We start from the raw sequence: 115,343 nt of genomic DNA, 5'->3' as shown, positions 1-115,343 counted from the left end.
CCCCGGCCGGCGTGCTCACCTTCGTCGGCCCCGGCGGGCTGGAGCGCCTGCTCGACGACCTGGTCGGGCACGTCCGGCGGATCAACGAGACGGTGCTGGCCGGCGAGTACACCTCGTTGCGCGAGCTGCACGCGGTCACCAACCGGCGGCCCGAGCCGTGGCGGGTGGCGGTGCTGCTCGGCGGCGGCGAGCTGTCCCGGCACGAACGCTCCCAGCTGGACCGGCTGCTGCGCACCGGCGCCGCCTGCGGGGTGCACCTGGTGATCCGGGGGCTGGAGGTGGCGCCCGGGCCGGGCATCGAGTTCATCAGCGCGGCCGGCGGCGAGGACACCCGGATCGAGGGGGCGGGTGATCTGCCCGTACGCCTCGATCCCGCACCCCCGCCCACGACGGTGACCGCGACGTGCCGGCAGATCGCCGAGGAGGTGGCCGCCGGGCCGGCGCCGGTGGCGCTGGACAGCCTCCTGCCGGAGCCCGGCACCGAGTGGCGGGAGACCTCGTCGGCCGGGCTGACCGCGCCGCTCGGCGACAGCCCGCAGGGCGCCCGGGTGCTGGTGACGCTGAGCGACTACCCGCCGCACGCGCTGATCGCCGGGCCTTCCGGCACCGGCAAGACCAACTTCATCTACGCCTGGATGGGCGCCCTCGCCGCCCGCTACTCCCCCGACGAGCTGGCGTTCTACCTGCTCGACTTCAAGGAGGGCGTGTCGTTCGCCCGGTTCGCGCCGGGCCGCCGGGACCCGAGCTGGCTGCCGCACGTCCGCCTGGTCGGGGTGAACGTGAACACCGACCGGGAGTTCGGCCTGGCGCTGCTGCGGTTCCTCAGCGCCGAGCTGCGCCGCCGCGCCGACGCCGCCAAACAGCACGAGGTCACCAACCTGGCCGAGCTGCGCGCCGAGGACCCGGAGGGCTCCTGGCCCCGGATCGTCGCCGTGGTCGACGAGTTCCAGGTGCTGCTGGCCGGCCGGGACGCCGTCGCCGGGGAGGCCGTGGACCTGCTCGAGGACCTCGCCCGCCGGGGCCGCTCCCAGGGCATCCACCTGGTCCTGGCCAGCCAGGACGTCTCCGGCATCGAGGCGCTGTGGGGCCGGCCCGCGCTGGTCGCCCAGTTCAGCCTGCGGATCGCGCTGCCCCGGGCCCGCCGGGTCCTCGCCGAGACCAACGCGGCCGCCGAGTCGCTGCCGCGCTACCACGCGGTCGTCAACGCCGACTCCGGCGCCACCGAGGCCAACCGGGTGGTCCGGGTGCCGGCCGCCGGCGACCGGGAACGCTGGGGCGCTCTCCAGCACCGGCTGTGGCGGCGCCGGCCGGCCGAGCTGGGGCCGCCCCGGCTCTTCGACGGCGACGTGATCCCGAAACTGGTGGACAGCCCCGACTACCGGGGGCTGCGGGCCAGCGAGTCGCCGGCGGCGCCGGTCGCGCTGCTCGGCGAGACCATCGACGTGGCGGCACGCTCCGCCCGTACCGTGCTGCGCCGTGCCCCCGGCCGCAACCTGGCCGTGCTCGGCACCCGCGTCGACGAGGCCTGCGCCGTCCTGGCGACCGCGGGCCGGTCGCTGGCCGCCCAGTTCGCCCCGGAGGGCGCCCGGTTCTCGGTGGTCTGCCTGGACACCGACGCGCGGGCCGCCGCCGAGGCGCTGCACGCCCGCATCCCGGACTGCGGGTGGTACGACCTGGAGAACGTCGACTGGCTCCTGGAGGACGCCGCCGCCGAGGCGACCGCGGCGTGGCCGGCGGACCGGCCGCACTTCATCCTGATCTACGCGGCCGACGCGCTGCCCGGCGGCAAGGAGGCGGCCGATCAGCTGCGCACCGTGCTGCGGCAGGGGCCGGAACGCCGGCTGCACGTGCTCGGCTGGTGGCGGGGCGCCGGGCTGCTGCGCGACACGCTCGGCGGGCAGGCGTCGCGGACCGACTCGATCGGCGCGTGGGTGGCCCTGGACGTGCACGGCAGCGAGCTGTCGCCGTACTACCCCGGGCAGGGCGCGCCGAACTGGTACCCCCGCCCGTGGCGGGCCCTGCACTTCGACCGCTCGGTGCACCGCGGCGCCGAGGTGATCATCCCCTACGGATCCCCATGAGTGAGACCGCGCCGTGAGCGAACTGGAACCGATGGACTTCGACCGGGCGGACTACCGGACCGTGCTGCGCCGGCTCACCACGCTGGACCAGAAGGCCGCCGACCTGCGGGCCGAGGCGCGTAGCTGGCACGCCGAGCGGCGGGCCGCCGCCGACGCCGCGGTGCGTGCCGCCCAGGCGGAGGCCGCCGCCGCCGTGGACGCGGTCCGGGTGGCACAGCGGGACCTGGAGCAGGTGGACGCGCGGGCGGCCGGGCTGTGGTCGGAGTTCGTGCACCGGGTGGGGCCGGCCGCCGAGCGGTTCGGCCGGACCCTGCCGCCGGCCAGCATCCCCCGCCAGCGCGGCGACGAGGACCGGCAGCGCGACGCCGGGGACTATCTGGACGAGGTGGAGACGCGCGTCAAGTACACGCCCCCGGCCCGCCCGATCACGTTCGGCACGAAGGTCCTGTTCGTGGTCCTCGGGTTCGCCGGGGGCGTGCTCGGGGCGATCGGCAACGGGGTGGTCCGCAGCACCGGCGCGGCGGCCGGCGGGGACTGGCAGCAGGCGGCGCCGGTGGTGGCGCTGCTGGTGCTGCTGCTGTTCCCGATCCTGGCGGTGGTCACGGCGAAGCTGGTCACCGATCGCCGCGGCACCGGGCTGGACACGGCGGCGGTGGTCACCGTGCTGGGCACCGGCCTGGCGACCGCTCTGGTCCTGCACGCCGCCGCCCAGCTCGGCCGCTGAAATCCCTCCGGCTGGTTCTCAGGGCTGTCTCGGCCCACGCGAGACAGCCCTGCGAACCTGCCGGGGTCGACCTGGACCGTCGCCTAGCCGTGCGGATTCAGCTCGCGGCGGCGGCGGGCCTCGTCCTCGAGCGCCGGCGGCACGCCGGGGCCGTCGTCACCGCCGCCGTGCGCCTCGTCGTACTCGTAGTCGCCCGCCGTGGCCTCCGGTTCGCCGGCCCGGCCGTCGTCGTCCGCTGTGTCGGTCATAGGTTTCGTTGTACCCGGGTAAGAGCCCGGCATGTTGCGGATCGGGACATCGGGTTGGCAGTACCGGGACTGGCGGCCGGTCAAGGGCGCCGACGACACCGGCCACCTCTATCCGGGCGGGCTGCCGCAGCGGTCGTGGCTGGCGTACTACGCGGACCGGTTCGGCACCGTGGAGATCAACAACGCGTTCTACCGGCTGCCGGAGCGGGACACCTTCGCCAAGTGGCGTGACCAGACGCCGGACGGGTTCCGGTTCGCGGTGAAGATGAGCCGCTATCTCACGCACATCAAGCGGCTGCGGGAGCCGGCCGAGCCGGTGGCCCGGTTCCTGGGCCGGGCCGAGGCGCTCGGCGACAAGCTCGGGCCGGTGCTGCTGCAGCTGCCGCCGACGATGAAGGCGGACCTGGCGGCCCTGGACGAGACGCTCGGGCTGTTCCCCGAGGGGGTCCGGGTGGTGGTGGAGCCGCGGCACGCGAGCTGGTTCACCGCCGAGTGCGAGGCGCTGCTGCGCGGGCGCCGGGCGGCGCTGTGCTGGGCGGACCGGTTCGGGCGCCCGCTGACCCCGTTGTGGCGGACCGCGGACTTCGGTTATCTGCGGCTGCACGAGGGCGGCGGGAAACCGTGGCCCCGGTACGGCAGGACGGCGCTGCGATCGTGGCTGGACCGTGCGGACGGCGTACCGGAGATGTTCGTTTTCTTCAACAACGACCCCGGTGGCGCCGCCGTGATCGACGCGGGTGTGTTCGCGGCGGAAGCCGCCCGCCGTGGCATCGAAGCCGGCCCCGTGCCGCGGATCGCGCCCCGGCCGAATTCGTCGGCGAACCCGGCCGGATAAACGTTTGTTCAGTGATGCATATGTGCCCGCCGACACATTCGGCAGTTATTCCACTGCCGCCGCGGAAACGGAAAACGCCGGCGGGCCCGATGACGGCGTCAGCTGGCCCGCCGCTCGCGGACCTGCTTGCAGTTGACACACGTGGTGGCCGAGGGGAACACCTCGAGCCGCTCCACCGGAATCGGGTTGGAGCAACCCTCGCAGTTCCCGTACGTCCCCTCGTCGAGCCGGTGGAGCGCGTGCTCCGCCTGGGTCCGCCGGTCCAGCAGCGTCCTGATCAGTGAGGTCGCGGCGTCGCGCTCCGCGGTCTTCGACCCGCTGTCGGCCTGGTCGTCGCCGGCCGCGTCGCCGATCTCGACCAGCCGCAGCCGGGTGTTCTGGGCGACGGCCTCTTCGTACTCGGTGTTGAGTTCCTCGAATCGGCCTTGCAGGATCACGCGGATCTGCTCGATCTCATCGGTCGAACGCAGCCCCTTCGCCGTGCCCGCGCCCTTACCCGCAACAACCGCTCCGTTGACGAGCATGCAGTCCCCCTGCCCTTCACTCAGCCCCAGCCGGTGGCCATCCGCCGGGTCACCCTCGTCCCGGGCCGGCTCGCTATGTGGAGCCGGACGATACCCACCGCCGGTGATCCCAAACGGGACCCCCGCGAAAAAGTAACCGGAGCATAACTGTCAGTGGTCGAAGCCGCCACACACTCGGCACGCGGGTCTTGTGCCGGGCGTCACGGGGCCGCCTCCACGAGCGCCGGACGGCGCGGGTCGTCGAGGCGGACGACCACGTCGGCGAAGGTCTCCGGGGCGACCTCGGCGGTGTACCGATGGAGGGCGGGAAGGGTCCACGCGGATGCCGGCGGGGTACGCCGGGCCAGCGCCGCGGCGGACACCTCAAGGTGGACGGAGAAGTCGAAGTCGAGGCCGGAGCCGAGCAGCAGCGGGCCGCTGACCAGCACGATCGCGTTCGGGGGCAGGTGCTGGTACGGCGCCCGGGCGGCCCGGTCGAGACGCGCGTCCCACAGCCGTTCGATGATCCGGCCGGAACCACCCGGACCCGCCGGGGCCAGAACCTCACGGTTCAGCCCGGCCTCGTCGAACCAGCCGGTGTAGAACGAGTCCGGATTGGTCCGCCCGAACTCCAGCCGGGTCGAGGCGGGGCGCAGGAAATCGCTGGTGTCGACGCGTACGGCGGGGCGGCCCCGGACCCGCAGCGGGTCGACCAGGGCGTCCGCGAGACGGCCCGGATCGGCCGCTTCGGCCCCATCCACCGCCACTCGCAGCCTATTGTCGGATTCCCGACTCGCCAGCCGGCCGGCGAGATCGGAGACCAGAGCCTCGAAGGAGATGGGACGGACGCGCACTCGACCTGACACGGATCAATCGTGCGGCAGGATCGCGATGTTGGCGTCGTCGGCCAGCCGGTAACCGACGCCGTAGACCGTGGTGATCAGCGGGAGGGTGTTGCCCAGCTTGAGCCGCAGCCGGCGCACGTGCACGTCCACGGTGCGCTCACCGGCCCGCTCGTAACCCCAGACGGCGGCCAGCAGCTGCGCCCGGGTGAAGACCCGGCGGGGCCGCTCGGCGAGATATTGCAGCAGGTCGAACTCGAGCCGGGTGAGCGGCAGCGCCACGCCGTCCAGAAGGGCCTGACGCGACGAGGTGAGCAGCCGCACCTCCGGACCCTCCGGAACGGCCTCCGCGGCCGTCTCCGCCTCAGGAGGGGCGTCGACGGGCAGGGCCTGCTCGACGGTGACCGTCCCCTTGCTCAGCTCGACCAGCTCGCGGACGGCGGCGAGCAGCCGGTGCGCCTGTGGCGAGACCACGTCACCGGTGAGCGGAATGGCGAGAGTCACGGTCAGCGCGGGCTCGGCGGGCCGGCGGGCGGAACTCCGGCCCGGCCCGGCGGATCGACGATCGGCACGCGGCGACAATGCGCTGACCGGCATTGATTCATCCCCCAGAATTTGCTGCGGCAAGCGAATACGACTGATCACTGTGCGTAAAGCGGGGACGATAATTCCCGCATTCGGGTTCGTGGGTCAAGTCGCCGACCCACACTGTGGGAACAACGTTCCATATTGTCGCGCGTCACACAAATGCATTCCCGGAACGTTTTCTGTCAGCCTCATTAAACGTTGCCGAACGTGGGTAGTGTCCGTACGTGACACACCTGGACGCTGAAACGATCGAATACGCGCACCGGATGTTCGACCTGGCCCGCGACGGCGTGGCCGGGGAACTCGCGGCGCAGGTGGACGCCGGCCTCCCGGCGAACCTCACCAACGACAAGGGCGACACGCTGCTGATCCTGGCCGCGTACCACAACCACCCGGAGACGGTGGCGGCGCTGCTGGCCCGCGGCGCCGATCCGGAACGGGTCAACGACCGCGGCCAGAGCGCCCTCGCGGCGGCGGTGTTCCGGCAGAACGCGGAGACCGTACGGATCCTGCTGGACGCCGGCGCGGATCCCGCCTCGGCCATGCCGACGGCGGAGTTCTTCAAGCTGCACGAGATGGTGGAGCTGATGGGGCGCCACCCGGGCGCCCCATCAGAACCCGCGGAGCGGATCAGCCGCCCGAGGTGAGGCGGCGGCCGACGGCCGCGATGAGCCGGTCCAGTTCGGAGCCGAACGGGTTGTCGTGCACCAGGTACGTCCAGGTGGCGCTGGGCCGGACGATCTCCGCCCGGTCCGGCTGCCAGCCGTCGGTGAGGTCGACCTCCTCGAAGGTCTCGATGGTCTTCGCCTCGACCTTGGTCAGCAGCTCCTGGAAGGCGGGCACGGCGGCCCGGTGGAACTCGTCGAGCGGGTCCAGCTTGCCCAGCGCGCGCAGGTGCACGCCCTCCCGGACCTCCGACAGGAACGCCAGGTGCTCGGCCCAGAGCCGGTCGAGGTGGAACAGGGCGATCGCCCGGGCCGAGTCGGACAGCACGTCCTCGTCGGTCTCCTTGGCCTTCTCCGGCGACTTCTCCAGCAGCATGATCGCCGCGACCTCGGAGGTGAGCAGCCGCTCCCGGCGCTCGGCGAGCAGCAGGCGCTGCTGCTCGATGACCACGCTGTAGCGCCAGGTGTTCTTGTGGATCTCGTGGTTGACGCCCTCGGCGACCCGCTGGGCGTGCTCGACGGCGTACTCCACCTGCTTGTCGTGGACGACGCCGTCCATGTCCATCCGCGGCGAGGCGGGGAGGATGTCACCGGCGTGCCGGTGGACCAGCTCGTCCTCCAGGCTGACGAAGAACACCGAGCGGCCCGGGTCGCCCTGCCGGCCGGCCCGGCCACGGAGCTGGTCGTCGACGCGGCGGCTGTCGTGCCGGCCGGAGCCGATCACGTAGAGGCCGCCCAGCTCGACCACGGCGTCGCGGTCCTTCTCGTCGCTGCCGCCGAGGCGGATGTCGACACCACGGCCGGCCATCTGGGTGGAGACGGTGACCGCGCCGAGCGCGCCCGCCTCCGCGATGATCGCGGCCTCCTCGGCGTCGTTCTTCGCGTTCAGCACGCTGCACGGGACGCCGGCCGCCTCGAGCTGGCTCGCCAGCCGCTCGGACGCCTTCACGTCCAGGGTGCCGATCAGCACCGGGCGCCCGGACTCGTGCGCGATCCGGATCTCCTCGACCAGGGCCTCGTCGCGCATGTCGTGCGCCGAGTAGATCCGGTCGTCGTCGTCCTCGCGGATGTTCGGCGTGTTCGGCGGGACGACCGCGACTTCCAGCTTGAAGTACTCCCGGAGCTGCTCGCCGACGTGCACGGCGGTCGCGGTCATGCCGCACACCGTCCGGTAGAGGGCGATGTACGCCTGGACCGTGATGGTGTCCAGGACCTCGCCCTCCTGGGTGGCGGACAGGCCCTCCTTGGCCTCCACCGCAGCCTGCAGCCCGTCCGGCCAGCGGCGGCGCTGGGCGACCCGGCCGCGCATCTCGTCGATCAGCTCGACACCGCCGTTGCGGACGATGTAGTCGACGTCGCGGCGCAGCAGGGCGTGCGCGTGCAGCGCCACGTTCACCGCGGACAGGACCTCGACCTGGTCGTCGGCGTACAGGTCGATGTCGCCGAGCTTCTCCTCCAGGTACTTCAGGCCGTCCTCGGTGAAGGCGACGCTGCGGCCGTCCTCGGCGACCTCGTAGTGCCGGCCCTTGCGCAGCTCCTTCATCAGGGCGGCGGCGTCGTGCACCGGGTCGCCCTCGCTCGCGATGCTGCCGGCCAGGACCATCGGGACGCGGGCCTCGTCGATCAGGATCGAGTCGGCCTCGTCCACGATCGCGGTGGCCAGGTCGCGCTGCACCCGGTCGGCGACGTCGGTGACCAGCTGGTCGCGCAGGTAGTCGAAGCCGGCCTCGCTGACCGAGACGTAGGTGACGTCGGCGGCGTACGCCTCCCGGCGCTCCTCCGGGGTCATCGCCTCGGTGACCGAGGCGACGGTGAGGCCGAGGAGCGTGTAGATCGGCTCCATCCACTCGGCGTCACGTTTCGCCAGGTAGTCGTTGACGGTCAGGACGTGCACCGGGCCGTTGCCGAGACGGGTGTGCCCGTACGCCGCGACGGTGGCGGTGAGGGTCTTGCCCTCACCGGTGGCCATCTCGGCGACCCGCTTGTCGAGCAGGGCCATCGCGCCGAGGAGCTGGACGTCGTACGGCCGCTGGCCGATGGCGCGGCGGGAGGCCTCCCGGCCGATGGCGCAGATCTCGACGTAGTCGCCGGCCTCGCGCGCGGCGTCGGTCAGCTCGGCGTCGGTCAGCTCCTTCAGCGCGTCCTCGCGCGCCTCGATCGCGCCGAGCCGCTTCGACAACGGCCCCAGATCCACCGTCGTGCCCGGACGCTGGAGAAACTTGCGGAACCGGCTCTTCAGCCGCTGCGACACACCCATGGCGGGCAACGGTACTTCATTTTGCCCGCCATGAAGTGTTGGACTCCCGCCGCCAGAGTCAGAAGGTGATGACCGCCTGCAGTTCCTGGCGGCGGCGCTCGGCCAGATCGTGCAGCAGCGCGGGCGCCTCGTCGAACGGGACCATGGCCGTGACCAGGTGTTTCCGGATCGCGTCGCCGTCGGCGCGGAGCAGGTCGAGGGTGGCCGCGGACAGCCGTTCCCGGTCCCAGGCGTGGGCCAGGCCGCGCGGCACCCGGCCGATCTGCGCGCACCGGACCGCCAGGCCGTTGTGGTGGAACTCCTCGCCGAGGCGCACCTCGTCCGCGCCGCCCGGATAGAACGCCAGGTCGATCACGGTGCCCTGGGGCCGCAGCAGGCGTAGCGCCAGGTGCAGGGCGGCGGCCTGGCCGCGGCACTGGAAGACGACGTCGGCGCCGCGGTCGCCGTCGGCGTGCCGCCAGCGGGTCTTCAGCACCACCGCGGCGTCGTCGGCGTCCGGGTCGAGGGTCTCCAGGCCCAGCGACTCCGCCACCGCGCGGCGGGACGCGGTCGGGTCCACCACGACCACCGAGGCGGCGCCGTGCAGGCGGGCGAACAGGGCGGTGAGCAGGCCGACCACACCGGCCCCGACGACCGCGACCCGGCAGCCCGCGACGCCGTCGGCGAGCGAGCGCACAGCCGGGCCGAACCGGTCGGCGGCGGCGTGCAGCAGACCGTTGGCGCAGATCGGGCCCATGTGCGCGGCGTAGATGCCGAGCACCGGGTCGAGGCCGGGCGGCAGCGGCACGACCCGGTCGCGCAGCGGGTGCCCGGGGTAGCCGGTGCGGTGCCCGTAGGTCATCGCGACGACGGTGCCGTCCGGCCACGCCGCCGTCCGGCTGTCCTCGATCCGGGCGACCTCCATGTAGCCCAGGCGGGTCACCGGGTAGGCCTGCTCCGGGGGCGCGCCGAACAGGCCGAGGCCGGTGTCGAAGCCGGCGTGCAGGGCCGGGTTGGTGCCCTTGAGGAAGGTCAGCTCGGTGCCCGCGGACACCCCGCTGAACAGGGTGCGGGCGTGGAAGCCGCCGTCCGGGACGTCCTCGCCCGCGACGTCGGTGATCTCCAGGCGGCCGGGTCCGGCGACGATCAGGTTGCGGTCAGGCACGGGGGGCCTCGCCGGGGCGGATGGCACGGCCCTCGGCCGCGGACTGGGCGACGGCGAGAGCCAGCTCATGGGTACGGAGGGCTTCCGCGTACGGCACCCGCACGTCGGTCTCCTCGCCCCGGACCGCCGCCACGAACGCCCGGTCGACGGCGACGTGCGCGTCGGTGGGCTCGCAGGTGACCGTCTCGGTGCGGTCGCCGTCGCGGACGACCAGCTCCGTCTCGGTCAGGGCCAGGGCGAGGCCGTCGGCGTACACCTCCAGCCCGGCCCGGTGCTTCCAGCCGAGCACGCAGGTCGCGGCCAGGGTGCCGACCGCTCCGCTGTGGAACCGCAGCACCGCCGTGGTGGCGCCGTCCACGTCGGCGCCCTCGACGGCCGGCGGGGTGCCGTTGCCGTACGCGAACACCTCGTCCACCTCGCCGGCCAGGTGCCGGGCCAGGTCGAGCACGTGCGCGGCCTGCTCGACGACCGGCCCGCCGGAGCGCCCGCCGATCGGCCACCAGGCCACCGGCGGCACCTTGTCCAGCCAGGAGCCGGAGATCAGCCGGATCGGCCGGCCGGCGAGCAGCTCCCGCGCCTTCTCCACGACCGGGAGGTAGCGCCAGTGGTGCCCGACGGCGGTCAGCAGGCCGCGATCGGCCACCAACGCTGTGATTTCGGTCGCTATGCCGTGATTGATAGCGATGGGTTTTTCCACGAACATCGGCAAGCCGGCGGCCACCACGGCCCGCTCCGCCTCCCCGTGAGCGAACGGCGGCACGCAGACGTAGACCGCGTCCGGGCCGGAGTCGATCAGGTCGGCGACCGATTCGTACATCTTGCCGCCGTGCTCGCCGGCGAGCCGCTCGGCGGCCTCGGCCACCACGTCGGTCACGCCGCTCACCTGCACTCCGGGCAGGCCGGAGAGCACCCGGGCGTGCCGGGCGGCCACCCCGCCCGCACCGATCAGACCGATTCTCGTCATCGACATCCGCTCCCCTGTCCCCACCGGGCCGTAACAACGGCCGGTTCTGTATCCGGCCACCGGAATCCCAAACGCATCTCATCGACAGTGACCGACTCGTCACCGTCCGGAAAGATTGATTCGGGTCATCCCTGGGAAAAGCCGACCGCGCCGGAAGATCGCGAACTTGGGGGTAAGCCGATGTGGCATTCGCATCCGACCGTCTCGCCCGTAGTCGAGGCGTGGACGACGTACCGGACCGGCAACGCCGACCAGTGGGCTCCGGGTGAGCTGCTGGCCGCGAAGGGAACGACCCGGGTCAGTGTGGTGATCCCGGCCCGCGACGAGCAGGCCACGATCGGCGCCATCGTCGCCACCATCCGCCGTGACCTGGTGGAACGGGTGCCGCTGGTGGACGAGATCCTGGTGGTGGACTCCCGGTCCACCGACGCGACCGCGGCGGTGGCTCGCCGGGCCGGCGCCCGGGTGGTCAGCCAGGACCGGATGACCAGCGGGCTGCCCCGGATGGAGGGCAAGGGCGACGCGCTGTGGGCCGGGCTGGCGGCCAGCAGCGGGGACGTGGTCGCCTTCGTCGACGGCGACCTGCACGAGTTCTCGTCGCACTTCGTCACCGGGCTGCTCGGGCCGCTGCTCACCGACTCCGGCGTGGAGTTCGTGAAGGGCTTCTACCACCGGCCGCTGAACGGGCCGGTCAGCGTGGAGACCGACGGCGGCGGCCGGGTCACCGAGCTGGCCGCGCGCCCGCTGCTGAACCTGTTCTTCCCCGAGCTGGCCGGGTTCGTCCAGCCGCTGGCCGGCGAGTACGCGGGCCGCCGCCGCACCCTGGAGCGCATCCCGTTCGTCTCCGGGTACGGCGTGGAGATCGGCATGCTGATCGACCTGGTGGACCTGGTCGGGCTGGACGCCCTGGCGCAGGTCGACCTGGGCGAGCGCAAGCACCGGCACCAGGGCACCGAGGCCCTCGGCCGGATGTCCGCGCAGATCATGACGACCGCCTGGTCGCGGATGCACCGGCGCGGGCTGACCACCGAGGCGCTGCCGCCGTCCAGCCTGCTCACCCAGTTCCGCCGGGGCGGCCAGGACGCGCTGCCGAACCTGGACCGGCAGATCGCCGTCACCGACATCGTGGTGACCGAGCGCCCGCCGCTGGCCTCCCTCAACCTGTCGGTGGCCGCCTGATGCGCGTGCTGATGAACGCGGGGCCGTGGCTGCCGGTCCCGCCGGTCGGTTACGGGGGCATCGAGAACATCGTCGCCAGCCTCGTCCCGGAGCTGCGCAAACTCGGTGTACAGGTGGTGCTCGCCAGCGTCGGCGAGAGCACGCTCGAGGCCGACGACCGGGTGACGGTCTTCGAGAAGGGCCAGTTCGAGCACATCCAGCGGCCGTACAACCAGGTCATGGGCGTGGTCCAGGCGCACCAGCACGCGGTGCTGCGGGCCGCCGGCCGGGTCGACGTGATCCACGACCACGTCGAGGCGGCCGGGCTGGTCAGCATGGCCGCGCTCGGCGCGGGCGCTCCCCCGGCGCTCCACACCCTGCACTGGGACCTGCGCAAACACCCCGAGCTGTACGGCACCTTCGACGGCGGCGACCGGGTCCGGGTCAACGGGGTGTCGGCGGCGCAGCTGGCCCGTGCCCCGCAGGCGCTGCGGGATCACGCGATCGGGCACGTCCACCTGTCCACGCCCCTGGCCGCCGAGCCGCTGCCGGAGACCCCGCGCCGGCCGTACGCCCTGGTCCTGGGCCGGATCTTCCCCGGCAAGGGACAGGACCTGGCGGCCCGGCTGGCGCACCAGGCCGGATTCGACCTGATCCTGGCGGGGCCGGTCGGGCCGTACCAGGACGAAGCCGCCCTGGCCGCCGCCGACCGCGACAATCCGGACGTGCGTTTCTGGTACGAGAAGGTGGCCCCGCACGTCGACGGGGTCCGCGTGCGCTGGATCGGCTCGGTGCACGGCCGGGACCGGGACCTGCTGGTGGCCGGCGCCCGGGCCGCGCTGTTCCCGCTGCGGTGGGAGGAGCCGGGCGGCACCGCCGTGGTCGAGTCGCTCGCCCTGGGCACCCCGGTCGTCGGCATCGCCCGCGGCTGCCTGCCCGAACTGATCGACGAGGGGCACACCGGCCTGCTGACCACCGACGAGGAGGCGCTCGGCGATCTCGTGCACAAGGCCGCCGCGATCGATCCGGCGGCCTGCCGGGCCGAGGCCGAACGCCGTTTCACCCCCGCCGTGATGGCGCGGGCGTACCTGAACCTGTACGAACGTCTCGTCTGACGTTTGTCCCCGGCGGGCGGCGGGCAGTCTGTGTGCCTGGCGCCCGCCCGGACGCCGCCGACACCGGGATCCCCGGAGGGGAGGGCCATGCCCAGCCAGCTCGTCTGCCGGCCGGAACAGGACCTTCCGGTGGCGGTCCTGACCGTCAGCGGCACCCTGGACCGGGTCACGGGCGGGGCGCTCGGCGCCGCGGTACGCCGCAGCCTGGCCGTGCAGCCGCTGCGGGTGCTGCTCGACTTCACCCGATTACGCGTCGGTGAGCCGCTCGGGCTGAAGGCCCTGGCCGACGTGGTGGGCCAGGCCGAGGAGTTCCCGGCCGCGCCGATCGTGGTGTGCGGCGCCGACCCGCGGACCCGGGAGGCGCTGGCGGCCACGCCCGGCTGCGCCGGTCTCGAGATGGCCACCGATTGGGCGGAGACGCTCGCCCGGGCTCGGGCCGAGGCCGCGAGCCACAACCCCACCGCTGACGTACGGGTCCGCCTGCGCCCCGTACCCGAAGCCTGCCGTCAGGTCCGCAACCTGGTCACGCAGACCTGCGCCGCCTGGCACCGCGCCGACATCACCGCCACCACCGCCCTGGTCGCCACCGAGCTGGTGGCCAACGTGGTCCGGCACGCCCACACCACCATGGACTTCACCCTGCGGCTCCGCGACGGCCGGATGATCATGGCGGTCCGTGATCACAGCCGCCGGATGCCGCGCACCCTCGACCCGGACGTCACCGATGCGGGTGGCCGTGGTCTCCGGCTGGTGCGGGACCTGACCGACGCGTGGGGCGTCCTGCCGGTGAGCGACGGTAAGGTTGTCTGGACCCAGCTCACCACCGGAGCGGCTGTGTGACCACGGAGCATCGTGATCTGGTCGCCGTCGGCGCCTCCGCCGGCGGCGTGGAGGCACTGCGCGCCCTGGTCGCCAACCTGCCCCCGGACTATCCGGGCGCCCTGCTGGTGGTGCTGCACGTGCCCCGGGCCGCGCCGAGCGCGCTGCCGGCGATCCTGGACCGCAGCGGCCCGCTCCCCGCGGAGCCGGCCCGCGACGGCGAGCGGGTGCGCGCCGGCCGGATCTACGTCGCCCCGAGCGATCACCATCTGCTGCTGCTCGACGGTCACCTCAAGCTCAGCCGCGGCCCGGCGGAGAACAGCCACCGTCCCGCCATCGACCCGCTCTTCCGTTCGGTGGCGCGCGCCGCCGGCCGCCGCGCGATCGGGGTGGTGCTGTCCGGCTCCCGCGACGACGGCGCGGCCGGGCTGGCCGCGATCGCCGCCCGCGGCGGGATCACCGTGGTCCAGGACCCGGTGGACGCGCTGCACCCGGGCATGCCGCTGGCCGCGCTGGAGGCGGTCCGGGCCGACCACACGGTCCCGGCCGCGAAACTCGGCCCGCTGCTGGCCGAGCTGACCGCCGAGCCGCTGCCGGAGAAGCCGCCCCTCGATCCCGACCCGTTGCTCGACGCCGAGGTGGCCATGTCCGAACTGTTCCCGGCCGGCACCGATCAGATCGCCAAGCCCGCCGGATTCGGCTGCCCGAGCTGCGGCGGCAGCCTGTTCCAGCTCCAGGGACAGCCGCTGCCCCGGTTCCGCTGCCGGGTCGGGCACGCCTGGTCCCCGGAGAGCCTGCTCGAGGAGCAGTCGGTGGCCCTCGAGGGCGCGCTCTGGATGGCGCTGCGGGCGCTGCAGGAGAAGGCGGAGCTGAGCCGCCGGATGGCCGACGGGCGGATGGTCCAGTTCCAGCGTCTCGCCGATGACGCGGAGGCGGCCGCCGCGACGCTCCGGGACCTGATCGCGCGTCTCGGTGCGACCGCGGGCGAGTGACGTACGGTAGCGTTCCGGAACGTGCAACCGATCGACCCGAATTTCGAGGCGCTGCTGGCGTACCTGAAGGAGTCGCGCGGCTTCGACTTCACCGGTTACAAGAGGTCGAGCCTCATGCGGCGGGTCAACCGGCGGATGACGCAGGTGGACGCCGGCGACTACCCGGAATACCTGGACCATCTCCAGGTTCACCCGGACGAGTTCACCGCGCTCTTCAACACCATCCTGATCAACGTGACCGCGTTCTTCCGGGACACCGACGCCTGGGACTATCTGCGGGCCGAGGTCCTGGAGCCGATGGTGGCGGCCAAGCCGCCGGACTCGCTGATCCGGGTCTGGTCGGCCGGCTGCGCCTCCGGCGAGGAGGCGTACACGCTCGCCATGATGCTGGCCGAGATGCTCGGCATCGACGAGTTCAAGGAACGCGTCAAGATCTACGCCACGGACGTCGACGAGGAACAGCTCAACGAGGCCCGGCAGGCGACGTACGGCGAACGCGACGTCCAGGTCCTTCCCCCCGAGTTCATCGAGCGGTACTTCGAGCAGTCCGGCGGGCGGTACACCTTCCGCAAGGACCTGCGCCGCTCGGTCATCTTCGGCCGCAACGACCTGGTGCAGGACGCCCCGATATCCCGGATCGACCTGCTCACCTGCCGCAACACGCTGATGTACTTCAACGCCGAGACCCAGTCGAAGATCCTCGGCCGGTTCCACTTCGCCCTCGCCGACACCGGCGTGCTGTTCCTCGGCAAGGCCGAGATGCTGCTCAGCCACAGCAGCCTGTTCACCCCGATCGACCTGAAACGGCGGGTGTTCCGGCGGGTGCCCCGGCTGTACGTGGCGCCCGGCGTCGTCTTCACCGACCCGCCGCCGGTCAGCGTCAGCCCCGTCACCGGCCTCGACGAGCTGCGCAACGAGGCCCTCGCGGCCAGCCCGCTGGCCCAGCTGGCCCTCACCTCGGACGGCCTGGTCGCGCTGTCGAACCGGCAGATGGAGAAGATGTTCGGGGTGTCGTCGCGGGACATCGGCCGGCCGTTCCGTGACCTCGACCTGTCCTACCGCCCGGTCGAGCTGCGCCGCTACATCGAACAGGCCCAGCTGGAACGCCGTACCCTCCGGGTCACCGACGTCGAGTACCAGCGCGGCGCCGACGTCACCCACCTGGTGGTGCAGATCAGCCCGCTCAGCGGCGCCGACGGCAGCCTGCTCGGCGTCAACCTGATCTTCCACGACATGACCGCGAGCCGGCGCCTCCAGGAGGACCTGGAACACGCCAACCAGCAGCTCGAGGCGGCGTACGAGGAGCTCCAGTCGACCAACGAGGAGCTGGAGACCACCAACGAGGAGCTCCAATCCACCGTGGAGGAGCTGGAGACCACCAACGAGGAGCTCCAGTCCACCAACGAGGAGCTGGAGACGATGAACGAGGAGCTCCAGTCCACCAACGACGAGCTGCAGAGCATCAACGACCAGCTGCGGATCAGCACCGGCCGGCTCGACGAGGCCAACGCCTTCCTGGAGACCGTGCTGACCAGCCTGGAAGCCGGCGTCGCGGTGGTCGACCCGGACCTGCGGATCCGGATGTGGAACCGGCACGCCGAGGACCTGTGGGGCCTGCGCTCCAGCGAGGTGATCGGCCAGCACTTCCTCAACCTGGACATCGGCCTGCCCATCGACCGGGTCCGCCCGCTGCTGCGCGGCGCCCTCGGCCAGAACGGCGAATCCGGCGACATCCGGCTCGAGGCGGTCAACCGGCGAGGGCGCAGCATCACCGTACGGGTGGCGTGCACCCCGCTGCGCCCGCTGGACGGGGTGGCGAGCGGAGGCGACGGGGCCATCATCGTGATGGAGACGGCCTGACGTTTACCTGAGGACCGGGCGGGGAAGTCGTCTCCTCCGGCGGAAGGACGATCCCCATGTCGATCCGATGCGAGACCCGTGGCGACGGCGCCACCCTGATCGCCGCGGTCTCCGGCGAGCTGGCGCTCGGCGACTCCGCGCCCCTGCGCGAGGCGCTGATGAAGTGCCTGGCCGAGCAGCCGGACGCGCTGCTGATCGACCTGTCCGGGCTGCACGTCGTCCAGCCGCTCGCCCTGTCGGTGTTCACCGTGGTGCTACGCCAGGCGGCCCGGTGGCCCGGCACCCCGGTCCTGCTCTGCGGGGCGCCCCCGACCACCCGCCGGCTCCTTCTCACCGGCGCGCACCATCGGCTGCCGCTGTTCAGCGGGGTGCCGGCCGGGCTCGCCCACCTGCACGACGAACGGCTCACCGTGCCGTCGTTCAGCGAACAGTTGCTCCCGCTCTCCGGCGCGCCCCGGCACGCCCGGGACGTGGCCACCGAGGCCTGCCTGCGCTGGGATCTGCCGGAGCTGGTCGCGCCGGCCAGTCTCATCGTCAACGAGCTGGTGGCGAACGTGGTCGACCACGCCGGCACGATGATGACGTTGTGCCTGTCGCTGCGGAGCCGCTATCTGAACATCGCCGTCCGGGACGGCTCGCCGGTGCTCCCGGCGCCGCCGGCCGACATCTCCCCGGAGGCGCTGAGCGGGCGCGGCCTGCTGCTGGTCAACGAGCTGGCGTACACCTGGGGTTATCTGCCGTCCGCCGACGGCAAGGTGGTGTGGGCGGCCCTGCGCCGCCCCTGATCGGTTCCGGTCAGCCGCGCCGCAGGACGCCGGCGAGGCCGGAAACCGCCAAGATCCTTGCGACGTACGCCTGAGCGCCCGTCACGCCGAACTCCACCCTCGCCGCCGACGCCGTCTGCGCGGCGTCCAGCAGCACCGTCACACCGGCCGCGTCCACCAGCGGCACCGCCGACAGATCCACCACCACCGACGACGCCCGGCTCCCGGTGATCGCGTGCCGCAGACCGGCCCGCAGCCGCTCCGCGGTGTCCCGGTCCACCTCGCCGCGCACCCGCACCCGCAGAACGCCGGCGTCCTGCGCCACCGACACCCGCATGCCGTGACGCTCGCCGCGGGAGTCGCCCTCCCAGTGCTGCGGGGTGTCGCTGAGCATCGCCTCCCGCAGCCAGGCCAGCGCCCGGCTCAGCAGGCGGGACACGTGCATCTGCGAGATGCCCAGCTCGGTGGCGATCTCCGCCTGGGTGCGGTTGCCGTAGAAGCGCATCGCCAGCATCCGCCGCTCCCGGGCCGGCATCCGCAGCAGCAGATCGGTGACGGTCAGCTTGTCGGTCACCGACTCCAGATCGTCGTCGGCCCCGCCGAGCAGCTCCCCGAACTCGGCGGTGCCCTCCCCGGCGACCGGCGCGTTCAGCGAGGCCGGCGAATAGCCCGCCGCCGACTCCACCGCCTCCAGCACCGCCGCCTCGGACACCCCGAGCCGGTCCGCCAGCTCGCCCGTCGTCGGTGTCCGGGCCAGCACACCCGTCAGGACCATCGCGGCGTGCCCGACCTCCAGGCTCAGGTCCTGCACCCGGCGTGGCACGTGCACACCCCACGTCCGGTCCCGGAAGTGCCGCTTCAGCTCACCGGAGATGGTGATCACCGCGTACGCCGTGAACGAGCCGCGCTCCGGATCGTACCGATCGATCGCCTTGACCAGGCCCAGCCGGGCGACCTGCTCCAGATCCTCCAGGTACTCCCCGCGGCCGCGGTAACGCCGGGCGAGCCGCCCGGCGAAGGGCAGGCAGTACCGGACCAGGTCCTCGCGCAGCGCCTCGGCCTGAGCGCCCGACGCCCCGGCCCGGCGCGCCGCGAACTCCAGCGCCGCCGCGTCGAGATCCTCGAGCGCGCCCTCGGCGACTTCGCCACCGTGACCTCGCGCGGGCATGTCACCCCTTCCGGCAAACGATCCTCCGGGCAGCACGAGCCCCGGCGGGAAACTCCCCGTCCAGCGACGCTACTGCCCGCAAGTCCCTCATCTCAAACACATCCAGGAACCTCGGCCCGAGACCCACCGCCGTTCCTCACCATCCCACCGCAACCGTACAAAAGTCGCCGATCCACCGGGTTCACACCGCCACACCATCCCTCGATCGGACATCAGCGGGCCGATAGCGGCGCCACCGCTCGAACAAGGCCCGCAGATCACCGCCCGATCCCCCCTGCCGGACACCCTCGAACGTCAGCGGCTCAATGCGGCCCGCGGCCCGGGAGGCCGCTGGGCGCGGACGACGGGTCCTCCAGCGCCTCGGGAACGGCAGCCGGCGCGGGACGGGCGAACCCACCCGCCGAGCGCACCGGCAGACCGGACGGTACGTTCTCGTCGTCGGTGGGGGCGCCCTCGCTCGCGGCGGGCCGCCCGATCGGCGCGGTCGCCGCCTGGGTGCCGGAGACCGGGGCGTTGTGCTGCCCCATGTCGGGCGCCTGCAACGGCGACCGGCCGCCGCCCTGACCCGTGTCCGGCCCTCGACCACCAGCCTGACCCGCGTCCGGCGCCCGGTTACCGCCGTGACCAGCGAGCGGGGCGTTGTGCTGCCCCATGTCGGGGGCCTGCAGCGGCGACCGGCCACCGGCCTGCCCCGCCGGCGGCGCGTTGTGCTGCCCCATGTCCGGGGCCTGCAACGGCGATCGCCCGGCGGCGGGCGGCGCGTTGTGCTGACCCATGTTCGGCGCCTGCAACGGGGACCGCCCGGCGGCGGGCGGCGCGTTGTGCTGACCCATGTTCGGCGCCTGCAGCGGCGGACGGTCCGAAGCCCCCTGCGGCCGGTCCCCGCCCGAACCCGGCATCGGCATCCCGGGCCGACCCCCGCCGGGCGGCATCATGGGCATCCCGGGCCGGCCCGCGCCGGGCGTGGGCATCGGCACACCAGCCTGGCCTGGTGCGGGCGCCGGGGTGGGCATGCCGTGGGAGCCCGCGGTCGGCATGCTGCCGTTCCGCCCCATGTCGGGGGCCTGGTACGTCGGCTGACCCGTGGCCTCAGCCGACGTAGGCAGCGGCATGTTGCTCTGACCAGGACCCGGCGGCGGCATCGGCATGTTGCTCTGCCCTGGGGCGGGCGGCGGCAGCGGAGGCCGTGCGGCAGGCGACGCCTCTCCGGCGACGGCGCCGGGCATGGGCGGTGGAGGCGGGAGGGCACCGGTCTGGTCGGCAGCGGCGGCTGCCGGATTCGGGGCGAAGCCACCCATCGGCACGGGCGGCATGGCAGAGGACTGCGCCGGGCGCGCCGACCTGGTGAACCGGGGCGCGTCGAGCGGACTGTTCTGCTGGCTGTAGAGCGGCGGACGCCGCATCAACTCGTCCACGTCGTCGTTTCCGGCGAGCGCGGGCCCCGTCTCACCGGGCACCTGCACCGCCCCGGCGCCGAAGGGGGATGTGCCCGCCATGCCCGCCTCGGTTCCCGGGAGGCCCGCACCACCGAACTCCATCCCACCGGTCGCGGCGGCCGCGGATCCCGGCATGCCGTCAGCCGCGAAGCCCGATCCGCCGGCGCTCGGCCCGAAACCGGTGACCGCACCGGCAGCACCGGCTGCATAGCCGCTCAGCGGTTCGGACTGCTGCCCGAAACCGCCCACCGCACCGGGTGTGCCCGTCCCGGAACCGTCTGCCGCGCCCCGACCGTCCGTGGGCCCGAACAGCGCCATGCCACCGGACGTGCCGGCTCCGGGGTACGACGGCTGAGCAGGACCGGCCCCCGGACCGAACGCGGGCGGCCCCGGAACGACCGGCACAGCAGGCATCGCCACACCCGACGGTTCCGAGAAGCCGCTCGCCCCTCCGCCCCACGCGGGCATGTCACCGCTACCCGCGATGCCTTCGGTCCGTGCCGGGTCCTGCGGGAAGGACACTCCGCCGGGGAAGGATCCGCCCTGGTCGCCCGAGTCCGTGCCGCTCGGCCCCGACTCCCCGCCGGCGGGCGCGAAGGAGCCACCGCCGGTCGCAGAGGGGCCACCGGCAGCCGGAAAGGAGCCGGCCGCGGACGAACCCTCGAAGGTCGCGGAGGAGCCGCCGGGGGAACGGGGAAGGCCGTCCCAGGGCGCAGAAACGGCGCCGGGCGTGGGCGTACCGGGAATCGGGGTCCCGTCGTCTCCGGTCAGCCAGGGTGGGCGGCGGTTCTCGCCGGTCGCGGCCCAGGACCCGGTCTCCTCGGTGGCCCAGCCGGGCGTGGACGGTTCGGGCACCGGCGGGCGCCGGTCGGTGCCGTCCGCCGGTGGCCAGGGCGGGAACGCCGCGGTGGGGCTCCCCGGATCCGGTGCACCGGGCCGGTCGATGCCGTGCCGCCCGACGGCGGGCGCGGCTGCCGGTTCGGCGCCGGGGACGGCTGCCGTGCCGATGGCGGGTTCGCCGGACGGGACGGCGGGACGCAGCAGGCCCAGCGGGGGCGGATCAGCAGGGGCGACAGCAGGTGCAGAAGTAGCGTCATGGGACGACGGCTCCCAGGATGGTGTCGGCGGGGCGGGTGGCATCAGGCCGGTCCCGGGCGGTGGGGTCCAGGCGGGGCGGGTGGCGGCGAGGAGGCCGGAGTCCTCGGCGAGGCCGGCGGCGGCGAGGACCTCGGCGGCGGCCAGGGCGGTCCGGCAGGGCAGTGGTTCGCCGCAGGACGGGCAGGCGGTGGCGGCGTCGTACGGGCCGAGCCCGCCGTGCGCCTCGACCATCCGGGTGGCGGTAAGCGCCAGCACGCTCTCCGGCTTGACATAAGTCGATGCCATCGCTGATCTCGCCCCCATACCGCCGGTCCACGTGCCGGGACGGCAGGCATCGCCCCGCCGGATCTCGACTCGGCTCCAGTTCACCCCTTCGAGGGTCCCCGGATGGTGGATTTCCGCAGATCGGTGTGGATCTGGCAGCGGGTCGCGGGAAAACCGGGCGGCGCGACGGAGCTCGGAGTATGCAGTGAGCAGGAATTCACTCACGGTGTCTAGATGTGTTCTCTCCGTAGCATTGAAGAACATCCAAGGAGGTGACCCCCCATGGACGACACCGAGCTGCACCGCGAGCGGATCCTCCGGCATGTCAGTCCCATCATCACCGGCCGATTCGTCGGCTTCCAGACCTCGTACACCCGTGAGGTCCGGATCGGCCGCCCTCTCGCCCTCGCCGTCTTCGTGACGGCGGGCATCGCCCAGCTGCTGGCCGCGATCTTCCGGATGAAACCGGCCCGACGCTCGCTGAAGGAGCTGCGCAAGGGCCCGGAGTTCCTGGTGACCCCGGTCCGGCTGCGCGACGACCTCGGGCAGACGTACGAGATCGAGATGCACGGCCAGCTCCCGCAGTCGGCGCTGCACCGCGGCGATCTGGTCCAGGTCCGCACCCAGCCGCAGGCCGATCCGACCCTGCCGGTACGGCTGACCCAGGTGGTGAACCTGACCACCATGCAACCGCTGACCCCGCGCATCCCCACCCAGTGGTCGCATCTGGGCCCGGCCCTGCTGTTGCAGGCCGTGGTCGGTCTCGCCGTCGCCGGCACGGTGCTCGCCGCGGTGCTTGGATGATTTTGCAGCCCGCCGGGTAGATACACGGCCCATGGAAGATCGATTGGGCTCCAGGCGAGAATGGACGGTCGGTAACGGGCCGAGCGCCATCGACAGCCGTCATCATGAGGTCAGGGGACGGCGGCTATGGCGCCGCGCGATCCCCTGGCGTCTGTAGAGACGGCTCGAAAGGTGGTGCGCGGTGGGCGAGAAAGTCGACCAGACCAATTTCACCCGCGAGGACCGGACCCGCTACCGGCAGAAGATCCGCCGCAGTCTCGACGTGTTCGCGACGATGTTGCGCGAGGCACGCTTCGAGTTCGAGCGGCCACTGACCGGCATGGAGATCGAGCTCAACCTGATCGACGACAACGCCGACCCGGCGATGCGCAACGCCGAGGTGCTGGGCGCGATCGCCGATCCCGACTTCCAGACGGAGCTGGGACAGTTCAACATCGAGATCAACCTGCCACCGAGGCGGCTGGCCGGTGACGATTTCGCGGAACTGGAACGCGGCCTGCGCTCCAGCCTGAACCAGGCCGAGCGGCGGGCCCGGGCGGCCGGCGCGCACATGGTCACCATCGGGATCCTGCCGACGTTGCGGCGTGAGCACCTCACCGGCGAGGCGCTCACCGTGAACCCGCGCTACCAGCTGCTGAACGAGCAGATCTTCGCGGCCCGGGGCGAGGACCTGGACATCCGGATCGACGGGGTGGACCGGCTGGCGGTCACCACCGACACCATCGCCCCGGAGGCGGCCTGCACCAGCACCCAGTTCCACCTGCAGGTGAGCCCGGCGCAGTTCGCGGCGTACTGGAACGCCTCCCAGATCGTCGCCGGCATCCAGGTCGCCCTGGGGGCGAACTCGCCGCTGCTGTTCGGCCGGGAGCTGTGGCGGGAGACCCGGATCCCACTGTTCGAGCAGGCCACCGACACCCGCAGCGAGGAGATCAGGGCGCAGGGGGTACGGCCTCGCGTCTGGTTCGGCGAACGCTGGATCACCAGTGTCTTCGACCTGTTCGAGGAGAACGTTCGTTACTTCCCGGCGCTGCTGCCGATCTGTGACATCCACGATCCGGCCGAGATCCTGGAACGCGGCGAGATCCCCGAGCTGAGCGAGCTGCGGCTGCACAACGGCACGGTGTACCGGTGGAACCGGCCGATCTACGCGGTGGTCAACGGCCGCCCGCACCTGCGGGTGGAGAACCGGGTGATGCCGGCCGGGCCGACGGTCGCCGACACGATCGCCAACGCGGCGTTCTACTACGGCCTGGTCCGTACGATCGCCGAGGGCGACCGCCCGCTCTGGACCCAGATGAGCTTCCGCGCCGCCGAGGAGAACTTCCACAGCTGCGCCCGGCACGGCATCGACGCCGGCGTGTTCTGGCCCGGGCACGGCACCCTGCCGGTGACCGAGCTGGTGCTGCGCAGCCTGTTGCCGCAGGCGGCGGCCGGCCTCGATATGTGGGGTGTCAACCCGGCCCAGCGGGACCGGCTGCTCGGCATCATCGAGCAGCGCTGCCTGCGCCATCGCAACGGGGCGTCGTGGCAGGTGGAGACGTTGCACGCGCTCGAGGCGCAGGGCCAGGACCGGCAGCGGGCGCTGCACGAGATGCTGCGGCGCTATCTGCCGCTGATGCACGAGAACGTCCCGGTGCACGAATGGCCGGCCGCCTGACGGTGGTCACCCCCGGCTGGCTCTCATGGCTGTCTCAGCGCGGCTGAGACAGCCATCACGACCAGCCGGGTCACCACCGCGACCGTGACGCCCGCATGCGCCCGCTTCACCCGTGACCGGCCGGCGTCGCCACCGCGACCGTCACGCCCGCATGCACCCGCTTCGGGGTCGACAGGACGGCGTCGATGCCGGCCGCCAGCAGCGCGGCGGCCTCGGCGACGCTCGGGGTGCCGACCGCCGCCGCCACCGCCGGGTTCGGTCCCGGCACCGGCCGGGCCGCCAGCTCCGCCGCCGGGTAGCCGATCAGGCGGCACCCGAGCGCCGCCGCGAACTCCCGCGGCCCGTCCTCGGCGGCCCGCCGGTCCAACGTCGCGAGCACCGCGACGCGGGCCGGATCGGCGACGGCCCGGACCGCCGCGGCGAGCTGGGCCGCCGTGACCCCGGGCCGCGCCCCGAACCCGACGGCCACCGTCCCGGTCACGAACGCCGGGCCGCGGCGGCGACCAGGTTGCGGGCCAGGCCGGGACTGCCGGCCCAGTGCAGGTGCAGGTAGGACGCGTGCACCGTGGGTGTGGCGAACCCCTCCGGGTCGGCGCCCCGCCACGCCCAGGCCGCGCCCGAGGCCGGGGACAGCAGGAGACCGGAGCGTGGGTGCACGGTGGTGCGGTGGAACTCGTGCCCGGTGACCCGGGTCCCGGCCGCCGCGAGCGGGCTGTCGGAGAGGGCGACGGCGTCCCGGTACCCCAGGGTCAGCGACGGCGTCATCACCGCGTCCGCGTCCAGGACCCCGCACATCGGCGCGCCGTCGAGGGTCTTGCACAGCCACAGCAGTCCGGCACACTCCGCCGCGATCAAACCGCCAAATTTCCGCACATCTGCCAACAAATTGGAATTGTCGGAAAGTGCGGATGCGTACACCTCGGGGAACCCGCCCCCGACCACCAGCGCCTTCGCCCCCTCCGGCAGCGCGGTGTCGTGCAACGGGTCGAACGGCACGACCGTGGCCCCCGCCCCGGCCAGCAGTTCGGTTGTTTCGGCGTACGAGAAACTGAAAGCCGGACCCCCGGCGACCGCAACCACCGGGCTCTCCCGCACCGGCTCCTCCGCGAGGGGGCTCCACGCCGGGAAGGGCAGGCCCGGGGCCGACCGCGCCACGGCGGCCACCGCGTCCAGATCGACCGACGCCTCGACCAGCGCCGCCAGGGCGTCCACCGAGGCCAGGGCCTCGGCCCGCCGTTCCGCCGCCGGGACCAGCCCGAGATGCCGGGACGGCGCCGCCACCGCGTCCGCCCGCCGCATCGCGCCGAGCACCGGCGTGCCGACCTCCTCGCAGGCGTCCCGGAGGATCTGCTCGTGCCGGTCCGACCCGACCCGGTTGAGGATCACCCCGGCCAGCCGCACCGTCCCGAAGCTGCGGAAACCGTGCACCACCGCCGCGATCGACCGGCCCTGCGCCGCCGCGTCGATCACCATGATCACCGGGGCGTTCAGGAGGTTCGCGACCTGCGCCGTCGACCCGGTCTCCCCGGCGCCGGTCCGCCCGTCGTAGAGGCCCATCACCCCTTCGACGATCGCCAGGTCGGCGTCCTGCGACCCGTGCGCGAACAGCGGCCCGACGAGGTCCTCGCCGACCATCACCGGGTCCAGGTTGCGGCCCGGCCGGCCCGCCGCGAGCGCGTGATAGCCAGGGTCGATGTAGTCCGGCCCGACCTTGAACGGCGCCACCCGCAGCCCGCGCCGCGCGAACGCCGCGAGCAGCCCGGTCGCCACCGTCGTCTTCCCGTGCCCGCTGGCCGGCGCCGCGATGACGATCCGGTTCACCATTCGATGCCCTGCTGGCCCTTACGTCCCGCGTCCATCGGGTGCTTCACCTTCGTCATCTCGGTGACCAGGTCCGCCGCGGCGAGCAGATCCGGGTGCGCGTCCCGCCCGGTGATCACCACATGCTGCGTCCCCGGCCGGTTCGCGAGGGTCTCCACGACATCGGCGACGTCCACCCAGCCCCACTTCATCGGGTACGTGAACTCGTCCAGCACATAGAACTTGAACGACTCCGCCGCCAGATCCCGCTTGATCTGCGCCCACCCCTCGGCGGCCTCCGCGGCGTGGTCCCGCTCGGTCCCGGCCCGCTGGATCCAGGACCAGCCCTCGCCCATCTTGTGCCAGGTCACCGGGGTCTGCTGCAGGGAGCCGAGCGCCTTGAGCGCCGCCTCCTCCCCCACTTTCCACTTCTCCGACTTCACGAACTGGAACACGCCGATCGGCCACCCCGCACTCCACGCCCGCAGCGCCATCCCGAACGCGGCCGTCGACTTCCCCTTGCCCGCTCCGGTATGCACCGCGAACACCGCCTGCCGCCGCCTCTGCCGCGTCGTCAGCCCGTCATCCGGCACACTCGTCACTCTGCCCTGCGGCACAGTCCTCCCCTTCCCTGAAAACCCTTTTCCGGTACGCACGTCCCCGCCCCCACCGGACTCCACCGTCCCGCCCTCGCGGGCGAACGGGCTCGGCGCGGCTCCCGCCCCGCACCGCCCGGCGGCCCACCCGGTCACCCCCGGCTGGTTGTCAGGGCTGTCTCGACCGTCCCGAGACAGCCCTGACAACCAGCCGGACCTGCTCGCATGCCGGCCGGACCTACTCGCATGCCGGCCGTCGCCCACGAGCGCTACCCGCCATCCGAAACCACCCTCAGCGACGGCCGGGCACCGCGCTCAACCCCCCGGCTGCTCTCCGGCGGGCATCTCCCCGCCGTTCAGCGACCGGCGGCTCCTGGACCGGCCGTCGTCCCGGCAGGTCATACGCCGGCGGAAAGGTGGCTGGGCTACGGCCGGGGGCGGCGGTCACGCCGCACGCCGGTAGGCACGGTCCTCCGGGTCGGCGGGCCGTGGAGCGGGTCCGCTGCGGACGGTCGCGGCCTCGAGCTGATCGAGCGGCATGATCTCGGCCTGCAACGCCGACGCGAGCCGGCGGGCGAGGCCCAGGCGGATCGGGCCGGACTCGCAGTCGACGACCACACTGGCCACCCCGGACAGGATCGGAGCCAGCAGCAACGGGTCGGGACCGCTGGTCGCACGGCCGTCGGTGACCAGGACCAGCAGGGGGCGGCGGCGCGGGTCGCGGCGGCGCTCGGTGGCGATCGTCGCGGCGGCGGCGCGGAGTCCCGCGGCGAGGGGGGTACGCCCGCCGGTCCGCAGTGCGGTCAGCCGTTGCACGCCGACCTCGTGGCTGGACGTCGGCGGCAGCACCACCTCCGCCGCGCTCCCCCGGAACGTGATCATGCCGATCCGGTCCCGCCGCTGGTAGGCGTCCCGCAGCAGCGACAGCACCGCCGTCTTGACCAGGGTCATCCGCTTGCGCGCGGCCATCGACCCGGAGGCGTCCACGACGAACAGCACGAGGTTCGCCTCCCGCCCGACGTGCACCGACTCCCGCAGGTCCCGTGGCAGCACCCGGATCCCGGGCGTGCTGTCACCGGCGAGCTGATCCAGGGCGGTGCGGTCGAGAGCGGCGCGGAGGGTGGCGAAGAGGTGAGGGGCGCCGGAGAGCTTCCCGTACGGGGGACGGCTGCCGACGACACGGCCGCGCCGGGCGAAGGCCGGGGAACGGCGGCCGGTGTGACCGCCCTCACCACGGGCGGCGATGCGCAGCGTGCGGGTGCGGTAGGCGGGACCGGCGGCGGCGACGGCGCCCGCGGACGGCTGGCTGCCGCCGGTGTCGCTGCTCGGCGGGGCGGCATCGGAGTCCGCGGCGCTGCTCGGCGGGGTGTCGCCGCAGTCCGGGGCGCTGCTCGGCGGGGTGTCGCCGGAGTCCGCGGCGCTGTTCGGCGGCGTACCACCGGAAGGGCCGGACGGACCGCTTCCGTCACGCGGACCGCCACCCCCGCCGGGCCCGGGATCCGGATCGTCGTCGCCGTCACCGTCGGCCTCGGAAGAGCCGCCGGTGGAGGAGGCGCGGCGGTCCTCCTCGGCCTGGCGGTCGGCCTCGGCCAGGGCCTCGTCGAGTTTCTGCTCGTCGGTGCCCGGCGGGTCGAGCGGGTCGGTGCGGCGGCGGTGCGGCAGGGCGAGCCGGGCCGCGTCGGCGACGTCATCGGCGGTGACACGGGTACGGCCGTGCCAGGCGGCCAGGGCCACCGCGCACCGGGCCACCACGATGTCGGCGCGCATGCCGTCCACCCCGTAGGCGAGGCAGACCCGGGCGATCCGGTCGAGTTCCGCGTCGGGCAGCTCGACGGACGGCAGGACGGTGCGGGCGGCGGCGATCCGGCCGGCGTAGGCGTGTTCCTCGGCCTGGAAGCGGGCGGCGAACCCGGCCGGATCCGCCTCGTAGGCGAGCCGGCGCCGGACCACCTCGGCCCGCTGCACGGCGTCGCGCGGGGCGGCCACCGTCACCACCAGGCCGAACCGGTCGACGAGCTGGGGGCGGGGTTCGCCCTCCTCCGGGTTCATGGTGCCGACCAGCAGGAACCGGGCGGCGTGTTTCACCGACACGCCGTCGCGCTCGACGTGGGCGCGGCCCATCGCGGCGGCGTCGAGCAGCAGGTCGACGAGGTGGTCGGGGAGCAGGTTGACCTCGTCGACGTAGAGCACGCCCCGGTGCGCGGCGGCGAGCAGGCCGGGCTCGTACGCCTTGACGCCGTCGCTGAGGGCCCGCTGCAGGTCGAGGGTGCCGACGACCCGGTCCTCGGTGGCGCCGACCGGCAGCTCGACCAGACTGGCCGGGCGGGAGTCCGCCGGGCCGCCGGGGGTGTGCGGGCCGTCGGGGCAGCCGGGGTCGGGCGCGGCCGGGTCGCAGGCGAACCGGCAGCCGTGCACCACCGCGACGTGCGGCAGCAGCGCGGCCAGGGCCCGGACGACGGTGCTCTTGGCGGTGCCTTTCTCGCCCCGCACCAGGACCCCGCCGACGGCCGGGGAGACGGCGGTGAGCAGGAGCGCCAGGCGCAGGTCGTCAAGGCCCACCACGGCCGAGAACGGGTACGGAGTCGTCACCAGGATCCCTTCCGGCGGGTGTCCACGCCCGCTCGTCGGTCGATGCGAGCGGCCGGAGTCTCCTGACTGCCGGGGGAATCCCCGGTCACAGTGGCGGGACCGTCCCGGATTCGCACCGGGTTCCCTCCGTTACCGCTCGCCGGTCACTCTTCCGGACCGCCGGTACGCCCGTCAACGCGGGGTCCGTCACGGCGGATCAGGCCGGCGGTCCAAGGCCTGATCCGGCTGGTTCTCATGGCTGTCTCAGCGCGCGGGAGACAGCCATGAGAACCAGCCGGGGAGGGTTACGAGCGGACGGCTTTCTCGGTGCCGGGGAGCGGTTCGGGGGCGAGCCGGTCGAGTTCCGCGACCACGTCGAGGACCGCGAGGGCGGACTTCTCGACGAGCGGGCGCAGCCGGCGGTACAGGGCGGCGTCGTCCGGGTCGGGGCGGGTGGGCCGGCCGGTCGGGACCAGCGCGGCGGCCCGGTCGAGGTCGGGCAGCTCGCCGAGGGCGTGCCGGGCGAGCAGGCAGGCGCCGAGCGCGGTGCCCTCCGGCACGTCGGCGACGGTGACCGGCAGGTCGAGGGCGGAGGCGAGCACGTCCACCCACAGTTGCGACGCGGCCGCGCCGCCGGTGGCCCGGATCTCGGTGAGCGGGGCGCCCTCGGCGTCGAACGAGTCCCGGACCAGGGCCAGCTGCTGGCACACCCCTTCGACGGCGGCGCGGACCAGGTGCGGGCGGCCGTGCTCGCGGCGCAGGCCCAGGTACGCGCCGCGCATGCCGGGCCGCCACCAGGGCGCCCGTTCGCCGAGCAGGTACGGCAGGCAGAGCAGCCCCTCACTGCCGGCGACGATCCCGGCCGCCTCCTCCAGGAGTTCGGCGTCCCGCGCGTCGGCGTCCTCACCCGAGCCCGAGCCGGGGCCGGGGCCGCCGGAGGAGGCCAGGGTCTGCCCGGCCCAGCGGACCACCGAGCCGGCGTTGTTGACCGCCCCGCCGATCACCCACCGGTCCTCGGTGAGCGCGTAGCAGAACAGCCGCCCGGCGGCGTCCGCGGTGGGCCGGTCCACGACGGTGCGCAGCGCGCCGCTGGTGCCGAGCGACACCGCCCCGACGCCGGCCGGGGTGGCGCCGACCCCGAGGTTGGCGAGCGGCCCGTCGGCGGCGCCGATGACCAGCGGGGTGTCCGGGGCGAGCCCGGTGGCGGCGGCGATGCCGGGGCTCAGCCGCAGCACCCGGGTGGTGGGCGTGACCTCGGCGAGCTGCCGCTCGGACACGCCGGCGATCTCGAGGGCCTCGGGGTCCCAGCGGCGGGCGTGGATGTCGTACAGCCCGGTGCCGGAGGCGATCGACAGGTCGACCAGGAACTCGCCGCCGGTCAGCGCGGCGACGATCAGCTCCTTGACGCCGCCCCACCGGGCGGTGCCGGTGAGCGTCTCCCGGTCGGCGCCGGCCCACCAGGCCAGTTTGGCCAGCGGGGACATCGGGTGGACCGGGGTGCCGGTGCGGGCCTGCAGCTCCTTGGCGCGGCCGGCGGCGACGATCCGTTCGCACTCCTCGCCGGCCCGGTTGTCGGCCCAGGTCACCACGGGGCCGAGCGGTTTGCCCGCGGCGTCCATCGGGACGAGGGCGTGCAGGAACGAGCTGAGTCCGATCGCGATCACCCGGTCGCCGCGTTCCCGGGCGGCCGCGGCGACGTCGGTGAGCGCTTGCACGGCGGCGTCGGCGAGGCGGGCGGCGTCGAGTTCGGCGCGGCCGGGGCCGGGGACGGCGAGGGGGTAGTGGACGCTGGTGAGCGCGCGGATCTCGCCGTCCGGTCCCGCGGCGATTCCTTTCGTCGAGGTTGTCCCGGTGTCGATGCCGATCACGACGTCCATGCCTGTTTTCCTCCCCGCGGAGCGTGTCGTCCGACCTTACTCATGCCCGGGGGCGCGTTTCCCGTACCCCGGAAATGCGAAACGCCCCACCGGAGGTCTCCGGTGGGGCGTCGAGCACGGCGAATGTCAGCGCTGCTCGAGCGGGACGAAATCGCGGACCGGGGAACCGGTGTAGATCTGCCGCGGACGGCCGATCTTGTTGGCCGGGTCGGTCATCATCTCGCGCCACTGGGCGATCCAGCCGGGGAGCCGGCCGAGCGCGAAGAGCACCGTGAACGAGTTCGTCGGGAAGCCCATGGCCTTGTAGATCAGGCCGGTGTAGAAGTCGACGTTCGGGTACAGCTTGCGGGAGATGAAGTACTCGTCGGAGAGGGCGATCTCCTCGAGCTTGAACGCGATCTCCAGCAGCGGGTCCGGCGTGTCCAGGGTGGCGAGCATCTCCTGGGCGGCCTTCTTCACGATGGCGGCGCGCGGGTCGTAGTTCTTGTAGACCCGGTGGCCGAAGCCCATCAGCTTGACGCCCTTTTCCTTGTTCTTCACGCGAGTGACGAACGAGTTGACGTCTCCGCCGTCCTTGCGGATCTGCTCGAGCATCTCGAGCACCGCCGCGTTGGCGCCGCCGTGCAGCGGGCCGGACAGCGCGTTGATGCCCGCCGAGATGGACGCGAACAGGTTGGCCTGCGAGGAGCCGACCAGGCGCACCGACGACGTGGAGCAGTTCTGCTCGTGGTCGGCGTGCAGGATGAACAGCATGTCGAGGATCTTGGCGACCTTCGGGTCGACGTCGTAGTTGACGGTCGGCAGGCCGAAGGTGAGGCGGAGGAAGTTCTCGACGTAGTCGAGCGAGTTGTCCGGGTACGGCAGCGGGTGCCCGATGGACCGCTTGTAGATGTACGCCGCGATGGTCGGAAGTTTCGCCATCAGACGGATCGCGGAGATGTCGACCTGCTCGGAGTCGAGCGGGTCGAGCGCGTCCTGGTAGAACGTGGAGAGCGCGGTCACCGACGACGACAGCACCGACATCGGGTGCGCGTTGCGCGGGAAGCTGGAGAAGAAGGTGCGCATCTCCTCCTGGAGCAGCGTGTGCACCCGGATCTTGTCCGCGAAGTCCCGCAGCTGCGGAGCGGTCGGCAGCTCACCGTTCATCAGCAGGTAGGACACCTCGAGGAAGGTGCTCTTCTCCGCGAGCTGCTCGATCGGATAACCGCGGTACCGGAGAATGCCCTGGTCACCGTCGATGTAAGTGATCGCCGACTTGGTCGACGCGGTGTTCACGAAACCCTGGTCCAGGGTGACGTAACCGGTCTCCTTCAGCAGAGCACTGACGTCGATGCCGCCCGGACCGTCGACGGCCTTGGTGACCGCCATCGACAACTGACCACCGGGGTGGTCGAGCTTGACATCCGTCATGTATTTCCCTCACTTCACCGGCAGATGTCCCAAAGATTTTGCCGTTCACCGTAAACCCTCAACCTGAATGGGTCATCAGGTGGCCACCGGTTGAGGCATTGGTCACCAGTACGTATAGGTCGTTGCGCCATAGACAATGGTCGGTATATTGCGACTTCGTTACGGGAGGGCCCATGCAGATCCCGACTGAGGGACCCGTCGTCGTCGGCGCCGGACGCGCTCCGGGCGACACGGCCGCGGTCCGGCTCGCCGCGCGGGAGGCGGCCTCCCGCGGGCGGACCCTCCGGGTGGTGCACGCTTTCACCGGGCCCGGCGACGCCGGTTACGGGCCGGCCCGCCGGCTCGCCTCGCACGTCGTCGACGAGGCGGTCGCCATCGCCCAGCGTTCCACACCGGGCCTGGATGTGCGGGGTCAAATCGTGGATGGGCCGCCGGGACGGGTCCTGCTGGCGCTCAGCCGCACCGCGGTGCTGCTGGTGGTGGGCGGTTCGCTGATCGAGGTGGTGGCCGGGGCCTGGTGCCCGGTGGCGGTGAGCCGGTCGCCGCGGACGCCGGCCGGCCCGATCGTGGCGGCGGTGGACGCCTCGCCGTACGCGGCCCTGGCCGTGCGGTTCGCGGCGGAGGCCGCCGGACGCCGCGGCGGCCCACTGCATCTGGTGCACGTGACCGATCCTGATCAGGAGGACGAGGGCGCGCGGGTGCTCGCCGAGATGGCCGGGCGGGCGCCGGACCCGGCCGGTGTGCGCCGGCATCTGTTCACCGGCCCCCCGGCCGCCACCCTGACCCGGCTCTCCCGCCGGGCCGGCCTGCTGGTGCTGGGCCCACGCGCGACCTGCCCGGCCGGGCGCCTCGGCACGGTCGCCGCCGCGGTGCTGCGGGACGCCGGCTGCCCGGCGGTGTTCGTGCACGGCGCCCGCGTCGGGACCCGGCGCGTCGGCGGTCCGCAGCTTTCGGGAAGCCCGGTAACCGCCTGACCGAATTGCTACCGTTGGCCCATACATTGATCTTCGGGCCGTACGGGAGGAATGCCCGGTGCGCTCCCTGCTCCCTCCCGGCGTCACGCGCCGGCTCTGGCAGGTCATGGCCGTCGGCGGCGTCCTCGCCACCACGATCTTCGTAGCCTTCCCGGACTCGTCGCTGGCGACCGCCGTCTTCGCGGTGCTGGCCGTCGCGGTGGTGGTGTCCTGCTTCGCCGGGCCCCGCCGCTGGGGCGCCGAGCCGCCGGGCGCCTGGCTGCTGATGGGCCTGGCCGCGCTGCTGTTCCTGATCGGCGTGGTGATCCGGCCGGTGGTCACCGAGCAGCCGATGCCGTGGCCGATCCTCGCCGACGTGGCGTCCTGGAGCGGCTACCTGCTGCTCGGCGCGTTCGTGCTGATCCTGCTGCGCCGGCGGGAGAGCCTGGACCGGCACGCGGTGCTGGACGGCCTGATCGTCTGCGTCTCCGCCGGGGTCGCCTCGGTGCTGCTGCTGGCCCTGCCGGCGGCCGCGATCCCGGGCCGGTCCGCGGTCCTCTCGATCATCCAGGGCATGTACCCGCTGTTCGACGTGGCGCTGGTGCTGCTGCTGGTGAACCTGACGTTCACCGCGAAGTTCTGGCCGGTGAGCCTGATCGGGCTGATCGGCATGATGGCCGGCATCACCATCGGCGACCTGGCGTACGCGATCGTCGGGGTGAGCGGCCGGATCTACGCCTCGCCGCTGCTGAACGTGCCGTTCATGCTCGCCTACACGTCCCTCGGGGTGGCCGCGCTGCACCCGTCGGTGGTGGAGATGGGCCGGGCCGCCAAGCCGCCCGCCCAGGCCTGGTCGTGGCCCCGCCTGGCGCTGCTGCTGCCCGCGCTGGCCGCGCCGTTCGCGCTGCTGCTGACCACCGGGACCCGGTCGGCGTCGAGCCGCATGCTGATCGCCGCGACCGGCGCGCTGATCATGGGGCTGCTGCTGGTCCGGGCCATCTCCGCGGTCCGCGCCCAGGTCACCCTGCAACTGCGCTCGGAGCACCAGGCCACCCACGACCCGCTCACCGGGCTGCCCAACCGGCAGTCCATGTCGGCCGAGATCGAGCGCCTGGTCGCCGTCGTCGAGCCGGACACCCACGACCGGGTCTGGGTCTACATGCTCGACCTGGACGGCTTCAAGTGGGTCAACGACTCGTGGGGTCACGACACCGGCGACCAGCTGGTGATCGAGGTGGGCCGGCGGCTGCGGGCCGCGGTGCCGCACAGCATCCCGGTGGCCCGGGTCGGCGGCGACGAGTTCCTGCTCGGGTTCATCGGCGAGAAGGGCAGCGCGCTGCGGCTGGTCGACGACATCCGGGGCTGTTTCGCCCGGCCGTTCCCGGTCCGCGACCACCAGGTGGTGATCAGCGCGTCGATCGGCATCTCGCACGCCGAGGCCGACCCGGCGAACACGTCGGTCACCGCCGAGGCCCTGATGCGCGACGCCGACACGGCGATGTACCGGGCGAAAGGCGAGGGACCGGGCCGGTCCACCATCTTCGACACCAGCATGCACGCCCAGGTCCGCGAGCGCATCGAGCTGGAGGTGGCGCTGCGGCAGGCCCTCGCCGAGGATCAGCTGCACGTGGCGTACCAGCCGCTGGTCCGCCTGGAGACCGGGATCCCGGTCGGCGCCGAGGCGCTGGTCCGCTGGATCCACCCGGAACGCGGGCCGATCCCGCCGATGACGTTCATCCCGATCGCCGAGGACGCCGGCCTGATCAACGAGATCGGCACCTGGGTCCGCAAGGAGGCGCTGCGCCAGCTCGGCGTGTGGCGGTCGCAGGGCGTCGTCCGCGACGACTTCTACCTGTCGGTCAACGTGTCGCCGCGGCAGCTGACCGACCCGGAGCTGCCGCTCATCGTGTCCGGGGAGATGCTGCGGTACGGCGTACCCGCGCACTGTGTCGCCCTGGAGATGACCGAGTCGGTGATGGTCGACGGCTCCAGCGTCACCTCCCGCGTCCTGTTCGAACTGCGCGAGCTGGGCGTGAAACTGCTCGTCGACGACTTCGGCACCGGCTTCTCCGCGCTCGGCTACCTGCGCAAGTTCCCGGTCACCGGCGTCAAGATCGACCGCTCGTTCGTGATCGGTCTGGGCGTCAACCACGAGGACGACGAGATCGTCCGGGCCGTGGTGGCGATGAGCCAGGCGCTCGGCCTGTCGGTGATCGCCGAGGGGGTCGAGACGCCGTTGCAGCGCGAGGCCCTGTGGGCGGTCGGCGTGGTCAACGGCCAGGGCTGGCTGTGGGGCGCGGCGGTGTCGGCGACCGAGTTCGCCGAGCGCTGGCGGGACGTGATGGTCCGCGGCCCGGTCATCCCCGAGGCCGTGGCGAACCCGTCGGGCCGGCACCGCCGGCCCGACTGAGCCCGCCGTCAGGACCGGACGGCCCGCCGGTCCTCCTGCTGCTGGCCGAGCCGGGTCGGCAGCCCGCGCCGCTCCTCCCGGCGGAACGGCATGTCGTCCTTGGGGAACTCGTACATCCAGAACGACTGCGCGTCGAGCCGGGTCGGCTGGGCCCGGCCGTGCGACGCCGCCCGGCCCAGGATCATCGCGATCATCCGGGGCAGCTGGTTGCGTTCCTCGTTCCACGAGCAGATGTCGAAGAAGACCTTCCCGTCCACCTCCTCGATCGGCGCGTACATGGACCGCTGCAGCGCCACGAACACGCCCCGGCTGCGCTGGCCCACCGCCGAACCCGCGAACAGGCAGTAGTAGAGCCGTCGCTGCTCGTACAGCTCGGGCCAGTGGTACCGGAAGTAGTCCGCCGAGACCAGTGGCACCGCCTCCAGATCGTTGGTGATCGTGCCCATGCCGGCCACCCCGTCGTCGTCGAGTGCCACGTGCTTTTCGATCCGCGGGTCGGCCATCACCTCGTCGAACTCGTGGCGGTACATCAGATGCCGGTTCACCGCCAGGACCCGCAGGTCGTTGAAACAGTTCGAATAGAAGTCCCAGGCCTCCTCGAGCAGGTCGGCCGGAAGCTCGGACATGACTTCCACGCGCATAGTCGCCCCCTTTCGATCACCAACCTTTCAGGGCGCCCGGCACCGTGCGGGCAACTTGCGGTAATGGACCGGGTAGAAACCTCGGTATGCGCTTCGCCACCTGGAACGTCAACTCGGTCAAGGCCCGGCTGCCCCGCCTGCTCGACTGGCTGGCCGGCACCGCCCCCGACGTCGTCTGCCTGCAGGAGACCAAGGTCGCCGCGGACGGCTTCCCGGAGAAGGAGGTCGCCGAGCTGGGGTACGAGACGGCGGCGTACGGGCAGGGCCGCTGGAACGGCGTCGCGCTGCTCTCCCGGGTCGGCCTGGCCGAGGTGCGGCACGGGTTCGACGGCATGCCCGGGTACCCCGAGCCGGAGGCCCGCGCGATCAGCGCCGTGTGCGGCGGCATCCGGTTCATGTCGGTGTACGTGCCGAACGGCCGCACCCCCGACGACCCGCACTACACGTACAAGCTGCGGTGGCTGGCCGCCCTCCGCGACGCGCTGGTCCCCGACCTGGCGGCCGGCCCGCTGGTGGTGGCCGGCGACTACAACGTGGCCCCGGCCGACGCCGACGTCTGGGACGTCCGGGTCTTCGCCGGCTCCACCCACGTCACCCCGCCGGAACGGGCCGCCCTCGCCGCCCTGCGTGACCTGGGTCTCACCGATGTGCCGGCCCGGCCCCTGAAAGGCGATCATCCCTTCACCTATTGGGATTACCGCGCGGGCATGTTCCACCAGAACAAGGGAATGCGGATCGATCTGGTCTACGCCGGGTCCGACGTGGCCGGGCGGGTGAGCGACGCGTACGTGGACCGGGAGGCCCGCAAGGGCAAAGGCCCCTCCGATCACGCCCCCGTCGTGGTCGATCTGACCGATTGACGGCACGACCCCGTAGGCTGGACGGAATCGGCGAACAGCTCGACGGGGAAAGAGACGGAGGCAGGATGACAGCGCGAACGCCGGCCGGCGCCGGCGAGACGCTGGCACAGGCCGCCCCGGTCACACCCGATCCGGTCCTGCTCGAGGCCGCTTTCGAGGCCTCCACCGAGGCCGTGGTGCTGTGCGCCGCGACGAGTGACATCGTGCTGATGGCCAACGCGGCGGCCCGGCGCCTGGTGCCCGGCGTGACAGCGGGGCTACCGGTCACCGACGCGCTCGCCGGGTTGACGTCCGATTCGTTCCAGTGCGAGCACGAGGGCCGCGCGCTGTACGGCATGCGCCGCCGTCTCGACGACGCCCACTACGCCTGGTTCCTGCGCGACAACACCGAGGAGGCCGCCCGGACCGCGGCGCTGGAGCTGGAGCGGTCCCGCACGGCGTTCCTGGCCGAGGCGGGCCGACGGTTGTCCGCGTCGCTGCATGTGCGGCGCTGCGCCCGGACCACCGTGGAGCTGGCCGCCGAGCATCTGGCCGACGCCGCCGTGGTGGTCCTGCCGGCCCGCCGCCGGCAGAGCGCCTGGACCCGGCTCGTCCCCGGGCACGCCATCGAGGAGGGCACCCTCCGTGAGGCGAAACTGGCCGAGGTGCCCGGCCTCGTCGAGGCTCTCGGCGGCTTCCCGCCGATCCCGAGCCGCTGGCTCGACCCGGCCAGCGCGCCCGGCTGGCTGCTGCCCGCCGGGCTCGGCCCGGTCGGCGCGCTGCTGGTGATCCCGCTGCCCGGCAACGCCGAGCCGGCCGGCGCGCTGATCCTGGCCCGCCGCACGGCCTTCTCCTCCGAGGACGAGGCGCTGGCCCGGGTGTTCGCGGCCCGCGCCGGCGCGGCGCTGTCGGCCGCCATGCTCTACCGCGAGCAGGTCGACACCACCGCGGTCCTGCAGGCCGACCTGCTGCCGCCGCAGCTGCCCGTCCTGGACGGCTTCGAGCTGACCGGCTCCTACCAGGCGGCCCGGGACGCGCTGCGGATCGGCGGCGACTTCTACGACGTGTTCGGCCCGGCCGGCGACAGCGCCGACACGATCATCGCGCTCGGCGACGTGTGCGGCAGCGGGCCCGAGGCGGCGGTGCTGACCGGCAAGATCCGGCAGACGCTGCGCGCGCTGCGGCTGGTGCGGGCCGGCCCGGAGGCGATGCTCAAGGTGCTCAACGAGGCGCTGCTCCAGTCCGCCCGGCAACCCCGGTTCGTGACCATGGTGATCGGCTCGGCCACCCGGATCGACCACGGGCGGGTCCGGCTGGACCTGGTCAGCGGCGGTCACCCGGCGCCGCTGGTGCTGCGCAACGACGGCACTGTCGAGGAGGTGCCGACCAGCGGCACCCTGATCGGCGTGCTCCCCCGGACCGTGGTGCATCCGGCCTCCGCCGAGCTGGCGCCCGGCGAGCTGTGCCTGCTCTACAGCGACGGCCTGACCGAGGCGCGGGGCGGCCCCAGCGGCGCCGAGCAGTACGGCGAGGCCCGGCTGCGCGCCGCCCTCGCCACCTGCCGCGGGCTGCCCGGCGCCGCCGCCGTCGAACGGATCCGCCAGCTCGTCAGCGACTGGGTGCGCGGCGACAACGCCGACGACATCGCCATGCTGGCGGTCCGCGCGCCGGCCCGGACCCCGCTGAGCCTGCGTGGCGGCGGCGCGCCCGCCGAGTCGCCCTACGTGGCCGCGGCCCGCGGCGACCGGCGCCCGAGGGCCCGCTCATGAGCGCCGCCAGCCGCCTCGCCACCACGATCGACGGCCCCGTCGCCGAGTACTATCTGGCCCTCGTCTCGGACGGCGACGAGGTGGGCGCCACCGAGCTGATCAACGACCTGCTCGACCGTGGCGTCGCCGCGCAGCGGATCATCGTGGACCTGATCGGCGGCACCCAGCGGCGCGTCGGCGAGCTGTGGGCCACCAACGAGTGGTCGGTGGCCCGCGAGCACGCCGCCACCGCCGTCGGCGAACGCGCCCTGGCCGCCCTCGCGGTCCGCACCACCGTCCCGCCGACCCGTGGCCGGATCGCCCTGGCCTGCGTCGACGGCGAATGGCACGGCCTGCCCGCCCGGATGCTCGCCGAGCTGCTGCGCCTGGACGGCTGGCGGGTCGACTTCCTGGGCGCCAGCGTCCCCGGCCGCCACCTGATCACCCACCTGCACCAGACCGGCCCGGACGCGGTCGCGCTGAGCTGCATGATCCCGACCCGGCTGCCCCGGGCGCACGCCGCCATCACCGCCTGCCGCGCCGCCGGCGTCCCGGTGATCGCCGGCGGTCGCGGTTTCGGTCCCGGCGGCCGGTACGCGCAGCGCCTCGGCGCCCACGCCTGGGCCGGCTCCGGCGAGGAGGCGGTCACCCGGCTGGCCACCGACTGGCCTCCCCCGCACGTCTCCGACCTGCCGCTGCCCGGCGACTCCGCCTTCCTCGGCGACGAGGAGTACACCCATCTCGTCCGCTGCCGCCCGCAGCTGATCGCCACCGCGATGGACCGGCTGGCCGCCGCCTACCCCGACGCGCAACGCTACGACCGTTCCCAGGTCGACTCCACGGTCGAGGACATCGGCCACATCGCGGACTTCCTGGCCGCCGCCCTCTACGTCGGCGAGCCCCAGATCTTCACCGACTTCACCACCTGGACCAGCACGGTCCTCGACTCCCGCGGCGTGCCCCCGACCGCTCTGCGCACCGGCCTCCAGCTGATCCGCGACCAGCTCGTCGACTTCCCCACCGCGACGTCGATGCTCGACACCGCGATGCAGGACCTTTGATCCCTTCTCCGGTACGGGCCACGCAGCGTCCCGTGGCCACCCCGCGACGTCCGCGGCACTCCCGGCCGCAGCGCGCCGCACGGGCGAAGCGGCTCTCACCGGCCGGCTCTGATGGCTGTCTCGACCCCGCCGAGACAGCACTCACCACGAGCCCGTCCCGACACCCGCCCGGCACCGGCAGCGAACCCGGGCGTGTCGACCCGGCTGGTTCTCAGGGCTGTCCCGGCGGTGCTGAGACAGCCCTGAGAACCAGCCGGGGACGGTGAGAGCCGCCTCGCCCGTGCGGCGCGCTTCGGTCGTGAGCAGGGAAGACCTCGCGCGGTGGTCCGGGGCGGCCGGGTCCGGCGGGGGCGGATTCGAGCGTACGAATAAATCGGTTGTGGGTCGGTGGGAGCCGCAATAGCGTGGGGCGCATGCTGTGATGCCTACCTGAGCCGCCGCCTACCGCTTCTGCCGTGGGCCGCGTTGTTCTCCGCATGCCGGACCGGCCGCTTCCTCGGCGGGGTCCGGCCGCCCCGGTGTCTCCGCCGGGCTTCCGGTCGCGTCACGGCTTCTCGTTCGGTTCGGGCCGCTTTCGCAAGAACCGTTCCTCTGGGGACGGTTCGCGAGAAGCGGGCGTTCTGATGAAACACGGGTTCCTGGCCCGGCTGGTTTCCGCCGCGTCCCGTGAGGGCGCTTCTCCAACGGTCCGTTCGAGGCCGTTCGCTTCCCGCTCCGAGGAGGTCGCTTTATGCCTGCCAAACCGTTTTCTGTGCATCTGAACCTGGACGAGATCGCCCAGCGGGACATCGCCGCCGCCCTACGCCCGGCCACGCACCCGGAGACCGGCGACGGTCAGCAGACCGGCGCCGGGATCACCGCCCGGCACGGCTCCGGGGATGCCCGGCAGGCCGCCCGGGAACGGTCCGGGCGAGACCGTTCGGGGCGTGCCGGTCAGGCGTCCGGTGGCCGCAGTTACGCGTTCCGCCGCAGCTGACAGTTCCCGGTCGGCCGGCTGAGGAACGTGACGCCCGGCGCCTGATGGGCAGGCGCCGGGCACGGCCACGGATGCGGGTCAGCCGAGCTGGACGTAGAGGTCGTCGAGCTGACCGTGGTACATGTCGCCGTTGCCGGCGAGGTTGGGGCCGCCCACGCGCATCGGCATGGCGTTGTCGATGACGGCGGTGGCGGGAAGCGCCGTCTTCGCGCCGGCGACCCCGTCGACGGAGACGCTGAGGGTCGCGCCGAGGCGCTCGCAGACGATGCGGTGCCAAGCGCCGTCGGCGACGGGGCGGGCGGAGATCGCCGAGAAGGTCTGGGCGCTGCCGCGGGCCGCGATGATGCACTGGGCCCGGCCGGACTTGCCGGTGACCTGCATCTTCCATTGGCTCTCGGTGCCGGCGACGCCCTTCTGCATGATGTTGGCGTTGCCGCTGAGCTGGGCGGTGGTGAGCCGGACGCTGGCGGCCCACTTGAAGTTGCGGGCGCCCGGGTCGAGGTCGGCGTCGTCGGGCGCTTCGAGGAGGGCTTTGCCGCAGGTGGTGGCGCCGGCGGCGCAGGTGGCAGGGAAGGCGGCGTAGCGGCCGGCGCCTTCGGTGGTGAAGGTGACCTGGCCGTTGGCGGCGCCCCGGACGGTGAGCGGGCCGCCGCGGCCGGAGAGGTCGGAGACCCGGCCTTCGGTCGCGCCGCCGTCGAAGTTGTAGCGGGCGACCAGCGCGGCGGTGGTGGCCGGGTCGTCGGCCGGCGCCGCGAGCGCGGGCGTGCCGAACGGGGCGGTCAGCAGCAGGGACAGGGCCGAGAGCCTGAGGATCTTCATGACAAGAACATGACGTATCGGGCGGTTTGCCACGTAAAGTGGCACCGAATGTAGTCCGACGGGGTTACAGCAGGCCCTCGGTCTCCGCGATGAGGCAGATCGCGACCAGCCGGACCAGCGGGAACCCGGCGGCCAGCCACTCGGCGCCGGACATCGGGGCGAAGCCGGGCTCCGGCAGCGGGCGGCCCATCCGGACGGCGCCGGCGGCGATCGACCGGGCGTACGCCGCAAGCCCTTCCGCGTCGGCGACCCGGCCGGCGTCGCGCAGCGCGTCCCGGACGGCGGCGGCGTGCTGGTCGAGGCGGGCCAGCAGAGCCGGCTCGGCGAACGCGGCGGCCAGGCCGTCGACCCCGACCCGGGCCATCATCTCGTCGAGGTAGGCCCGGGCGGGGCGGACGGCGGCGATCGGAGCGGCGAAGGTGAGGTTCTCGTTCGTCATGCCGAGAAACCTAATGTGCGCCGGACGGCCACGACAGAGGCGTGACCGAACGGCACCACAGGCGCACCGACCTGCAACCCTTTACAGCGGCAGCGAGTCCATCGCCTTGAATATCCGCTTGTCGGAGACCGCGTACGCGGTCCCGAGGGACTGGGCGAAGTAGTTGATCCGCAGCTCCTCGATCATCCACCGGATCTCCCGCAGCCCCTCCTCGGCGGGCCCGTTGGCCGGCGCCGAGTTGCGCAGTTCGCGGTACTCCGACTCGATCTCGTGGATCTGGGTGGTGAGCTGCCGGTCCCGGCCGAGGCTGCCGCCGAGACGGTCCAGGCGGTACACGATGCCACGCAGGTAGCGGGGCATGTGGTGCAGTTGCCGCCAGCCGGTCTCGGTCACGAACCCGGCGTGCACCAGGCCCTTGAGCTGCTGCCGGATGTCGGCGAGGGCGGGCAGCAGGGCGGGGTCGCGCAGCGATTTGAGGCGCTGCTCGACGTCGTACGCCGTGGCGAGCACCGCCTGCACCTGGGTGACCACGTTCGCCACCGCGTCGACCAGGTCCTGCCGCACGGTGTCCCGCAGCGACGCGAACTCCACCGATGACCACACCGGCCCCCCGGCCTCGGCGACGAGCCGGTCGACCGCCGCGCCGGCGCAGTCGTCGAGCAGTTCGGCGATGGACCGGTACGGGTTCTGCCGGGACAGTTCCAGCTTGGCCCGGTTGTCGAGGCGCCCCTGCAGGAACCGGGCCGCCGGCGGCAACGTGAGCAGCAGCAACCGCCGGGTGCCGGCCGCCATCGCGACCCGCTGTGACGGCTCGTCCTCGAAGACCCGGATCGCCACGCTGTCGCCCTCGTCGACGAGGGCCGGCCAGACGTTGACCTCGTACCCGCCGCGGACCTGGGCGACCTTGCGGGGCAGCGCCCCGAAGTCGTTGGCGGTGATGCCGCGCCGTTCCAGGTTGCCGGCCGCCTTGGAGATGGTGGCCTGCACCTTGGGCGCGAGCTGCCGCCGCAGGACCTCCAGGTCGCGGCCCTCGGCGACGATGTCGCCGGCCTCGTTGACGATCCGGAAGTTCATCCGCAGGTGGTCGGGCACCTGGTCGGGCCGCCACGCGTCGCGCGGCACGATGGTCCCGGTGAGACGCCGCAGCTCGTTGCCGATGGCGTCGGGCAGCGGGCCGCGCCGGGCGGGCACCCGGTCGAGGACCGCCTCGGCCCAGTCCGGCACCGGCACGAAGCTGGTGCGCAGGTGTTTCGGCAGGGCCCGGATCAGCGCGATCACGACGTCCTTGCGGAAGCCGGGCACCGACCAGCCGAAGTCGTCGGCGTCCACCTTGTTGATCAGTTCGAGCGGGAGGCGCGCGGTGACGCCGTCGTCGCTCGCGTTCGGCTCGAAGTGGTAGGACAGCGGCATCTTCACGCCGGCCGAGATCCACGCGTCCGGGAACTGCTGCGGATCGACGGTGTCCCGCCCGGCGACGACGAGGTCCTCCCGGGTGAACGTCAGCAGATCCGGGTTCTCCGTCCGCGCGCGTTTCCACCAGCCGTCGAAATGGCGGGCGGACACCACTTCCGCCGGGATCCGGGCGTCGTAGAGCGCATACACCGTCTCGTCGTCGACGGCGATGTCGCGCCGCCGGGCCCGGTTCTCGATCTCGGTGATCTTCTCCAGGAGCCGCCGGTTCTCGGCGTAGAACTTGTGGTGGGTCTCCCAGTCACCCTCGACCAGCGCGTGCCGGAGGAACAGTTCCCGGGACACCACCGGATCGACCCGGGCATAGCCGACACGGCGCCGCGGCACGATCGGCAATCCGTAGAGGGTGACCTTCTCGAACGCCATCACGGCGCCCATCTTGCGGTCCCAGTGCGGTTCGCTGTAACTGTGCTTGACCAGGTGCGGCGCGAGTTTCTCGGCCCATTCCGGCTCGATCCGGGCGTTCACCCGGCCCCACAGCCGGCTGGTCTCGACCAGTTCCGCCGACATCACCCAGCGGGGCTGCCGCTTGAACAGGGCCGATCCCGGGAAGATCGCGAACTTGCCGCCGCGCGCCCCGATGTACTCCCGTTTCTCCTGGTCCTTCATGCCGATGTGGCTGAGCAGACCCGCGAGCAATGCGGTGTGCACCGGTTGTGCCGCGACGCCCGCTTCCCAGTCCTCCTTCAGGGAGAGATTGAGGGTACGGGCGACCTGCTTGAGTTGCGCGTAGATGTCCTGCCATTCGCGGACCCGCAGATAGTTCAGGAATTCGCTGCGGCACAGCCGGCGGAACTGATTGCCGGACAGTTCCTGCTGCTTCTCCCGCAGATAGCGCCACAGGTTGAGATAGCTGAAGAAGTCCGATTCCTTGTCGATGAACCGGGCGTGCTTCTCGTCGGCCTGCTGCTGTTTGTCGGCGGGCCGCTCGCGCGGGTCCTGGATCGACAGCGCCCCGGCGATCACCATCACCTCGGCCAGGCACTCCTGCCGGTCGGCCTCGATCACCATGCGGGCCAGCCGCGGGTCGACCGGCAGCTGGGCGAGCTGGCGGCCCATCGGGGTGAGCTTGCGGTCCTCCAGCGCCCCGAGCTCCTCCAGGAGCTTGATGCCGTCGGTGATGTTGCGCCGGTCCGGCGGGTCGATGAACGGGAACTTCTGCAGGTCACCCAGCCCCAGGTTGGTCATCTGCAGGATGACCGAGGCGAGGTTGGTGCGCAGGATCTCCGGTTCGGTGAACTCGGGCCGCTGCTCGAAGTCCTCCTCCGAGTACAGCCGGATGCAGATGCCGTCCGAGGTGCGGCCGCAGCGGCCCTTGCGCTGGTTGGCGCTGGCCTGCGAGACCGGCTCGATCGGCAGCCGCTGCACCTTGAGCCGGTGGCTGTACCGGCTGATCCGGGCGGTGCCGGGGTCGATCACGTACTTGATGCCGGGGACCGTCAGCGACGTCTCGGCGACGTTGGTGGCCAGCACGACCCGCCGCTCGCTGTGCCGTTCGAAGACCTTGTGCTGCTCGGCGGCGGACAGCCTGCCGTAGAGCGGGATCACCTCGGTGCCGCGCAGGTTCAGCTTGCCGAGCGCGTCGGCGGTGTCCCGGATGTCCCGCTCGCCGGAGAGGAAGACCAGGATGTCGCCGTCGCGCGGAAGCTCGCCGACGGCCGCCGCGATGCCGTCGATCTGGTCGATCGGCTCCTCACGGATCTCGTCGTCCTCGACGAGGGTGGCGGTCAGCAGGGGCCGGTATCGCACCTCGACGGGGTAGGTCCGGCCGGACACCTCGATCACCGGCGCCGGCGTGCCGTCGGCCGCGGCGAAGTGCTGGGCGAACCGCTCGGTCTCGATCGTCGCCGACGTGATGATCAGCTTGAGGTCGGGCCGTTTCGGCAGCAGCTCGCGCAGGTAGCCGAGGATGAAGTCGATGTTGAGGCTGCGCTCGTGCGCCTCGTCGATGATCAGCGTGTCGTACCGGTACAGCATGCGGTCGTTCTGGATCTCGGCGAGCAGGATGCCGTCGGTCATCACCTTGACCATGGTGTCGTCGCTCACCTGGTCGGTGAACCGCACCTTGTAGCCGACGGTCGAGCCGAGCGGCCGGTCCACCTCCTCGGCGATCCGCTCCGCCACGGTCCGGGCGGCGATCCGGCGCGGCTGGGTGTGCCCGATCTGGCCGCGGATCCCCCGGCCCAGCTCGATGCAGATCTTCGGGATCTGGGTGGTCTTGCCGGAGCCGGTCTCGCCGGCGACCACGACGACCTGGTGGTCGCGGATCGCCGCGGCGATGTCGTCCTTGCGGGCGCTGACCGGCAGGCCCTCGGGGTAGGTGATGCGCGGGACCGAGGCGATCCGGCTCTCCAGGCGCGTGCGCGCCCGGCCGGCCTCGGCGGCGATCTCGGCCAGCGCGGCCGATCTCGCCGCCTCGTCACGGATCCGCTTCGTCCCGTCGAGACGGCGCTGGAGCCGCCGCTGGTCGCGGGGCAGCAGCTCGGAGATCTGGGAGCGCAGCTCTGTGGTGCTGGTGGCAGGCGATGTCGACATGGCGGGCCAAGGATAGGCGCAACCGGCCGGGAACGCCTGGTGATTAACGCCGCTCAGCTTCCGGGTGTCCGCTGCGGGTTGGCCGCCAGCCACTGATCGATGGTGTCGTCCTTGATCGCCGCGAACATCGCCGCGGACCGCGCCGGGTCCAGCTGCACCGCGGTCCCGGCGGGGGTCCTCAGGTTCGCCGAGGTGTACGGCACGGTGGCGTACGACATGGCGGAGGGCCTGATGCCCTTCACGGCGAACGCCAGGTCACGCAGGTCGAGGTCGTGGTCGACGGTCAGCGAGTCGGCGGCGATGCCGATCAGGCTGTCCAGCTTCAGCGGGTCGGTGAGGGTGCCGTCCGCGGCGACCTTCGCGATGATCGCCTTGACGACGAGCTGCTGGTTGTACATCCGGCCGAAGTCGCCGCCGGGCACCTCGTACCGCTGGCGCATGAACTCCTCGGCCAGGTCGCCGTTCAGGTCGTGGCAGCCGGTCCTCCACACCCGGGTGGAGAAGGTGGAGCGGACGTCGTACGGGACACAGACGTCGACGCCGCCGACCGCGTCGACCAGGTCCCGGATGCTGGCGAAGTTGGCGATCATCGCCCCGTCCAGGGTGACCCCGGTGAGCTGCCGCACGGTGGTGGCGGTGAGGGCGGCGCCGCCGAACGCGTACGCCGCATTGATCTTGTTCTTGCCGCCCTTCCAGGAGCCGCCGGCCGGCACCGGGACGTAGCTGTCCCGCGGGATCGACACGATGGTCGCCCTGTCGCGGTTCCGGGAGATGTGCACCAGCATGATGGTGTCCGAGCGCTGACCGCCGGAGCTGTCACCGCCGGTCTCGCCGGCCCGCGAGTCGGAACCGAGCAGCAGCAGGTTGAGCGGGCCGGACTCCCAGTTCTGCTGGGACTGCTCGGCCTCCTCACGCGACACCTGCGGCATCAGGCTCTCCCGCTGGACCTTGCCCTCGTAGCGGTTGACCAGATAGAACCCGCCGCCGGTCACCCCGCCGCCGGCCAGCAGCACCAGGGTCCCGAGCCCGAGAAGAGCCTTCTTCCACCCCGGCATCCGCCGGAACCGGCCGCCCCGCCGCTCGCCGGAGCCGCTGCCGTCGATGTCCACTTCAGATCGCACGGCGTTCACCCTCAGGTTGACACCGGCGTCGCGTCAAGACGCCGAACGGCCACCCCGTGTCGCCCGGCGTCCTCATTCGATATTTCAGAAGACGGAGTAAGGATCGAACCGCAGGCGGAAGAAGGTCAACGGTGATCGTTGTCGCGGAGGATCATGACGACATCCGGTACGTGCTGAAGCGCTCGCTGGAACGGGCCGGCCACCGGGTGGTGGCCGCCGCGGACGGCGCCACGGCCCTGCAGGCGGTCCGCGAGCACCGGCCGGATCTGGTCGTCACGGACGTCGACATGCCGCACATGACCGGTCTGGATCTGTGCCGGGCGATCCGGGCCGACGACGACCTGCGGCACATCCCGGTCGTGGTGGCCAGCGGCTCGCTGATCCCCGGCGACGGGCTGGCCGAGGACGCGGGCGCGTCGGCGACCCTGCTCAAGCCGTTCGCCCCGGCCCAGCTGCTGGCGCTGATCAGCCGGCTCCTGCCACCCCGGGTCACCTCGGAGTCGTAGGGCGCTCCGGCACGCGCGGCCGGTCCGGCGCCTCGTCGGGTTGCGCGCCCAGGCCGGGCAGGCGGGCCGCGTCCATGATGGCGGCCCGTTCGGCCAGGGCCCGGTCCAGGGCCTCGCGGACCGCCTCGTCGCCGGCGGGCTTCTCGGTCATGGCTTCCTCCGTGTGCGTCGGGGCGGGCAGGGTGAACCAGAAGCGCGTGCCCCCGCCGGGGTTGTCCTCGACGCCGATCTCGCCGCCGTGCCGCTGCACGATGCGCCGGCAGATGGCGAGGCCGAGACCGGTGCCGGCATAGTTCGCGGTGGCGGTCTCGGTGCGGTGGAAGGACTCGAAGACGTACGGCTTGTCGGCGTCCGGGATACCGATGCCGGCGTCGGCGACCTCGATCCGCACCCGGCCCGGTTCCGCCGGGCCGGCCACCACCTCGACGTACGGCGCCGCGCCGGGCCGTACGTACTTGATGGCGTTGCCGATCAGGTTGTCCAGGACGTGCCGGAGCATCGCCGGGTCGGCCTGGACCTCGGGCAGGGGCCCGACCGACCACGACGGGACCGGCCGGTCGGGCCCCAGTCCGGTGATCCGGTCGGTGATGATCTCCCGGGCCAGCTCCGCAGGATCGACGGTGGTGGTGCGCAGCGGCGCGTGCCGGGCGGTGGTGTACCCGAGCATCGTCTCGATCAGCGTGTCCATCCGGTCCACGGCCTGCACGATGCGCCGCAGCCCGTCCCGGGCCCCGGCCGCCTCCGGCAGGTCGGGCAGATCGTCCAGCGCCAGGTCGGCGTGGCCACGGACCACCGCGAGCGGGGCCTTCAGATCGTGCGCCACCACCCCGGCGAAGATCGACAGGTCGGTCTCGTACCGGCGCAGCTCGGTGATGTCCCGGCACACCGCGACCGCCCCGTGCTCGCCGGCGCTCGGGTCGAGCGGCCGCCCGTCGATGCTGAGCAGCACCCCGTCCGGATGCCCGGGATTGCGGATGATCACCTCGACGCCGTCCGTCGGCTCGCCGTGCAGGGCCCGGATCAGCGGCATCTCCGCGGTCGGCAGCGGGGTCCGGCCGTCCGGCCGGTAGACGCCGTAGTGCCGCTGCCAGCCCGCCGGGTCGTCGACGCTCTCGGCGACGCCGAGCAGCCGCCGCGCCGCCGGGTTGTCCATCAGCAGCCGCCCGCGCGAGTCGACCACGCTGACCCCGTCGCTGATCGTCGTCATGATCGCGCCGAGCAGGACGGCCTGGCGGCGGCTCTCGGCCTCCGCCGCGCGCAGTTCGGCGGTGGCCTGCTCGACCCGGAGCCGGGCCCGGGCCCGGCCGGTGGCCAGCACGTACACCAGCCAGGCCAGCAGGGCGGTGAGGGTGAGGCCGCCGGCCAGGGTGACCGCCGGCAGGTACCAGCCGGCACCGGCCAGGTGCCGGGAGTCGCCGCGGGTCTCCAGGATCCACTCGCGGTCGGCGATCCGCAGCGGATCCGACCGGTACAGGCCGGGGTCGCCCGGGCCGCCCCAGCTCGCCACCGGGTGCCGGGTGCCGTCGCTGTCGACCGAGATCAGGTCGCCGGAGATCTGGCTCTGGCCCACCTGGGTCAGGATGTCGTGCAGGAAGGTGCCGCCGCGCAGGGCGGAGACCACCCAGCCGCGGAACTCCGGGGTGTTCGCCCGGGTCCAGACCGGGACGGCGAAGGCGAACGACTGCTGCTGCTGGGCGGCCGGCTTGGTGCGGTCCCGCAGTAACACGTACGCGTCCGACACTGTCGTCTGCCGGATGTCGCGGGCGGTCCGCAGGGTGGTGGCGAGCGGCTCCACCGTGGCGAGGTCGGCGCCCATGGGGCCCTGCTGATCCGACTCGTCGAGGGTGCGGGCGAAGACGCCGAAGAAGTGCTCGGCCCGGCCCGCCTGCGGGCGCAGGGTCAGCCCGGTGGCGCCGCGGTCGCGCCAGCGCTGCTGGGTGGCCGCGACGTCCGCGTCCGGGACCGCGACCACGAACGCGACCGGGGCCGCGCCGATCAGCGCCGCGTCGGCCAGCGGCGCGGTCGCCACGTCGAACTCGTCCCAGGTCAGCGCGTCGTCGTTGGCGATGCCGGCGGCCAGGGTGTCGAGCATCCCGCGGTAGCGGCCGGTCTCCGTCCGGATCGCCTCGAGGGCCATCTCGTGCCGCTGGTCCATCACCCGGTTCGCGGTGTCCGACTGCGCCGACCGCAGGGTGGCCGCGGACAGCACGGTGGCGACGAGGCCGGCCAGAAGCACGGAAACGGAGAGCAGCGGACCGGTGGCCCGCCGCGCTCCGTCTCTCGATCGCCCCACCCGGAAAAGCGTAGGCCGCGAACTACTTCCAGGTGTCGTACCGGTACAAATCGTAGCTGGCCATGATTTTGGTGACCTTGGTGTAGTAGTTCGGGTCGGTGGCGTACCCGGCCTTCCACACCGTCCAGATGAACCGGTTCGCGTCCTTCGTGTAGGTGAAGGCCGGTGCGTACCGTTTGTTGCTCTTCAGGAAGTGGCCGTGGTCGCGGAACGAGCGGGCCATCGACGCGTACGTCCGGAACGCGTCCTCGAACGGGAAGCACTTCCCGGCCTTGTCGCACTCGGTCGTCCTGTAGACGTGGCAGCCGCTGGCGTGCGGGCCGTACGAGCCCCGCTGGCACTTGATGCCGAAGTAGTTGCGGTCCACCGAGGAGAGGCCGCTGCGGCCCCAGCCGGACTCCAGGATCGCCTGGGCGATCGTGGTCGACGGCGGCACACCGTACTCGCGCCAGCCCTGCTGCGCGCCCGGCACCGCGGCCTTGATGAACTCCTCCGGCGTCAGCGACGGCGCCGGCGTGACCGGGGCGGTGGGCGCGGGCGGGCCCGCCGGGCACGCCTTCACCGCGCCGGACACCACGTAGGCGTGGGCGATCCAGCCGCCGTTGTCGAGGCGGTCCCACTGGGCGCTGGTCCGCACGGTGCCCCGCACGGTGGCGCCCGGCACGCCGCAGACCAGCTTCAGCACCGCGCCGTCGGCCAGCCTGGTCACGATCGCGTCCTGGGTCGACGGGCCCCGGCGCACGTTCACCACACCGTCGGCGGTACGGACCACGCCGGGCGTGAACGACTTCTCGGCCGCCTTCTTCGCGCAGTCCACGACGGCCGCGCCGGTCCGGACGTAGGCGTGCGCCACGTACCGCCCGTTGGTCAGCCGATCCCACTGGGCGGAGGTGCGCACCTTGCCGCGCACCTGCTGGCCCGTCACCGAACAGTCGATCGACACCTTCTGGCCCTTGCGCAGCGTGCCGACCACGGCCGCGGTCAGGCTCGGCGCCGATCGCACCTTGAGCTCCTTGCTGACGTCGATGGTCGCTGAGACCCCGGCCGCGTACGCCGCGACGGGGGCGGCCGTCGCCCCGGCCCCGGCGGCGAGCACCAGCAGCGCGCTGCTGAGCAGTCGTCGGGTGGTGTGCGTCATGAAGAACGTCCCCTCGTTCCGTCGGCGTGTCTCCGCCGGCGTCACACGAAGATCCGTCCCCGGCGTTGCGGGCCGGGCTCGGGAACGGGTGCGGGCACGTTGCATCACCAGGGCGTGCTTGGAAATCGGGCGATCGGGGAAAGCGCGTGTCGACATCACACAGGCAGGAGGTCCGATGACGGCCGTCGCGTCCCGCCCGGTTGCCGCCCCGGAGAAAGCGCCGGGCAGCACGTGGCACAGGTTCACCCCGCTACTGGTCACGGTGGTGGCCGCGGCCGGCGCCTACGCCGTGCACCGGCTGTTCATCGGCACCGCGCTGGGCCAGGAGGTGGACACCGCGGCGCTGCGGGGTGGCGACTTCCACCATCAGGGCGTCAGCGAGGTGCTCACCCGTACCCTCGACAACACCCGCCTGGCGGTGCTCGCCCTGGTGTGCCTGGCGGCCGCCGCCTTCGGCGTGCTGCGCCGCCGCTGGGACCTGGCCATCGCGTCGGGTTTCCTGGTGATCGCCGCGAACGTGATCACCCAGCAGCTCAAGGCGGGCCTGGAGCGGCCGCTCCTGGACGGGTTCCCGGCGCCGAACTCGTGGCCCAGCGGCCATGCCACGGCCGCCGCCTCGGCGGCGTTCGTGCTGGTGCTGGTCTTCCCGCGGGCGCTGCGCGGCACTGTCGGCCTGGTCGGCGCCGGCTACGTGGCGATCGTCGCGGTGGCCACCGTCTGGGCCGAGTGGCACCGCCCCAGCGACGTGATCGCCGCCCTGCTCATCGTGCTGGCGTGCGGCTCGCTCGCGGTCTTCGCGGTACGCCTGCGCCGCACCGGCCCGGCCCCCGCGATCCATCTGCCGAACCGGCTGGTCATGGTGGTCCTCGGGATCGCCGCCGCGCTGGCCACCGCGACCGCCCTGTTCGGCATGGGCGCCGTGGCCCTGTCCGAACGCCCGCTCCCGGATCTGGTCTCCGGCCGGTTCGCGTTCCTCACCGGCGCCGCCGGCATCGTCGCCGCGGTCGCCGTGACCTTCATCGTCTGGGTGCGCCTGACCGCCGGCGAGCCCACCGCCCCCACCTCCCAAGGAGACCCGAAGTGACCGCTCCCGCCTCCCCCGGCGCCCCGCAGCCGCCGGTGCCGCCCGGACCCGCCGGCGCCGTGCCGAGCCTGCCCGCGCAGACCACCGGCACCGGCATCGCCACCGGCCCGACCGTGGTCGTCGGCACCTACCCCGAGTACGCCCTCGCCCAGCAGGCCGTGGACCACCTGTCGGACAACAAGTTCCCGGTCGAGCGGACCTCGATCGTCGGTACCGACCTGCGCCTGGTGGAGAACGTCCTGGGCCGCCTGACCACGGCCCGCGCGGCCGCGGCGGGGGCCGCCAGCGGCGCCTGGTTCGGTCTGCTGATCGGCCTGTTCTTCGGCCTGTTCGGCAACTCCGGCTGGCTGGCGGTGCTGCTCACCACGGTGCTCATCGGCGCGGTGTGGGGCGCGATCTTCGGCGCCATCGCGCACGCCGCCACCGGTGGCCGCCGCGACTTCTCGTCGCGCAGCTCGCTGCAGGCCGCCACCTACGAGGTGCACGCCGACGCCGAGGTCGCCGACCAGGCCCGCTCGCTGCTGATCAGCCTCAACTGGCAGGCCAGCGGCGCCCAGTGAGCGCACGGGAAGACCCCGCGGGCCGTCGGCCCGCGGGGTCTTCCCGTGCGTGGGGTCAGATCTCCGCGGCCAGCTGCCGGCGCAGCTTGGTCAGCGCCTTGGTGAGCAGGCGGGAGACGTGCATCTGGGAGATGCCGATCTGGTCGGCGATCTGGCTCTGGGTGAGGTTGCCGTAGAAGCGCAGCGTCAGGATCTTCTGCTCGCGCTCGTCGAGGGTGGCCAGGGCCGGGCCGAGGGCGACGCGGGTCTCGGCGATCTCGTATTCGTGGTCCTCGCCGCCGAGGGTGTCGCCGAGTTCGGTGGTGCCGTCGGCGCTGATCGGGGTGGACAGGGAGGTCGCGTTGTAGGCGCGGGCGCCTTCCAGGCCCTCGAGGACCTCTTCCTCGGTGATCCCGAGGTGGACGGCGATGTCGGCGACCTGGGGCGAACGCCCGAGGGAGTGGGTGAGTGTCGCGTTGGCCTCGGTGATGGCCAGGCGCAGCTCCTGCAGGCGGCGGGGCACCCGGACCGACCAGGTGCGGTCGCGGAAGTGCCGCTTGATCTCGCCGATGATGGTCGGGATCGCATAGCCGGCGAAGTCGACCCCACGCTCCGGGTCGAACTTGTCGACGGCCTTGATGAGGCCGACGGTGGCGGTCTGGACGAGGTCGTCGGTGGGCTCGCCCCGGCCGGAGTAGCGGTGGGCGAGATGTCGGGCGAGAGGCAGCCACGCCTCGATCGCGCGGTCCCGCAACCGGGCCCGCCGGCGGCCCTCGGGAGCGGCGGCCATCGCGGCCAGCAGCTCCGAGGCGCTGGTCCCGGGCACCGTGTGGCCGGGATGTTGTCTGGTCTGCAACAGGGTCATGCTGGTGGTCCTCCATCAGCGGGCAGAGAGCCGTGCCCGCACGCGGCGACCGTTCTGAAGTGCAACGCTAACCGAGAAGCCTAGCCCCGCCCAGCCGAAAGTATGAGTGACATTGCGTGAACGGGGTAGTCACGGAACGAATTCATCCTATGGTGCCCGCGGGTTCACCGCCGGGAAGCGCGCGTTTCACCGTCGTACCCGCGTGGTAGACAGCAGGGCGCGGAACAGCGCAGGCACCGGCAGAACGGAAGACGGATGACCATCCTCGGCATCGACATCGGCGGCTCGGGAGTGAAGGGCGCGCCGGTCGACGTGGCCCGCGGCGAGCTGCTCGGCGAGCGGTTCCGCGTGCCCACCCCCCAGCCGGCGGACGTGGACAGCGTGGTGGAGTCGGTCGCCGAGGTGGCGGCCAAGTTCGGCGACTTCGACAGCATCGGCGTCACCTTCCCCGGCGTGGTCGTCGACGGGGTGACCCGCAGCGCGGCCAACGTCGACAAGTCCTGGCTCGACGCGCCGGCCGCCCGGCTCTTCAGCGAGCGGCTCGGCACGCCGGTGACGGTGCTCAACGACGCCGACGCGGCCGGGGTGGCCGAGGTGGCGTTCGGGGCCGGTCACGACCAGTCCGGCCTGATCATGATGCTGACCTTCGGCACCGGCATCGGCAGCGCCCTGTTCCTGGACGGCACCCTGATCCCGAACACCGAGTTCGGCCACCTGGAGATCGACGGCGCGGACGCCGAGCTGCTCGCCTCCGACCGCATCCGGGAGACCGAGGACCTGAGCTGGGAGCAGTGGGCCACCCGGGTCGAGCGCTACCTGCGCCACGTCGAGATGCTGCTCGCGCCCCGGCTGTTCATCGTCGGCGGCGGCGTCAGCAAGAAGTCGGAGAAGTTCTTCCCGCTGCTGGACATCCGGACCCCGATCGTCCCGGCGACCCTGCTCAACAACGCCGGCATCATCGGCGCCGCGATCGCCGCCCACCAGGCGTCGGGTCATCCCGGTGCCATCGCGGTGGACGCCGCCGAACCCGCCGCCCACGGCTGAGAGGCTGCCCGTCATGGCACGCACCATCGCGACGAACACCGCCGTCGGCCGGGCCGAGCTGATCGAGTTCCTGCGGCCCCGGCACCGGGCGATCCTGATGACCACCCGCAAGGACGGGCGCCCGCAGTCCTCGCCGAACACGTGCGGCGTCGACCCCGAGGGCCGCATCGTCATCTCCAGTTACCCCGAGCGGGCCAAGGTGGCTAACATCCGCCGCGACCCCCGGGTCACCCTCTGCGTCCTGTCCGACGAGTGGAACGGGCCGTGGGTGCAGGTCGACGGCGTCGCCGAGGTGATCGGCCTGCCGGACGCGGTGGAGCCGCTGGTCGACTATTTCCGGTGCATCTCCGGCGAGCACCCGAACTGGGACGAGTACCGCCAAGCCATGCGTGACCAGGGCAAGTGCCTGATCCGGGTGACGATCGAGTCGTGGGGCCCGCTGGCGACCGGCGGCTTCCCGGCCCGCCTGGCATAAACCCGGCGTGTTGAGTTCGGCCGTCATACGCGCCGCAACTCGACACACGAGAAGGCCGCAGGACCGGCACCCAGGAGGACAAGGGTGGTGCCGGCCCTGCGGCCTTCGGCCCTCCCGTTCCGGCGGGTCCCCGATCACCGATGTGAGCGGGGACCCTCGGGAGGGGTGTGCCGAATTCAGGCCGCCAGGGGGGTGCGGTCCTGCTCGGCGTCCAGGAGATAGAGCAGCTGGTCGCGGTGCATCGCGGCGATCGGCTCCAGCAGGTCGGGGTGGCGCAGCAGCGCGGCGGCCTCCCGGTCCCGGGCGTCCGGCTGCAGCAGCCGGCGGAACTCGGTGGGCAGGCCACCGGGGCGGCGGGCGTGCGGGCGGGGGCGCTGGTCGGGCACCGGGATCGCGGCGATCACCGAGTCGACGCCGCGGCGGGCCAGCAGCGGGTCGGCGAGCAGGCAGGCGGCCCAGCTGACCACGACCTCGTCGACCCAGGTGCGCCAGCCCTCGCCGTCGGCGAACTCGTCCTCGGGCTCGCTGCCGGCCTTCCAGTCGAGGATCGCCGATCCGCCCGGGCCGGCGATGGCGACCAGCGCCGCGTCGATCTCGGTCGGGTACCGCAGCCAGGCGGCGACCGTGATGGCCTGCCGGGCCTGCAGCTCGGCGAGCGTGTGCGCCACCGTGTTGGACTCCCCACCGGGGTAGGCCCGCGCCAGCCAGTGGGTGCTGGCGGCGATAACCGGGGACAGTGCGGTGGACGGTCCGGGCACGTAGGTCTCCTCCCTCAGGCGCTCGCCGTTCGGCTTGCGTCGAGGGTTGTTTCGGTGACCCGGGCCCGGCCTTGAGCGGGGTTCCCCGATGGCAACGCACGGCAACCGACGCACTCCCGGGGAGGCGCCGGGTGGTGCGAGATGAACGAGTGTTGCGTACAGGTGAAATTGTCGTGTTTTCCGGCGGCGCGCGGCCGCGTCCGCATGCGCCGCGGCCGCCCCTCTCCGGTAGGTTGAGGACAGCGGCGATCGGCCGTTTCAAAAACTCCACTGCGGAGAAGTCATAGAGACGACGGCGGTGGTTTTCCCGGTCGCCGAGTCCTCCGACCCCCCTCTGACTACGGTGGAGATCATGACCGGTCGCTTCCCCATCGAAGACGTGACACCGGCTGTTTCCGGTGGCCGATACCCCGCGAAAGCGGTGGTCGGCGAACTTCTTCCCGTCTCGGCGGTGTCCTATCGCGAAGGTCACCACGCCCTCGGCGTCAACGTGGTATGGCGCGGCCCCGACGGTGAGTCCCAGCCCTTCACCCGGATGACGCCGGGCGAGCCGGGCCTCGACCAGTGGCACGCCACCGTCCGCCCGGACCGGGTCGGCCGGTGGACGTTCACCATCGAGGCCTTCGACGACCCGTACCGGACGTGGCGCGACGCCGTGGTGAAGAAGATCGGCGCCGGGCAGGGCGCCGAGGACCTCGCCAACGACCTGGCCGAGGGCGCCGACGTGCTGGACCTGGCCACCAAGGTGGTGCCGGCCGAGCACGAGGAGAAGGTCCGCGAGGCCGCCTCCGCGCTGCGCGACGAGCAGAAGTCGCTGTTCGCCCGGGTCACCCCGGCGCTGGACCTGGAGGAGCTGCTCTGGCACCACCCGGTGCGGCTGCTGGTCACCACGACCCGCTCGTTCGCGATCTGGGTGGACCGGCAACGGGCCCTCTACTCCGCGTGGTACGAGTTCTTCCCGCGCTCCGAGGGCGCCGAGGTCGGCCCGGACGCGACGCCGATCAAGCACGGCACCTTCCGGACCGCCGCGGAGCGCCTGCCCGCGGTCGCCGCGATGGGCTTCAACGTGGTCTACCTGCCGCCGATCCACCCGATCGGCAAGATCAACCGGAAGGGCCGCAACAACACGCTGACGGCCCGGCCGGAGGACGTCGGCTCGCCCTGGGCGATCGGCTCCGACGAGGGCGGCCACGACGCGATCCACCCGGAGCTGGGCACCCTGGAGGACTTCCGGTTCTTCCGGGAGCGCACCGAGGAGCTCGGCATGGAGGTGGCTTTGGACCTGGCGCTGCAGGCCGCGCCGGACCACCCGTGGGTCAAGCAGTTCCCGCAGTTCTTCACCACCAAGGCGGACGGCACCATCGCGTACGCCGAGAACCCGCCCAAGAAGTACCAGGACATCTACCCGATCAACTGGGACAACGACTACCGCACGCTGCGCGACGAGGTCTACCGCGTGGTGATGCACTGGGTGAACAACGGCGTCAAGATCTTCCGGGTCGACAACCCGCACACCAAGGCCGTCAACTTCTGGCAGTGGCTCATCGCCAAGGTCAAGGAGACCGACCCGGATGTGCTGTTCCTGGCCGAGGCGTTCACCCGACCGGCGATGATGAACGGGCTCGGGAAGATCGGCTTCACCCAGTCGTACACGTACTTCACCTGGCGGACCACCGCGCAGGAGATGCGCGAGTACATGCAGCAGCTGCTGACCTCGATCGACTGGATGCGGCCGAACTTCTGGCCGAACACCCCGGACATCCTGCACGAGTCGCTGCAGAACGGCGGCCCGCCGATGTTCAAGATCCGCGCGGTGCTCGCCTCGATGCTCACCCCGTCCTGGGGCATGTACTCGGGGTACGAGCTGTTCGAGCACGTGCCCCGGCCGGGCGCGGAGGAGTACATCGACAACGAGAAGTTCGAGCTGAAGCCGCGGGACTGGGCAGCGGCCGAGCGCGCCGGCCGGTCGCTGGCGCCCTATCTGACCAAGCTGAACCGCATCCGGGACGAGAACCCGGCCCTGCACTGGCTGCGGAACCTGCGGTTCCACGAGATCGACAACGGCGCGCTGCTCTGCTTCTCCAAGCGGGATCCCGACACCGGCAACACCGTCCTGGTCATCTGCTCGTTCGACTCCAGCGATGTGCAGTGGGGCAACACCACGCTGGACATGCCGGCTCTCGGCCTGGACTGGCACGAGCGCTTCACGGTCGTCGACCAGATCACTGGCGCGACCTACGAATGGGGTCAGTACAACGCGGTCCGGATCGATCCGTACGTCGAACCGGCGCACATCTTCGTCGTCAAGGCGGGGTAGGGGGAACCAGTATGGAGCTGTCGAGCGAGCACGATCCGGCCGAGGGAAGCCACAACGAGGACGGGGTGGTCGAACACCCGACCGCCGACGACTTCGGGCATGCCCGGGCGCTTCCGGCGGACCGGACCTGGTTCCAGCGGGCCGTGTTCTACGAGGTGCTGGTCCGGGCGTTCTACGACTCGGGCTCGGACGGTGGCGGTGACCTGCGCGGCCTCATCGAGCGCCTGGACTACCTGCAGTGGCTCGGGGTCGACTGCCTGTGGCTGCCACCGTTCTACGACTCGCCGCTGCGCGACGGCGGGTACGACATCCGTGACTTCTACAAGGTGCTGCCGGAGTTCGGGACCGTCGAGGACTTCGTGGCCCTGCTGGACGCGGCGCACAAGCGCGGCATCCGGGTGATCACCGACCTGGTCATGAACCACACGTCCGACTCGCACCCGTGGTTCCAGGCGTCCCGGCACGACCCGGAGGGTCCGTACGGCGACTTCTACGTCTGGAACGACACCAGCGACAAGTACAAGGACGCGCGGATCATCTTCGTCGACACCGAGGAGTCGAACTGGACGTTCGACCCGGTCCGCCGGCAGTTCTACTGGCACCGGTTCTTCTCGCACCAGCCGGACCTCAACTACGAGAACCCGGCCGTCCAGGAGGCCATGCTGGACGTCCTGCGGTTCTGGCTGGACCTGGGCATCGACGGGTTCCGGCTGGACGCGGTGCCGTACCTCTTCGAGGAGGAGGGCACCAACTGCGAGAACCTGCCGGCCACGCACGCGTTCCTCAAGCACTGCCGCAAGGTGATCGACGACGAGTTCCCCGGCCGGGTGCTGCTGGCCGAGGCGAACCAGTGGCCGGCCGACGTGGTGGAGTACTTCGGCGATCCCAAGTCGGGTGGCGACGAGTGCCACATGGCGTTCCACTTCCCGCTGATGCCACGGATCTTCATGGCCGTCCGCCGGGAGAGCCGCTTCCCGATCTCGGAGATCCTGGCCCAGACGCCGCCGATCCCGGACAACACCCAGTGGGGCATCTTCCTGCGGAACCACGACGAGCTGACGCTCGAGATGGTCACCGACGAAGAGCGCGACTACATGTACTCCGAGTACGCCAAGGACCCGCGGATGAAGGCGAACGTCGGCATCCGCCGCCGGCTCGCCCCGCTGCTGGAGAACGACCGGAACCAGATCGAGCTGTTCACCGCCCTGCTGCTGTCGCTGCCCGGCTCGCCGGTGCTGTACTACGGCGACGAGATCGGCATGGGCGACAACATCTGGCTCGGTGACCGGGACGGCGTCCGTACCCCGATGCAGTGGACCCCGGACCGCAACGCCGGCTTCTCCACCGCCACACCCGGCCGCCTCTACCTGCCGGTGAACCAGGACCCGGTGTACGGCTACCAGGCCGTCAACGTGGAGGCCCAGCGGGACAGCGCGACCAGCCTGCTGAACTGGACCCGCACCATGCTGGCGGTCCGGCGCAGACATGAGGCGTTCGCCGTCGGCACCTTCCGCGAACTGGGCGGCTCCAACCCGTCGGTGCTCGCCTACCTGCGCGAGATCGGCGACGACGTGGTCCTCTGCGTCAACAACCTGTCGCGCTTCCCGCAACCGATCGAACTGAATCTGCAGCACTGGAACGGATACACCCCGGTGGAGTTGACCGGGCATGTCAACTTCCCCCGGATCGGGCAACTGCCCTATCTTTTGACCCTTCCGGGACACGGGTTCTACTGGTTCCAGTTGTGCGGGTCGGAGGAGAAGCAATGACGCTGCCTTTCGCCGAGTGGTTACCGAAACAGCGCTGGTACGCCGGGCGCAGCCGAGTCCTCGCCTCGGTCAAACAGGCGTCCGCCACACCGCTGGGCGAGGATCTGGAGCTGGTCCTCGTCGACGTGGAGTACACCGACGGCAGCTCCGAGCGCTACCAGATCCTGGTCGGCTGGGGCGGTGGGCCGATGCCGGAGTACAGCGCGGTCGCCACCATCGGCACCTCCGAGGACGGCCGGGTGGGGTACGACGCCCTCTACGACCCGGCGGCCGCGCGGTACCTGCTCGGCCTCGTCGACCGGTCGGAGATCGCCGGTGACGTCACGTTCGAGAAGGAGCCCGGGATCACGCTGCCCCTGGAGGCCTGGCCGCGGGTGTTCGACGCGGAGCAGAGCAACACCAGCGTGATCTTCGACCAGGACGCGATCCTCAAGCTGTTCCGCCGGGTCACCTGCGGCGTCAACCCGGACATCGAGCTGAACCGGGTGCTCGGCCGGGCCGGCAACCAGCACGTGGCCCGCCTGATGGGCTCGTTCACCGCCGCCGACGACTGCTCGCTCGGCATGGTCACGCAGTACGCGGTGAACTCGGCCGAGGGCTGGGCGATGGCGACCGCGTCGGCGCGGGACCTGTTCGCCGACGCGTCGTACCACGCCGACGAGGTGGGCGGGGACTTCCAGGGCGAGTCGTACCGGCTCGGCGAGGCCGTCGCGTCGGTGCACCTCACCCTGGCCGCCGAGCTCGGCAGCGGCCCGGCGCCGTTCCCGCTGGACGCGGTGCTGGCCCGGCTGCGCACCGCCGCCAACGCGGTGCCCGAGCTGCAGCAGTACGTGCCGTCCATCACCGACCGCTTCACCGGCCTGACCGGTGAGCAGGTCGAGGTCCAGCGGGTGCACGGCGACCTGCACCTGGGCCAGGTGCTGCGGACCCCCGAGGGCTGGCTGCTGATCGATTTCGAGGGCGAGCCCGGGCAGCCGCTCGACGAGCGCCGGCTGCCCGACTCACCCCTGCGGGATGTGGCGGGCGTGCTGCGCTCGTACGAGTATGCCGCCTATCAGCTGCTGGTCGACCAGGACGACGACGAACACCTCGCGGCACGCGCCCGGGAGTGGGTGGACCGCAACCGGGCGGCGTTCTGCGACGGATACACCCACGTGGCAGGCACCGACCCGCGGGAACGCGGTGAGCTGCTGGCGGCGTACGAGCTGGACAAGGCGGTCTACGAGGCCGCGTACGAAGCCCGGCACCGGCCCGGCTGGCTGCGGATCCCCCTGCGGTCGATCGCCCGGCTCGTCGGATGACACCCGGAGGGCACCCCAACACCATGATCGGTCAAACCACCGCGCGGCTCGCCGCCGACAAACGCGCCATGGACGGCGTGATCGCCGGGGACACCCACGATCCGCACGCCATCCTCGGCGCGCACCCGCACGGCGGGCGCACCGTCATCCGGACGCTGCGCAAGGGCGCCTCCCAGGTGGCCGTCCTGCACGACGGTGAGCGTCACGAGGCCACCAGGGTCCACGAGGACGGCATCTTCGCGGCCGAGCTGCCGGGCACCGTGCTCGACTACCGGCTCGACGTGGACGGGACCGAGTGCGACGACCCGTACCGTCACCTGCCCACCCTGGGCGAGCTGGACCTGCACCTGATCGGCGAGGGCCGCCACGAGAAACTGTGGACGGTGCTCGGCGCGCAGCCGCGCGGCGCCGGCGTGGCGTTCGCCGTGTGGGCGCCCAGCGCCCGCGGCGTGCAGGTGATCGGCGACTTCTCCGGCTGGGGCCCGTTCGACGGGTGGCCGATGCGGTCGCTCGGCTCCAGCGGCGTCTGGGAGATCTACGTCCCGGCCGCCCACACCGGCACCAGGTACAAGTTCAAGATCCTCGGGCGGGACGGGGTGTGGCGCGAGCACGCCGACCCGCTCGCCCAGCACACCGAGGTCCCGCCGGCCACCGCGTCGGTCGTCTTCCAGTCCGAGTACCACTGGCAGGACCAGGACTGGATGCAGGAGCGCTCGCGCAAGTCCTGGCACCAGGAGCCGATCAGCGTGTACGAGGTGCACCTCGGCTCGTGGCGGCCCGGCCTGAGCTACACCGAGCTGGCCGACCAGCTCGTGGAGTACGTCGTCGAGACCGGGTTCACCCACGTCGAGCTGATGCCGGTGATGGAGCACCCGTTCGGCGGCTCCTGGGGTTACCAGGTCACCGGCTACTACGCCCCGACGTCCCGGTTCGGCTCGCCGGACCAGTTCCGGCACCTGGTCGACAAGCTGCACCAGGCCGGCATCGGGGTGATCCTGGACTGGGTGCCCGCGCACTTCCCGAAGGACGAGTGGGCCCTGGCCCGGTTCGACGGCACGCCGCTGTACGAGCACGGCGACTGGCGGCGCGGCGAGCACCCGGACTGGGGCACGTACGTCTTCGACTTCGGCCGCAAGGAGGTCCGCAACTTCCTGGTCGCCAACGCGCTGTACTGGTGCGAGGAGTTCCACGCCGACGGCCTGCGGGTCGACGCGGTGGCGTCGATGCTGTACCTCGACTACTCCCGCAAGGACGGCGAGTGGACGCCGAACCAGTACGGCGGCCGGGAGAACCTGGACGCGATCAGCTTCCTCCAGGAGATGAACGCGACCGTCTACAAGCACCACCCCGGCGTCATGACGATCGCCGAGGAGTCCACCGCGTGGCCCGGCGTCACCCGCCCCACCCATCTCGGCGGCCTCGGCTTCGGGTTCAAGTGGAACATGGGCTGGATGAACGACACCCTCTCGTACATCGAGAAGGAGCCGATCTACCGGCAGTGGCACCACCACCAGATGACCTTCGCCACCGTGTACGCCTGGAGCGAGAACTACACCCTGCCGATCAGCCACGACGAGGTGGTGCACGGCAAGGGGTCGCTGACCGGCAAGATGCCCGGCGACCTGTGGCAGAAGCTCGCCAACACGCGGGCGCTGCTCGGGTTCATGTGGGCCTTCACCGGTAAGCAGCTGCTGTTCATGGGCTCCGAGATGGGCGACGAGCTGGAGTGGAACGAGGGCGGCGGCCTGCACTGGCACCTGCTCGACGACCCGCGGCACAGCGGCGTGAAGCAGCTCGTCACCGACCTGAACCGGGTGTACCGGGAGACCCCGGCGATCTGGGCGCAGGACACCTCGCCGTCCGGGTTCCGGTGGATCACCAGCGAGGACTCGCAGCACAACACGTTCTCGTTCGTCCGGTTCGCCCCGAACGGCGACACCATGGCGTGCATCGTCAACTTCGCCGCCGTGCCGCACGAGGGCTACCGCATCGGTCTTCCCCGCGCCGGCCGCTGGGCCGAGGTGATCAACACGGACAGCGAGATCTACGGCGGCTCGGGCGTCGGCAACCTGGGCGCCGTCGAGGCCGAGCACATCGCCTGGCACGGCTTCGACGCCTCGGCATCGCTGCGGGTCCCCCCGCTCGGCGCCGTCTGGCTCAAGTACGAGGGCTGACACCGGCGTGTCGAGTTCGGGCGCGATACGCGCCCGAACTCGACACGCTTGGTCTCAGCGCCGCCATTCGGTGCTCAGCAGGCCGTACAGCAGGTCGTCGGTCCACTCGCCCTTCAGGTACGTCTGCTGCCGCAGCAGACCCTCCCGCCGGAACCCGAGCCGCTCCAGCAGCGCCGCCGACCGGTCGTTGCGGGCGTCGCACTCCCCCGTCACCTTGTGCAGCTTCCGCACACGGAACAGCCGGTCCAGCACGGCGCTGACGGCCTCGGTCGCGAGACCCTTCCTCTGGTACGCCGTGGCGAGCGTGAACCCGATCTCGGCCTGCATCAGGTTGTCGTGCAGCCGCACGTAGACGTCCCCGATCAGCGCCTGTTCCCCGGTCAGCTCGACCGCGTACTGGAAATGTCCCGCCTGGTCGGGCGAGCCCGCGGCGAAGTTGCGGACCGCGACCTCCGCCCGCTCGAGCGGGAACGGCGCGTCCCACGACTGGTACCGCGCCACGGCCGGATCCGACCGGTACCCGGCGAGAGCCGGCGCGTCGGAGGCCCGGAAACGCCGCAGGATCAGCCGCTCGGTCGCGATCAGCACGCGCCGAGGATATGTCACACCCACCCGGCAGAATGCGGGGCATGGAGACGACGACCGCGCGCGTCCGTGGCATCTGCCTGGCCCTGCCGGAGACGACCGAGCGCCCCAGTCACTCCGCGCCCGCGTTCTTCATCCGCGACAAGAGGCAGTTCGTCATGCTCTGGCCGGACGGCCACCACGATCACGGGTTCCCGCATCTGTGGTGCGCGGCCCCGCCCGGCGCGCAGGCGGAGCTGATCGCCGAGGATCCGGCCCGTTTCTTCCGCCCACCCTATGTGGGCCACCGCGGCTGGCTGGGCGTCCGTCTCGACAACGACCCCGACTGGTCCGAGATCGCCGAGCTCTGCCAGGACGCCTTCCGCACCGTCGCCCCGAAGGTGCTCCTGCGGTGACGGAGGCAGTCCGCCGGGTGCTCCCGGAGGCTCGGCGAGCCCGGCAGCGCGCAGGCCTACGGCGAGTTCTCGCGGAAGCGATCCCCGGAGGAGGCCGAAGCAGATCGACTGCTGATCGAGAGCAGCAACGACATCGCCCTGCGCGGCGCAGAGTGGTGAGAAGGGGCCAGGTCCGGATTCTTTTCCAGGGCGGTTCCCGACATCGCGTTCTGGTCATCAGATGAACGCCGTCGAGGAGGCCATCCGCGATTTTCTCGAATTGCCGTGAACAGGTCCGGCTCCTGAGCTTCGGCCCCAGCTCACACCGCCGGAACCGAAGCTCGCCGAAGGTCAGGCGTCGACGACGTCGGCGACGATGACGGTCACGTTGTCGGGCGCGCCGTTCTCCAGGGTGCGGTTGACCAGGGCGGCCGCGCAGTCCTTGCGGTCGGCGACGTCGCGCAGCGTCTGGGCGATCACCGCGTCCTCGACGTAATCGGACAGGCCGTCGCTGCACAGCAGGAAACGGTCGCCGGCGCGGGCCGGGATCATCCGGCCGGCCGGGCGGTACGGCCCGCCCTGCACGGCCTGGGTGACCAGCGCCCGCTGCGGGTGCCGGCGGGCGTCGTCGGGTGTGAGCACGCCCTGGTCGACCAGCGCCTGGACGTAGGTGTCGTCCCGGGTGAGCTGCTGGAACTCGCCGTCGCGCAGCAGGTAGCAGCGGGAGTCGCCGACGTTGAGGGCGGCCAGCCGGTCACCGGAGAGCAGCAGCGCGGTGACCGTGGTGCCCATCCCGTCGCGGGCGTCGTCGTCGGCGACGGCGGCCTCGATCCGCTGGTTGGCGGTGGCCAGGGCGGTGATCAGATCCTGCAGCGGCTCGCCGGTGTCGGGCGCGGTGTCGACGACGCTGAGCGTCTGCACCAGGATGTCGCTCGCCAGCTCACCGGCGGGCAGTCCGCCCATGCCGTCCGCCACCACGAAGAGTCGATTACCGACGAAGACGGCGTCTTCGTTGTTGGACCGGACCAGGCCCTGATCAGTGGCGGCGACCGCCCGGACAGCAAGCGTCATGTGACAAGAGTGCCAAAGGCCAATTCGGTTGTCTCTAGTACCTCCTACCAAGTGTCGTATGGGGCGTGCTGTAGCGGTGTGGCGCAGCACACCCACGAACCGCCGCCGAGCGGATGATCTCGCAGGTCAGGGTTCATCCGGGACCCCGTGGGGCCCGGTTCCCGCGGTCTACCGGCCCGGCCGGGCCGGATCGGGCGGCACGTGACATTCCTCGCAGCCGGGGATACGAGGTGACCGTTGCCCCGGTTCAGGCACGAGCCGGGCGTCCCTCGTGCGGGGGACCCCGGGTGTGCCGGCCGGGGCGGCGTACGCACGAGCGGGGACCGCCGACGGGTGACACTGCGGGGCGGCGCGACAAGGCGGCGCGGCGTCGGTGACAATCGTCGGCGTGACGACAGCTATCCATCAGCGCATCGCCTCGGAGCTCGGGGTACGGGAAGGGCAGGTCACCGCCGCGGTCGAGCTGCTCGACGGCGGGGCGACGGTGCCGTTCATCGCCCGATACCGCAAGGAGGTGACCGGCACCCTGGACGACGCCCAGCTGCGCACCCTCGAGGAGCGCCTGGGCTATCTCCGGGAGCTGGAGGAGCGGCGGGCCGCGGTGCTGGAGTCGATCCGCTCCCAGGGCAAGCTCGACGACGCGCTCGAGCAGCAGATCCGCGAGGCCGACACGAAGGCCCGCCTGGAGGACATCTACCTGCCGTTCAAGCCGAAGCGGCGGACCAAGGCGATGATCGCCCGTGAGGCCGGCCTGGAGCCCCTGGCGGACGGTCTGCTGGGTGACCCCTCGGTGGACCCGAAAGCGGCCGCTGCGGCGTTCGTGGACCCCGAGAAGGGCGTCGCCGATCCGCAGGCCGCCCTGGACGGGGCGCGGGCCATCCTGATCGAGCGGTTCGCCGAGGACGCCGACCTGATCGGCGAGCTGCGCGAGCAGATGTGGACCCGGGGCCGGCTGGTCGCGAAGGTCCGGGACGGCAAGCAGACCGACGGCGCCAAGTTCTCCGACTACTTCGACTTCGCCGAGCCGTACTCCAAGCTGCCCTCGCACCGGATCCTGGCGATGCTGCGCGGCGAGAAGGAGGACGTCCTCGACCTGACCATGGAGCCGCACCCGGAGGAGGACGAGGGCTACTTCGAGGGCCGGATCGCGGGCCGCAACGGCATCAGCGACCACGGCCGGCCCGGCGACAAGTGGCTGATCGACACGGTGCGCTGGGCCTGGCGCACCCGCATCCTCATCCACCTGGGCGCCGACCTGCGGGTCCGGTTGCGGGAGGCGGCCGAGGACGAGGCGGTACGGGTGTTCGCCGCGAACCTGCGGGACCTGCTGCTCGCGGCGCCGGCCGGGACCCGCACCACCATGGGCCTGGACCCCGGTTTCCGCACCGGCGTCAAGGTCGCCGTCGTGGACGGCACCGGCAAGGTGGTCGCGACCGACACGATCTACCCGCACGTGCCGGCGAACAAATGGGACGAGTCGATCCACCGGCTCGCGGCGCTGGCGTCGAAGCACCAGGTCGAGCTGATCGCGATCGGCAACGGCACGGCCTCGCGGGAGACGGACAAGCTCGCCGCCGAGCTGATCAAGAGGCACCCGGACGCCAACCTGACCAAGGTGGTCGTGTCGGAGGCGGGCGCGTCGGTCTACTCGGCGTCGGCGTACGCCTCCCAGGAGCTGCCCGGCATGGACGTCTCGCTGCGCGGCGCGGTGTCGATCGCCCGCCGCCTGCAGGACCCCCTGGCGGAGCTGGTGAAGATCGACCCGAAGTCGATCGGCGTCGGCCAGTACCAGCACGACCTGTCCGAGGTGAAGCTGGCCCGCTCGCTGGACGCGGTGGTCGAGGACTGTGTGAACGGCGTCGGCGTGGACATCAACACCGCGTCGGCCCCGCTGCTCACCCGGGTCTCCGGCATCACCGCCGGCCTGGCCGAGAACATCGTGATGCACCGCGACACCAACGGCCCGTTCAAGAACCGCAAGGAGATCAAGAACGTGGCCCGGCTGGGGCCGAAGGCGTTCGAGCAGTGCGCCGGCTTCCTGCGGATCCGGGACGGCGAGGACCCGCTCGACTTCTCCAGCGTGCACCCGGAGTCGTACCCGCTGGTCCGCACCATCGCGGCGGACGCCGGCGCCGACGTCAAGACGCTGCTCGGCAACAGCCCGCTGCTCAAGGGCATCCGGCCGGACAAGTTCGTGACCGACACGGTCGGCCTGCCGACCATCACGGACATCCTGAAGGAGCTGGAGAAGCCGGGCCGTGACCCGCGGCCGGCGTTCACCACGGCGACGTTCGCCGAGGGTGTCGAGAAGATCGCCGACCTGAAGCCGGGCATGGTCCTGGAGGGCCAGGTGACCAACGTGGCGGCGTTCGGCGCGTTCGTCGACATCGGCGTGCACCAGGACGGTCTGGTGCACGTGTCGGCGCTGTCCGACAAGTTCGTGCAGGACCCGCGCGAGGTGGTCAAGTCCGGTGACGTGGTGAAGGTCCGGGTCCTGGAGGTCGACCCGGTCCGCAAGCGGATCTCGCTGACCATGCGCCTGTCCGACGAGCCGAACAAGAACCGGCAGCCGCGTGAGGACCGCGGCCCCCGTCAGGGTGGCGGCCAGGGCCGGCCGGCCGGTGGCGGCGGCCAGCAGCGGCAGGGCGGCGGCCAGCAGCGGCAGCCCCGGCAGCAGGGCGGCGGCCAGCGTGGTGGCGGCGGTGGCGGCGGGAACAGCTTCGGCAACAGCGCCATGGCGGACGCGCTGCGCCGGGCCGGCCTGGCCAAGGACTGATCAGGCATGCGGAGGGGGCCGCGGCCCCCTCCGCTAGAACTGCCAGATCCTGATGTCGCTGAAGACGACCTCGTACGGGAGGTCGTTCTTCGCGTTGGGCACGTTGTAGACGCCGAGCATCACCTTGCCGCCGTCGGCGAGCAGCCGGTCGGTCAGCCGGGCCTCGCCCACCAGGACGTCGTCCCGGGAGATCTGGGCCACGTCGCCCCGGGCCGTCACCGCGATCGTCACCGGACGGTCCAGCTCGATCGGATGCTGCGTCAGCGAGAAGGTCCGGGTGGTGCTGACGTTGTTGCCCCGGTGCACACCGACATAGACGGCCCTCTCGCAGACCCGTGCCACGTACCCGCCGATGTCGTCGTCCGGGCTGGTGTGGAAGTAGACCATCGCGCAGCTGTTCGGCTCGATCAGCCGCACTTTCACCTCGACCCGCATGTTCGGCAGGAACGGGTCGCGCAGTCCCCGGCACTTGTAGGTGCCGCTGGAGCCGCGCCGCGCCACCAGGCCCTTCGCCGGGTCGAACAGGCACTCGCCCTCGCCGGCCTGCGCGGACGGCTCCCAGTAGTCCCGCATGCGCAGCGAGTCCGCGATCATCGGCTTGCCCGGCGCGGCGGGGTTCGGTGTCGTGGCGCCCGGGTCGGCCAGGGTGTCGCGGTCACGGTTGCGCAGCGACATCGCCACCATGACCGCGCCGGCCACCACGGCCAGGACCAGGAAGGCGACGGCGGCCGGCAGCAGCCAGCGGCGGGCCGGCTCGGACGGCGGGCCGTTCAGCGGGCGGGCCGGCGGCGCCGAGATCGGGACGGTGACGATCGAGTTCTCGTCGTAGCCGACCATGCCGGGCGGGATGTCCAGGGTCGGCACCGCGGTGGTGCCGGCGGTGGGCGGCCCGCTGACCCCGGTGACCGCCTGCGCCTCGACCGCCGCCGCCCGCAGGTCCGGCTGGTCGGCGAAGGCCGCCGCGGTCGCCGCCGGTCGCTCCTTGCCGGAGATCAGCAGGTCGAGCAGCTCGCGGGAGCTGGGCCGGTTGGCCGGGTCCTTCTCCAGGGCGTGCGCCACCAGGTCGCGCAGCGGCCCGGAGAGGCCGTCGAGGCGGGGCGGCTGGGTGAGGATGCGGGCGGCCATGGCCGGCGGCGAGTCGGCGTAGAACGGGGTGTGGCCGGTGCCCGCGTACGCCACCACGCTGCCCCAGGCGAACACGTCGGCGGCCGGGGTGACCGGGGTGTCGGCGTCGGAGCTGAACCGTTCCGGGGCCATGTAGGCCACCGTGCCGACCATCTGGTCGGTGCGGGTGTTGGCGCTGGTCGCCTCCATGGCCCGGGCGATCCCGAAGTCGATCACCTTGGGGCTGCCCGGCGCCAGCAGCACGTTGCGCGGCTTGAGGTCGCGGTGGATCACCCCGGCGCCATGGATCGCGGTCAGCGCGGTGGCCACCCCGATCGCCACCCCGTGCAGGTTGGCGCTGGTCAGCGGCCCGCGCTGCTCGACCACCTCGGCCAGGGTGGGGCCGTCGACGTATTCGACGACCAGATAGGGGTGCTCGTGGTCGGGGTCGGCGTCGAGCACCTCGGCGGTGCAGAACGGCGGGACCTGCCGGGCCCGGTTCACCTCGCTGCGGAACCGCCGCCGGAACTCGTCGTCGTGGGCCAGGTCGGCGCGCACCATCTTGAGCGCGACCAGGACGCCACCGGCGGTCCGGGCCAGGTAGACCGTGCCCATCCCGCCCTCGCCCAGCCGGCCGACCAGCTCGTAGTCGCCGAGGGCACGCGGATCACGCGAACGCAGTGGTTGCGTCCGCTCGCCGGGCAGTGCGCCATCGACCATTCCCGTTCCCCCCGAACCGTGCCGATCGCACTGTATAGCCCCGTGTCCCGGGGCAGGGAGGCGGCGGGCTCATGGAGATCCCCGATACGCCGATCCGGGAGACGCCCGATGGCGACAGCCCCCCGGAGAGCACACCATGGAGTCATCGATTCACCACCAGTGAAGGCAGGGATCTTCTGATGAACGCCGTGCACGGCTCTCTCGCTCGCCAGGGCCTGGTCCGCCCGCAGGAGGGCCGGATGATCGCCGGCGTCTGCGCGGGACTGGCCCGCCGCTTCGGCCTCGACCCGTGGATCGCCCGGCTGCTGTTCGTCCTGGCCCTCTTCGTCATCCCGGGGAGCCAGATCCTGATCTATCCGGTCCTCTGGCTGCTGATGCCGGCCGAGAAGCCCGCCTACTCCCCCGTCGGGGAACTCTGACCGGACCGGCCGCGTCCAAGCGGCCATGATCTGGAAGCTTCCACGGACGGCGGTCACCCTCGCGGTGGCCGCCGTTCTGCTGTCCTCGTGCGCCCAGCCGGAACCGATCATCGACCATCGGCCGCCCGTGTACCCGTCCGAGCGGCCACCCGCCTCCGGTGGCGCCGCGTTCTTCGCCGCCCTGCGGCCCGGCCCGGCGACCGACCTGAAAGAACAACCCCGGACCCTTGCCGAGGCGTACGCGCAATCGACCGCCGTGGTCGAGGCGGACGTCGCCGACATCCGCCCGGGGGATCCCTACGGAGAGCCGCCGATGGGCGGCATCCTGGTCGATCTGCGCCCGGTGCGGGTGCTCCGCGGCGCTCTCCGGCCCGAGCTGACGACCGTCACCGTCGAGTTCTTCCACTCCGGCCCCGCCGGGATGGACGCCACGATCACGGCGATGAAGCAGGATCGCCCGGACCGTGGCATCTGGCTGCTGCGCTGGCAGGGGCAGCCCTCCACACAGCGCAAACCAGGCGTGCCGCCGGTCTCCGCCGCCGACGACCGCACCCTCTACCGCACGGTCCACCCGAACTGCGGCGTCTTCGTGCAGGGCGCGGGCCACGTGGCGGCGCCCTCCTCGCAGGACGCCGGACCGGCCCGGGACGCGCAGGCCGAGGCGGAACGGTTCGCCACCCTGGACCAGCTGGCCGATCACGCCGTCAGGGCCTGAACCTTCTCGGTCAGCTGGAGATCGTCCAGGTAGCCCTTGTAGATCTCCTTGCCGTCGGCGTCGAGCATCACGTACCAGCTCTGCTGCACGATCCCGAACCGTTTCCACAGCTTGCCCGGGGCGTCGTTCAGGTGCGGGATCGCCTGCAGCTGGAAGTCGGCCACGAAATCGTCCATCTCCCCGGCGCTGCCGAGACCGGCGATGCCGAGGATGTTCAGGCGGTCCCCGTACTCCTCCTGGATGTCAGCCAGGGACTGCGCCTCGCTCGCGCAGGTCGCGCACCAGGGCGCCCAGAACCAGAGGATGGCCGGTCTGCCGGCCATCCTCGCGGCGTCGAACTTCTCACCCTTCAGCGTGGTGCCGGTGAAGGTGAGCGCCTTCGGAACGGCGGCTCTCGGCTTTCCGGACGGCGCCGGGGCCGGGGCCGAGAAGGACGGCGGGGGTGCGGGCGGAGGCGCGGACGCGACCGGTGCGGTGCTGCAGGCGGTCGCCGCGAGAGCGGTCACGGCCAGAGCGGACACCAGCTTGGGTACGCGTACCGCGCGCTCTCTCGTCATTTCGCCACCGTCGGCTCGGTGAGCCGCAGCGCGAGCGCCGGGCACACGTTGACCGCCTTGCGCGCGCCGTCCTCGAGCCACGGCGGCAGGGGCGTCTGCGGGAACGCCGGGAACCCGTTGTTGTCCAGCCGGATGATCTCCGGGGCGACCGCCGAGCAGAGCCCGTGCCCGTCGCACCGCGACCAGTCCAGGGCCAGCTTCCGCGCCCCCTTCTCGGCCGTGTACGGCAGCGGCAGGATGCCGCGGACCTGCTTGCCGCAGCCCTCGCCGTTGGCGTGCGCCCGGACGTCCTCGTGGAAGACCTCCAGGGCGGACAGCGCGAACCGGGAGCTGCCGTCCGGGTGGCTGCACGCGCCCCGGCCCTTGACCATGCCGGCCGCCTGCCGCACCTGCTCGACCGCGTTGCCGCCGAGCGACACCAGGGTGACCGCGCGGGCCAGGTCGGGCAGGCCGATCCGGCACGGGCCGCACTGGCCGGCCGACTCGCCCGCCAGGTACTGCACGACCTGGGCGACCTCGCCGACCGGGCAGGTCTTCGAGCCGATCGGGATCAGCATGCCGGCGCCGAGGGTGCCGCCGACCTTCGCGAACCCCTTACGGGAGATGGTGATGGTCCTGGCCTGCTCGGCGCTGACCCACTTGCCGTGGTACCCGCCGACCAGCAGGCCGGGGCCCAGGTCGGCGCCGCACATCTCCAGCACCTCCATCAGCGGGGTGCCGGTCGGCGCCTCGACCACGGCCGGCGCCGACGCGGAGCCGCCGACGGTCAGCATGACCGTGCCCGGCTCCTCCGGGATGCCGACCGCGTTGTACTCCCACGGCCCGAGCCGGGCCGCGATCGCCAGCTGCGAGTACGTCTCGGCGTTGGACAGCAGGGTGGGCAGGCCCATCACGCCGTTGTCACTGGACCGGACCTTGCGGCCGGGCGGGATGTGCGCCTCGCCGTTGATGCCGCGGACCAGCGCGCCGCCCTCACCGGAGATGAACCGGTGCGGGACCAGCACGATCCGGGTCGGGCAGGGCATCTTCCGCTCGGCCAGCGCGGCCGCCAGGGACTCCTGGCCCACCCCGTCGTCGGCGACGCCGATGACGATCTCCTCCGCCTCCAGGGCGGCGGCGGCCAGCGCCGCGCCGTCCAGGATCAGGTGCGGGCCGCGGGTCAGGATCGCCTTGTCCTTCCACGAGGGCGGCTCGCCCTCGGTGGCGTTCACGACGATCACCGGCGGCAGCTCCTGGCGGCGGCAGGAGTCGACCACCGCACGGACCTTCCGGGCGAACGGGAAGCCGGCGCCACCACGCCCGCGCAGTTCGATCCGGTCGGCGAGGCCGATCAGCTCGCCCGAGGAGAGCGCCGCGAACCCGCCGTGCACCTCCTGGTGGGCCAGCAGGTCGAGACGGCCGTACTCGTCGAATCCCGCGGTGATCCGCGGCGTGCCGATCGCCGTGACCGGGGGGACCTGTGCCGTGCTCAATTCGTTTCCCTCACGTCACCGCGAAGCTGGGAGAAGTACCCGTCCTCGCTGTCGTCGCGGCCGCGGCGCGGCTCGGACCGGCGGTTGCGGCGCGAACCCGAGTCGACCAGCGTCGGGCTGTCGTCGGCCGGGTAGGCCGGGCCGTCGGCCAGGTCGACGAACTCGCTGCGGCTGGGCCGGCGGGGCGGCTCCGGCTCGTACCGCGGCTCCTCGTAACGGGGTTCCTCGTACCGGGCGGACCGGGCGGCACGCGGGGCCGGCGCGTCGTCGTAGCGGGCACTACGCGGGCGGGGCGCCTCGTCGTACTCGTCGTCGGCCCGGCGGCGGCCGCGGGCACGAGGCTCGTCGTCCTCGTACCGCCGCATCCGGGTGCCGGTCGCCTCCAGGTCGTCCCGGCGCATCCGGGTCCCGGTCGCCTCGAGATCGTCCCGGCGCATCCGGGCGCCGGTGGACTCCAGGTCGTCGCGGCGCATCCGGGTGCCGGTGGTCTCGGGGTCCTCGGCGTACCGGCGGCGCGGAGCGGGCTCGTCGTCGTCGGCGTACCGGCGGCGCGGAGCGGGCTCGTCGTCGTCGTACCGACGGTTCCGGGCCCGGGGCGCGTCGTCGAAGATCTCCTGCGAGCGGCCGCCACGGGAGCGCGGGGCGGGCTCGTCGTCGTACCGGTAACGCTCGTCCTCGAGGTCCCGCCGCGACATCCGGGTCTGGGTGTCGTAGCGATCGTCGTCCTCGGCCGGACGGCGCTGCCGCGGCGCCCGCGTCTCGTAGTCGTCCTCGGCCGGGACGGGGGCCGGGGCCGGGCTGACCGGACGGGCCGCCGGGCTGACCGGGCGGGCGGCGGGCGGCGCGGGCGGCGCGGGCGGCGCCGGGCTGACCGGGCGGGCCGCCGGGGTCCACATCTGCGTCTGCGGGGCCTGCGGGGCGCCACCGGCCGGGGCGAGCAGGTCCCCGGTGGGCCGGGACGGGCGGCGGATCGGCGCGACGGCGGTGGGCACCAGCGAGCCGGTCTCGCTCGGCTTGACCGCGCCGACACCGGCCGGCGAGGCGAAGTCCTTGCGGCGGTTCAGGCTGACCGAGAGGCGTACGGCCAGGCCGACCAGCACGCCCAGGACGCAGACGATGTAGCTGACGGTGACCCAGGTGGCCGCCGGGCGCCCGGCGGAGAGGCCGTGGGTGAGGGCGAGCGGCCACATCAGGTACGAGATCGAGTGGATGCCCCGCCACATCCACGGCCGGCCGCGCCCGATGAACTTGGCCCGGGCGATGCCGGACCACATCACCAGGATCATGACCCAGCCGGAGATGGTGCCCAGGCCGACGTACAGCCAGCGCAGCGGGGTTCCGCTCACCATGAACGGCACGAAGATGTCCAGCACGCCGATGTACTTCATCGCGAACTTGGTCCAGACGTGCGCGACCAGCGCGGCGACCGCGATCACGCCGGTGGTGCGGTGCACCGACTGCAACAGCACCCGCTGGCGGATGCTCAGGACGAGCCGGTCGGTGGCGACCAGGCCGACCATGATGGTGATGGAGAGCGACACCAGGCTGACGACGCCGATGTAGAAATCGAGGTAGAAGAAGAAGTAGACGTACCCGACCTTACCCGGGGTGGTCATCATCGCCACGGCGAAGACGGCGGCCATGATGCTCGCGATGAGCAGGGCCACCTGGATCCTCGACGCCGGGCGGGTGCCGGTGGAGCCGACGTCTACCGCCGCCGCCCGGGGGGCGGCGGATGCCTTGTTGTTCTTCGAGCGGGCCATGGACTCCTCGTTTTCCTTGGTGCGGTCACGTCCCGTGGGCGGTGGGACGCCGGCGTCCGTGGGGAACGCCCCGCGCTCAAGCTCTGCGGGGACCCGGTCCGTGGCGATGCTTTCCCCTGCGTGCCCCGGTCCGTGTCCTCCCCGGATTACGTGCCGCGCCGGGGATCGGATGAACACCGCCGGAATTTTTTGCGTAGTCACCTGACTACACTCCGCGCAGGCCTCCTGAGCTGCGGCGATTCCGAAAAGGTTGCCGCGTTAAAGAAAAAATAAGGATCACCGGGTGAGTCACGCGGACCACCGGCTGAACCATTCGCGCGCCCTGGGCGAACTAAGTAGTGCAGGGAACTTCCGGCACGCCTGAGAAGGGGGATCGTCATGCGTCACCGGATCGTCGCGCTCGCCGGCGCGATCATCGCCGGCGCCGTACTGAACACCGTGATCGGCGCGACGCCGGCCGCGGCCGACGTGCGGGGCTTCAGCGTGGAGGTCACCGCGCCGGACGACTTCACCCCGGGCGCCGCCGCGAAGACCGTGACCGCCGTCGTCACCTCCGAGAACCGGCGCTGCCGCAAGGTCCGCTTCGCCCTGCTGCTGCGCTCGGAGATCGACCCCGAACAGGTCCGGGTGACCCGGGTCGAGGACGACGGGCCGTTCGACACCACCATCGCCACCGAGGGCGCCACCACCACGATCGTCGACGACGCGCTCGACCCGGGGCTGTCCTGCCGGGGGCGTACCGTGACCGGTCGCTGGCAGATCGCCTTCGCCGGGCCGGACGGCGGCGACGTGCGGTTCGAGGTGCGCGCCTTCGACGAGCAGGACACGCTGCTGACCGCCGCCGGGGCCGCGGCCTCGATCGAGGGCGCATCATCCCCCGAGCCCGGCGAGGAACCCTCGGGCCCCCCCACTCCCGCACCCGAGGAAGAGAAGAGCGAGCCCACCAGGAAGGCCGACATCCCGGACGACACCGACACCGACGCCGAGGCGGCGCTCGTGTCCAACGACGTGTCGCTGCTCGGGCCCGGCCTGATCGTCGGCGGGATCTGCGTCTTCCTCGGCGTGCTGCTGCTGGTCCGGCTGCGCGCGAGGTCCCGGCAGACCCGGGTCGAGGAGCAGACGGCGCCGACCGGTTTCTACTCGATGCCCGGCTCCTACCGGTAGGACCACTTCCTCCGGGTGATTTCCCGTCACAACAAGCCGTCCGGGGAGCACGAACGGTTAGCGTGAGGACGCAGCGTCACCGTCCATAGGGGAGGGCCCCGTGACACTCACGCTTCCGCGCCATCTCAGGATCGCCGCCGCGTTCGGCGCGCTGGCGCTCGTCGCCGTCGCGGTGCCCGCCGGCGTCTCGTTCGCCGGCACCGACCGCGGCACGGCCGCCACCGGGCAGCCCGCCGCCCCGCCGGAGTCCTTCCGCGGGGTCGACCCGCGGGTGCCGCCCGAGCTGGCGCCGCCGCCCGGCAACGTGCTCCACGCGGTGCTCAAGGCCAAGGGCGTCCAGGTGTACGGGTGCCGCGACGGCGCCTGGGCCCTGCTCGAACCGGCCGCCACGCTGACCGGCGTCACCGTACGCCCGGTGAAGAAGGTGACCGCCATCCACTACCGCGGCCCGAGCTGGCAGTCGGACCAGGACGGCTCGCTGCTGGAGGGGAACCCGGATCCGGCCACCGTCGTGCGGGTCCCGTCCGAGCACCCGGACAGCATCCCGCAGCTGCGGATCACCGCGAAGACCACCCGCGGTGACGGGCTGTTCGGCAAGGTCACCTACGTCCAGCGGATCGACACCGTCGGCGGGGTGGCGAGCGGCTCCTGCACCGGCAGCGGGACGAAGGGTGTGCCGTACCGCGCGGTCTACCGCTTCTTCACCGCCAAACCCTGAGCGTGTGCAGTTCGGCCGTCCTACGCGCCCGAAATCCGCACGCTCACGGCGCCGCCGGCTGGGTGGTGAACGTGCGGGCCGCCGCGACCAGGGCCTCCGGGTCGTCGGCGTGGAACCGGACCGTGGTCACCGGCTGCCCCCTGGTCTTGCGGACCGGGAGCACGAGCGGGGCGGTCAGCCGCACGTCAACGCTGGTCTGACTGCCCATGCCCAGGGAGAGGACGCCGTCCTCGAGCTGGGTCTGGCCGCCGGGTGGCATCGACCGGCGGCGTACCTCGATCGCGGCGACCGAGTCCCAGGCGAGTGGCACGTCGAGGGTGACGCTGTTGCGGATCCGCAGGCCGGCGGGGCCGATCAGGTGCGGGTGGACGACCAGGCTGGCGTAGAGGCCGATCATCCAGAACAGCCCGTAGACGCCGATGACCAGCAGGGCGTCGGCGACCGGCCGCCACGGGACCATCAGCTCCAGGATCGGGATCTCGATCGCGGAGACGACGATGAAGGCGACGAGGATCATCCGGACCGCGCCGATGTACGCGAACCGCTGCGTGCCGGGCTCGACCGGGACCGGGCGCCGGAACATCCAGCGGAACAGGGACGCCCAGAGGCGTACCTCGTAGACGACCACGAACCTGGCGAGTTTCCCGAGCCTGCGCATGCGGCAACGGTAGGTTGCGATGCAGTCGTATTGCAATAGCCTTTCCGGCTGACGCGGAACCGGCCGGCTCCCCGAGGGGCGCCGGCCGGCCGCGTACCAGAAGATCTTTGTTACCGGTGGATCAGAGCGCCGGGTAGGCGTTCGCCATCAGCTCGGCGAACTGGGCGGAGAACCAGGCCCCGGAGATCGGAGCGCCCGGCAGGGCGCCGGAGAGGCTGTTGCCGTTGCGGGCGTTACCGGTGTAGGTCGGGTCGCACATCCGGTCGAAGCCCTTGCCCTCGTCGTTCGGGATGAGCGTGCTCGAGCCGTCCGACTCGCCCGGCGGCTTCACCCAGACGTAGGCGTCGATACCGGAGGCCGGAGCCGCGGTGGGACGCTCGCCGAGGCCGGCGCCGGCCTGGTTGCACCAGTTACCGGCGTGGATCCGGCGGTCGATGCGGGACTTGTTGACGTAGGCGTCGACGCTGCTGGTGTCGGTGCTCGCCGCGGTGGGCCGGTTCGCGCCGCCCCAGCCGTTGCGTGAGGTGTCGATCAGCATGCCGATGTTGGCGTCGAAGCCGACCGAGACCAGCTTGTCGCGGAACCCCTGGGCGAAGGACAGCTCGTCGGTGTACTGGTTCCAGTCCACCCACTTCGACTGCCGGACACTCTGGCCGTTCACCGTGGTGGTCGGCTGCACGAACGGCTCACGCAGGGCCGAGTAGTTGGCCGTGTTGGTGATGAAGCCGTGCACGTTCTTCACGTTGCCGGACGCCTGGGCGGCCTTCAGCATGATGTCGGCGGTCGGGCCGAAGTTCGAGTCCCAGCCGATCCAGCCGTGGTGGGCGGCGTCGACGTAGTTGTAGACGTTGCCGAGCGCGCCGAGCTTGTTCAGGGCGTAACCGATGCCCTGGACGTAGCCCTCGTTCGCCTTCATCGTGTCGCACATCGCCGTGCCGCCGGGCTGGCCGGAGACGTTGGTGACCAGGTTCGGCAGCGAGTCGATCTCGACGATGTTGATGATCCGCAGGCTCTTGTACTTCGCGTCGGCCTGGATCGCGGCGATCGGGTCGATGTACTGGGCCTTGTACTTCGGCAGGTCGTTCGGGCCGAGCTCACCGTTGGAGGCGAGCGCCGCGCAGTCCCGGCCGGGCAGGTTGTAGATGACGAACTGGATGTAGCCGGCGCCCTGCGCGAGAGCCGCGTCCAGGTGGTCCTTGACGCCCATCGCACCGTTCGAGCTGCTGTCCTCGGTGCCCTCGATCGCGGCGATCCGGTCGATCCAGACCGCGGTCGGGTTGTTCGAGACCCGGCTGCCGCCGGCGACCGACTCGGCCTTGGCCTTCCACTCCGGGTTCACATAACCCTTGGCCCCGGCGTACGGGTTGTCGACCTTGACGGTCGGGTCCGGCGGGACCGAGGTCGACGGGGACACCGACGTCGACGGGGACACCGAGGTGGACGGCGACGTCGAGTTCGACGGCGAGGTCGACGGCGAGCCGGTCGAGCCGTTGCAGACCGTGCCGTTCAGCGTGAACGAGGCGGGCGCGGCGTTCGTGCCCGAGTAGTTCGCGTTGAAGCCGAAGGTGGCGGTGCCGTTGGTGCCCAGCGACGACGCCCAGCCCGGGTTCGTGGCGGTGACGTTCTTGCCGGACTGGGCGATGGTGGCGCTCCAGCCCTGGGTGATCTGCTGGTTGCCGGCCCAGGACCAGGTCAGGTTCCAGCCGCCGGAGATCGGGTCGCCGAGGTTGGTGACGGTGACGTTGCCGGTGAAGCCGGTGCTCCACTGGTTGGCCGAGTAGTCGACGCGACAGCCGGCCGCGGCGCTGGCGCTCGTCGCGACGGCGACGGCGCCGGAGGCCGCGACGACGCCGACGGCCGTGGCGACCGTCAATGCCCTGGCGCGGGAGGGGATGGGTCTCATGAGGACTCCTCGAGACGGGGAGGTGCGGGAGCGCACCGGGGAACGGTCGGCCCGTACATCGGTGGGGATCACTGGCCGATGTGGAGAGCATGACATGGGAGCGCTCCCAGCGCAATCATTCCGAAACAGCCGGGCAACCCTGGGTTCACGACGCCGTACCCGCTGGTCCCGCTCCCCGGAGCAGGGACGCCCCTCCCCCGGTGGAGCCACCGCCTGCTCCGGGCGCCGGGCGACGGCCCGGTCGCCGACCCGGCTGACGACGTGGCCGGCCGCCCCGACGACGAACGGCCGATGCGGGAGGTGCTCACCGCAGTACGTCATCCGCCCCGCGCCGGACGCGAAGCCGTCGCGCTCTGCCTCTGGTTCCGGCGTCTCCTACCCCGAGGCCGCCGCCGTCCTCGGCGTCACCGAATCCACCGTCCGCAGCCGGGTCAGCCGCACCCGCGGCGGGTACGGCTTCGACCCGTGGAACGGCACCCGGGACTGGCTGCCCGGCCCGGTGCAGGTGCTGAGCCGCACCTCCTCGGAGGCCGATGCCGGGGTGGGTCACGGCGGCCGGGCTTGTTACACCGGCCCGAGGGGAGCTTTGGCCGTACGACATCGGGGATCTCCGCGGACCGCGACCATCGGACTGCTGAGCGGGACCACTCAGCCCGGCCACGACGTCACGCGCAACCCCCGGCCCCCTGAGCCGGACCACCCAGCCCGGCCAGGACGTCACCGCGCGACCATCTCCTGCCTAAGCCGGAGCGCCCAGCCCGGCCAGGACGTCACCGAGGGTGGCGGCGGTGGCGGCCGGGAGAACCAGGTCGGCGTGGGTGAAACGGGACGTGTCGGCGTACCGGTTGGGGATCGCGACGCAGCGCAAGCCGGCGGCGAGCGCTGCCGACACGCCGTGCGCGGTGTCCTCGAAGGCCACCGCCGCCTGCGGGGGCAGGCCGAGACGCTCCAGGGCCAGCCGGTAGACGGCGGGGTCCGGCTTGTGCGCGCCGACCTCGTCGCCGCAGGCCACGACCTCGAAGCGGGCGAGATCGCCGGTCCGGGCCAGATGCCCGGTCACCCACGGTCGCGGTGAGCTGCTCGCCACCGCCAGCCGCAGGCCCGCGGCCTCGGCGGCGGCCAGCCAGCCGGTGAGGCCGGCGGTCAGGCCCAGCGTCTCGTGCAACGTCTCCCGGTACGCCATCCGCCGCGCGTGACCGGCCGCCCGGTCGAACCCCGGCCCGGCAGCCGCCGCGAGCTGCGCGTAACGGTCCTCGCTGACGTCGCCGCCGTGGTCGGCGAAGAAGGACGACTCGTCCAGCTCCCGACCGTGCCAGCGCCACAGCTGCCGCCAGCTGTCCAGCAGCGTGGTCTCGGTGTCCATCAGCAGGCCGTCGAAGTCGAGGATAAGCGCTTTGATCTCCACCGGGTGATTATCAGCCGCACCCGATTTGCGACCTGCGGCACGGCGGTCACGGCTCAACCGGCGGGCCGCGGTGCCGACCACTAGGACCATGAGCGTGGGCAGTGCGATGCACACAGCCGGTTCCCTGGTGGAGGGGGCCGGCGGGGACCTGATGACGCCGGACCGGCAGGGGCTGCTGCTGGCCGAGCTGGTGGCCTTCATGACCAAGGACACCCCGTCGGTGCAGCACGTTCTCGATCTGACGGCGCCGCACCTGCGGGAGATCGCCGGCCTGACCGCAGCCACCGTCTTCGAGCTGGACTCGGTGACCGGCATGATGACGGTCAGCGCCCGGATCGGCGAACCCGGCAGGCGTGACCAGCTGGTGGCCGGCAAGGTGTTCCGCGCCCCGGCCGGCGGCAAGCCGGTGGTGAACGGCGAGCAGATGGCGATCCGCCTGCGCATCGGCGGGCAGACCGTCGGCATCCTGCTGCTGACCGGCCCGGACCTGGCCGCTCTCCAGCAGGACACCATCTCCACGATGGCGCTGCATTTCGCGACCACCCTGCAGGGGCTGGCCGCGGAGAAGCAGCGGCAGTTCGTCGCGCACAGCAGCGCCACCATCCGCGAGCTGTTCGAGCAGGGCATGACCGCCGGCAACGTGGAGAGCGCGGCCGAGTTGCTGGCCCGCTCGTGCGCGACGGCGTTCCGCACCGAACGCGCCGCGATGTACCTGATCGACGGTGAGGGGCGGATCCGGTACGTGCACGGGGTCGGTTTCTCCGATGAGATCCACGCGTCGCTCGCCGCCAACCTGCTCGGCAAGGCGGCGTCCGACTCGCCGGTCTGGCGGGGCGCCGCGGACAAGGGCGAGCCCATGCTGGTCGGTGACGTGACCACCACGAAGGTGCGCCCCGGCGGCCTGGTGCAGACCATCGGCGTGCAGTCGTTCGTCGCGATGCCGCTGATGAGCGCGCAGGGCCCGGTCGGCATGGTGATGTGCGGCGACTCGGGGGCCACCCGGGACTGGACCGTGCAGGACCGGATCCTCGCCGAACAGCTCGCCGTCGAAGGCACCCTGATCATGGACAGCGCCCGGATGCGGCAGGCCGCCGAGGTGCACATGAACGAGCTGACCCGGCAGGCGTTCCACGACTCGCTGACCGGGCTGCCGAACCGCAAGCTGCTGCTGGACCGGGCCGACGTGGCGGTGGAGATCGCCGCGGCGACCGGCACCCAGGTGGCGCTGCTGCTGCTCGACCTGAACGGGTTCAAGCAGGTCAACGACACCGTCGGGCACCACGCGGGCGATGTGCTGCTGCAGCTGGTCGCCAAGCGCCTGCAGGGCGTGATCCGGCGGCCGGACCTGGTGGCGCGGCTCGGCGGCGACGAGTTCTCGGTGCTGCTCACCTGTGACCCGGACGAGCAGGCGGCGATCGGTGTGGGCGAACGGATCTGCGAGCGGCTGCGGGAACCGTTCGACATCGAGGGTGAACCGGTGCAGATCGGCGCGAGCATCGGGGTGGCGGTCTTCCCGGCGCACGGCACCGAGGTCGGCGAGCTGATGCGCGAGGCGGACGCCTACATGTACCAGGCGAAACGCGGTGGCGGCGGGGTACGCCTGGCGGATTCGGGCCACTGACTCGCCGGAACCCGTCATAAACGGCGGAAGCCGGACCTCATACTGGTAGCTTTCGGGCTGAAAAGTCACGAAACTACCCCACGGAGGACATGGTGGGCTCTCCCCGCTTGCACGCGACCGGCACCGCGCTGGTAGCGACCGGCACCGCGCTGGTAGCCGCACTGGCCGGCGCGACCCCGGTGCGGGCGGCACCCGAGCCGGCGCGTACCCCGGCACTGTCCGCTCCGGCGCGGACCCCGGCTTTGTCCGCCCCGGCGCGGACCCCGGCTTTGTCCGCCCCGGCCCGGACGCCGGAGACGAGCATGGAGTTCGCCGCCGCGCCGGACGAGACGACGCCCGGCGCGCCGGTGGTGCTGAGCGGCTGGGCCGGCTTCGCCGGGCGCGGGACCGGCAACGCCGGGACCGTGCGCTTCTGGTTCCGCAAGGGGCAGCAGGGCCCGAAGATCTACCTCGGAGCGGTCGCCGCCGCCGACTCCGGGCACTTCCGGCACACGGTGAAGGCCACCGCCACCGGCGAATACCTCGCCGAGTACCGCAACCGGCGGCAGCCGATCCTGGCCAGCGCCACCGACTTCCTCGCCGTCTACGTCGACCGGCAGGTCGACCGGATGCTCTACACCTGGACCGCGACCCAGCTGTCCTGCCTGCCGTCCTGCAAGGCCACCGGCCCGGAGCAGTTCATCGGCCCCGGCCCGGTCCGCGTCGAACTGGACCGGGACTGCCTGCAGCCGAAGTCCGGCGGCCGGATCGGCTTCACCAGCGACCCGGCGAACACCGCCAAGCCCGGCGACCCGGGCTGGCGCGAGTTCCCGGACGGCGAGGGGCCGACCAGCTTCGAGCTGAAGCCGGGCGTCACGAAGGGCCACCTCTACCTCGAGTGGACCAGCAAGCCGGCCCCGGCCGGCCAGCTGACCTCGTGCGACATCTCCTTCACCGCGTCCCAGCGCACACACCGCAAGGACTACATCTGACGGGTCGCCGGCCGGCGCGGACGTCAGACGAACGCGCCGTGGCCGGTGATCGCCCGGCCCACGATCAGTGAGTTGATCTCGCGGGTGCCCTCGTAGGAGTAGAGCGCCTCGGCATCCGCCACGAACCGGCCGATGTCGTACTCCAGGACGATGCCGTTGCCGGCCAGCAGCTCGCGCGCCCACCCCACCACCTCCCGCATCCTCGTCGTGCAATAGGCCTTGGCCAGCGCCGAGTGCTCGTCCTTGTAGACCCCGGCGTCCTGCAGCTGGGCGAGCCGCACACACATGCCCAGCGACGCGGTCACGTTGCCGACCATCCGCACCAGCAGGTCCTGGACCAGCTGGAACTTCGCGATCGGGCGGCCGAACTGGGTGCGCTCCCCGGCATAGCGCAGGGCGATCTCGTAGGCCGCCAGCATCACGCCGACCGCCTGCCAGGCCACCCCGGCCCGGGTCTGCTGCAGCACCCGGGCGGTGTCCTTGAACGAGCGGGCCAGCTGGAGCCGGTCCGCTTCCGGCACCCGGACCCCGGTCAGCTCGATGTCCGCGTTCTGCACGATCCGCAGGGCGATCTTGTTCTCGATCTTGGTGGCGGTGAACCCGGGCGCGTCCTTCGGCACCACGAACCCCTTGACCTGGTCGTCGGCCTCATCCCGGGCCCAGACCACGATCAGGTCGGCGAAGGTGGCGTTGCCGATCCAGCGCTTGCGGCCGTCGAGCACCCAGGTGTCGCCCTCCCGCCGGGCCGTGGTCCGCAGCCCGGCCGCGACGTCGGACCCACCGTCCGGCTCGGTCAGCGCGAACGCCCCGACCTGGTCGAACGACGCCATCGCCGGCAGCCACCGCTCCCGCTGCTCGGGCGAGCCGCACTCCTGGATGCTGCCCATCGCCAGACCGGCGTGCACCCCGTAGAAGGTGGCCATCGAGGCGTCGGCGTGCCCCATCTCCAGCGCCAGCCAGCCGTCGAGCAGCGAGGACCGCTCCGCCCCGGCCAGCCCCAGCCCGGCGAACTGTTTGATCAGGTGGGACGGGAACTCGGCCCGCGCCCAGTATTCGTTGGCGATCGGCGTGACCTCGGTCTCGAGGAACTCGCGCACCCGCTGGACGGTGGCGGTTTCTTCATCCGTTAGTAGGTCCTGGAAGGCGTAAAGATCTCCGGCGAGCATATTCGCGTACCTACCCCCGTGCGGGCGCACCTAGACTTCGATCCCATGCTCACCATGCAGGACGCACTGGCCCGGCTGACCGCGTACTGGACGGAACAGGGGTGCCTGATCGTCCAGCCGATGAACACCGAGGTCGGCGCGGGAACCCTGAACCCCGCCACGTTCCTGCGGGTGCTCGGGCCGGAGCCGTGGCGGGTCGTCTACCCCGAGCCGTCGGTGCGCCCGGACGACTCCCGTTACGGCGAGAACCCGAACCGGCTCCAGACCCACACCCAGCTCCAGGTCATTCTCAAGCCCGACCCCGGCAACCCGCAGGAGCTGTACCTCGGGAGCCTCGCGGCGATCGGCATCGACGTGACCGCCCACGACGTCCGGTTCGTCGAGGACAACTGGGCCTCCCCGGCGCTCGGCGCGTGGGGCCTGGGCTGGGAGGTCTGGCTGGACGGGCTGGAGATCACCCAGTTCACCTATTTCCAGCAGGCCGGTGGCCTCAACCTCGACCCGGTCAGCGTGGAGATCACGTACGGCATCGAGCGGATCATCATGGCGCTCCAGGAGAAGACCCACTTCAAGGAGATCGCATACTCCCCCGGCGTCAGTTACGGCGAGGTCTTCGGGCAGTCCGAATACGAGATGTCGCGGTATTACCTCGACGACGCCGACATCGACGCCAACCGGCGGCTGCTGGAGATCTACGCCGCCGAGGCGCAGCGCATGATCGACGCGGGGCTGCCGGTGCCGGCCCACTCCTACGTCCTGAAGTGCTCGCAGGCCTTCAACGTGCTCGACTCGCGCGGCGCGGTCTCCACCGCCGAGCGGGCCGCCGAATTCGCCCGGATGCGCCGCCTCGCCGGTGAGGTCGCCAAGCTCTGGGTCGGGCGCCGCACCGAACTCGGCCTGCCGCTCGGGACGATCACCCCGCCGGACGCCGCCCGGCCCGCCGGCACGGTCCAGACCGACGACGGCGAGCGCACCCTCGTCTTCGAGATCGGCACCGAGGAACTGCCGCCGAGCGAGCTGCGCTCAGCCCGCGACCAGGTGCAACGGCTGCTCGCCGAAGGTCTGGCGGCCACCCGTCTCGGTCACGGCCAGGTGCGGGTCTTCGGCACGCCGCGCCGGCTCATCGCCGTCGTCCCGGCGGTCGCGGCCCGCGAGAGCGACCACGTCCGCACGGTCAAGGGTCCCAAGACCCAGGCGGCGTACGGCGGGGACGGCGCGCCCACCAAGGCCCTCGAAGGATTCGCCCGGGGGCAGGGCGTCACGATCGACCAGGTCGAGACCGAGGACGTCCACGGCGTACCCCATGTGGTTGTCCGGAAGCACGAAGCCGGGCGCGCGGCGCCCACCGTGCTCGCCGCCGTGCTCGCGCAGGTCGTGACCGGGCTGCGGGCCGCCAAGAACATGCGGTGGAACGACCCGAAGCTCGCCTTCAGCCGCCCGGTGCGGTGGCTGACCGCGCTGTGGGGCGACGACGTCGTGCCGGTGGCCGTCTCGACACTCGCCGCCGGCCGCCGCACCCGGCTGCTGCGCACCGCCGTGCCGCCGCACGCCGACATCGCCTCGGCCGAGACCTTCCTCGAGACGCTCGGCGTCAACGGGATCGTCGCCGACCACGAGGACCGCCGCGAGCTGATCGTCATCGGGGCGCAGGACCTCGTCTATCCGGACGGGCGGATCGACGTCAAGGGCGAGGCGGCGCTCATCGACCAGATCACCGACCTGGTCGAACAGCCGCTGCCGCTGCTCGGCACCTTCGACGAGAGCTATCTGTCGCTGCCGGACGCGGTGCTGACCACGGTGATGCGCAGACACCAGCGTTACCTGCCGGTGCGGGACGCGGACGGGGCGCTGCTGCCGATGTTCGTCACGGTGGCGAACGGGCCGGTCGACGTGGAACTGGTGCGCGCCGGCAACGAGGCGGTGCTGCGGGCCCGTTACGAGGACGCGGCGTTCTTCTACCGCGCGGACCTCGAGACCCCGCTCGCGGAGATGAGAGCCCATCTCACTCGCCTCACCTTCACTGACAGACTCGGCTCGATGGCTGATCGTGCCGACCGGATCGCCAACCTGGCTCTCGCCCTGGCGGACCGGCAAAAAGTTGGCACACCTGCCCTGAGCAGGGCTGCTGAACTGCTGAAATTCGACCTCGGCTCGCAGCTCGTCACGGAGATGACCAGCCTGGCCGGGGTGATGGCACGGGACTACGCGCTGCACGCCGGCGAGGACCGGGCGGTGGCGCAGGCCGTCTACGAGGCGGAGCTGCCCCGCAACACCGGTGACGCGCTCCCGTCGACGGTGGCCGGCGCGGTGCTGTCGCTGGCCGACCGGCTCGACCTGATCGCCGGGCTCGCCGCGACGGTCGGGCTGCCGACCGGATCGAGCGACCCCTTCGCGGTACGCCGTGCCGTGCTCGGCCTGCTCGCGGTGCACCGGGCCACCCCCGCGCTGGCCGGGTTCTCCCTGGCCGACGGCCTCGAGCTGGCGGCCGCCGCGCAGCCGGTGCCGGTGCCCGCCGAGGTCCTCGCCGCATGCGCGGACTTCCTGGCCAAGCGTCTCGAGCAGGTGCTCACCGAGGAGGGGCAGCCGGTCGACCGGGTGCGGGCGGTCCTGCCGCACGCCGCCCGGCCGGCCCTCGCCGACAGCCTGCTGGCCCAGCTCGGCACGGCGGTCACCGACCCCGGCTTCCTCGCGGTGGCGGCGGCCATCCAGCGGGCCCGGCGCATCGTTCCGGCGGGCACCCCGGCCGGCTACGACCCGTCCGTCCTGAAGGAACCCGCCGAGCTGGCACTGCACGCCGCCGTGGAAGCCGTGGCCGTCCCGTCCGAACCGGATCTGGAGGGTTTCGTGACCGCCACCCGGCCGCTGGTCGAACCGGTGGGGACGTTCTTCGACGAGGTGTTCGTGATGGCCGACGACCCGGCGCTGCGGGCGGCGCGGCTCGGGCTGCTCGCACGGGTCCGCGATCTCGGGGACGGGCTGCTGGACTGGGCTCACCTGCGGCTCTGAGGCCTGTCGTACCCCCATCGAGGGTGCCGGCATCCGGTGGTGGCGGAACACCTATGTCACGACCGGGTTCTACGGGCTCGCGGTGATCGCGGCCCGGGCCGCCACGATGCTCCTGCACCAGCAGATCCGCGACTGGCACGAGATCCCCACCGAGCACTTCCTGGAGATCGCCCGGGCCCGTGGCCTGCGCTGGGTGGGTGATCTCGGGATGCGGCCCGCCCACCGCATCCCGGCCCGCGGCGTCCCCCGCGTCCGTGACTGGCTGTTCGTCACGGCCCTGCTGACGGAGGGCACCGATCCCCCGGTGACCGAGGGGTCCTGCGGAGCTGGCTGACCGCCGTGCACAGTCACCCGGCGACCCCGCTGGCCGAGCGGCTGCACGGGGAGCCGTTCCTCGATCTTCTCCCGCCCGCGGTGTTCGAGACGGACGGTGTGGGGACCGAGCTGGCCGCCCACGCCCCGCTCTCCGCACGGGTGCTGTCCGAGGCGCCGTCGCCGGTGGCCACGCTCGCCCAGCAGTCGCTGCGGGCCGCCGACGAGGCCGGGCTGCTGGAGTGGGAGGTCCTCCTGGAGGTCTCCGGGGCGGCCCTGCTGCGCCCGGAGAAGACGATCGTCAAGGCTCAGCTCGCCTGGCTGCGGCGACCCGCACCGACCTGGCGTCGCGGCTGCACACGCCGACGGGTGTGCTCACCTACCGCGTCGCCGAGGTCGCGGCGGGACTGGCCGGCACCCCGGCGCCGCTGCTGCTCGCCACACCCACCCATGTCACCGGCAGCATCGACGCCCGGCTCCTGGTCGAGAGACTCGCCCGGCTGGAGGCGGCCGGGCACACGCCGTGGCCGCTGGACTTCCAGCAGGCGCTGCTCCGGGTGCCCCGCGACACCGATGCGGCGGCCCTGGCGGCTTCCTGACCGGCGAATGCGGCGCCCGCCTCGGTCCCGGGCGGTGCGACGTCCGGGGCAGGGCCGCTGCCCCGGGCCGGGCGGGAGGTGGCACGGCGCGGTCCGCCGGGGACCGATCCGCAGTGGACTTGACCGAGGATGACGGGAAGGGTCGGGTGGGGAGATTGGCCCGTCGTTCAAGGACGCGCCATGACACGGCTGCTTGGGGGACGAATCGATCACGTCGACTCTGAGCGGGATCCGGCGAGGGACGCCGGTGCTGAGGACCTGTGGAGGACAACGTGGCAGATCGCCGTCAGGTGCTGCGCTTCGGGGCTGTCGCCGCCGCCGCTCCGGCGCTGGCCGGGGCTGTTTCCGCGCCGGCGTGGGCCGGAGCGCACGGTAATGCCCGGAGCAAGGTGCTCGTGGTGGGTCACCGCGGCGCCTCCGGTTACCGGCCGGAGCACACCCTCGCGTCGTACGAGCTGGCCGCCCGACTCGGCGCCGACTACCTGGAGCCGGACCTGGTCAGCACCAAGGACGGCGTCCTGGTCTGCCGGCACGAGCCGGAGATCGGCGGCACCACCGACGTCGCGTCGCGGGCCGAGTTCGCCGGCCGGAAGCGGACCGTCGTGCTGGACGGGGTCAGTGTGACCGGCTGGTGGACGCAGGACTTCACGCTCGCCGAGCTGAAGACGCTGCGGGCGGTGGAGCGGATCCCGGCGATCCGCCAGCAGAACACGATCTACGACGGCTACTTCGAGGTGCCGACCTTCCAGGAGGTCCTCGACCTGCGCAAGCGGCTCTCCCAGGAGCTGGGCCGGGAGCTGGGGGTGTTCCCGGAGACCAAGCACCCGACCTTCTTCCAGAGCATCGGCCTGGGGCTGGAGAAGCCGCTGGTCCGCACGCTGCGCCGGAACGGGCTGGACAGGCGGGGCGCGAAGGTCTTCATCCAGTCGTTCGAGGCGGCGAACCTGCGCACCCTGGCCAGGGTGCACCGGGTGGAGGTTCCGCTGGTGTTCCTGACCAGTGCCTCGGGGAACCCGTTCAACGACCCGCGGTCGTACGCGGACTACCTGACGCCGGCCGGTCTCAAGGAGTTGTCGGTGTTCGCCGACGGTCTCGGCCCGGAGAAGAACCAGATCATCCCGCGGAAGGCGGACGGCACGCTGGGCACGCCGACCACCCTGGTCGCGAACGCGCACGCGGCCGGCCTGAAGGTGATCCCCTACACGTTCCGGGCGGAGAACTCGTTCCTGCCGGCGGAGCTGCGGGTGGGCACGGATGTGGCGGCGTACGGCAAGTCGATCGACGAGCAGGTGACGTTCCTGCGCACCGGCATCGACGGCCTGTTCACCGACAACCCCGACATCGGCGTCCTGGCCCGCTCCCTGGTCTGACCCGGGAGAGAGCACGCAAGGGAAAGCGAGGATGGCCCCGGCTGCAGAGCCGGGGCCATCCTCGCTAACGGGTCACTTCGCGACGAGTGTCGGGAAGATGTGGGAGAAGTCCAGCTTGTAGCCGAACCCGCTGGCCACGATGAACGTGAGACCGAGCAGCACGCCGATGATCACGACAGCGAACAGGGCGTAGCCGAGAACCGTGCCGAGCGGCCTCCGGTCGTTCGCGGTGACGCCGGTCTCGTCGACGGCGACCGAACCGGCGCCCCAGGCCAGCGAGCGGATGCCGAGGGCGAACAGGATGGGCAGCCCGGCGCCGAGGGCGAGACCGGCGAGCAGGACCTGCCACGCCCCGTCGAGCGCGAATCCGAGGTTGTGCATTCTGCGCCGTCCTTCAGTGAGCCGCGGCGGGGACGGGGGCAGCGGGAGCGGCAGGAGAGGCGCCGTCCCAGTCGTCGTTGACGTTCTCGTGGTCGACCTTGCCGGTGCGGGACTTCAGGTACATCGCGCCGGAGGCGAGGACCAGCAGGGTGAAGACGACCAGGGCGCCGGCGGTGCCGCCGACGGTGTCGCCGATGTACCACATCGCGGCGCCGACCAGGCCGGCCGCGGGCAGGGTGATCAGCCAGGCCAGGACCATCCGGCCGGCGACGGCCCAGCGGACCGTGGCGCCGGGGCGGCCGAGACCGGATCCGATCACGGAGCCGGTGGCCACGTGGGTGGTCGAGAGGGCGAAGCCGAGGTGGCTGGAGGCGAGGATGACGGCGGCGGCGCCGGACTGCGCGGCGGTGCCCTGCGGCGGGTTGATGTCGGTGATGCCCTTGCCGAGGGTCCGGATGATCCGCCACCCGCCGAGGTAGGTGCCGAGCGCGATGGCGAGCGCCGCGGAGACCTTGACCCAGAGCGGGATGTTGTCGGTGTCGCTCCAGTGGCCGCTGGCGATCAGCGCGAGGGTGATCACGCCCATGGTCTTCTGCGCGTCGTTGGTGCCGTGCGCGAGGGAGACGAGGGAGGCGCTGCCGATCTGGCCCCAGCGGAAGCCCTGCTCGGTGAAGCGGGCCGCGACACCGGTCGTGATCTTGAAGATGATCCAGGTGCCGGCCGCGGCGACCACACCGGCGATCACCGGCGAGATGACGGCGGGGAGCAGGACCTTGCCGACGACGCCGTCAAGCTTCGAGCCGTCGCCGTTCCAGTTGACACCGGCCACGCCGAGACCCGCGAGGGTGGCGCCGACCAGGCCGCCGAAGAGGGCGTGGGACGAACTGGACGGCAGGCCGAGCAGCCAGGTCAGCAGGTTCCAGACGATGCCACCGACGAGACCGGCCAGGATGATCAGCAACAGGGCGCTGCCGCCGTCGGCGAGGAGTTCCGCCTTGGGGGCGCCGCTCTTGTCCTGGATCTTGACGACGGCGTTGGTGACGGTGAGCGCGACCTCCACCGAGAGGAAGGCGCCGACGAGGTTCAGCACACCGGACAGGGCGACGGCGGTCTTGGGCCGTAGCGCCTTGGTGGCGATGGAGGTCGCCATCGCGTTGGCGGTGTCGTGGAACCCGTTGGTGAAATCGAAGGCCAGGGCCGTGATGACCACCAGCGCCAAGATCACGGATGTTTCTGTCACGCGGTGATCGTGACCGACGTTGCGGGGCCACTGCCATAGGTCGAACGGGACATGTACAAGTTTCCGCCGCCGTTAACCGGCCGTTTTCCCAAAAGGAACGCACCGCAACCTAAAAATTACGGTGCGCTACCACAAGGAACACACAGTTAACTTTTCCTTAGCCCCATCGGGTTGATAAAACCACTAAACCCGACATACCGGATTCAGGTGATTCGGTATTCCGCGTCGGCGGCCGCGATGGCGTCGGTGAGGATCGCCAGCCCCTCCCGCGCCTCCTCCTCGGTCAGCGTCAGCGCCGGCCCGAGACGCAGCACGTTGCCGTGCAGCCCGCCCTTGCCGACCAGCAGCCCGCCCTCCCGGCACAGATCGAAGACCCGCACGGTGACCGCCGGGTCGGGCTCGGTGGTGCCGGGGCGGACGAATTCGAGACCGATCATCAGGCCGCGGCCCCGGACGGCCGCGAGGACGTCGTACGACAGCGCCCGCAACCCCCGCAACAGGATCGCCCCGACCGTCCGCGCATTGCCCTGCAGATCGTGGTCGAGGACGTAGTCGAGCACCGCGTTCCCGGCCGCCGTGCTGACCGGGTTGCCACCGAAGGTGGAGAAGCTGATCGCCGGCACCGCGTTCATCACCCCGGCCCGCCCGACCACCCCGCCCAGGGCGAACCCGTTCCCGATCCCCTTCGCGAAGGTGACCAGGTCGGGCGTCACCCCGTGCGCCTGGAACCCCCAGAAGTGGTCGCCGGTGCGCCCCCACCCGGTCTGCACCTCGTCGGCGATGAGCAGGATGCCGCTTTCGGAGAGCACCTTCTGGTACGCCCCGAGCAGCCCGTCCGGCCCGTGCACGAACCCGCCCACCCCCTGGATCGGCTCCGCAATGAGCGCCGCCACGTCCCCCGCCGTGACCGTGGCGAGCACCTCCCGCAGGTCGTCGACCGCCGCGTCGATCACGTCGGCGTCGCTGAGCCGCGCCATCCGCCCGCGCAGCCGGTCCGCCGACGCCAGCCAGTTGACGGTGAGCGGGCTGAGCGAACTCGACGACCAGGTCCGGTGCCCGGTGATCGCCATCGTCCCGAACGACCGCCCGTGATAGCTGTTCTTGATCGCCAGGATCTGGTGGGAGCGGCGTACGTTCGTCGCCATCAGCAGCGCGGTCTCGTTGGCCTCGGTGCCGGAGTTGGTGAAGAACACCCGCGCGTCCGGGATGCCGGACAGCCGGGCGATCTTCTCGGCCAGCTCGACCTGCTGCCGGATCAGGTACAGCGTCGAGGTGTGCGCCACGCCGGTGCCGATCTGCCGGCGGACGGCGTCGTTGATCTCGGCGATGTCGTACCCGATCATGGTGGTCAGCACCCCGCCGAAGAAGTCCAGGTAGGTGCGCCCGGTGGCGTCGGTGACCCGCCGCCCGCCGCCGGAGACGATCTCCAGGGCGTCGTCGCCGTAGTAGACGGGCATCCAGCTCGGCATCACTGCCCGGTGTCGGTCGAGAAGACTCAACGAACTACTCCGTTCCGGTAGGCGAAAGCGGCCGCCGCGAGCACGTCGGCCAGGTCGTCGAAGCCGTCGCCGACCAGGCCCGCGGTGATCCGCAGGTGGCCGGCGGCGAGCGGGGTGACGCAGAACGGCGCCCCGGGGGCCGCCGCGATCCCGTGCGCGGCGAGCGCGATCAGGGCGTTCTGCTGGTCGGGGACCTCCATCCAGAGGTTTATCCCGTCGTCGGCGGTGGCGGTCACCCCACGCTCCCGCAGGGCTGTCACCAGCGCGGACCGGCGGGTCGCGTACACCGATCGGGCTTCCGCGACCCGGGCCACCGCGCCCGGGTCGGTGAGCAGGTCGAGGAGCACGCTCTGCAGCAGCCGGCTGGACCAGCCCGGCCCGAGCAGCCGCCGGTCGGCGACCGCGTCGAGCACGTGCGCGGGCCCGCCGACGGCGGCGAGCCGCAGGTCGGGCCCGTGGCTCTTGGAGAAACCGGCCACGTGCACGGTGCGGTCGGGCAGGTAGCGGCCGAGGCTCACCGGCGGCGCGGTGGCGATGTCGCCGGCGTGGTCGTCCTCGACGACGAGCAGGTGCGGCGCTTCGAGGAGGATGTTCGCCAGCCGGGCGGCGCGGGCCTCGTCCATGCTGGCGCCGGTCGGGTTGTGCGCCCGGGGCTGCAGGAACAGGGCGACCGCCCGGTACTCCCGGACGGCCCGCTGCAACGCGGTGGGGTCGATCCCGGCGGAGTCCACCGGCACCCCGACCACGGTGGCGCCGACGGCCTGCAGCAGGTCGAGCAGCGGCGGGAAGGCCGGGTTCTCGACGAGCACGTGGTCGCCGTAGCGCAGGACCGCGCCGGCCACCCGGTCCAGCGCGTCCATCGCGCCGTCGACCACCGTCAGCCTCTCCGGGGGGTACGGCCACCGCTCCCGGAGGACGGCTGCCAGGGCGGGCAGCACCGGGGCGCCGAGGTAGCTGCCGGCCCACCGCCCGTCCCCGATCCGCCGTAACGCCGCGCTGAGATCGGGCAGCAGCAGCGGGTCGGGCACGCCGGTGGACAGGTCCGTCGGCAGGTTCACCCGGGCACCGCCGATCTGCGCGTACCGGAGCCGGTCGCGGGGTGGCAGCGGCCCGGCCACGAACGTCCCGGACCGCCCGCGGGTCCGGATGGCCCCGGCCAGGATCAGGTTGCGCCAGGCCTCGCTGACAGTGGTCGGGCTGACGCCGAGCCCGCCGGCGACCACCCGGACGGTCGGCAGGCGGGCCCCGGCGGGCAGCCTGCCGGACGTGATGAGGCGGCTCACGGCGGCCGCGATGCCCCGGGCGCTTCTGTCCTGAACCGCCCCGGTGATCAGGTTGAGCAAATTATCGTCTCCGAAACATTCCGTAACGTACGGGCAATTGTTCGCCTCAATCTGTGTCGTTAGTGTCCTACGGCATCCGGAGCTTCCCATCAAGCCCTGGCGCAGAACCCTTAACTAGGAGTAAACACACGATCACAGGCGCTTTGAAGCGCACTGCGCGTGCGAAAGATCAAATGAGAGGGGCCGCAATGACGACCGGAGTCGTCCGCGCCGCCCTCGTCCAGACCACCTGGACGGGCGACAAGGAATCGATGATCAAGGCGCACGAGGACTACGCTCGTGAGGCCGCCGCCCAGGGCGCGAAGGTGATCTGCTTCCAGGAGCTCTTCTACGGGCCGTACTTCTGCCAGGTCCAGGACCCCGCCTTCTACGAGTACGCGGAGAGCGTCCCCGGCCCGACCACCGAGCGGTTCCAGGCGCTCGCCGCCGAACTCGGAATGGTCATGGTCCTGCCGATGTACGAGCAGGAGCAGCCCGGCGTTCTCTACAACACCGCGGCGGTGATCGACGCCGACGGTAAATACGCCGGTAAATATCGCAAGAACCACATCCCGCAGGTGAAGGGTTTTTGGGAGAAGTTCTACTTCCGCCCGGGAAACCTGGGTTATCCGGTTTTCGACACCGCGGTCGGCAAGGTCGGCGTCTACATCTGTTACGACCGGCATTTCCCCGAGGGCTGGCGCGCGCTCGGCCTGAACGGCGCCCAGATCGTGTTCAATCCGTCGGCCACCAGCCGCGGCCTCTCGTCCTATCTGTGGCAGCTGGAGCAGCCGGCCAGCGCGGTCGCCAACGAGTACTTCATCGGCGCGATCAACCGGGTCGGCGTCGAGGACCTGGGCGACAACGACTTCTACGGGCAGACGTACTTCGTCGACCCGGAGGGGAGGTTCGTCGGTGACGTGGCGGACACCCACAACCCGGAGCTGGTGATCCGCGACCTGGACCTGAGCCTGCTCGGGACGGTCCGGGACCGGTGGCAGTTCTACCGCGACCGCCGCCCGGACAGCTACGACGGGCTGGTGGCGCCGTGAGCACCCTGCTGATCAAGGGCGGGACGGTCGTCGGCCCCACGGGAGCCGTGAAGGCCGACGTCCTCGTCGACGGCGAGACCATCGCCGCGATCTTCCAACCCGACAAATCACCAGATGCCGGAAATGTGATCGACGCCACCGGCAAGTACGTCATCCCCGGCGCCGTCGACGCCCACACCCACATGGAACTCCCGTTCGGCGGCACGCACGCCAGTGACACCTTCGACACCGGCACGAAAGCAGCGGCGATCGGCGGCACGACCACGATCATCGACTTCGCGGTCCAGAGAACGGGCGAGGTCGTCCAGGACGGCCTGGCCGCCTGGCACGGCAAGGCGGAGGGCAACTGTCACATCGACTACGCCTTCCACATGATCCTGGGCGGGGTGGACGACGAGTCCCTCAAGGCCATGGACCAGCTCGTGGCCACGGAAGGCATCTCCAGTTTCAAGCTGTTCATGGCGTACCCCGGCGTCTTCTACTCCGACGACGGCCAGATCCTCCGCGCGATGCAGAAGGCGCGGGACAACGGCGCCATGATCATGATGCACGCGGAGAACGGCCCGGCCATCGACGTCCTGGTCAAGCAGGCTCTGGAACGCGGCGAGACGGACCCGATCCATCATGGCCTGACCCGCCCGCAGGAACTGGAGGCCGAGGCCACCAGCCGGGCCGTCTGGCTGGCGAGTGTGGCGGCCGACTGTCCGCTCTACATCGTCCATCTGAGCGCGTCGAAGGCCCTCGAACAGGTGGCGGAGGCAAGAGACAGAGGGAAGAACGTCTTCGCCGAGACCTGCCCGCAGTACCTCTACCTGACCCTGGAGGACCAGCTCGGCGCGCCCGGTTTCGAGGGCGCCAAGTGGGTCTGCTCGACGCCGCTGCGGTCCAGGCACGAGACGCACCGGGCCGACCTGTGGCGGGGCCTGCGCACCAACGACCTGTCGGTGGTGTCGACCGACCACTGCCCGTTCTGTTTCAAGGACCAGAAGGAGCTGGGCCTCGGCGACTTCTCCAGGATCCCGAACGGGATCGGCAGCGTCGAGCACCGGGTGGACCTGCTCTACCAGGGCGTGGTCGACGGGAAGTTGTCGCTGGGCCGCTGGGTGGAGACGATCGCGACGACCCCGGCGCGGATGTTCGGCCTCTACCCGCGCAAGGGGATCATCGCCCCCGGCTCGGACGCCGACATCGTCCTCTACGACCCGAACGGCCGCACCCGGATCAGCGCCGCGACGCACCACATGAACATGGACCACTCCGCCTGGGAGGGCTGGGAGATCGACGGGAAGGTCGACACCGTCCTGTCCCGCGGCGAGGTCATCGCGTCCGGCGGGGAGTACACCGGGCGGGCCGGCCGCGGCCGCTATCTCAAGCGCGGCCTCAGCGACTACCTGATCTAGAAAGGGGTGGGCCACGTGGACATCGGTGTAGTGCTCCAGAACGACCCGCCCGCACGGGAGGTCGTGGAGTGGGCGAAGAAGGCGGAGGCCGCCGGCTTCAGCCACTTCTGGACGTTCGACTCGCACGTGCTCTGGCAGGAGCCGTTCGTCGTCTACTCGGCGATCCTCGGCGCGACCGAACGGATCGTCGTCGGCCCGATGGTGACCAACCCGGGCACCCGGGACTGGACGGTCACCGCCTCGACGTTCGCGACCCTCAACGAGATGTACGGCAACCGCACGGTCTGCGGCATCGGACGCGGCGACTCGGCGCTCCGGGTCCTCGGCCTGACCCCGCAGACCCTCGGTCAGCTGCGGGAGAGCGTCCTGGCGATCAAGGGCCTCGGGAACGGCGAGACGGTCACGGTCCGCGGCCGGGAGCTGCACCTGGCCTGGGCCGCGGACAGCCGCCTGGAGGTCTGGGTGGCGGCGTACGGCCCGAAGGCCCTGGCCATCACCGGAGAGGTCGGCGACGGATACATCCTGCAGCTCGCCGACCCGGACATCGCCGAGTGGATGATCGAAGCCGTCAAGGACGCGGCCAGGAAGGCCGGACGGGATCCGGACGCGATCACGTTCTGCGTGGCGGCCCCGGCCTACGTCGGCGACGACATCCCGCATCAGCGGGAGCAGACCCGCTGGTTCGGCGGCATGGTGGGCAACCACATCGCCGACATCGTGAGCCGTTACGGCGGCGACGGGAAAGCGGTGCCGCAGGCGCTGACCGACTACATCAAGGCCCGCCAGGGGTACGACTACGCCGAGCACGGGCGGGCCGGCAACAGCCACACCGCGTTCGTGCCGGACGAGATCGTCGACCGGTTCTGCGTGCTCGGCCCGGTGGAGAACCACGTCAAGCGGCTGCAGGAGCTCAAGGAGCTGGGCGTCGGCCAGTTCGCGGTCTACCTCCAGCACGACGACAAGGATCGAACCCTTGCGGCGTACGGGCAGAGCATCATCCCGGCGTTCGCATGAGGCGAATCCTCTCGGTGGTCGTGGGACTGATCGCGGCAGCGCTGGTCTGGGAGGGCTACAAGGCCGCCGGTGATCCCGAGGGGACGGTGGTGTTCGGCGTGCGGGTCCTCCCGCGCGCCGACGACCTCTCCATGCCGCACCTGTGGACGGTGCTGCGGCGGCTGGCCGATCCGGAGATGACCGGCGGCCGCCCGGTGTGGCTGGTGGTTCTGGACGCCTGCCTGTTCACCCTCGGCATCACGGCCGTGGGTTTCCTCGCCGGAACCGTGATCGGCCTGGTGCTGGCGGCGGCGATGCAGCGGTTCCGGATCGTGGAGCGCGGCCTCCTGCCGTACGTCGTCCTCTCCCAGACCGTCCCCCTGGTGGCTCTGGCACCGCTGATCGCCGGCTGGGGCGGCACCCTGATGCCGCCCTGGGCGACGGTCGCGGTGATCGCGGCCTACCTGGCGTTCTTCCCGGTCGCCGTGGGCATGCTGCGCGGGCTGCAGTCGCCGGCGGCGAGCGGTGTGGAGCTGATGCGCAGCTACGCGGCGGGCTGGTGGCGCACCCTGGTGAAACTCCGGTTCCCGGCGGCGCTGCCGTACCTGTTCCCGGCGTTGCGCCTGGCCGGCGCCGCCGCGGTGGTCGGCGCGGTGGTCGGGGAGATCTCCACCGGCACCCGCGGGGGCATCGGGCGCCTGATCATCGAGTACTCGCGGGAGGCCACCTCGGATCCCGCCAAGGTCTACACGGCGATGCTCGGCGCGGCCCTGCTGGGCCTGCTGGTCGCCGGCGCCGTCAGTCTCCTGGAACTGCCGCTGATGCGGCACCGGCGCCACGTGGAGGTGGTGACGCTGTGACCGCGGTCGTGGTGGACAACCTGACCAAGATCTTCAACAAGGGCAGAGCCGACGAGGTGCCGGCTCTGTCGGAAGTGGACCTCACGGTCGGTGACGGGGAGTTCGTGTCGCTGATCGGGCCGTCCGGCTGCGGCAAGAGCACCCTGCTCCGGCTGATCGCCGACCTGATCGAGCCGACCACCGGCACGGTCACCGTCGCCGGGCGCCCGGCCGCCCAGGCCCGCCGGGAACAGGAGTACGGCATCGCCTTCCAGCAGGCCGGCCTGTTCGAGTGGCGGACCGTCCGGCGCAACGTCGAGCTGCCCCTCGAACTGCGCGGGGCGTCCAAGGCCGAACGCCAGGCCAAGGCCGAGGAGATGCTGGAGCTGGTGGGGCTGTCCGACTTCGCCGGGCACTACCCCGGTCAGCTGTCCGGCGGCATGCAGCAGCGGGTGGCGATCGCGCGGGCCCTCGCCGTACAACCGCCGCTGCTGTTGATGGACGAACCGTTCGGCGCCCTCGACGAGATGACCCGGGAACGCCTGCAGTCCGAACTGCTCGCCATCTGCGCGAAGACCGGCACCAGCACGGTCTTCGTCACGCACTCGATCTCCGAGGCGGTGTTCCTCTCCGACCGGGTGGTGGTGATGTCCGCCCGGCCCGGCCGGATCACCGCGTCGATCGAGGTGAAGCTCCCGTCCCGGGACGAGGTGGGCCGGCAGGCGCCGGTCTACTTCGAGAAGATCACCGAGGTACGACAGGCGCTGCGCGCATGAGACGCGTATTCCCGCCCCTGATCTTCGGTGTTCTCGCCCTGGTCCTCTGGGAGGTCTTCGTGACCGCGGGCCGGGTCGCGCCGTTCATCCTGCCCGCGCCGTCGGCGATCGGGGCGCAGATCGCCGAGCAGCGCGGCAACATCGTGGACGCGGCGGTGGCCAGCGGCGCGAACGCTCTCGTGGGCCTGATCGGCGGCACCCTGCTGGCAGTGGTCGCCGCGCTGGCCGCCAGCCGGTCCCGGTTCCTCGGCGAGGTGTCGATCCCGTTCGCCGCGGTGATCAACGCGCTGCCGATCATCGCGCTCGCCCCGATCCTCAACAACATGTTCGAGTCGACCAGCAGCGTCCCCCGGCGCCTGGTCACCGGCATCGTGGTGTTCTTCCCGGTCTTCCTCAACCTGCTGCGGGGGCTGCGCGAGGTGAGCCCGGTGCATCAGGAGCTGATGCGCACGTACGCCGCCTCGGGCTGGACCTTCGCCCGCAAGGTGCGGCTGCCCGGCGCGCTCCCGCACCTGTTCACCGGCCTGCGGCAGGCGTCGTCGCTGGCCGTGATCGCCGCTGTCGTCGCCGAGTACTTCGGCGGGCTGCAGGACGGGCTCGGCGCGCGGATCACCTCCGCCGCCGCGTTCACCGCCTATCCCCGGGCGTGGGCCTTCGTGGCCGGCGCCTGCCTCCTGGGACTCACCTTCTACCTGGTCACACTCCTGCTGGAGCGGCTGGCCATGCCCTGGAAACGAAGTTTGATCAGCTAGTTAAGGGGTTCGCGTCGTGAAGATAACCCGCATCCTTCTCGCTTCGGTGCTCGCTCTGGGCGCCTGCGGCACCGCCGATACGCCCGCCACTCCGGCTCCCGGCGCCAGCGGCGCCCTCACCCCGGTCAAGCTGCAGTTGCAGTGGTTCTACCAGGCCCAGTTCGCCGGTTACATCGCCGCCGTGGACCAGGGGTTCTACCGGGAGCAGGGCCTCGACGTGGAACTGCTCGAAGGCGGGGTCGACATCGTCCCGCAGACCGTTCTCGCCCAGGGCAAGGCCGACTACGCGGTCGCCTGGGTGCCGAAGGCGCTCGCCTCCCGCGAGCAGGGCGCCGGGATCACCGACGTGGCGCAGATCTTCGCCCGCTCCGGCACGTACCAGGTCGCCTGGAAGGACAGCGGCATCACCAAGGCCGCCGACCTCAAGGGCAAGAAGGTCGGCAACTGGGGCTTCGGCAACGAGTTCGAGCTGTTCGCCGGGATGACCAAGGCCGGGATCGACCCCGGCAAGGACGTCACCCTGGTGCAGCAGCAGTTCGACATGCAGGCGCTGCTGAAGAAGGAGATCGACGCCGCCCAGGCGATGAGCTACAACGAGTACGCCCAGTTGCTCGAGGCGAAGAACCCGGCGACCGGCAAGCTGTACACCGCAGGCGACTTCGCGATCATCGACTGGAAGACCGAGGGCTCGTCGATGCTGCAGGACGCGGTGTGGGCGAACACGGAGAAGCTGAACGACCCGGCGTACCAGCAGCAGACCGTGAAGTTCCTGACCGCCACGATCAAGGGCTGGGCGTTCTGCCGCGACAACGCGGAGAAGTGCCGTGACCTGGTCGTCGCCAAGGGCTCCAAGCTCGGCAGGAGCCACCAGTTGTGGCAGATGAACGAGACCAGCAAGCTGATCTGGCCGGCCGCCGGCTCAGGGATCGGCGTGATCGACGAGGCGGCCTGGAAGCAGACCGTCGACATCTCGCTGACCACGAGGAACCAGACCGGCGACACCGTCCTGAAGAAGGCACCGGAGGGCCTGGCCTACACGAACGACTACATCAACCAGGCGATCGAGCAGGCCAAGGCCGCGGGGGTCGACGTCACCGGCTCCGCCTTCCAGCCGGCCACCGTGACGCTCACCGAGGGCGGCGCTTAACCCCGACAGCGTGTGGAGTACGGCCGCCCATGGCGCCCGTACTCCACACGCTCGTGGGTTCACACCGGGATGAGGCGGGCGGCGAGGGCAACGGCTGTCAGGTCGCCCTTGCGGAGCTTCTCCGCGGCGTCGGCCTCGCCCAGGGCCTCCAGCCGGACCGCCGAGGCGTCGATCAGCGCGTCCTCCCCTTCCAGCAGGCGGCGCGCGATCCGGGACTGGGCGGGGCTGAGCGTCGCGTAGGCGCACCGGTCCAGGGCGGCGACCGTCTCCTCGTCCAGGTGCCCGTTCATCGCCCGCTCCGTGACGATCTTGATGAGCCAGGCCGGCCACCAGCTGTACTTGCCGATCACCATGCCGGACTGCATGGCCGCCGACGGGTCATGCCCGGCGGCCAGCATCTTGACCGCCACGTCGGCGTCGAACCGCTCCATCCGCATCGCGCCGACGAAGATCCGCAGAATCTGCTGGGTCTTGACGAACTCCTCGGCCGCGTGGGCGGCATCGCCGAACCGCCCCTCCAGCAGCGCACAGGCCGCGTGGGCCTCGGCGAGCGAGAACCCGTCACCGGCCCGCTCGGCAAGCCGGTCCACCGTGGCGATCAGCCGCTCCACCCCCTTCTGCGCACGCTCGGCCAGCTCCTCGGCGTGCGGCTTGTTGAGATGCCGCACCACGACGTCGGTGGCGATCTCCGCCTCCCGCCGCAGCAACTGCGAGCTGATCTTCGCGTTGATCAGGTCACCCAACCCCTCGGTCAGGTAAGCGGCGTCGAACCGCTCGGAGGCCTCTTGGAACTGCGCCCACCAGGACGCCGGGTGTCTCCGCTGATGTTGTGTCACGCACCTAGCGTGACCTACCGACTACTCTCCGGCAAACGATTCCGGGGACACGATGCGTTAGCACCCTCACCCCCGATTACGCTCAACCAGGGCGGCCGGATTCAGCAGGCCGGCCTTCACCACCGTGCGGCTCAACGGCCGGGTCAGCGCGGCCAGGCGCAGGCAGCCCTCCTCGCCGAGCACCCGGTACGCCGGCTCGGCCAGCCGGTCGGTGGTCTCCTCGATCCCGGCCCGCAGCCGCACCCCGTCCTCGGTCAGCCCACTCTCGCCGAGCAGCCCCCGGCCGCGCAGCTCCTCCTCGGCCGCGGCCCACGCCTCCCGGCCCCAGCCGCGGGTCGCCTGCAGGAACCGCGGCTCCACCTCACCGCTGGCGGCGTGCAGCACGATCGCGTCGAGCCCGCTGATCCCGGCCGCGACCAGCGCCGCCACGTGCCCGTCGCCCCGGAACTCGCGCAGCAGCATCTGGGCGTGGAACAGCACCAGGTGCGGCTGCTCCGGCCACGGCAGCTCGGCGTGCGCGGCGAACAGCGGCCGCCCGTGCGGCTGCTCGCTCGCGGCCAGCGCGGCGGTCCGGGCCAGCGCGGCCGCCTCGGCCACCTCCGGGCCCGCCAGCACCGCGGCGCCCAGGCCCCGGGTCAGGGCGGCGTCCGCGGCGTCCAGCCGGGCCGCGACCAGCTGCTCCGGGGACGCCTTCGACCAGGCCGACGGCAGCGCCCGGCGCACCCGGCGCGGGCTGAAGTTGTAGAAGGTGGCGATCACCAGGCCGGGACCGGCCGGCCCGTACGCGGCGGCCCGGGACGCGAAGTAGCCGTCCATCGCGTCCAGGCCGAACGCCGCATACCGCTCCGGGGCCTCGGGCACGAAGTAGACCATCGCGTGCAGCGGCTCGGTGACCCGCCAGGCGAGTCGGTACGGGCTCTCGGTCACGGTTCCCACGGCAGCTCCTCGGCGTGCACGGTCTCGGCGGCGGTGACCGCTCCGGAGTGACGTGGCGCGGGCCGCGCCGACACCGTATGCCATCGACCGGACCGGCGGGCGGCCTCGACGACCACCAGATGCACCGGAACCGGCGGCGGCGGGAACGGGCCGGCGCCCCAGCGCACCCAGATCGCGACCCGCCCGGCGGCGGCCTCGGCCAGCAGCTTGTCGACGGTGCGCTGCCGGTCGGTGCGGTCCACCTCGATCGCGATCGGCGGCGCGCTCGGCCGGGCGCAGGCGACGTCCAGCACCGACTTCCCGCGCAGCGGCGGCGGCAGCGGGAAGACGCTCGGAGCCCGCAGGTAGACACGCCAGCCCTGCCAGTCGGCCCACTTCGCGATCGCGTCGACGATCCGCGCGGTGGCGTCGCCCTCGGCCAGGTCGGCGAAGGCGAGCCGCTCCAGCCAGTCCCGCAGCGACCCCGCTGTGCTCGTTCCGTCGTCGGCCGCGTCCATGGGCCGTACGATATCGGGCCCTCACGCCGCCGCGGCCACCCGCTGCCTGGCCGCGAAGATCTCGGTGAGCTGGTCGGCCGGCATCGGCCGGCCCAGGTGATAGCCCTGGCCGACGGTGTAACCGAGCCGGAGCAGCCGGTCCGCCTGCTCCTGGTTCTCGATGCCCTCGGCCACCGTGTCCAGGCCGAGCGCGTCCGCGAGCTGCGCCACCGCCCGGGCCACCGCCTGCCGGGCGTCGGCCGCCGGGCTGCCCGGCTCGTCCAGCTCGATGCCGTCGACGAACGACTTGTCCAGCTTGACGATCGCCGCCGGGAACGCCCGCAGCAGGCTCAGCGACGACTCGCCGGTGCCGAAGTCGTCCAGCGCCAGCCGCACCCCCATCGCGTGCACCTCGTGCAGCACCCGGGACACCTGCTGGCCGCGCAGCACCGCCGACTCGGTCAGCTCCAGCACCAGCAGGTTCGCCGGCAGGCCGGAGTCGGCGACGGCGGCGGCCACGTCGGCGGCGAAGTCCGGGTCGTGCAGCTGGCGCACCGACACGTTCGGGGCCGCCTTCTCCAGCACGCCCGGGCCGAACGCGGCGATCCACGCGGCCGCCTGCCGGCAGGTCTCACGCAGCACCCAGCGGCCCAGCGGCACGATCAGCCCGGTCCGTTCGGCGGCCGGGATGAAGTCGGCCGGCGACACCAGCCCGCGTTCCGGGTGCTCCCACCGCACCAGCGCCTCCACCCCGACGATCCGCCCGTCCCGCAGGTCCACGATCGGCTGGTAGACGAGCCGGAACTCGGCGGCGTCCAGGGCCCGGCGCAGATCGCCGCCGAGCCGGGCGTGCGCCGACGCGGGCCGTTCCATCCCGTCGGCGTACCGCAGCCAGTTGGCCCGCCCGCGCTGCTTGGCGGCGTAGAGGGCGGCGTCGGCGCGGCGCAGCAACCGGCTCGCCGGCGTGCCCCGCGGCGCGGTCGCCAGGCCGGCGCTGAACTGGACCAGCAGCCGCTGCTCGCCGAGCGGCAGCGCGGTCGCCGCGGTGATCCGCTCGGCGACCGCCTCACCGCCGGTGTCGCCGGGCAGCAGCACCGCGAACTCGTCGCCGGCCAGCCGGGCCACCGCGCCGCCCGGCCCGGCCGCCGCCCGCAGCACGTCCGCGAAGACGACCAGCAGACCGTCCCCGGCGTCGTGGCCGAGCGAGTCGTTGACCGTCTTGAACTCGTCCAGGTCGGCCAGCAGCACGGTCGCCGGGCCGCTCGCCAGGGCGCCCTCCAGGTGCTGCCGGAACAGCGCCCGGTTGGCCAGGCCGGTCAGCGGATCGTGGGTCGCCTCGTGCCGCAGCCGCGCCTCCGACTCCTGCTTCTCCCGCAGCAGCCGGGTGTTCTCCCGGAACACCACGTACTGCCGGACCGCGACCAGCGCCGTGACCAGGACCGCCGCCGACACCATGAGCCGGCCCTCCGGTATCCCGGGCGCCCAGAAGCGCTGCCGGATCAGCACGTCGGCGACCGGGATGTCGACGGCCAGCACCGCCAGGTACGGCAGCCACACGTTCGCGGCGTCACGCGGCGCCTCGGTGGCGGCGCGCATCTGGCGGCGGGTGGCGAGCGCGATCAGCAGGCCGCAGACCGGCATGCACACCGCCTGGCCGGGCAGGATGCCGTTGTAGCCGCCGAGGACGGCCAGCAGCGCCACCACGGCCGCGCCCAGGCCGGTCGAGGCGACCAGCCGCATCGCGGTCCGGTCCACCGGGCCGCCGGCGATGTACGCCACCTTGGTGATCGAACCGGCTGCGAACAGGCAGGCCAGCAGCAGGATCGACAACGCCGAGGCGGTCCACGGCTCGGACGCCCAGATCATCGGGGAGATGCCGAAATGCCAGAGGACGGTGACGCAGCCGAGGAAGGCGATGGTCCGGTCCAGCCACTGCTTGCCGCGTTCGTACCAGCTGGTGACACCGAGCGGCACCTGCGCCACGCCCCACATCGCGACGACGACCCCGGCGCCGATCAGCGCGGCGCCGGCCGGGGGCATCGCCGGCATCTCCGGCGCCAGCCGCACCGCGTCGGCGAGGAGCAGCAGGAAGCCGGCGGCGAACAGGTGGCAGCAGACCTCCAGCAGCACCCAGAACCGGCGGCCGGCCGGGGCCAGGGGCACCGCCCGGCGCAGCGCCCGCACCGCGAGCCCGGCGGTTCCCATGGACAGCGGCATGAACAGGTAGCCGACGGCGACCGGGCCGGGCGCGAACGCGGCCCAGCACAGGTACCAGAGGGTGCCGAGCAGGCAGATCGCGGCGGTGGCGATGGTGTGGCGCCTCATGACGTGAACGCCCGGGTCTGCTGCTTCTCCTGGTACATCCGCAGGTCGGCGGTGTTGAGCAACTGGTCCGGCTCGGCCGCCGGCCCGGACGCGACGCCGATGCTGGCGCCCACCCGCAGCGCGCGGCCGTCCACATCCGCCGGGGTCCGCAGCGCGTCCCGCAGCAGGCCGGCGAGCCGCTCCCCCGCAGCCGTGTCCCCGCCGGCGAGCACCGCGAACTCGTCGCCGCCGAGCCGGGCCGGCACGTCGCCCGGGCCGGCGCAGGAGCGCAGCAGGCCGGCCACGTGGCGCAGGACGCCGTCGCCGGCGGCGTGGCCGTACGTGTCGTTGATCTGTTTGAAGCCGTTGAGGTCGATCAGCAGCACCGTCACGTCCCCGGCGCGCGCGGCCATCGCCGCGGTGAACCCGCGCCGGTTCGCCAGCCCGGTCAGCTCGTCGTGCCCGGCCTGGTAGCGGAGCCGTTCGTGCAGCTCCCGGGACTCGGTGACGTCGCGGGAGTTGGAGACCACGCCACCGATGCCACGCTTGTCGGTGAGGTTCACCGACACCACCTCGAGCCAGCGCCACGACCCGTCGGCGTGCCGGTACCGGCCCTGGTAGGTCAGTTCCGCGCCGGGCGTGGAGTACAGCCGGACCAGTTCGCCGTGCAGCCGGGCCCGGTCCTCGCGGTGCAGGATGTCCAGCGCGGACCGGCCGGTCGCCCCCGCCACCGGCTGCCCGAGAATGCGTTCCACCGCCGGGCTGATGTACCGGAACTCGCCGGCCGCCGACGCGATCGAGATGATCTCGCTGGAGTGCTCGAGCAGCGAGGTGAGCCGCTGCTCCCGGTTGCGGATCTCGCCGAGCAGCCGGTTGTTCTCGGCCAGCGCCAGCACCTGACGGGCCACCACCAGCGCCACATTGGTCAGCAGACCGGCCAGGGCGCCCCAGGCGGACACGCCGAGGCCCTGCGTGGCGAGGACGATCACCAGGGCGGCCGCGCAGATCACGGTTCCGGCGTACGGCAGGAGCGCGTACCGCGGCCGCGACGCCCACCCCCACCACTGCAGGCCGTCCAGCCCCTCCACGCCGTGCAGCTCCTGGATCCGGGGGCCGGCGAGGACCACGAGGAACGGGACGATCACCACCGCCATCTGCACGCCGGTCGGCGCCGACTCGGGCAGCATCACGCTCGCCACCGCGATCAGCACCGTGGACCCCACCAGCGCGATCGCCGAGGCCGGGGTCAGCGGCGCCTCGCCGCTCAGGCCGCAGCGCACCGAGACGAACACCCCGCACAGCACCAGGGCGCAGCCGAACACCGCGACCAGGTAGTCGGCCGGGCCCGCCTGGGCCAGGCCGGGCCGGGTCATCAGGCACCACGCGACCACGGCGGCGGCGCTGCTGACGATGCCGGTGTCGAGCAGCAGGCGGTTCCAGTCCCGCGGCGACCACTGCCGCTCCGGCCGCCGGATCAGGGCGACCACGAACACCACCGACACGCCGAGCATCACCGCGACCGACTGCGCCGGGTGGAACACGATCACGCCGGTGTCCGGGCCGGACACCACGCTCAGCAGCTGGGTCAGGTCGCCGGCGCAGAAGATCAGCCCGCCCGCGGCGACGGCCTGCCAGAACCGGCGGGCGTGCAACGGCAGGCCGGGCAGCCGGTAGACCCGGCGGGACAGCCAGAACTGCAGGAAGTCGAGAACCGGGGCGATCGTCCAGCCGGCCAGGATCTGCTGCCGGGGCGTGCCCACGTCCAGCACGAAACCGCCGAGCACCAGCAGACCGGCCGCCACGAGCGTGATCAGCACCGGGTCCCGCCGCAGTGGGGCGCGCACCGCTGGAGGCATGCCGACTCTCCCGTTCTACTCCTGACGTCCCCGGCTGCAATCGACCGATACCGCCGACTTCTTAGCGAAAACGCCGGTGACCGGCACGCCCCGGCTTGTCATGGCGGGTGGGGCGTACCGGTCACCGGTGGCCGGGAAGGGCTTACTCGCCCTCTTCCTCCTCCTCGGGGGCCTCGGTGGTCGGCTCGGCAGTCGGCTCGACGGTCGGCTCGGCGGTCGGCGACGTGGTGGGCTCGGTCGTCGGCTCGGCGGGCACGGTCGGCGCGGCGGTCTCGGCGGGCGTGGACGGCTCGACGGACGGCGACGGCGACGGGGCCGTGGTCGGCGCCGGGCTGGTGCTGGTCGTCGGGGCCGGCTTCGGGGCGGTCACCTTGCCGGACGCCTGGACCTTGGCGGCGGTGTAGGCGCTGTCCAGCCGGGTGCCGGTGATCGACACCTTCAGGCCGGCGCCGAGCGCGGCGACCTTGACCTTCTTGCCGTTGACGATGATCTGGGCGGCCGGGGCGACGGTCATCGTGACGGTCTTGCCACGGACGTCGGTGGTGCCGCTCTTCACGGCCACCGTGATCTTGCCGGCGGCCGCGGCGGTGATCGTACCGCTGGCCTGGAAGTTGGCCTTGACCGCTTTCTTGGTCGGCGTGGGCTTCGGCTTCGCGGTCGTCTGGGTCGGCGTGGGCGCCGGCTTCTTGGCCGGGGTGGACGGCTTCTTGGCCGGGGTCGCCGGCTTCTTGGCCGCGGCGGCCGTCGCGGAGCCGCCGGACGGCGCGGCGTAGGCGACACCGGCTCCGGCGACGGAGACCGTGACGGCGGCGGCGAGGGCAACAGCGGCGGCGGTACGGCGCATACGCATCGGGAAGAACTCCTCAGCTCGGGGAACACCCATGTTTCGGGCCGCCGGGTGCTGCTCGGTGACCCTCCCGGTTGCCGATCGGTAGCGGTGCTGATTTCTCATCGACGGTGAGATGCGCCGCCCGCGACACTCGCGGGAGTTGACATGCCCGCCGCACTGCGTGAATGTCCCTGGCATGCACGAAGTTTGGCCGGACTCGGGCGTCCTCCTCGCCACGCGGTACCGCCTCGTCAGCCTGCTGGAGACCGGCGGCATGGCGCAGGTCTGGCGGGCCACCGACGAGCTGCTGGACCGGCCGGTCGCGGTCAAGCTCCCCGCCGGTGACACCCGGGCCGCGCACCTGGCGTGGCGGGAGGCGCGGCTCGCGGCACGCCTGCAGCACCCGGGGATCGCCGCCGTCCACGACTACCGGGAAGCGGTCCGCCCGGACGGCTCGGTCGCCCCGTTCGTGGTGATGGAGCTGCTCGGCGGGGAGACCGTGGCGGCCCGGCTGCACGACAGCGGCGGCCCGATCCCGTGGGGCGAGGCGGTGTCGATCGGCACCGCCGTCGCCGAGGCCCTCGCCGCCGCGCACGCCGCCGGGGTGGTGCACCGCGACATCAAGCCGGGCAACGTGATGCTCTGCCCGGGCGGGGTCAAACTGCTCGACTTCGGGATCAGCGCGGCCGCCGGCGAGCCGGACGACGACGAGACCGGCGCGAGTTTCGGCACCCCCGCCTACGCGGCGCCGGAACGCCTGGACGGCAAACCCGCCGAGCCCGCCACCGACCTGTACGGGCTCGGCGTGCTGCTGTTCGAGATGGTCACCGGCGAGCCGCCGTACGACGTCAACACCTGGGAGGAACTGGCCGCCGCCCAGGCGCACGGCCCCACCCCGCTGCCGGAGTCCCTGCCCTCCCGCCTGCGTGAGCTGATCATGCGCTGTCTCGACGAGGACCCGGCCCACCGCCCGTCCGCCGCGCAGGCCCGCCGGATCCTGTCCCGGCTGATCCCGTCCGCCCCGGCCCGGCTCACCATCCCGCTGCCCGGCCGCCCGCCGACCGGGCACGCCAAGGTGCTGCCGGCCTATGACCGGACCCCGTCGCCGCTGGTCCGGCGGGTGGCGATCGGGGTGACCCTGGCCGTGATCGCCGTGGTGTTCGTCGCCGTGGTCAACGCGGTCGGCTCATCGCCGGACCGGGATCCCGAGTTCGCCCAGCCGGCGCCGTCGGCCACCACCACGGCCGCCGAGCCCTCCCCACCGGCGGCGTCGCCCGAGGTGACCGCCGCGAAGCAGACCCCCACCACCCGGCCGCCGCTGGACGTGGACGCCGCGGTGAGCCGGCTCCAGGCCGCCGTGGAGGAGGGCGCGGCCAACGGGGAGATCCGTTCCGACGTGGCCCTCGACTTCCAGAACCTGCTCCGCCTGATCGACCCGGAGGACAGCGCCGCCGTCTCCGATCAGGTCGACGAGCTGCGCCGCAAGGTCCGCCAGCGGCTCAACGAGCGGGGCATCTCCGCGGCCCGGGCCGCGCTCCTCCAGGACCGGCTGGCCGACCTGCGCGCGAGCGTGTGAGACCTCGGCTGGTTGTCAGGGCTGTCTCCGCGGCGCTGAGACAGCCCTGACAACCAGCCGGGGTCTAAGCGGAACCGCGCAGGATCAGGCGGGTGGGCAGGACCGTCTCCCACGCCGTCGAGTCCTCGCCGTCGATCTTGGCGAGCAGCAGCCGGACCATCTCCTGGCCCATCTGCTCGACCGGCTGGTAGACGCTGGTCAGCGGCGGATCGGTGTGCCGCGCGACCACCGAGTCGTCGAAGCCGATCACCGCGACGTCCTCCGGAACCCGGCGCCCGGCCCGGCGCAGCACCCGCAGCGCGCCGGCGGCCATCATGTCGGAGGCGCAGAACACGGCGTCGATCTGCGGGTACTGCTGGAGCAGCCACTCCATCGCGGTCGCGCCGCTGAGCTCGCCGAAGTCGCCACGGGCCGCCGGGCCGTCGCCGACCACGTCACGGAACCCGTCGTACCGCGCGATGCCGACCGCCATGTCGAGCGGGCCGGTGATCGTGGCGATGCAGCGCCGGCCCTGCTCGCGCAGGTAGGTGACGGCCGCCCGGGCGCCGCCGCGGTTGTCGGCGTCGACGAAGCTGACCGGCTCCGGGTGATAGGGCCGGTCGGCGCGGACCGTCGGCACGCCGCGTTCCTCCAGGATGGCCGGCAGCGGGTCGTCGCCGTGCAGCGACAGCAGCAGCGCGCCGTCGACGTGCTGGCGGGTGAGGTAGCCCTCGAGCTGGCGGCGCTCCTCCGGGGCCTGCGCGATCATCAGGACCATCTGCAGGTTCCGGGCGACCAGCACCGACGAGATGGACTGCACGATGCGGCCGAAGAACGGCTCGGCGAAGAACCGCTCCCCCGACTCGAAGATCACCAGGGCGATCGAATCGGTACGCTGCGTGACAAGCGCCCGGGCTGCCCGGTTCGGCACGTAGCCCAGCGCGTCGATCGCCTCCTGCACGGCCTCCCGCGCTTTCGGGCTGACCTGGGCCGACCCGTTGACGACCCGGGACACCGTCCCGCGGCCGACCCCGGCCCGGGCCGCCACTTCCTCCAAGGTCGGACGCCCGGTCGAGCGGCTCCGGTCTTCCCTCATCGCTGACCGTCCTTTCCGCGACCGGCCAACGGTACACGCGCTGCTCACACGTTTCCAGGCACCATGCACAGTTGAGGGGTGCGGTCCCACCGAATAGCGATCCTGGTCCTGCCCGGCGCCAACCCTCTGGACGTCGGGATCATCGCGCAGTTGTTCAACCCGCGGCACGGCCTGCCCTACGAGTTGCTGCACTGCTCTCTGGAGGCCGGGCCGGTGACCGGGCGTGACGGTCTCGGCTTCGTCGTCGAGCACGGTCTCTCCGCGCTGGCCGGCGCCGACACCGTGATCGTGCCGGCCTACAACCGCTGTCCCGATCCGCCCGGCCGGCAGATCCTGGGCGCGCTGCGGGACGCGGCGGGCCGGGGCGCCCGGACGGTGTCGATCTGCACGGCCGCGTTCGTCCTGGCCGCCGCCGGTCTGCTGGACGGCAGGCGCGCCACCACCCACTGGTCCCGCACCGGCCTCCTCGCCCGGACATACCCGGAGATATCGGTTGTGGAGGATGTGCTCTTCGTCGACGAGGGGCAGATCCTCACCTCCGCCGGGCAGGCCGCCGGGATCGATCTCTGTCTGCACCTGATCCGCCGCGACCACGGAGTACGCGCCTCCAACGAGGTGGCCCGGACCATCGTCGCCGCGCCGTACCGCAGCGGCGGCCAGCCCCAGGTGATCGCCCGCAGCCTGCCCGAGGACCTCGGGGACGTGTTCGCCGCCACCCGCGAGTGGGCGCTGCACCGGCTCGGTGAGCCGATCGGCGTACCGGAGATGGCCCGGCACGCGGGAGTGTCCACCCGCACGTTCGGCCGCCGGTTCGTCGAGGACACCGGCTACACCCCGATGCAGTGGATCCTGCGCGCCCGCGTCGACCTGGCCCGGCAGGTCCTGGAGACCACCGATCTCGGGGTCGATCAGGTCGCTGCCCGGTGCGGGCTGGGCACCGGCGCCAACCTGCGGATGCACTTCCAGCGGATCCTCGGGACCACGCCGCGCGACTACCGGCGGGCGTTTGGCGGAAAGCTTGCGCGATCTGTCGCTGCGCCCCCTGCCCGGGTTCCGGCGCGGCGAGCAGAGTCGACGGCATGAGAATCGCCATCAACGGTTTCGGGCGGATCGGCCGCAGCGTCCTGCGGGCCGCCCCCGAGAAGATCGTCGCCATCAACGACCTGACCGACGCCCGGACCCTCGCCCACCTGCTGCGGTACGACAGCACCCTGGGCCGTTTCCCGGGCACCGTCGTCGCCGGCGAGGACCACCTGATCGTCGACGGCCGGAAGATCGCCGTGACGGCCGAGCCCGACCCGTCCCGGCTGCCGTGGGACGACATCGACGTCGCCGTCGAGTCGACCGGCCGGTTCACCACCGGCGCCGCCGCGCACCGGGCCCGCAAGGTTCTGGTCACCGCGCCGGCCACGGACGCGGACATCACCATCGCGTACGGCATCAACCACGGCGACTACGACCCCGACCGGCACCGGGTGATCTCCAACGCCTCGTGCACCACCAACGCCCTCGCCCCGGTCGCGTCGGTGCTGGACGACCTGGCCGGCATCGAGGCCGGGTCGATGACCACGATCCACGCGTACACCCAGGAGCAGAACCTGCAGGACGGCCCGCACCGCGACCTGCGCCGGGCCCGTGCCGCCGCCCTCAACATCGCCCCGACCAGCACCGGCGCGGCCAAGGCGATCGGCGCGGTGCTGCCCCGCCTGGCCGGCAGGCTGGCCGGTTACTCGGTGCGGGTGCCCGTCCCGGTCGGCTCGCTGGTCGAGCTGAACGCACTGGTCAGCCGGGAGGTCACGGTCGAGGAGATCAACAGCGCGTTCGAGGCGGCGGCGTCCGGCCCGCTGCGCGGCGTGCTCCGGTTCGCCACCGATCCGCTGGTCTCCTCGGACATCACCGGCGATCCGGCGTCCTCGATCTTCGACTCGCTGCTCACCGCCGCGAACGGCCGCCTGGTCAAGGCTGTGGCCTGGTACGACAACGAGTGGGGATTCGCCAACCGGGTCGTCGACACGGTGACGCTGCTCGGCCGTTAACCTGTGCTGATGGCGGTCACCCTGGCGGATGTTGCACGGCTCGCCGGGGTGTCCCCGGCCACGGTGTCCCGCGTCATCAACGACAGCGCGAAGAAGGTCAACGAGCAGCTCCGGGAGCGGGTCCTCGCCGCGGTCCGCGAGCTGCACTACGTGCCGAACGCGCACGCGCAGAACGTGGCCCGCCCTCGCAAGTCAGCGGTCGGCGTGATCGTCCACGACGTCTCCGACCCGTACTTCGCCGAGATCACCCGCGGCCTGCAACGCCAGGCCGGCGCGCACGACCGGCTCCTGGTCATCTGCAACAGTTACCGGGAGCCGGAGCGTGAACTGGCATATGTCGGCCTGCTCCGCGCCCAGCAGGTGCACGCGCTGATCCTGGCCGGCTCCGGCTACCACGACGACGAGTTCACCGAGCGTCTCAACGGCGAGCTGAACGCGTACCAGCAGGCCGGCGGCCGGGTCGCCGTGATCGGCCGGCACCATCTGATCGGCAGCGCCGTCCTGCCCGGCAACGAGGAGGGCGCGCACGCTCTCGGGCTGCGCGTCCTCGGCCTGGGTCACCGCGACGTCGGCGTGATCTCCGGCCCCCGCTACCTGACCACCACCACCGACCGCCTGACCGGTTTCCGCCGCGCCTTCGACGAGCTCGGCATCCCGCTGCCCGCCTCCCGCATCATCTACTCCGACTTCACCCGCGACGGTGGCGCCGCCGCGACGGCGTCCCTGCTGGACGCCCAGCCCAACCTGACCGCCCTGATCACCCTGAACGACTCGATGGCCGTCGGCGCCATGGCCACCCTGCGCGAACGCGGCATCCGCGTCCCCGACGACATCTCCGTCACCGGTTTCGACGACATGCCGATCGCCCGCGACGTCACCCCCGGCCTCACCACGGTCAAACTCCCCCTGGTCGAGATGGGCGAACGCGCCATGGCCCTGGCCCTCGGCGACGGCGCCCAGCCGCACACCGAGAACGCCGACGCCACCCTGGTCTGGCGCTCCAGCTGCACGCCACCGCCCGCGCTGTAGCCGCCACCCCGCGTCTCTCACGGCAGGCGGCCGGCTTCCGCTCACACCATCCTTCCCGGTACGGCCACCCATGCACGCCGCCCGGAAGAGGCATCCACCGGCGGCCCACTGAACGCTTCCCCTGCCACCCTCGCGGCGCCTCCGGCTGGTTCCCCGGGCTGTCTCGAGCGCCCCGAGACAGCCCTGAGAACCAGCCGAACAAGATCCTGCTGTTGAAGTGACCGTGCGGGGCATGCATGAGCCGCACCGGGGGACGATCGTGCGGGAACGCCTGCCGTAGCCGCCGCGAGTCACGGGACCGTGCGTGGCCCGTACCAGAACAAGATCGAACCGCAAGCGACGCGGACCGTGCGGCGTCATGCCTCGCTGTGGAACCGCTCGCCGTCCGGGGTGAGGACCGCGATCACCTCGGCCGGGCCGCCGCGCGCGCCGAACACGTGCGGCACCATCGTCGAGAACGACGCCGCCTCCCCCGCCTCGACCACGATCTCCCGCTCGCCGAGCAGCAGCTCGACCGTGCCGGACAGGACGGTGAACCAGTCCCGGCCCGGATGCACCTTCTGATCCTCCGGCCGCCGCGACGCGGGGCGGGTGAGCCGGATCCGGGCCACGGTCAGCCCGGCGCCACCCTCCTCGCCGCTGAGCAGCCAGGTGGTCATCCCGCGCTCCGGATGATGGTGCGGCTTGATCACCACCGCGTCGCCCCCGGTGTCGACGAGCTGGTCCAGACTGGCGCCGAGCGCCCGCGCGATCGCCGTGAGCTGGTCCAGCCCGATCCGCCGGTGCCCGGTCTCGATCCGGCTGAGCGTCGACGGACTCAGATAGCAGCGCCCCGCCAGCTCGTCGAGCGACCACCCTTTGGCGATCCGGAGTCCCCGGATACGTGCTCGAACCAGCGCGTCCATTTCGGCGTCTTGCGTCATACGCAAGATTGTATGCGTCAGAGGCAATCGCGACCTACAGTCGTCCCATGGCACAGCACCCCGAACCCACTCAGCCCCCCGCCGCCACTCCCCACCTCGAAGGCG

General features: G+C 72.0%; 96 protein-coding genes, 1 pseudogene and 1 riboswitch (1 of these 98 running past the window's edge). Of the genes and pseudogenes, 51 read left to right on the top strand and 46 right to left on the bottom strand.

Features of this window, described 5'->3' with window-relative positions; translation table 11 throughout:
• Positions 1-2,081: the 3' portion of an FtsK/SpoIIIE domain-containing protein gene (locus tag ACZ3II_RS22695; protein WP_465519697.1), read on the top strand. It extends 754 nt beyond the left edge of the window; 2,081 of the gene's 2,835 nt are visible here — the last part of the coding sequence; its start codon lies off the left edge, out of view; its stop codon occupies positions 2,079-2,081.
• 13 nt (positions 2,082-2,094) lie between these two features.
• Positions 2,095-2,805: a hypothetical protein gene (locus tag ACZ3II_RS22690; RefSeq protein ID WP_465519696.1), complete on the top strand. Its 711-nt coding sequence runs from the start codon at positions 2,095-2,097 to the stop codon at positions 2,803-2,805.
• 83 nt (positions 2,806-2,888) lie between these two features.
• Here ACZ3II_RS22690 and ACZ3II_RS22685 read toward each other — a convergent pair whose 3' ends face one another.
• Positions 2,889-3,053 carry a hypothetical protein gene (locus tag ACZ3II_RS22685; RefSeq protein WP_465519695.1) on the bottom strand — a complete coding sequence of 55 codons (165 nt, stop codon included), beginning with the start codon at positions 3,051-3,053 and terminating at the stop codon, positions 2,889-2,891.
• A 31-nt stretch (positions 3,054-3,084) separates the two neighbouring features.
• Between ACZ3II_RS22685 and ACZ3II_RS22680 the strand changes: the two genes are divergently transcribed.
• The gene (locus ACZ3II_RS22680) at positions 3,085-3,888 is read left to right on the top strand and encodes a DUF72 domain-containing protein (protein ID WP_465519694.1); all 804 of its coding nucleotides are present in this window, start codon (positions 3,085-3,087) and stop codon (positions 3,886-3,888) included.
• 98 nt (positions 3,889-3,986) lie between these two features.
• Here the strand turns inward: ACZ3II_RS22680 and ACZ3II_RS22675 are convergent, their stop codons facing one another.
• The 3 genes from ACZ3II_RS22675 to ACZ3II_RS22665 form a co-directional block, all read right to left on the bottom strand.
• Positions 3,987-4,412 carry a TraR/DksA family transcriptional regulator gene (locus ACZ3II_RS22675; RefSeq protein WP_465519693.1) on the bottom strand — a complete coding sequence of 142 codons (426 nt, stop codon included), beginning with the start codon at positions 4,410-4,412 and terminating at the stop codon, positions 3,987-3,989.
• Between the two features lie 200 nt (positions 4,413-4,612).
• The gene (locus ACZ3II_RS22670) at positions 4,613-5,245 is read right to left on the bottom strand and encodes a nucleoside/nucleotide kinase family protein (protein WP_465519880.1); all 633 of its coding nucleotides are present in this window, start codon (positions 5,243-5,245) and stop codon (positions 4,613-4,615) included.
• Positions 5,246-5,260: 15 nt separating this feature from the next.
• Complete coding sequence (locus tag ACZ3II_RS22665) at positions 5,261-5,830, bottom strand: winged helix-turn-helix domain-containing protein (RefSeq protein ID WP_465519692.1); 570 nt, start codon at positions 5,828-5,830, stop codon at positions 5,261-5,263.
• Between the two features lie 257 nt (positions 5,831-6,087).
• Between ACZ3II_RS22665 and ACZ3II_RS22660 the strand changes: the two genes are divergently transcribed.
• Complete coding sequence (locus ACZ3II_RS22660; protein WP_465519879.1) at positions 6,088-6,468, top strand: ankyrin repeat domain-containing protein; 381 nt, start codon at positions 6,088-6,090, stop codon at positions 6,466-6,468.
• Here ACZ3II_RS22660 and secA2 read toward each other — a convergent pair.
• Genes secA2 through ACZ3II_RS22645 form a run of 3 tightly spaced genes read right to left on the bottom strand, consistent with a single transcriptional unit; the run spans position 6,452 to position 10,857 of the window.
• Entirely contained in the window at positions 6,452-8,743 is a 2,292-nt protein-coding gene (secA2, locus tag ACZ3II_RS22655) for an accessory Sec system translocase SecA2 (RefSeq protein ID WP_465519691.1), read from the bottom strand. The two genes, ACZ3II_RS22660 and secA2, sit on opposite strands and share 17 nt — an antisense overlap.
• A 58-nt stretch (positions 8,744-8,801) precedes the next feature.
• Positions 8,802-9,887, bottom strand: a complete 1,086-nt coding sequence (locus ACZ3II_RS22650) for a zinc-dependent alcohol dehydrogenase (protein WP_465519690.1) — start codon at positions 9,885-9,887, stop codon at positions 8,802-8,804.
• Complete coding sequence (locus tag ACZ3II_RS22645; protein WP_465519689.1) at positions 9,880-10,857, bottom strand: Gfo/Idh/MocA family protein; 978 nt, start codon at positions 10,855-10,857, stop codon at positions 9,880-9,882. The genes ACZ3II_RS22650 and ACZ3II_RS22645 overlap by 8 nt, the downstream gene beginning before the upstream one ends.
• 174 nt (positions 10,858-11,031) lie before the next feature.
• Here ACZ3II_RS22645 and ACZ3II_RS22640 point away from each other — a divergent pair, with 174 nt between their 5' ends.
• The 6 genes from ACZ3II_RS22640 (at position 11,032) to ACZ3II_RS22615 (ending at position 17,580) form a co-directional block, all read left to right on the top strand.
• Positions 11,032-12,030 (top strand): glucosyl-3-phosphoglycerate synthase, encoded by a 999-nt coding sequence (locus ACZ3II_RS22640; protein WP_465519688.1) that lies wholly within the window; start codon positions 11,032-11,034, stop codon positions 12,028-12,030.
• The gene (locus ACZ3II_RS22635) at positions 12,030-13,124 is read left to right on the top strand and encodes a glycosyltransferase (RefSeq protein WP_465519687.1); all 1,095 of its coding nucleotides are present in this window, start codon (positions 12,030-12,032) and stop codon (positions 13,122-13,124) included. The genes ACZ3II_RS22640 and ACZ3II_RS22635 overlap by 1 nt, the downstream gene beginning before the upstream one ends.
• Before the next feature lie 87 nt (positions 13,125-13,211).
• A complete protein-coding gene (locus ACZ3II_RS22630) occupies positions 13,212-13,964 on the top strand; it encodes an ATP-binding protein (protein WP_465519686.1) in 753 nt (250 codons plus the stop codon).
• Positions 13,961-14,935, top strand: coding sequence for a chemotaxis protein CheB (locus ACZ3II_RS22625; RefSeq protein WP_465519685.1), 975 nt, complete (start codon positions 13,961-13,963; stop codon positions 14,933-14,935). Before ACZ3II_RS22630 ends, ACZ3II_RS22625 begins: the two co-directional genes overlap by 4 nt.
• Before the next feature lie 21 nt (positions 14,936-14,956).
• A complete protein-coding gene (locus tag ACZ3II_RS22620; RefSeq protein WP_465519684.1) occupies positions 14,957-16,795 on the top strand; it encodes a CheR family methyltransferase in 1,839 nt (612 codons plus the stop codon).
• A 56-nt stretch (positions 16,796-16,851) separates the two neighbouring features.
• Entirely contained in the window at positions 16,852-17,580 is a 729-nt protein-coding gene (locus ACZ3II_RS22615; protein WP_465519683.1) for an ATP-binding protein, read from the top strand.
• 10 nt (positions 17,581-17,590) lie between these two features.
• Here ACZ3II_RS22615 and ACZ3II_RS22610 read toward each other — a convergent pair whose 3' ends face one another.
• Positions 17,591-18,727, bottom strand: a complete 1,137-nt coding sequence (locus tag ACZ3II_RS22610; protein ID WP_465519682.1) for a SigB/SigF/SigG family RNA polymerase sigma factor — start codon at positions 18,725-18,727, stop codon at positions 17,591-17,593.
• 302 nt (positions 18,728-19,029) lie between these two features.
• A complete protein-coding gene (locus tag ACZ3II_RS22605; protein ID WP_465519681.1) occupies positions 19,030-21,546 on the bottom strand; it encodes a hypothetical protein in 2,517 nt (838 codons plus the stop codon).
• A 261-nt stretch (positions 21,547-21,807) separates the two neighbouring features.
• Here ACZ3II_RS22605 and ACZ3II_RS22600 point away from each other — a divergent pair, with 261 nt between their 5' ends.
• Together ACZ3II_RS22600 and ACZ3II_RS22595 are read left to right on the top strand one after the other, a co-directional pair.
• Positions 21,808-22,329: a hypothetical protein gene (locus tag ACZ3II_RS22600; RefSeq protein WP_465519680.1), complete on the top strand. Its 522-nt coding sequence runs from the start codon at positions 21,808-21,810 to the stop codon at positions 22,327-22,329.
• Between the two features lie 181 nt (positions 22,330-22,510).
• Positions 22,511-23,986, top strand: coding sequence for a glutamate-cysteine ligase family protein (locus ACZ3II_RS22595; RefSeq protein WP_465519679.1), 1,476 nt, complete (start codon positions 22,511-22,513; stop codon positions 23,984-23,986).
• 106 nt (positions 23,987-24,092) lie between these two features.
• On the opposite strand, the gene ACZ3II_RS22590 is transcribed toward ACZ3II_RS22595, so the two are convergent.
• The 6 genes from ACZ3II_RS22590 to ACZ3II_RS22565 form a co-directional block, all read right to left on the bottom strand.
• Positions 24,093-24,467, bottom strand: a complete 375-nt coding sequence (locus tag ACZ3II_RS22590) for a cobalamin biosynthesis protein (RefSeq protein ID WP_465519678.1) — start codon at positions 24,465-24,467, stop codon at positions 24,093-24,095.
• The gene (locus tag ACZ3II_RS22585; RefSeq protein ID WP_465519677.1) at positions 24,464-25,810 is read right to left on the bottom strand and encodes a cobyrinate a,c-diamide synthase; all 1,347 of its coding nucleotides are present in this window, start codon (positions 25,808-25,810) and stop codon (positions 24,464-24,466) included. Before ACZ3II_RS22585 ends, ACZ3II_RS22590 begins: the two co-directional genes overlap by 4 nt.
• Positions 25,804-26,403 (bottom strand): cob(I)yrinic acid a,c-diamide adenosyltransferase, encoded by a 600-nt coding sequence (cobO, locus tag ACZ3II_RS22580; protein ID WP_465519676.1) that lies wholly within the window; start codon positions 26,401-26,403, stop codon positions 25,804-25,806. The genes ACZ3II_RS22585 and cobO overlap by 7 nt, the downstream gene beginning before the upstream one ends.
• A gap of 423 nt (positions 26,404-26,826) precedes the next feature.
• Positions 26,827-28,971: a VWA domain-containing protein gene (locus ACZ3II_RS22575; protein ID WP_465519675.1), complete on the bottom strand. Its 2,145-nt coding sequence runs from the start codon at positions 28,969-28,971 to the stop codon at positions 26,827-26,829.
• Positions 28,972-29,004: 33 nt separating this feature from the next.
• Positions 29,005-29,123, bottom strand: a riboswitch (cobalamin riboswitch).
• Positions 29,124-29,255: 132 nt separating this feature from the next.
• Positions 29,256-30,827 (bottom strand): gluconokinase, encoded by a 1,572-nt coding sequence (locus tag ACZ3II_RS22570; RefSeq protein WP_465519674.1) that lies wholly within the window; start codon positions 30,825-30,827, stop codon positions 29,256-29,258.
• A gap of 126 nt (positions 30,828-30,953) precedes the next feature.
• The gene (locus tag ACZ3II_RS22565) at positions 30,954-32,237 is read right to left on the bottom strand and encodes a citrate synthase (protein WP_465519673.1); all 1,284 of its coding nucleotides are present in this window, start codon (positions 32,235-32,237) and stop codon (positions 30,954-30,956) included.
• 173 nt (positions 32,238-32,410) lie between these two features.
• On the opposite strand from ACZ3II_RS22565, the gene ACZ3II_RS22560 reads away from it, so the two are divergent.
• Together ACZ3II_RS22560 and ACZ3II_RS22555 are read left to right on the top strand one after the other, a co-directional pair.
• The gene (locus ACZ3II_RS22560; protein WP_465519672.1) at positions 32,411-33,211 is read left to right on the top strand and encodes a universal stress protein; all 801 of its coding nucleotides are present in this window, start codon (positions 32,411-32,413) and stop codon (positions 33,209-33,211) included.
• A 58-nt stretch (positions 33,212-33,269) separates the two neighbouring features.
• Positions 33,270-35,600, top strand: coding sequence for a putative bifunctional diguanylate cyclase/phosphodiesterase (locus ACZ3II_RS22555; protein WP_465519671.1), 2,331 nt, complete (start codon positions 33,270-33,272; stop codon positions 35,598-35,600).
• Between the two features lie 8 nt (positions 35,601-35,608).
• Here the strand turns inward: ACZ3II_RS22555 and ACZ3II_RS22550 are convergent, their stop codons facing one another.
• Positions 35,609-36,241 carry a hypothetical protein gene (locus ACZ3II_RS22550; protein WP_465519670.1) on the bottom strand — a complete coding sequence of 211 codons (633 nt, stop codon included), beginning with the start codon at positions 36,239-36,241 and terminating at the stop codon, positions 35,609-35,611.
• Between the two features lie 86 nt (positions 36,242-36,327).
• On the opposite strand from ACZ3II_RS22550, the gene ACZ3II_RS22545 reads away from it, so the two are divergent.
• From ACZ3II_RS22545 to ACZ3II_RS22530, 4 genes are all read left to right on the top strand, one after another.
• Positions 36,328-37,101: an exodeoxyribonuclease III gene (locus tag ACZ3II_RS22545; protein ID WP_465519669.1), complete on the top strand. Its 774-nt coding sequence runs from the start codon at positions 36,328-36,330 to the stop codon at positions 37,099-37,101.
• Positions 37,102-37,166: 65 nt separating this feature from the next.
• The gene (locus ACZ3II_RS22540; RefSeq protein ID WP_465519668.1) at positions 37,167-38,849 is read left to right on the top strand and encodes a PP2C family protein-serine/threonine phosphatase; all 1,683 of its coding nucleotides are present in this window, start codon (positions 37,167-37,169) and stop codon (positions 38,847-38,849) included.
• The gene (locus ACZ3II_RS22535) at positions 38,846-39,889 is read left to right on the top strand and encodes a cobalamin B12-binding domain-containing protein (RefSeq protein ID WP_465519667.1); all 1,044 of its coding nucleotides are present in this window, start codon (positions 38,846-38,848) and stop codon (positions 39,887-39,889) included. The genes ACZ3II_RS22540 and ACZ3II_RS22535 overlap by 4 nt, the downstream gene beginning before the upstream one ends.
• 751 nt (positions 39,890-40,640) lie before the next feature.
• Positions 40,641-40,865: a hypothetical protein gene (locus ACZ3II_RS22530; protein WP_465519666.1), complete on the top strand. Its 225-nt coding sequence runs from the start codon at positions 40,641-40,643 to the stop codon at positions 40,863-40,865.
• A gap of 78 nt (positions 40,866-40,943) precedes the next feature.
• On the opposite strand, the gene ACZ3II_RS22525 is transcribed toward ACZ3II_RS22530, so the two are convergent.
• The 4 genes from ACZ3II_RS22525 to ACZ3II_RS22510 all read right to left on the bottom strand — a co-directional run bounded on the left by ACZ3II_RS22525 (position 40,944) and on the right by ACZ3II_RS22510 (position 47,249).
• A complete protein-coding gene (locus tag ACZ3II_RS22525; protein WP_465519665.1) occupies positions 40,944-41,684 on the bottom strand; it encodes a LamG-like jellyroll fold domain-containing protein in 741 nt (246 codons plus the stop codon).
• 64 nt (positions 41,685-41,748) lie between these two features.
• Complete coding sequence (locus ACZ3II_RS22520) at positions 41,749-42,123, bottom strand: DUF6401 family natural product biosynthesis protein (protein WP_465519664.1); 375 nt, start codon at positions 42,121-42,123, stop codon at positions 41,749-41,751.
• A gap of 81 nt (positions 42,124-42,204) precedes the next feature.
• Positions 42,205-46,128 (bottom strand): ATP-dependent RNA helicase HrpA, encoded by a 3,924-nt coding sequence (gene hrpA, locus ACZ3II_RS22515; RefSeq protein ID WP_465519663.1) that lies wholly within the window; start codon positions 46,126-46,128, stop codon positions 42,205-42,207.
• A 53-nt stretch (positions 46,129-46,181) separates the two neighbouring features.
• Positions 46,182-47,249, bottom strand: coding sequence for an LCP family protein (locus ACZ3II_RS22510; protein ID WP_465519662.1), 1,068 nt, complete (start codon positions 47,247-47,249; stop codon positions 46,182-46,184).
• A gap of 131 nt (positions 47,250-47,380) precedes the next feature.
• Between ACZ3II_RS22510 and ACZ3II_RS22505 the strand changes: the two genes are divergently transcribed.
• Entirely contained in the window at positions 47,381-47,755 is a 375-nt protein-coding gene (locus ACZ3II_RS22505) for a response regulator (protein WP_465519661.1), read from the top strand.
• Here ACZ3II_RS22505 and ACZ3II_RS22500 read toward each other — a convergent pair.
• Both ACZ3II_RS22500 and gsmA read right to left on the bottom strand, forming a co-directional pair.
• Positions 47,739-50,048, bottom strand: a complete 2,310-nt coding sequence (locus ACZ3II_RS22500) for an ATP-binding protein (RefSeq protein ID WP_465519660.1) — start codon at positions 50,046-50,048, stop codon at positions 47,739-47,741. The genes ACZ3II_RS22505 and ACZ3II_RS22500 overlap by 17 nt on opposite strands.
• Positions 50,049-50,070: 22 nt before the next feature.
• Positions 50,071-51,186: a sporangiospore maturation cell wall hydrolase GsmA gene (gene gsmA / locus ACZ3II_RS22495; protein WP_465519659.1), complete on the bottom strand. Its 1,116-nt coding sequence runs from the start codon at positions 51,184-51,186 to the stop codon at positions 50,071-50,073.
• 175 nt (positions 51,187-51,361) lie between these two features.
• On the opposite strand from gsmA, the gene ACZ3II_RS22490 reads away from it, so the two are divergent.
• Complete coding sequence (locus ACZ3II_RS22490; protein ID WP_465519658.1) at positions 51,362-52,270, top strand: phosphatase PAP2 family protein; 909 nt, start codon at positions 51,362-51,364, stop codon at positions 52,268-52,270.
• Positions 52,267-52,830 carry a YflT domain-containing protein gene (locus ACZ3II_RS22485; protein WP_465519657.1) on the top strand — a complete coding sequence of 188 codons (564 nt, stop codon included), beginning with the start codon at positions 52,267-52,269 and terminating at the stop codon, positions 52,828-52,830. Before ACZ3II_RS22490 ends, ACZ3II_RS22485 begins: the two co-directional genes overlap by 4 nt.
• A 55-nt stretch (positions 52,831-52,885) precedes the next feature.
• Here ACZ3II_RS22485 and ACZ3II_RS22480 read toward each other — a convergent pair whose 3' ends face one another.
• Positions 52,886-53,674, bottom strand: a complete 789-nt coding sequence (locus tag ACZ3II_RS22480; protein WP_465519656.1) for a SigB/SigF/SigG family RNA polymerase sigma factor — start codon at positions 53,672-53,674, stop codon at positions 52,886-52,888.
• A 255-nt stretch (positions 53,675-53,929) separates the two neighbouring features.
• Between ACZ3II_RS22480 and ppgK the strand changes: the two genes are divergently transcribed.
• Together ppgK and ACZ3II_RS22470 are read left to right on the top strand one after the other, a co-directional pair.
• On the top strand, positions 53,930-54,718 hold the full coding sequence (gene ppgK, locus ACZ3II_RS22475) for a polyphosphate--glucose phosphotransferase (protein ID WP_465519655.1): 789 nt from the start codon (positions 53,930-53,932) through the stop codon (positions 54,716-54,718).
• A 13-nt stretch (positions 54,719-54,731) separates the two neighbouring features.
• The gene (locus ACZ3II_RS22470; protein ID WP_465519654.1) at positions 54,732-55,193 is read left to right on the top strand and encodes a PPOX class F420-dependent oxidoreductase; all 462 of its coding nucleotides are present in this window, start codon (positions 54,732-54,734) and stop codon (positions 55,191-55,193) included.
• 176 nt (positions 55,194-55,369) lie between these two features.
• Here the strand turns inward: ACZ3II_RS22470 and ACZ3II_RS22465 are convergent, their stop codons facing one another.
• Entirely contained in the window at positions 55,370-55,951 is a 582-nt protein-coding gene (locus tag ACZ3II_RS22465; RefSeq protein ID WP_465519653.1) for a hypothetical protein, read from the bottom strand.
• A 352-nt stretch (positions 55,952-56,303) separates the two neighbouring features.
• Between ACZ3II_RS22465 and ACZ3II_RS22460 the strand changes: the two genes are divergently transcribed.
• From ACZ3II_RS22460 to glgB, 4 genes are all read left to right on the top strand, one after another.
• The gene (locus tag ACZ3II_RS22460; RefSeq protein WP_465519652.1) at positions 56,304-58,268 is read left to right on the top strand and encodes an alpha-1,4-glucan--maltose-1-phosphate maltosyltransferase; all 1,965 of its coding nucleotides are present in this window, start codon (positions 56,304-56,306) and stop codon (positions 58,266-58,268) included.
• 11 nt (positions 58,269-58,279) lie between these two features.
• On the top strand, positions 58,280-60,037 hold the full coding sequence (gene treS, locus ACZ3II_RS22455) for a maltose alpha-D-glucosyltransferase (RefSeq protein ID WP_465519651.1): 1,758 nt from the start codon (positions 58,280-58,282) through the stop codon (positions 60,035-60,037).
• Positions 60,034-61,338, top strand: coding sequence for a maltokinase N-terminal cap-like domain-containing protein (locus tag ACZ3II_RS22450; RefSeq protein ID WP_465519650.1), 1,305 nt, complete (start codon positions 60,034-60,036; stop codon positions 61,336-61,338). The genes treS and ACZ3II_RS22450 overlap by 4 nt, the downstream gene beginning before the upstream one ends.
• A gap of 68 nt (positions 61,339-61,406) precedes the next feature.
• Positions 61,407-63,512: a 1,4-alpha-glucan branching protein GlgB gene (gene glgB, locus ACZ3II_RS22445; RefSeq protein ID WP_465519878.1), complete on the top strand. Its 2,106-nt coding sequence runs from the start codon at positions 61,407-61,409 to the stop codon at positions 63,510-63,512.
• A gap of 54 nt (positions 63,513-63,566) precedes the next feature.
• Here the strand turns inward: glgB and ACZ3II_RS22440 are convergent, their stop codons facing one another.
• Positions 63,567-64,100, bottom strand: coding sequence for a GNAT family N-acetyltransferase (locus ACZ3II_RS22440; protein WP_465519649.1), 534 nt, complete (start codon positions 64,098-64,100; stop codon positions 63,567-63,569).
• Between the two features lie 41 nt (positions 64,101-64,141).
• Between ACZ3II_RS22440 and ACZ3II_RS22435 the strand changes: the two genes are divergently transcribed.
• Positions 64,142-64,492, top strand: a complete 351-nt coding sequence (locus ACZ3II_RS22435) for an MmcQ/YjbR family DNA-binding protein (RefSeq protein ID WP_465519648.1) — start codon at positions 64,142-64,144, stop codon at positions 64,490-64,492.
• 330 nt (positions 64,493-64,822) lie between these two features.
• Here the strand turns inward: ACZ3II_RS22435 and ACZ3II_RS22430 are convergent, their stop codons facing one another.
• On the bottom strand, positions 64,823-65,542 hold the full coding sequence (locus ACZ3II_RS22430) for a PP2C family protein-serine/threonine phosphatase (protein ID WP_465519647.1): 720 nt from the start codon (positions 65,540-65,542) through the stop codon (positions 64,823-64,825).
• 388 nt (positions 65,543-65,930) lie between these two features.
• On the opposite strand from ACZ3II_RS22430, the gene ACZ3II_RS22425 reads away from it, so the two are divergent.
• Positions 65,931-68,318: a Tex family protein gene (locus ACZ3II_RS22425; RefSeq protein ID WP_465519646.1), complete on the top strand. Its 2,388-nt coding sequence runs from the start codon at positions 65,931-65,933 to the stop codon at positions 68,316-68,318.
• A gap of 33 nt (positions 68,319-68,351) precedes the next feature.
• Here the strand turns inward: ACZ3II_RS22425 and ACZ3II_RS22420 are convergent, their stop codons facing one another.
• On the bottom strand, positions 68,352-70,142 hold the full coding sequence (locus ACZ3II_RS22420; RefSeq protein ID WP_465519645.1) for a serine/threonine protein kinase: 1,791 nt from the start codon (positions 70,140-70,142) through the stop codon (positions 68,352-68,354).
• Positions 70,143-70,321: 179 nt separating this feature from the next.
• Here ACZ3II_RS22420 and ACZ3II_RS22415 point away from each other — a divergent pair, with 179 nt between their 5' ends.
• Together ACZ3II_RS22415 and ACZ3II_RS22410 are read left to right on the top strand one after the other, a co-directional pair.
• On the top strand, positions 70,322-70,561 hold the full coding sequence (locus ACZ3II_RS22415) for a PspC domain-containing protein (RefSeq protein WP_465519644.1): 240 nt from the start codon (positions 70,322-70,324) through the stop codon (positions 70,559-70,561).
• A gap of 25 nt (positions 70,562-70,586) precedes the next feature.
• A complete protein-coding gene (locus ACZ3II_RS22410; protein WP_465519643.1) occupies positions 70,587-71,276 on the top strand; it encodes a hypothetical protein in 690 nt (229 codons plus the stop codon).
• Here the strand turns inward: ACZ3II_RS22410 and ACZ3II_RS22405 are convergent.
• Genes ACZ3II_RS22405 through ACZ3II_RS22395 form a run of 3 tightly spaced genes read right to left on the bottom strand, consistent with a single transcriptional unit; the run spans position 71,258 to position 75,068 of the window.
• Positions 71,258-71,833 carry a TlpA family protein disulfide reductase gene (locus ACZ3II_RS22405; RefSeq protein ID WP_465519642.1) on the bottom strand — a complete coding sequence of 192 codons (576 nt, stop codon included), beginning with the start codon at positions 71,831-71,833 and terminating at the stop codon, positions 71,258-71,260. The genes ACZ3II_RS22410 and ACZ3II_RS22405 overlap by 19 nt on opposite strands.
• Positions 71,830-73,305, bottom strand: coding sequence for an NADH-ubiquinone oxidoreductase-F iron-sulfur binding region domain-containing protein (locus ACZ3II_RS22400; protein ID WP_465519641.1), 1,476 nt, complete (start codon positions 73,303-73,305; stop codon positions 71,830-71,832). Before ACZ3II_RS22400 ends, ACZ3II_RS22405 begins: the two co-directional genes overlap by 4 nt.
• Positions 73,302-75,068, bottom strand: coding sequence for a translation initiation factor III (locus ACZ3II_RS22395; protein ID WP_465519640.1), 1,767 nt, complete (start codon positions 75,066-75,068; stop codon positions 73,302-73,304). The genes ACZ3II_RS22400 and ACZ3II_RS22395 overlap by 4 nt, the downstream gene beginning before the upstream one ends.
• Positions 75,069-75,446: 378 nt before the next feature.
• On the opposite strand from ACZ3II_RS22395, the gene ACZ3II_RS22390 reads away from it, so the two are divergent.
• Together ACZ3II_RS22390 and ACZ3II_RS22385 are read left to right on the top strand one after the other, a co-directional pair.
• Positions 75,447-76,232 (top strand): hypothetical protein, encoded by a 786-nt coding sequence (locus tag ACZ3II_RS22390; RefSeq protein ID WP_465519639.1) that lies wholly within the window; start codon positions 75,447-75,449, stop codon positions 76,230-76,232.
• A 100-nt stretch (positions 76,233-76,332) separates the two neighbouring features.
• On the top strand, positions 76,333-76,950 hold the full coding sequence (locus ACZ3II_RS22385) for a DUF3455 domain-containing protein (RefSeq protein ID WP_465519638.1): 618 nt from the start codon (positions 76,333-76,335) through the stop codon (positions 76,948-76,950).
• A gap of 43 nt (positions 76,951-76,993) precedes the next feature.
• On the opposite strand, the gene ACZ3II_RS22380 is transcribed toward ACZ3II_RS22385, so the two are convergent.
• Positions 76,994-77,608 (bottom strand): PH domain-containing protein, encoded by a 615-nt coding sequence (locus ACZ3II_RS22380; protein ID WP_465519637.1) that lies wholly within the window; start codon positions 77,606-77,608, stop codon positions 76,994-76,996.
• A gap of 121 nt (positions 77,609-77,729) precedes the next feature.
• On the bottom strand, positions 77,730-79,511 hold the full coding sequence (locus ACZ3II_RS22375; RefSeq protein ID WP_465519636.1) for a glycoside hydrolase family 6 protein: 1,782 nt from the start codon (positions 79,509-79,511) through the stop codon (positions 77,730-77,732).
• Here ACZ3II_RS22375 and ACZ3II_RS22370 point away from each other — a divergent pair.
• A pseudogene (locus tag ACZ3II_RS22370) lies at positions 79,501-79,920 on the top strand (hypothetical protein); the annotation flags it as partial. The gene ACZ3II_RS22375 and the pseudogene ACZ3II_RS22370 overlap by 11 nt on opposite strands.
• A gap of 330 nt (positions 79,921-80,250) precedes the next feature.
• Here ACZ3II_RS22370 and ACZ3II_RS22365 read toward each other — a convergent pair.
• Positions 80,251-80,916, bottom strand: a complete 666-nt coding sequence (locus tag ACZ3II_RS22365) for an HAD family hydrolase (RefSeq protein WP_465519635.1) — start codon at positions 80,914-80,916, stop codon at positions 80,251-80,253.
• A gap of 88 nt (positions 80,917-81,004) precedes the next feature.
• Between ACZ3II_RS22365 and ACZ3II_RS22360 the strand changes: the two genes are divergently transcribed.
• Positions 81,005-82,537 (top strand): diguanylate cyclase domain-containing protein, encoded by a 1,533-nt coding sequence (locus ACZ3II_RS22360; RefSeq protein WP_465519634.1) that lies wholly within the window; start codon positions 81,005-81,007, stop codon positions 82,535-82,537.
• A gap of 92 nt (positions 82,538-82,629) precedes the next feature.
• The gene (locus ACZ3II_RS22355) at positions 82,630-83,508 is read left to right on the top strand and encodes a hypothetical protein (protein ID WP_465519633.1); all 879 of its coding nucleotides are present in this window, start codon (positions 82,630-82,632) and stop codon (positions 83,506-83,508) included.
• 23 nt (positions 83,509-83,531) lie between these two features.
• Here the strand turns inward: ACZ3II_RS22355 and ACZ3II_RS22350 are convergent, their stop codons facing one another.
• On the bottom strand, positions 83,532-84,674 hold the full coding sequence (locus ACZ3II_RS22350; protein ID WP_465519632.1) for an acyl-CoA dehydrogenase family protein: 1,143 nt from the start codon (positions 84,672-84,674) through the stop codon (positions 83,532-83,534).
• Between the two features lie 45 nt (positions 84,675-84,719).
• Between ACZ3II_RS22350 and ACZ3II_RS22345 the strand changes: the two genes are divergently transcribed.
• The 4 genes from ACZ3II_RS22345 (at position 84,720) to ACZ3II_RS22330 (ending at position 89,961) form a co-directional block, all read left to right on the top strand.
• Entirely contained in the window at positions 84,720-87,680 is a 2,961-nt protein-coding gene (locus ACZ3II_RS22345) for a glycine--tRNA ligase (RefSeq protein ID WP_465519631.1), read from the top strand.
• Positions 87,681-87,762: 82 nt separating this feature from the next.
• Positions 87,763-88,014 carry a hypothetical protein gene (locus ACZ3II_RS22340; protein ID WP_465519630.1) on the top strand — a complete coding sequence of 84 codons (252 nt, stop codon included), beginning with the start codon at positions 87,763-87,765 and terminating at the stop codon, positions 88,012-88,014.
• A gap of 349 nt (positions 88,015-88,363) precedes the next feature.
• Complete coding sequence (locus ACZ3II_RS22335; RefSeq protein ID WP_465519629.1) at positions 88,364-88,591, top strand: DUF7824 domain-containing protein; 228 nt, start codon at positions 88,364-88,366, stop codon at positions 88,589-88,591.
• 272 nt (positions 88,592-88,863) lie between these two features.
• On the top strand, positions 88,864-89,961 hold the full coding sequence (locus tag ACZ3II_RS22330) for a glycerophosphodiester phosphodiesterase (RefSeq protein WP_465519628.1): 1,098 nt from the start codon (positions 88,864-88,866) through the stop codon (positions 89,959-89,961).
• Positions 89,962-90,033: 72 nt separating this feature from the next.
• Here ACZ3II_RS22330 and ACZ3II_RS22325 read toward each other — a convergent pair whose 3' ends face one another.
• The 4 genes from ACZ3II_RS22325 to ACZ3II_RS22310 all read right to left on the bottom strand — a co-directional run bounded on the left by ACZ3II_RS22325 (position 90,034) and on the right by ACZ3II_RS22310 (position 94,424).
• The gene (locus tag ACZ3II_RS22325; RefSeq protein ID WP_465519627.1) at positions 90,034-90,342 is read right to left on the bottom strand and encodes a hypothetical protein; all 309 of its coding nucleotides are present in this window, start codon (positions 90,340-90,342) and stop codon (positions 90,034-90,036) included.
• A 13-nt stretch (positions 90,343-90,355) separates the two neighbouring features.
• Positions 90,356-91,582 carry an inorganic phosphate transporter gene (locus ACZ3II_RS22320; protein ID WP_465519626.1) on the bottom strand — a complete coding sequence of 409 codons (1,227 nt, stop codon included), beginning with the start codon at positions 91,580-91,582 and terminating at the stop codon, positions 90,356-90,358.
• Positions 91,583-91,785: 203 nt separating this feature from the next.
• On the bottom strand, positions 91,786-93,051 hold the full coding sequence (locus tag ACZ3II_RS22315; protein ID WP_465519625.1) for an aspartate aminotransferase family protein: 1,266 nt from the start codon (positions 93,049-93,051) through the stop codon (positions 91,786-91,788).
• A 26-nt stretch (positions 93,052-93,077) separates the two neighbouring features.
• Entirely contained in the window at positions 93,078-94,424 is a 1,347-nt protein-coding gene (locus tag ACZ3II_RS22310) for an aminotransferase class I/II-fold pyridoxal phosphate-dependent enzyme (protein ID WP_465519624.1), read from the bottom strand.
• Positions 94,425-94,612: 188 nt separating this feature from the next.
• Here ACZ3II_RS22310 and ACZ3II_RS22305 point away from each other — a divergent pair, with 188 nt between their 5' ends.
• The 7 genes from ACZ3II_RS22305 to ACZ3II_RS22275 are packed head-to-tail and all read left to right on the top strand — an operon-like array spanning position 94,613 to position 101,362.
• The gene (locus tag ACZ3II_RS22305; protein WP_465519623.1) at positions 94,613-95,455 is read left to right on the top strand and encodes a nitrilase-related carbon-nitrogen hydrolase; all 843 of its coding nucleotides are present in this window, start codon (positions 94,613-94,615) and stop codon (positions 95,453-95,455) included.
• The gene (gene hydA / locus ACZ3II_RS22300) at positions 95,452-96,855 is read left to right on the top strand and encodes a dihydropyrimidinase (protein WP_465519622.1); all 1,404 of its coding nucleotides are present in this window, start codon (positions 95,452-95,454) and stop codon (positions 96,853-96,855) included. The genes ACZ3II_RS22305 and hydA overlap by 4 nt, the downstream gene beginning before the upstream one ends.
• Positions 96,856-96,870: 15 nt before the next feature.
• Complete coding sequence (locus tag ACZ3II_RS22295) at positions 96,871-97,869, top strand: TIGR03842 family LLM class F420-dependent oxidoreductase (protein ID WP_465519621.1); 999 nt, start codon at positions 96,871-96,873, stop codon at positions 97,867-97,869.
• Positions 97,866-98,708 (top strand): ABC transporter permease, encoded by an 843-nt coding sequence (locus ACZ3II_RS22290; protein ID WP_465519620.1) that lies wholly within the window; start codon positions 97,866-97,868, stop codon positions 98,706-98,708. Before ACZ3II_RS22295 ends, ACZ3II_RS22290 begins: the two co-directional genes overlap by 4 nt.
• The gene (locus ACZ3II_RS22285; RefSeq protein WP_465519619.1) at positions 98,705-99,463 is read left to right on the top strand and encodes an ABC transporter ATP-binding protein; all 759 of its coding nucleotides are present in this window, start codon (positions 98,705-98,707) and stop codon (positions 99,461-99,463) included. Before ACZ3II_RS22290 ends, ACZ3II_RS22285 begins: the two co-directional genes overlap by 4 nt.
• On the top strand, positions 99,460-100,215 hold the full coding sequence (locus ACZ3II_RS22280; protein ID WP_465519618.1) for an ABC transporter permease: 756 nt from the start codon (positions 99,460-99,462) through the stop codon (positions 100,213-100,215). Before ACZ3II_RS22285 ends, ACZ3II_RS22280 begins: the two co-directional genes overlap by 4 nt.
• A 16-nt stretch (positions 100,216-100,231) precedes the next feature.
• Positions 100,232-101,362, top strand: coding sequence for an ABC transporter substrate-binding protein (locus ACZ3II_RS22275; RefSeq protein ID WP_465519617.1), 1,131 nt, complete (start codon positions 100,232-100,234; stop codon positions 101,360-101,362).
• Between the two features lie 59 nt (positions 101,363-101,421).
• On the opposite strand, the gene ACZ3II_RS22270 is transcribed toward ACZ3II_RS22275, so the two are convergent.
• The 6 genes from ACZ3II_RS22270 to ACZ3II_RS22245 form a co-directional block, all read right to left on the bottom strand.
• The gene (locus ACZ3II_RS22270) at positions 101,422-102,198 is read right to left on the bottom strand and encodes a hypothetical protein (RefSeq protein WP_465519616.1); all 777 of its coding nucleotides are present in this window, start codon (positions 102,196-102,198) and stop codon (positions 101,422-101,424) included.
• A 66-nt stretch (positions 102,199-102,264) separates the two neighbouring features.
• Positions 102,265-103,134: an SCO6745 family protein gene (locus tag ACZ3II_RS22265; protein WP_465519615.1), complete on the bottom strand. Its 870-nt coding sequence runs from the start codon at positions 103,132-103,134 to the stop codon at positions 102,265-102,267.
• Complete coding sequence (locus ACZ3II_RS22260) at positions 103,122-103,631, bottom strand: hypothetical protein (protein WP_465519614.1); 510 nt, start codon at positions 103,629-103,631, stop codon at positions 103,122-103,124. The genes ACZ3II_RS22265 and ACZ3II_RS22260 overlap by 13 nt, the downstream gene beginning before the upstream one ends.
• A 21-nt stretch (positions 103,632-103,652) precedes the next feature.
• Positions 103,653-105,935: a putative bifunctional diguanylate cyclase/phosphodiesterase gene (locus ACZ3II_RS22255; RefSeq protein WP_465519613.1), complete on the bottom strand. Its 2,283-nt coding sequence runs from the start codon at positions 105,933-105,935 to the stop codon at positions 103,653-103,655.
• On the bottom strand, positions 105,932-107,770 hold the full coding sequence (locus ACZ3II_RS22250) for a diguanylate cyclase domain-containing protein (protein WP_465519612.1): 1,839 nt from the start codon (positions 107,768-107,770) through the stop codon (positions 105,932-105,934). Before ACZ3II_RS22250 ends, ACZ3II_RS22255 begins: the two co-directional genes overlap by 4 nt.
• A 142-nt stretch (positions 107,771-107,912) precedes the next feature.
• The gene (locus tag ACZ3II_RS22245; protein ID WP_465519611.1) at positions 107,913-108,620 is read right to left on the bottom strand and encodes a hypothetical protein; all 708 of its coding nucleotides are present in this window, start codon (positions 108,618-108,620) and stop codon (positions 107,913-107,915) included.
• A 175-nt stretch (positions 108,621-108,795) separates the two neighbouring features.
• Here ACZ3II_RS22245 and ACZ3II_RS22240 point away from each other — a divergent pair, with 175 nt between their 5' ends.
• Entirely contained in the window at positions 108,796-110,175 is a 1,380-nt protein-coding gene (locus tag ACZ3II_RS22240; RefSeq protein ID WP_465519610.1) for a serine/threonine-protein kinase, read from the top strand.
• 64 nt (positions 110,176-110,239) lie between these two features.
• On the opposite strand, the gene ACZ3II_RS22235 is transcribed toward ACZ3II_RS22240, so the two are convergent.
• A complete protein-coding gene (locus ACZ3II_RS22235; RefSeq protein ID WP_465519609.1) occupies positions 110,240-111,250 on the bottom strand; it encodes a LacI family DNA-binding transcriptional regulator in 1,011 nt (336 codons plus the stop codon).
• A 78-nt stretch (positions 111,251-111,328) separates the two neighbouring features.
• On the opposite strand from ACZ3II_RS22235, the gene ACZ3II_RS22230 reads away from it, so the two are divergent.
• From ACZ3II_RS22230 to ACZ3II_RS22220, 3 genes are read left to right on the top strand one after another with little or no spacing between them, the layout of a single operon-like run.
• The gene (locus ACZ3II_RS22230) at positions 111,329-112,333 is read left to right on the top strand and encodes a GlxA family transcriptional regulator (RefSeq protein WP_465519608.1); all 1,005 of its coding nucleotides are present in this window, start codon (positions 111,329-111,331) and stop codon (positions 112,331-112,333) included.
• Positions 112,330-113,286, top strand: a complete 957-nt coding sequence (gene gap / locus ACZ3II_RS22225) for a type I glyceraldehyde-3-phosphate dehydrogenase (protein WP_465519607.1) — start codon at positions 112,330-112,332, stop codon at positions 113,284-113,286. The genes ACZ3II_RS22230 and gap overlap by 4 nt, the downstream gene beginning before the upstream one ends.
• Before the next feature lie 9 nt (positions 113,287-113,295).
• Positions 113,296-114,315 (top strand): LacI family DNA-binding transcriptional regulator, encoded by a 1,020-nt coding sequence (locus ACZ3II_RS22220; RefSeq protein ID WP_465519606.1) that lies wholly within the window; start codon positions 113,296-113,298, stop codon positions 114,313-114,315.
• Between the two features lie 356 nt (positions 114,316-114,671).
• Here the strand turns inward: ACZ3II_RS22220 and ACZ3II_RS22215 are convergent, their stop codons facing one another.
• Positions 114,672-115,238 carry a helix-turn-helix domain-containing protein gene (locus ACZ3II_RS22215; protein WP_465519605.1) on the bottom strand — a complete coding sequence of 189 codons (567 nt, stop codon included), beginning with the start codon at positions 115,236-115,238 and terminating at the stop codon, positions 114,672-114,674.
• Positions 115,239-115,343: the final 105 nt, after the last annotated feature.

This window comes from Actinoplanes sp. NPDC019969, assembly GCF_055562375.1.
The sequence above is the reverse complement of the archived record's forward strand: the minus strand, read 5'-3'. Positions and strand labels throughout refer to the sequence as shown.

Coding starts and splice junctions, on each gene's coding strand:
- ACZ3II_RS22250 (WP_465519612.1), bottom strand. CDS start 107,770: ATGCCTCCAGCGGTGCGCGCCCCACTGCGGCGGGACCCGGTGCTGATC.
- gap (WP_465519607.1), top strand. CDS start 112,330: ATGAGAATCGCCATCAACGGTTTCGGGCGGATCGGCCGCAGCGTCCTG.
- ACZ3II_RS22235 (WP_465519609.1), bottom strand. CDS start 111,250: ATGAGGGAAGACCGGAGCCGCTCGACCGGGCGTCCGACCTTGGAGGAA.
- ACZ3II_RS22290 (WP_465519620.1), top strand. CDS start 97,866: ATGAGGCGAATCCTCTCGGTGGTCGTGGGACTGATCGCGGCAGCGCTG.
- ACZ3II_RS22615 (WP_465519683.1), top strand. CDS start 16,852: ATGTCGATCCGATGCGAGACCCGTGGCGACGGCGCCACCCTGATCGCC.
- ACZ3II_RS22430 (WP_465519647.1), bottom strand. CDS start 65,542: ATGACGCTTGCTGTCCGGGCGGTCGCCGCCACTGATCAGGGCCTGGTC.
- ACZ3II_RS22635 (WP_465519687.1), top strand. CDS start 12,030: ATGCGCGTGCTGATGAACGCGGGGCCGTGGCTGCCGGTCCCGCCGGTC.
- ACZ3II_RS22420 (WP_465519645.1), bottom strand. CDS start 70,142: ATGGTCGATGGCGCACTGCCCGGCGAGCGGACGCAACCACTGCGTTCG.
- ACZ3II_RS22560 (WP_465519672.1), top strand. CDS start 32,411: ATGCAGATCCCGACTGAGGGACCCGTCGTCGTCGGCGCCGGACGCGCT.
- ACZ3II_RS22350 (WP_465519632.1), bottom strand. CDS start 84,674: ATGCTCGCCGGAGATCTTTACGCCTTCCAGGACCTACTAACGGATGAA.
- ACZ3II_RS22610 (WP_465519682.1), bottom strand. CDS start 18,727: ATGCCCGCGCGAGGTCACGGTGGCGAAGTCGCCGAGGGCGCGCTCGAG.
- ACZ3II_RS22535 (WP_465519667.1), top strand. CDS start 38,846: ATGAGCGCCGCCAGCCGCCTCGCCACCACGATCGACGGCCCCGTCGCC.
- gsmA (WP_465519659.1), bottom strand. CDS start 51,186: ATGACGCACACCACCCGACGACTGCTCAGCAGCGCGCTGCTGGTGCTC.
- hrpA (WP_465519663.1), bottom strand. CDS start 46,128: ATGTCGACATCGCCTGCCACCAGCACCACAGAGCTGCGCTCCCAGATC.
- ACZ3II_RS22630 (WP_465519686.1), top strand. CDS start 13,212: ATGCCCAGCCAGCTCGTCTGCCGGCCGGAACAGGACCTTCCGGTGGCG.
- ACZ3II_RS22450 (WP_465519650.1), top strand. CDS start 60,034: ATGACGCTGCCTTTCGCCGAGTGGTTACCGAAACAGCGCTGGTACGCC.
- ACZ3II_RS22390 (WP_465519639.1), top strand. CDS start 75,447: ATGCGTCACCGGATCGTCGCGCTCGCCGGCGCGATCATCGCCGGCGCC.
- ACZ3II_RS22660 (WP_465519879.1), top strand. CDS start 6,088: ATGTTCGACCTGGCCCGCGACGGCGTGGCCGGGGAACTCGCGGCGCAG.
- ACZ3II_RS22435 (WP_465519648.1), top strand. CDS start 64,142: ATGGAGACGACGACCGCGCGCGTCCGTGGCATCTGCCTGGCCCTGCCG.
- ACZ3II_RS22605 (WP_465519681.1), bottom strand. CDS start 21,546: ATGGCATCGACTTATGTCAAGCCGGAGAGCGTGCTGGCGCTTACCGCC.
- ACZ3II_RS22545 (WP_465519669.1), top strand. CDS start 36,328: ATGCGCTTCGCCACCTGGAACGTCAACTCGGTCAAGGCCCGGCTGCCC.
- ACZ3II_RS22470 (WP_465519654.1), top strand. CDS start 54,732: ATGGCACGCACCATCGCGACGAACACCGCCGTCGGCCGGGCCGAGCTG.
- ACZ3II_RS22685 (WP_465519695.1), bottom strand. CDS start 3,053: ATGACCGACACAGCGGACGACGACGGCCGGGCCGGCGAACCGGAGGCC.
- ACZ3II_RS22245 (WP_465519611.1), bottom strand. CDS start 108,620: ATGCGTATGCGCCGTACCGCCGCCGCTGTTGCCCTCGCCGCCGCCGTC.
- ACZ3II_RS22240 (WP_465519610.1), top strand. CDS start 108,796: ATGCACGAAGTTTGGCCGGACTCGGGCGTCCTCCTCGCCACGCGGTAC.
- ACZ3II_RS22460 (WP_465519652.1), top strand. CDS start 56,304: ATGACCGGTCGCTTCCCCATCGAAGACGTGACACCGGCTGTTTCCGGT.
- ACZ3II_RS22220 (WP_465519606.1), top strand. CDS start 113,296: ATGGCGGTCACCCTGGCGGATGTTGCACGGCTCGCCGGGGTGTCCCCG.
- ACZ3II_RS22315 (WP_465519625.1), bottom strand. CDS start 93,051: ATGCCGAGCTGGATGCCCGTCTACTACGGCGACGACGCCCTGGAGATC.
- ACZ3II_RS22345 (WP_465519631.1), top strand. CDS start 84,720: ATGCTCACCATGCAGGACGCACTGGCCCGGCTGACCGCGTACTGGACG.
- treS (WP_465519651.1), top strand. CDS start 58,280: ATGGAGCTGTCGAGCGAGCACGATCCGGCCGAGGGAAGCCACAACGAG.
- secA2 (WP_465519691.1), bottom strand. CDS start 8,743: ATGGGTGTGTCGCAGCGGCTGAAGAGCCGGTTCCGCAAGTTTCTCCAG.
- ACZ3II_RS22665 (WP_465519692.1), bottom strand. CDS start 5,830: ATGCCGGTCAGCGCATTGTCGCCGCGTGCCGATCGTCGATCCGCCGGG.
- ACZ3II_RS22260 (WP_465519614.1), bottom strand. CDS start 103,631: ATGGACGCGGCCGACGACGGAACGAGCACAGCGGGGTCGCTGCGGGAC.
- ACZ3II_RS22280 (WP_465519618.1), top strand. CDS start 99,460: ATGAGACGCGTATTCCCGCCCCTGATCTTCGGTGTTCTCGCCCTGGTC.
- ACZ3II_RS22215 (WP_465519605.1), bottom strand. CDS start 115,238: ATGACGCAAGACGCCGAAATGGACGCGCTGGTTCGAGCACGTATCCGG.
- ACZ3II_RS22480 (WP_465519656.1), bottom strand. CDS start 53,674: ATGACCCTGTTGCAGACCAGACAACATCCCGGCCACACGGTGCCCGGG.
- ACZ3II_RS22305 (WP_465519623.1), top strand. CDS start 94,613: ATGACGACCGGAGTCGTCCGCGCCGCCCTCGTCCAGACCACCTGGACG.
- ACZ3II_RS22525 (WP_465519665.1), bottom strand. CDS start 41,684: ATGAAGATCCTCAGGCTCTCGGCCCTGTCCCTGCTGCTGACCGCCCCG.
- ACZ3II_RS22395 (WP_465519640.1), bottom strand. CDS start 75,068: ATGGCCCGCTCGAAGAACAACAAGGCATCCGCCGCCCCCCGGGCGGCG.
- ACZ3II_RS22490 (WP_465519658.1), top strand. CDS start 51,362: ATGACGGCCGTCGCGTCCCGCCCGGTTGCCGCCCCGGAGAAAGCGCCG.
- ACZ3II_RS22415 (WP_465519644.1), top strand. CDS start 70,322: ATGAACGCCGTGCACGGCTCTCTCGCTCGCCAGGGCCTGGTCCGCCCG.
- ACZ3II_RS22405 (WP_465519642.1), bottom strand. CDS start 71,833: ATGACGAGAGAGCGCGCGGTACGCGTACCCAAGCTGGTGTCCGCTCTG.
- ACZ3II_RS22600 (WP_465519680.1), top strand. CDS start 21,808: ATGGACGACACCGAGCTGCACCGCGAGCGGATCCTCCGGCATGTCAGT.
- ACZ3II_RS22645 (WP_465519689.1), bottom strand. CDS start 10,857: ATGTCGATGACGAGAATCGGTCTGATCGGTGCGGGCGGGGTGGCCGCC.
- ACZ3II_RS22540 (WP_465519668.1), top strand. CDS start 37,167: ATGACAGCGCGAACGCCGGCCGGCGCCGGCGAGACGCTGGCACAGGCC.
- ACZ3II_RS22255 (WP_465519613.1), bottom strand. CDS start 105,935: ATGAGGCGCCACACCATCGCCACCGCCGCGATCTGCCTGCTCGGCACC.
- ACZ3II_RS22565 (WP_465519673.1), bottom strand. CDS start 32,237: ATGACGGATGTCAAGCTCGACCACCCCGGTGGTCAGTTGTCGATGGCG.
- ppgK (WP_465519655.1), top strand. CDS start 53,930: ATGACCATCCTCGGCATCGACATCGGCGGCTCGGGAGTGAAGGGCGCG.
- glgB (WP_465519878.1), top strand. CDS start 61,407: ATGGACGGCGTGATCGCCGGGGACACCCACGATCCGCACGCCATCCTC.
- ACZ3II_RS22680 (WP_465519694.1), top strand. CDS start 3,085: ATGTTGCGGATCGGGACATCGGGTTGGCAGTACCGGGACTGGCGGCCG.
- ACZ3II_RS22640 (WP_465519688.1), top strand. CDS start 11,032: ATGTGGCATTCGCATCCGACCGTCTCGCCCGTAGTCGAGGCGTGGACG.
- ACZ3II_RS22375 (WP_465519636.1), bottom strand. CDS start 79,511: ATGAGACCCATCCCCTCCCGCGCCAGGGCATTGACGGTCGCCACGGCC.
- ACZ3II_RS22360 (WP_465519634.1), top strand. CDS start 81,005: ATGAGCGTGGGCAGTGCGATGCACACAGCCGGTTCCCTGGTGGAGGGG.
- ACZ3II_RS22325 (WP_465519627.1), bottom strand. CDS start 90,342: ATGCACAACCTCGGATTCGCGCTCGACGGGGCGTGGCAGGTCCTGCTC.
- ACZ3II_RS22585 (WP_465519677.1), bottom strand. CDS start 25,810: ATGGTGAACCGGATCGTCATCGCGGCGCCGGCCAGCGGGCACGGGAAG.
- ACZ3II_RS22520 (WP_465519664.1), bottom strand. CDS start 42,123: ATGACGAACGAGAACCTCACCTTCGCCGCTCCGATCGCCGCCGTCCGC.
- ACZ3II_RS22675 (WP_465519693.1), bottom strand. CDS start 4,412: ATGCTCGTCAACGGAGCGGTTGTTGCGGGTAAGGGCGCGGGCACGGCG.
- ACZ3II_RS22570 (WP_465519674.1), bottom strand. CDS start 30,827: ATGGACGTCGTGATCGGCATCGACACCGGGACAACCTCGACGAAAGGA.
- ACZ3II_RS22410 (WP_465519643.1), top strand. CDS start 70,587: ATGATCTGGAAGCTTCCACGGACGGCGGTCACCCTCGCGGTGGCCGCC.
- ACZ3II_RS22380 (WP_465519637.1), bottom strand. CDS start 77,608: ATGCGCAGGCTCGGGAAACTCGCCAGGTTCGTGGTCGTCTACGAGGTA.
- ACZ3II_RS22550 (WP_465519670.1), bottom strand. CDS start 36,241: ATGCGCGTGGAAGTCATGTCCGAGCTTCCGGCCGACCTGCTCGAGGAG.